This is a genomic window from Streptomyces albofaciens JCM 4342 (assembly GCF_008634025.1).
Classification (GTDB): Bacteria; Actinomycetota; Actinomycetes; order Streptomycetales; family Streptomycetaceae; genus Streptomyces; species Streptomyces albofaciens.
In genome coordinates this window covers 3450093-3563115 of the sequence record NZ_PDCM01000001.1, presented here as the reverse complement: position 1 = coordinate 3563115, position 113023 = coordinate 3450093, and the positions used below count along the sequence as shown (strand labels likewise).

Here is a 113023-nt window from a genome sequence, read left to right as displayed (position 1 = left end):
CCGACGCCCTCCTCGGCTACCTGGCCGAAGCGGCGGACCACCACCTCACCGGCTCCGACCCGTTCGCCGTCGAGGACCTGGTGCGGCGCATGAAGTACGGCGACTACGGGCGCGCCGGGGAGATCGTCATGTCCGCCGTCGCGTGCGTGGAGACGGCCTGCTGGGACATCAAGGGCAAGGCGCTCGGCGTACCGGTGTGGCAGCTGCTCGGCGGCCGGGTGCGCGACCGCGTCAAGGCGTACGCCAACGGCTGGTACACCACCGAGCGCACACCGGAGGGCTACCACGCCGCCGCCCGCGCCGTGGTGGAACGCGGCTACCGGGCCTTGAAGATCGACCCGTTCGGCACCGGCCACCTCGAACTCGACCCGGCCGCCACCCGCTACGCCGTCTCGCTCATCGAGGCCGTACGGGACGCCATCGGCCCGGACCGCGAGCTGATGGTGGAGATGCACGGGCGGTTCAGCCCCGCCACCGCGGTCCGGCTCGCCCGCGAGCTGGCGCCCTTCGACCCGGCGTGGCTGGAGGAACCCGTACCGCCGGAGAACCTGAAGGCGCTGGCCAAGGTCGCCGGCAAGGTGGACACGCCGATCGCGACCGGGGAGCGGATCCACGACCGGATCGAGTTCCGCGAGCTGTTCGAGTCGCAGGCGGCGGACATCGTCCAGCCGGACGTGGGCCACTTCGGCGGCATCCTGGAGACCCGCAAGCTCGCCGCGACCGCCGAGACGCACTACATGATGGTCGCGCCGCACAACGTCGGCGGCGGGGTGCTGACCGCGGCCTCCCTCCAACTAGCGGGCTGCACCCCCAACTTCAAGATCCTGGAGCACTTCAACGACTTCGCCGACTCCGACATCAAGCGCGTGGTCAAGGGCGCGCCCGAGGTCGTGGACGGCTACTTCACCCTGCCCGACGCGCCCGGCCTGGGCGTCGAACTGGACACCGACGCGGCGGCCGAGTTCCCGCAGCAGCCGGCCCGCTTCGACCTGTGGGCCGAAGGGTGGGAGCGGCGCGAAGCGGGCGCCGGGCGCCGGTGAACGCGCCCGCGCGCACCCGGTCCGTCCTCGTCGAAGGCCCGGTCCGGCACCGCCTGGTGAGCGCGCCCACCCCCTCCCCCGGTCCCGGCGAGGCGCTGATCCACGTAGCGGCGGCGGGCCTGTGCGGCAGCGACCGCGAGGTGTACGACGGCGGGCGGCCCGCCCCGTACGTCCGCTACCCGCTCGTCCCCGGCCACGAGTGGGCGGGCACGGTCGCGGCGGTCGGCGGCGGGGTGCCGGCCGGGCTGCTCGGCCGCAAGGTCGTCGGCGAGAACTTCCGTACCTGCCTGGCCTGCGACCGCTGCCGGGCCGGCGAGACCTCACTGTGCGCCGCCGCGTACGACGAGACCGGCTTCACCCGGCCCGGCGCGTTCGCGGACACCCTGGTGGTGCCCGCCCGGCTGCTGCACCCGCTTCCCGACGACGCGGATCTCGGTGCGGCCGCGCTGCTGGAACCGGCCGCGGTCGCCGCCGCTGCCGCGCTGGCCGCCCGCGCGGTGCCCGGCGAGCGGATCGCGGTGCTGGGCGCGGGCACCCTCGGGCTGCTGGCCGTACGGTTGCTGGCCGCCGTCTCCCCCGCCGAGCTGATCGCCGTCGATCCGCGCCGGGCCCGCGCCGAACAGGCCCTGGCGATGGGCGCGACCGGCGCCCGCTCCCCCGGTCCGGGGCCCGGCGGCTTCGACGTGGTGGTGGAGACCGCGGGCGCGCCCGGCACCGCCGCGACGGCGGTGGAACTCGCCCGCCGGGGCGGCCGGGTGGTCCTGGTCGGACTGCCGGGCTCCGCCGCCCGCGGCCTCGATCCGGTGCGCCTGGTCACGGACCACCTCACCGTGCGCGGCGTCTTCGGCGCGCCGTCCGCCGCCTGGACCCATGCCGTACGGGCCTTCACCACCGGTCTGCTGGACCCGGCGCCGCTGATCACCCACACGCTCCCGCTGGAGCGCTGGGGCGAGGCCGTGGCGCTGATGGGCGGCGGCGATCCGGAGGTGGGGAAGGTGCTGGTGCGGCCGGGGGCGTAGGCGGCGCCCGCGCGCCGCCGAACAGTCCGGCCGCCTCACGCCCGCGGTCCCGAACATCGTCCGATATCCCGAACAGAGGAGCCTCATGACCCTCTCCCCTCCCGGTACCGGCCCCCTCCCCCTCTCCCCTCCCGAAGCCCGCACCCACCCCACCACCGGCCCGCTCCCCTTCCGCCACCCCGCCGGCCACGCCCTCGCCCCGCTCGGCCACGCCGCCCCCGCCGACGACCCCGCCGACGCCTCCCCGTACGCGTTCCCCGACGGCGGCACCTGGCGGACCGAGATCCCCTCCGTGGAAGGCCCGGAGGTGCTGTCCGCGGTCCTCAAGGAGGCCGGGCGGCTCGGCGTGCCCGTCCACCGTGTCAGCCAGGGCAGCGGCGTGTGGATGCTGACCGACACCGAGATCACCGACATGCTCGACGCCTGCGCCGCGCACGGCACGGAGCTGTGCCTGTTCACCGGGCCGCGCGGCACCTGGGACGTCGGCGGCGCCACCGGGCCGCGCGCCCGGGGCCAGGAGGCGGTGGCCGGCTGCGTCGAGGACGCGCTGCGCGCCACCGGTCTGGGCGTGCGCTGTCTGCTCGTCGCCGACGAGGGGGTGCTGTGGCTGCTGCACCGGCTGCGCGCGGCCGGGACCCTGCCCGCCGGCACCACCTTCAAGGTCTCCGCGCTGATCGGACCGGTCAACCCGGCGGCGTACGAGATCTACGAGCGGCTCGGTGCCGATTCCCTGAACGTGCCCAGCGACCTCACCCTCGACCAGCTCACCCAGATCCGCCGCGTCTCCCGCGCCCCCATGGACTTCTACGTCGAGGCGCCCGACGACCTCGGCGGCTATGTGCGGATGTACGACGTGGCGCAGCTCGTCCGGCGCGGCGCGCCGCTGTACCTGAAGTTCGGCCTCAGCCGCTCCCCCGCGCTGTACCCGTACGGCGCCCAGCTGCGGGCCGCCGCCCTGGACAGTGCGCGCGAACGGGTGCGACGCGGCCGGCTGGTGCTGGACCTGCTGGCCCGGCTCGGCGGCGACGGCCGCATGTCGCCGCCCGGTTCCCGGCTGCCGGGCGAACTGCGCCGCTTCCCCGTACCCGACGAGGTGGACCAATGACCGGGCCGGCGCGCATACCGCGCCGCACGGCCCTATCGACGGCCTTCGCCCTCGCCCTCGGCCTGACCGCCTGCGGCCAGGAGGCCAAGGGCGGCAGCCGTTACCGGCCCGGCGGCTCCGGCGGCGGCACGGTCGGCATCGCGATGCCGACCAAGGCGTCCGAGCGGTGGCTGGCCGACGGCCGCAACATGGTCCGCGAGTTCGCGGCCAAGGGCTACCGGGCCGACCTCCAGTACGGCGACGACCGGGTGGAGAACCAGCTCGCGCAGCTGGAGAACATGGTCGCCAAGGGGCACCGGCTGCTGGTCGTGGCGGCGATCGACGGCTCCGCGCTCACCGATGTGCTGCGCCGTGCGAAGGAGGCGGGCATCGGGGTGATCGCGTACGACCGCCTGGTGCTCGGCACCCCGGACGTCGACTACTACGCCTCCTTCGACAACGCGCGCGTCGGCCGCCTCCAGGGCCGCTACATCGCCGACAAGCTGCGGCTGGAAGCGCGCGCGGACGAGCGGTTCACCATCGAGCTGTTCGCGGGATCGCCCGACGACAACAACACCCGGTACTTCTGGAACGGCGCGATGGCCGAACTCCGCCCGTACCTGCGTCGCGGACAGTTCGTCGTCCGCAGCGGCCAGACCGCGCTCAACCAGGCGACCACCCTGCGCTGGGACGGCGGCACGGCGCAGAAGCGGATGGACGACCTGCTCAGCAAGTACTACGGGACGGCCCGGCTGGACGCGGTGCTCTCCCCGTACGACGGCATCTCCCTCGGCGTCATCTCGGCACTGAAGAGCGTCGGTTACGGCGGTTCCGGCCGCCCGTACCCGGTCGTGACCGGGCAGGACGCGGAGCTGGCCGCCGTGAAGTCGATTCTGGCCGGGCAGCAGACACAGACCGTCTACAAGGACACCCGCAAGCTCGCGCGGCAGGCGGTGCGGATGGGCGACGCAGTGCTGCACGGCAGGAAGCCGCAGGTCAACGACGTGAAGACGTACCACAACGGGGTGCGGGTGGTGCCCGCTTTCCTGCTCGACCCGGTCAGCGTGGACCGCGGCAACGCCCGGATCCTGGTCGAGGAGGGCTATCTGAAGGCCGCGGACCTGGGCGGTGCCCTGTGAGCGGGCACCGGGCCGTGCGGGCGGACGCCCCCGTGCTGGAGATGCGCGGCATCACCAAGACGTTCGGCGGTGTCACCGCGCTGGACGGCGTACGGCTGTCGGTGCGCGCCGGGGAGATCCACGCCGTCTGCGGGGAGAACGGCGCGGGCAAGTCGACCCTGATGAAGGTGCTCAGCGGGGTGTATCCGCACGGCAGTTACGCCGGTGAGATCCGCTTCGGCGGTGAGCGCTGCGCGTTCCGGGACGTGCGGGCCGGCGAGCGCCGCGGCATCGTCATCGTGCACCAGGAACTGGCGCTGGTGCCGTGCCTGTCGGTGGCGGAGAACATCTTCCTCGGCAACGAGCGGGCCCGGCGCGGCGTCATCGGGCGGTACGAGACGCTGCGGCAGGCGTCCGCGCTGCTGGCGCGGGTGGGCCTGGCCGAGGACCCGCGCACCCGCGTCGACGGTCTCGGCGTCGGCAAACAGCAGTTGGTGGAGATCGCCAAGGCGCTGGCCAAGGACGTCCGGCTGCTGATCCTCGACGAGCCGACCGCCGCGCTCAACGACGCGGACAGCGACCACCTGCTCGACCTGGTGTGCCGGCTGCGCGACCAGGGCGTGGCCTGTGTGCTGATCTCGCACAAGCTGGGCGAGATCCGGCGGGTCGCGGACGCGGTGACCGTGCTGCGCGACGGGCGCACCGTCGAGACGTTCACCGTACGAGACCGGCCCGGCGCCGCGCCGTCCGTCCCCGAGGAGCGCATCATCCGCGCCATGGTCGGCCGCGACCTGGACCACCGCTTCCCGCCACGGACACGCTGTGCGGGCCCGGACGCGGGCGCACCGGCGCTCGCCGTCGAGCGGTGGACCGTCCACCACCCCGTCGACCACCGGCGCAAGGTGGTGGACGGGGCGTCCCTGCACGTCCGCCGCGGTGAGATCGTCGGCCTCGCGGGGCTGGTGGGCGCGGGCCGCACCGAGCTGGCGATGAGCGTCTTCGGCCGCTCCTACGGGCGGTACGCGGGCGGTACCGTACGGCTCGGCGGCCGGCCGGCCGTGCTGCGCTCCGTGCCGCAGGCGGTGGCGCACGGCCTCGCGTACGTCACGGAGGACCGCAAGACGTACGGCCTGAACCTGCTGGACAGCGTGCACCGCAACCTCTCGCTGGCCGCGCTGTCCGCACTGGCCAGGCGCGGCGTGGTCGACCGGCACGCGGAGCGGCGCGCCGCCGAGGAGCTGCGCGCTTCACTGGGCATCAGGTCGCGCACCGTCTTCGAGCCCGTCGGGCAGCTCAGCGGCGGCAACCAGCAGAAGGTGGTGCTGGGCAAGTGGCTGCTCGCCGAGCCGGAGGTGCTGATCCTCGACGAGCCGACCCGGGGCGTGGACGTGGGCGCCAAGTACGAGATCCACACGGTGATCGGGCAGCTGGCCGCGCGCGGCAAGGCGGTGCTGCTGATCTCCTCCGAACTCCCCGAGCTGCTGGGCCTGTGCGACCGCCTCTACACGATGGCGGCCGGGCGGGTGACCGGCGAGCTGCCCCGCGCGCGGGCCTCGCAGGAGGCGCTGATGCGCCTGATGACCGCCGAGCCGCCGCGTCCCGCCGGACCGCCGGCCCCCCGCCCCTGCCCCACGGACGAGAACTGAGGCCGCCATGACCACCGCAGTCCAACCGTCCGCCGACCACCCGGCGGGCCCGCCGTCCGGTACCGGTCCCGGCCCGTCGGCCGGCGCCGTGCTGCTGGCCGCGCTGCGCGGCAACCTGCGCCAGTACGGCATGATCATCGCGTTGGCGGCCATCGTCGTCCTCTTCCAGATCTGGACCGGCAACGCCCTGCTGCTGCCCAACAACGTCTCCAACATCGTCCAGCAGAACAGCTACATCCTCATCCTCGCCATGGGCATGATGATCGTGATCGTGGCCGGGCACATCGACCTGTCCGTCGGCTCGCTGGCCGCGTTCACCGGCGCCGTGGCGGCCGTCCTGATGGTCCAGCAGCACCTGCACTGGCTGCCCGCGCTGCTGCTGTGCCTGCTCATCGGCGCGGCGGCCGGGGCCTGGCAGGGGTTCTGGATCGCGTACGTCGGGATACCGTCCTTCATCGTCACCCTGGCCGGGATGCTGCTGTTCCGCGGCGCGACCCAGATCGTCCTGGCGGGGCAGTCGCTGTCCCCCTTCCCCGGCCCCTTCCAGGACCTGGCCCAGGGCTTCCTCCCGGAGGCCGGACCGTACACCCGCTACCACAACCCGACCCTGCTGATCGGTCTGCTGGTGGTGGCCGGGCTCCTGCTGCGCGAGCGGCGCGACCGGCGGCGGCGGGCCGCGCACAGCCTCGAAGTGCTGCCGCGCTCCCTGTGGCTGGCCAAGTGCGCCGCCATCACCGCGGCCGTGGCGGTGTTCACGCTCACCCTGGCCAGCTACCACGGCGTCCCGGTCGTACTGCTGATCATGTGCGCGCTGCTGCTCGGACTGGGCTTCGTGATGCGCGACGCGGTCGTCGGCCGCCATGTGTACGCGCTGGGCGGCAACCGGGCGGCGGCCCGCCTGTCCGGGGTACGGGACGGGCGGGTCACCTTCCTGGTCTTCGTCACGATGGGCGTCCTCGCCGCGCTCGCCGGCTGCGTCTACGCGGCCCGCCTCAACGCGGGCACCCCGCAGGCCGGCATCAACTTCGAACTGGAGGCGATCGCGGCCGCGTTCATCGGCGGCGCCTCCATGAGCGGCGGCGTCGGCACCGTGTTCGGCGCCGTGACCGGCGCGCTGGTGCTCGGCGTCCTGAACAACGGCATGTCCCTGGTCGGCATCGGCACCGACCACCAGCAGGTCATCAAGGGCCTGGTCCTGCTGGCCGCGGTCGGCTTCGACGTGTGGAACAAGCGGCGGACCGGTACGTAGCGCTGTGCCCGCACGGGTCCGCCGCGTCGGTGCCGCGTGTCACCTCCGCCAGAACAGGTGGTGCACGACGCCGCTCGCGCTGGGCACGACCTCCAGGTGGAACCGGTCGAGCAGTTCGTCGGGCGACTCCCAGAGGCGGATACCGGAACCGAGTTCCACCGGCGCGACCGCCACGTGCAGGGTGTCGACCAAGTCCGCGTCCAGGAACCGCCGGACGGTGGTGACCCCGCCGCCGAGCCGGACGTCCTTGCCCCGCGCCGCCTCCCGCGCCCGTTCGAGCACCGTGGCCGGTTCGCCGCCGACGAAGTGGAAAGTGGTGTCGGAGAGCGTGAACGAAGGGCGTTCGTGATGGGTCATGACGAACACCGGGGTGTGGAACGGGGGCTCGTCGCCCCACCAGCCGCGCCACTCGTGGTCGCGCCAGGGCCCGCGCTGCGGGCCGAACTTGTTGCGGCCCATGATCTCGGCGCCGATGTTGCGCGCGAAGTCCCGCGTGAAGTAGTCGTCGAGGCCGCGGCTCCCGCCCGGTTCGGTGCGCATCGGCCAGCTGGCCGTGGCACCGGCCCAGGAGAACAGCCTCTCGGGACGGGGGAGGCCGAACGGGGTCTCCAGGCTCTGGTGCTCCCCGGCGCCGATCCCGTCACGTGAGACGTTGAAGTTCATCACTCGCAGCAGCTGGTCCATGTGTCTCCTCGTCCAAAATCCTGTCGCGTTCCCGGTGCGGCGGAACGCCCCCGCACCAGGACGTCGAACGGGACCCGGCCGGATCGACAGCGGGCCGCGACTTTCTTCCGGGTGCCCCCATGCGCCGGGGCCCCGCCGTCGTCCGGCGGGGCCCCGGCTGGGCGGGATGCCCGGCGTGGCGCCTCCGTGGGGCGCTCACGCGGCGGGCAGCACGGCCCCGTCCCCGGCCGCCGCGGCGGGCAGTACCGCGCCGGCCCGGTCGGCGGGCACCCCGCCGTCCTCCCCGGCCGTCGCCGGGTGTCCGGTGCCGTCCCCGGGCAGCTCGGCGAGTACGGAGTCGTCCTCGACCCGGGCGCCCGGCAGCCGGTGCCGGGCCGCGATCAGCGCGGCGTCGACATCGCGGGTGCCGGTGGACACGCACAGGGTGTAGGCCACATCGTCCATCCGCTGCCGGACTTCGGGGCTCCCGTTCGCCGCGTCCAGTACCCGCAGCGTCTCGTACTGCTCGACCAGATCCCGCAGTACCGCAGGGTGCGCCAGCAACATCAGGGCCTCCTCGTTCGCCACCGTCCGTGAACAACTGCGCTCCGTGTACCCGACGGCCCGACCCGTATGCCCGCGTCTTCTCCTTGCCGCGCGTCCGCCTCACCGGGCACCCCCGCACCACCCGGTACGGGCGTCGGCCCGGCCGGGGAGCGCGGCCTCATCCGGCGAACTCGGGCTGCGCCAGTCCCCGCCCGGCGTCCGGCACCACCAGCAGCGACCCGCCGAGCGGCGCCACGCCCGGCCCGCCGCGCGCCGTGGTGACATACAGATCGGTGAGCGCCGCGCCGCCGAACGCGCAGGCCGTGGGGCGGGCCACCGGCATCGGGAGCACCCGCTCCAGCACCCCGTCGGGCGTGTAGTGCCGTACCTGCGCACCCTCGAACATCGCCACCCACAGACCGCCCTCGGCGTCCACGGCCAGCCCGTCCGGATAGCCCGCCGTCCCCGCCGGCTCCTCGATCTCCACGAAGGGACGGCGGCCGGTCACCAGCCCGTCGTCCGTGACGTCGAAGACATCGACGCGCCGGGTGGGGGTGTCGATGTAGTACATCCGCCGGCCGTCCGGGCTCCATCCCGTGCCGTTGCTCACCGTGACGTCCGACAGCACACGCGTGGCGCCGCCGTCCGGCGCGATCCGGGTGAGCGTGCCGCGTCCCGGCGCCTCGTCGTACGCCATGGTGCCCGCCCACAGCGACCCGTCGGGCGCCACGGCCGCGTCGTTGCCGCGCCGCCCCGCCACCGGCTCACGGCACAGCCACGCGAACGCGCCGTCCGCGTCGTACGTGCCCACGCCGTCCCGCAGGTTGACGACCAGCCCGCCGCGCGTACGGGGCTTGGCCGCGCCGACGTGCTGTTCGGTGGCCAGGACGGTGCGGCGGCCGGTGGCCGGGTCGACGGTGTGGACGCGGGCGGAGAGGATGTCCACCCAGATCAGCCGCCCGGCGCGGGCGTCCCACGTGGGTCCCTCGCCGAGCCGGGCGGGCGCGGCGACGGCGACCTCCCAGACCCGGGTCACGGCTGCCCCCGGTGGCCGAGCCGCGCGGACAGTTCGTCGGCGCCCTTGCGGGCCAGCCCGGCCAGTTCGGCGCACCGCTCCTCGCTCCACCGGATCATCGGCACCGAGACGCTGAGCGCCGCCACGACCCGCCCGGACCGGTCCCGTACGGGCGCGGCCACGCAGCTCACGTCCGGGTTGGACTCCCGCTGCTCCACCGCCACGCCCCGGTCCCGGATCAGCGCGAGCTGGGTGTGCAGCTCCGCGGGCGAGGTGACGCTGTGCTCCGTCATGGCCGTCAGCTCGCCGTCCGCCGGGAGGCGTTCGGCCAGCGCGGCCTCGGGCAGCGAGGCCAGCAGCATCTTGCCGACGGCGGTGCAGTGCGCGGGCAGCCGCCGCCCGGCCGCGGACACCATCCGTACCGCGTGGGTGCTGTCCACCTTGGCCACGTAGATGACATCGGCCCCTTCCAGGAGCGCGATGTGCACGGTCTCCCCGCAGGTCTCGGCGACCTCGCGGGCCACCCGCTGCCCCTCGGCCGCCAGGTCGAGCTGTTCGGCGTACCGGCTGCCGAGCTGGTAGGCGCGCACGCCGAGCCGGAAGCGGCCCGGCTGTTCGGGCACGTGCGCGAGGTAGTTGCGCGCGACGAGGGTGCTGACCAGTTCGTGCACACTGGTGCGCGGCAGGCCGAGCCTGCGGGTGATGTCGGGGGCGGACAGTGTGCCGTCCCCGTCGAGGAAGAGCTCCAGTATGTCCAGCGCCCGCGTCACCGCGGGTACGAGTCGTCCCATGCGCTGCCGCCCCTCATCCGTCACCGGACCGGCCGGCCGGGCCGGTCGTTCGAGATACCGGCCGGCCGCCGGTATCACGGACGAACCCTAGTGCGCGCCCCCACCCTCGGCAACGCCATCCCCGGCCTGTCGGCATCGTGTCCGATACTGGCCCCGGCCGGCCGTTTCCGCAGCCCGTGCGGGGGCGTGGCAGGGAGCCGGCACCTGAAGGGGGATCAGGACGTGGACGGTACGGGGAGCGCGGACGGGGCGGGCCCCGCGGTTCCGGAACGGCGCGGGCTGCGCTGGGACTTGGCGGAGTTCGAGCGGCTCGTCGCGGGCATCGGGGCGGGAGCGAGCCTCGAAGAACTGGGGGCCGGGCATCAGCGGGGCGTGTCCGGCATGCGCTGGGCCGTACGGCAACTGGTGCCCCCCGAAGAGGCGTCCGACGGAGAGGCGGCCGCCGCCTGGCTGGCCCGGCGGCCGGCCGACGGGCCGTACGACTGGCAGGCCCGGCTGGAGGAATCCCGGCGGGCGCGGGCGGCGGGGAAGAAGGACAGGGCGGCGGGCGGGCGACGGGCGCGCCCGGAGGCGTGTGAACCGGCCACGGTCGTGGCGCTCTGGCAGGAGGTGACCGGGCACCGGCTGTCCCCCGGGCGCCGCGCCGAGTTCCTGGACCGTGCCACCGTCCGGGACCTCACCGCCCATCCGGAGGAAACGCTGCGGCCGGTGGCCCGGCGGCTCTGGCAGGCGTACGGGCACCTCCTCCTCGACGCCTGGCTGCTGGACACCGTGTGTCCGGGCTACGCGACCGCCGACCTGTCGTGGGAAGCGGTGGCCGACGGCGTACCCGACACGGCCACCGTGCTGCGTGACCTCGCCGCCGCGTCCGTCGACGAACTGCGCGACGCCCGCGCCCACGCGGTCCTCTGCCGCCGGCTCGGGCTCGACGGCCACGACCCGCGGAGCCAGCCGGCCATCGCGCAGGAGTTCTCGCTGTCGGCGCAGCGCATCAGCCAGCTCCAGGCACGCGGCGTCGCCCGGATGCTCGGCGGCCGCCGGCCGGCCACCCTCGCCTGGCGCGAGGCCCTGGGCACCCTCCTCGGCGAGGACCGCCCGCACGCCGCCGAACGGCTCCTCACGATCGCGGAGACGGCGTTCCCCGGCGCGCCGCTCAACCCCGCCGGCCTGCTGCCGGCCCGGCTCGCCGGCAAGGACGACGCCGAGGCCAGGCGCCTGCTCAAGGAGGCGGCCGGGGTGCTCGCCGAGCGCCGCAAGGAGGAGCGGCGCCGCCGGCGGCTGGCCGACCGCGCGGAACGCGCGTCCGCCCGCTGGGCCGCCCTCGCCTCGGCTGCCGACTGGTTCGGCGCCCCGGGCGCCGCCCCGGACCCGGCGGAGCTGACCGCGCTGCGCGAAGTCAACCCGCGGGAGCACTCCGGCACCTGGTACAGCCAAAAGCTCGGCCGCGAGGTGCAGTACGAGTCGCAGACCGAGCTCCAGGTCATCCACCTCCTCGACCACGCCGGCCAGATAGCCCGCTACCAGGAGCAGCCGCTCGCCATCGGCTACCGGCACGCGGGCCGGACCCGCTCGTATTACCCCGACTTCCTCGCGGTCACCACCGAGGGACACGCCGTACTGATCGAGGCCAAACCGCAGTGCGACATCCCGCTGGCCGTCAACCTGGCCAAGTACCGGGCGGCGGCCGGTCTCTGCGCGCGCAACGGCTGGGGCCTGCTCATCACCGACGGCACCCGCACCCTCCGGGACCTCGAACGCCACCCGGTCGCCACGGAACTGGAGCAGCGGCTCCGGGCCGCCCTGGACACCAGGGAACTGACCTGGCCCGACGTGCGCGACATCACCCGCGGGACCGCCTTCACCTCCCTCGACCTGGCGGCGCTGGTCCTGCGCAACGGCTGGCAGTGGGAGCTGGGGCCGTACCGGCTGCGCGCGGGATCCCAGCCCTTCCCGAAGCCGCGGGCCCACTCCGGATAGGGCCCCACCCGGGGTGAGCGCCGCGCCCGCGGCTCCCCTTCAGGACGACGTCCGCAGCCAGTCCTCGAAGCGTGTCGTGGCCAGGCGGGCGTGGCCTTCGGCGGGGACGAGGCTGCGTTCGGCCAGTTCGGAGCCGAAGTAGCGGGCGTGCGGGTCGGCGACGACCACGCGCGGGTCGTTCCAGGCGCGCAGGGCCCTGCCGATCAGTTCGTCGAAGCGGAACAGCTGGGGCCCGGCCACCTCGGTGGTCCCCTTCAGCGAGGCTTCCACGGCGGTCCCGGCCACCGCCTCGGCGACGTCCTCGGCCGCCATCGGCTGGAAGAGCACGGGCGGTACGCGCACGGTGTCGCCCTCGGTGGCGGTGTCGGCGATGCCCCTGACGAACTCGAAGAACTGCGTCGCCCGGATGATCGAGTACGGGACCGGCCCCTGCTTGATCAGCCGCTCCTGGGCCGCCTTCGCCTGGAAGTAGCCGTTGTCGGGCAGGTCGTCGATCCCCACGATCGACAGTGCCACGTGGTGCGTCACACCCGCCTTCGTCTCGGCGGCCAGCAGGTTGCGGGTGGAGGTGGTGAAGAAGTCCCGTACCGCCGCCGCCTCGAAGGAGGGCGAGTTGGCCACGTCCACGACCACCTGGGCTCCCGCCAGCGCCGCGTCCAGGCCCTCTCCGGTCAGCGTGTCGACGCCCGTGCCGGGCGCGGCGGGCACCGCCTCGTGCCCGCGTGCACGGAGCTTGCCGACCACTTTGCCGCCGATGAGGCCGGTGCCTCCGATGACCACGATCTTCACGTCGCGTACTCCTTGGGCTGAGGGCACCGGGGAAGGCGTCAGGACCGCCGGGGCGCGCGCAGGTGGGCGCGCTGTTTCAGTTCGTCGTCGTCGACCGGGACGAGCATGGGCTGCCCGGGTACGCAGAGCATGGTGACGAGGAAGCGCAGGCGCGTGTCGGTGCGGTTGTTGCCGTCCTGGTAGTGGATGACGTCCCCGCCGGGCTCCCAGAACGTCTCCCCGGCGCGCACGACCCGCTCGCCCTCGCCTTCCAGCTCGAAGCGCATCTCGCCCTCCAGCACGTACCCGAAGGCCGGTCCGGGGTGGCGGTGCGGCGGGGCGCCCTCGTCACCGGGCGGGTACTCGATCTGTACGGTCGTCACGTGCGCGCCCTCCGGAATGGCGGGCGGGGCGGCCTCCTGCAACACGGTGAGCGCGGTCTTCCACGCCTCCGAGCGCGGGTGTTCGCGGGGATCGGGCATGGCGGGCCTCCTGGTGCCGATGCCGGTGCGCGTGCCGGTCCTGTGCGGCGGACGGAGTGGTCCGGCCGCCGCGTCCGGCCGCCGCCCCGCGACGGGTACGTGGCTCGCGGGGCTCGCCGAAGGGAGGCCCCATTGTGCGCCGGGCCCCGGCAGGCCCGGTGAGCGCCGATCCGGACATCTCCGTGGTACGGCCGCCCCGCGGCGGACCGCCTGCCTCGGCGGCAGCTCCCGGCCGGCGGTCTCCCGCACGCCCTTCCGGCGAGCCCGCCGCCCTTGCCACCACGCCCACAGTTCGTACGCCCTCCCGAGGACCGACGAAGCGCACGCCGACCGGCGCGAAACCTCACCAGCCGGAACCAAACAGAAACCAGCGGACCAGCCCATCAGTCAGCGTCGCCGCCTGTCGCGGCACCGAGTCCGGCGCGGCCGTGTCCGCCGGCTCAGAAGACGCGGTCGCGGTGGATGTGGTGCGGGATGAGATCGAGGAAGGCGTGCAGCGCGCGTGTCGGCGGTCGGGTCGCCGACACGACCACGCTGAGCGTCCAGGAGAGCCGGGCGTCCGCGAGCGGAACGACACGCACCGCGTCGCCGGCCGTCTCCGCGAACTCCGGGGGCAGCAACGCCACCCCCAGGCCGTGCGCCACGAAGTCCGCGATCGTCGTGATGTCCGAGACCTCGATCAGTACACGCCGGGACAGCTCCGCCCTCGTGAACGCGTCGTCCACGACCTGGCGTTGCCCGAAGCCCGGGGGCATGTCGACGAACGGTTCCTCCGCGACGTCCCTCAGTCGCACGCTCCTGCGGCCGGACAGCCGGTGACCGGCCGGGACGAGCAATTGGACGTCGAACTGCTTGATGGCCCTCTTCCTGAGGTGCTCGTCCTCGATGCCGGCGCCCACGAAGGCCACATCGACATGACTCTCCTTGACCCGTTCGATCAGCCCGGCGGTACCCCGCTGGGAGGTCTCGGTACGCAGCCGGACCTCGGGATGGCGCCGGTGGAAGTCTCCCGCCAGGGCGGGCACGTCGATCAGGGTCAGCCCGCCGAGAACGCCCACGGTGAGGCTGCCGCGCAGGCCCGCGGAGAGGGGTTCCACGGCGGCCCGGGCCCGGTCGAGTGCCTCGATCGCGGTGCGCGCCTCGGGCAGGAACGCCGAACCGGCCTCCGTCAGCCTGACCGACCGCGTGGAACGGATGAGCAGTTCCGCCTTCAGTTCGTGCTCCAGGGCCTTGATGCCGGCCGAAAGCGTGGACTGCGTGACGTGCAGTCGCCGGGCCGCCCGCGTGAAGTTCAGCTCCTCGGCGACCGCGAGGAAGTACTCCAGCCGTCTCTGGTCCACGCCCGCTCCCCATTCATCGGTAATCCCGATTACATCTTCGAGAACATTCGTTGGACACGATAGCCGGACGGAGCGACCGTGGTCGTGCGGGCCACCGGCCCGACCCATCGGCGGAAACGACGGCGAAAGAAGATGACCATGCGTGTACTGCTCACCGGCGGCACCGGCTACATCGGAGCCTCGGTGCTCGACCGGCTCCTCTCCGGCGGGCACCAGGTGACCGCCGTGGTCCGCTCCGCCGAGAAGGCCGGGCTGGTGCGGGCCAAGGGCGCGGAGCCGGCGATCGCCGACCTGTCCGACGGCAGCGCCCTCGAAGAACTCGCGGCCTCGCGGGACGGCGTGATCCATGTGGCCTCGCCGGGTGACGGGACCAGTGCGGCCGTCGACGAGACCGCCGTCGCGAGCATCCTGCGCGCGCTGCGGAACACGGACCGGCCGTTCGTGCACACCACCGGCGTCTGGGTGCACGGAAGCGGTTCGGCGATCAGCGAGTCGACCGCCATGAACGCCCCACGGCTCACCGCCTGGCGTGTGCCGCTCGCCGAACTGGTCCTCGGCGCCCAGGACGTCCGGACCTCAGTGATCGCACCGGCGGTGGTGTACGGCCACGGCGGCGGCCTGCTGAACCTCGTCGCCGCCGGCCCGCGGACCGGCGGCGACGCTCCGGCGCTCACCATGGTCGGGCCCGGTGACCAGCACTGGAGCACGGTGCACGTGGACGACCTGGCCGAGCTGTACGTGCTCGCGCTGGAGAAGGCGCCGGCCGGTTCCTACTTCCTCGGCGCCAGCGGCGTGAACCCGACCGTGCGGGAGATCAGCGAAGCGGTGAGCCGTGCCGCCGGTCTGGCCGGACGGGTCGCGTCCGAGCCGGTCGTACAGACGCTGGACCGGCTGGGCCTGCTCGGCGAGGCGCTGCTGCTCGACCAGCGGGCCTCGGGCGACCACGCCCGACGGGTGCTCGGCTGGTCACCCCAGGCTCCGTCGATCCTTGACGACATCGCGCGCACGGCCTTCTGACCGAGCCTCGCGCCCCTTCCCCCAGGAATCGACATGAGCACTCCCACCGCACCGCCTGGACCGGGCCGCTCCCGTACCGGTTCCGGTGTGCCGTCCTTGGGGCCCGCGCGTCCGCCGGCGCCGCGCGGCGGTTCCCTGGCCGTCGTGGCGGCCCTCGCCGTCGGCATGGTGGTACCGGTACAGGCCCGTCTGAACGGCGAGCTGAGCCACCGCCTCGACGACGGCATCGCCGCGGCGGCCATCAGCTTCTCCGGCGGACTCGTCCTGTTGTCCGCCCTCTTGGTCTTCTCGCCAGGACTGCGCGGCGCGCTGGGCCGCCTGGCCGGAGCCGCCCGCGACGGCCGCCTCCCCCGCCGCTACGTACTGGCCGGGGTACTCGGCGGCACGTTCGCCCTGGCGCAGTCCACCGCCGCGCTGGTCACCGGTATCGCCGTGTTCACCGTGTCGGCCATCGCCGGCCAGACCCTCGGCGGCCTCATCGTGGACGCCCGGGGCATCGGCGGTGGTCCGCAGCAACGCCCCGGCGCGACGCGGCTCGCGGGAGCGGCCGTCATCCTGGTCGCCGCCGTCGTGTCCGCCCTTCCCCGGTTCACCGACGCCCCAGCACCCGCTGAGATCGTCCTGCCCGCCCTGGCAGCGATGGCCGCCGGATTCCTGCTGGGCGTGCAGCAGGCCCTGAACGGGGCGTCGACCGCCGCGTCCGGCTCGCCTCTCGCGGCGACCTGGCTCAACTTCTGCGTCGGAGCGGCCTTCCTCGTCATCGTCTGGGGTGCGAAGACCCTGGTCCGGGGAGCGCCGGGGCATGCGCTGCCCACGAGTTGGTGGGTCTACCTCGGCGGTCTGTGCGGGGTGGTGTTCATCGGCGCCTCGGCGCTTCTCGTGCGCCGCATCGGTGTCCTGCTGCTGAGCATGGCCTCGATCGCGGGACAGCTGACCGGTTCGATCGCGCTGGACTTCCTGGCCCCCGCCGGCGGTCGGTCCCCTTCCGCTCTGACCGTTCTCGGCGCGCTGCTCACCTGTGCCGCCGTCTGGATCGCCTCCCGGCGCCCGCGTGACACCGACGGACGGTGAGCCACGTCCACGCCGCCCCTTTCCCCCCTGTCGAACAACGAGCAACACGGTGCCGCCCACGGCACGAAAGGAACCACCGATGTCCCACAACCAGCCGCACAACAAGGAACGCGTCCTGATCAAGGGCGCGTACCTGATGACGCAGGACGACAAGCTCGGCACCCTCGTGGGTGACGTCCTCGTCGCCGACGGCAGGATCGTCCAGGTCGGCAGCGACCTGTCCGACGACCGGGCCCTGGTCGTCGACGGTACGGGCCACGCCGTGCTGCCCGGCTTCATCGACACCCACCGCCACAACTGGCAGGGGGCGCTGCGCAACCTCGGCCCCGCCTGGACCTACCAGGAGTACCGCAGCCAGGTGCAGATCGGCCTCGGCCAGTACTTCGAGCCCCGCGACGTGCACATCGGCAACCTGGCGGCGGACCTCGTGTCCCTCGACTCCGGGGTGACGACCGTGCGGGACGAATCCCACATCAGCAACAGCCCCGGGCACTCGGACGCGGCGATCGCGGCGCACTGGGAGTCAGGCATCCGTGCCGTCTTCGACCACGGCTGGCCGTCGACGGAGGCCGAGCAGTGGCAGTTCGGCAGTGGCCGTTCGCACCCCGACGACATCCGGCGTATCCGCGACGAGGTGCTGCCCGACGACTCGGCACGGGTCACGCTCAACGCGATGCTCCGCGGACCGGAACTGTCCACACCGGAGGTGTCCGAGCGGGACATCCGGCTCGCCCGCGAGCTGGGCCTGCGCATCAGCATGCACGTGGGACTGGGTGAGTGGGGGGCGAGGCAGCAGGCCATCCGGCAGCTCGCCGAGACGGGCCTGCTGGCCTCCGACATGACGTTCGTCCACTGCTGCACCTCGACCGACGAGGAGCTGAGGATGCTGGCCGCGCACGGCGCCACCGCGTCCGTGGCCGGCGCCCTGGAGGTGTTCATGCCGGGTCTGGGCCAGCCGGCCACCAACCGGCTGCTGGCCGCCGGGGTCCGTCCGAGCCTCAGTGTGGACACCGAGACGATCGTCAGCGGCGACATGTTCGGCGTCATGCGGGCGACGCTCGCCTACCAGCAGCTGGTCCTCGCCGGTGCCGCCGGCCCGATGGACCGCGGCCCCGGCCTGCCGACCTTCGACGCCGCCGACCTGCTCTCCTTCGCCACCATCGAAGGCGCCCGGGCCGCGGGCATCGACGACCGCACCGGCAGCCTGACCCCGGGCAAGGAGGCCGACCTCATCATGATCCGCCTCGACCACCCCAACACGCTGCCCGCCACGGACGTCGCGGCCACGATCGTCGCGGGCGGCCACGCCGGCAACGTCGACCTGGTCATGGTGGCGGGCGAAATCCTCAAGGAGAACGGCGTACTGAAAGGCGGCGACGCCGTCTTCGAGGAGGCCGCGGCCTCCCGCGACCGACTGTTCCACACCGCCGGCCTGCCACTCCCCGCCTGACCCCGAACCGCCGGCCGCCCCCGCGCACACCGGCCGCTGCGGCCCTGCTCGCGAGCCAGGTCTTCGACGACCGGCTCCAGATGGTCGTCGATGTCCGCGGCCGCCGGGCAGGGGCCGGAGCAGCCGCAGTCGTATACCAGCTCGTTGCGCGACGGTTCGACGCCACGGCGCGCCGCAGATGACGGTGCCGGAAACCGTCAACGCGTACACCATGTCCGGATGTCCGGCTGGACGAGTACGGCATGGGCTTCCCGACGGGCACCGAACCGCTCGTCACCGTCCGGCAGCGCTTCGGCCTCGACCTGCCGCCCACGGAGCTGCTCAGGCGGAACCGCTCAGGCGAAACCGCTCAGACCGGAAGGCACCGTCGCCGACATCGCCCGCATCGTCCCCGTCCGGCCGGACCTGTCCCGCCCAGCCGAGACCCCATCGGCCCCATACCCACCCCCGCTCGGGCGGCCGGAACCCTCGACGGCGAGCGGCGACGCCGCCTCGTCCCCGCCCGGCCGGACCTGTCCCGCCCAGCCGAGACCCCATCGGCCCCGTACCCACCCCCGCTCGGGCGGCCTGGAACCCTCGGCGGCGAGCGGCGACGCCGCCTCGTCCCCGCCCGGCCGGACCTGTCCCGCCCGGCCGAGACTCCGTCGGCCCCGTACCCGCCCCCGCTCGGGCGGCCCAGGCCCCTCATCGGATGGCGGTGGCGCCGCGTCGGTCCCGGGCGGCCAGGCCCCGCCGCCTCGTGTGGTCTTCAGCGGTCCGCGAGAGCCCGGATCTCATCGGCGATCAGCCGGGGGTCCTCCTCCGCCATGAAGTGGCCGCAGGAGACCGTGCGGTGCCGCAGGTCCTCGGCCCAGGCGCTCCACAGGCCCTGGGCGTGGTAGCCGAGGGCCGCGCCCCAGTCCTGCTGGAGGACGGTGACCGGCATGGCCAGCCGGTTGCCCGCCGTCCGGTCGGCGGTGTCGTGTGCCACGTCGACTCCGGCGGAGGCGCGGTAGTCGGCGACGATGGAGGGCACGGCCGCCGCGGACGCGGCCAGGTAGTGGTCGCGGATGTCGGCGGGGATCGCGTCCGGGGTGTGGGTCCAGGCGTCGAGGAAGTGGGCGAAGAAGGCGTCGGCGGACGCCTGGATCATCCGTTCCGGCAGGCCCGGTGCCTGGGCCATCAGGTAGAGGTGGAACCCGACCGCGCCCGACACGCCACGCAGGGCGTCCCACATGTCCAAGGTCGGCAGGATGTCGAGGAACAGTGCCCGGGAGACGGCCTCCGGATGATCCATCGCGGCGCGGAAGGCGACCAGGGCGCCGCGGTCGTGACCGGCCAGCGTGAAGTGGTCGTGCCCCAGCTCCCTGGCGAGCCGGACGATGTCCCGGGCCATGGTCCGCTTGGCGTAGACCTCCGGACCGCTCTCGGCGGGCTTGTCGCTGGCGCCGTAGCCGCGCAGGTCGGGGCAGATGACGGTGTGGTCGGCGGCGAGGTCGGGCGCGACATGCCGCCACATCAGGTGCGTCTGCGGGAAACCGTGCAGCAGCACGACCGGGCTGCCGGTGCCGCCGACGGCGGCGTTCAGCGTGACGCCGTCGTCGACCGGCACACGGTGCTCGGTGAATCCGGGGATGCTCGGGTGGGTCACAGCGACTCCTGTGGGCTCGTGGCAGAGTGGTCGTTCCGGACCGCGCGGTCCGGGCTGTCCGGGGACGTCACCAAGGGTGCGGGCCCTGGATCAGCGATCGATGAGTGACCGGGCGGCACCCCGTGGGACGGCGCCGCCCGCGAAGGGACCGTGCCGTGGGCGTGGAGTTCGGACTGCTGGGGCCGGTCGCCGCGTGGGGTCCCGACGGCCGGCCCCGCCCGCTCGGCGCGCCCCGCCACCGGGAGGTGCTCGGCCGGCTGCTGATCGCCCGCAACCGGGTGGTCCCGGTCGGCCGGCTGGTGGACGACCTGTGGCCGGACGGTCCGCCGGCCGGCGCGGTCGGCGCGGTCCGCACCTTCGTCGCGGCGCTGCGCCGCGCCCTGGAGCCCGGGCGTCCGCCCCGGCAGCCGTCGCGGCTGCTGGTCACCGACGGCCCCGGCTACGTCCTGCGCGCCGGCCGCGACGTGGTGGACGCCTGGCGGTTCGAGGACACGGCCGCGCGGGCCGCCGCGGCGCCGCCGCACGCGGCGGTCGCCCTCTGGGACGAGGCGCTGGCCCGATGGCGCGGACCGGTCCTGGCCGACTTCCCCGCCGCCGCGTGGGCCGCCGCCGAACAGACCCGGCTGGAGGCGCTGCGCCTGGACGCCGTCGAGCGCCGCGCCGACGCCCTGCTGGCCACCGGCGCCGCCCGGGACGCCGTGGCCGATCTGCGGGCCCATGTCACCGCGCACCCGGGGCGGGAGGACGGCTGGGTGCTGCTGGCGACCGCGCTGGACCGGTCCGGCCGGCGCGGCGAGGCCCTCGAAACGCTGCGACACGCCCGTACGGCCCTCACCGGCGCGTACGGATCCGGCACCGGCACCGGGGCTGCCCTGGCGCGCGCCGAGGCCCGCATCCTCAGTGGCGCCACCGGCACCGCGGCCGAACCGGCCGGAGTGGCGGACGGCGTCTGGGACCGGGCGGCCGCCGCGTGGGAACGCTCGGTGCCCGCCCGGTCCCGGGCCCGGCTGCACGCCACCGCCGGGCTGCTGCGGGACCTCGCGGTGACCGGTGCCGACGGTCTGGAGGAGGCGCGCGAGCACCGGCGGGAACTGGTCGCGGCGGCCGAGACGACCGGGGACGCCGAGCTGGCCGCCGGGATCATCGGCTCGTACGACGTCCCGGCGGTCTGGACCCGCGCCGACGACCCGGCGAACGCCGGTGAACTCGCCCGGGCCGCCGCCCGCGCCGCCGCCCGGCTCGGCCCCGACGGCCCGCCCGCGCTGCGGGCCCGGCTGCTGTCGGTCGTCGCCGTGGAGTCACGCGGCGACGCGGCCGCCGACGCACCGCTCCCCCGGGCGGCCGACGCCCCCGCCGCCGAGCCCTGGCGGCTGCGCGCCGAACGCGCCGCCGAGGAAGCCGTCCGCCTCGCCCGGCGCCTCGCGGACCCCGCCGTACTCGCGTTCGCCCTCAACGGCGCCTTCATGCAGTCCTTCGCCACCTGCGGCTCGGCCGCCCGCCGCGAAGCCCTCGGCGCCGAACTCGCCCGGCTGGCCGTCGGCCACCACCTGCCCAGCCACGAGGTCCTGGCACGCCTCATCCGCCTCCAGGCCCTCGCCGGACTCGGCGATCTCGCGGCGGCGGACGCGGAGGCCGAGGAGATCGACCGGCTGGCGGTCCGCAACGAACGCCCGCTCGCCGGGGTCTTCACCTCCTGGTACCGGGCGCTGCGCACCTGCGAGACCGACGGATGGCCAGCGGCCCGCCCCCAGTACGCGAAGGTCCTCGCGGAAACCGCGCACTGCGGGATGCCCGGACTCACCCGGGGAGCGGCCGTCCTCGTCGCACTGGTCCCGGCCATGCGGGACGGCACCCTCCCCGCCCCCGACGACTTCACCGACCTTGACCCCGGCCCGTACCGCCCCTGGCTCGACCCCCTGCTGCTGGCCGCCTCCGGCGCCACCGAGCGAGCCCGGCAGGCGCTCGCCACCGTTCCCCGGCCGCCCCACGACCTCCTCCAGGAGGCACTGTGGTGCGTACTGGCCCGCACGGCCGCCGCCGTGGGACACGAGCGGGTCCTGCGCCGAGCTCGCGACGAACTCGCCACCGCCGACGGCGAGTCGGCCGGCGCCGGCAGCGGCCTGGTCTCCTTCGGCCCGGTCGCACACCACCTGCGGGCCGCCGACGCGGCCCTTGGTGAGCGCGGCCCGTACGGTGAGCGGCAGGAGTGAGGCGGGCCGCACACCTCCGTGCGTAGCCCGCGCGGGCCGGTATCGGTGACGGCGGCGGTACGAGCGGTCCGCCGGCACCGCGCGGACCCCGTCGATCCCTGGTCCCCGGCAGCCGCCGGAAGGAGTCGGCGTCGCTTCCACCAGGAAACCGACAGGCGAGTCCGGTCACCGCGACCGGTTCGCTCCGCGTGCCCGGACTCCCGTACTTGGCGCCGTACTCGGCGCCGTACTCGGGGCCGGGGTCGGGGCCCCGGGGCGCTCGACCCCGCCAGGTGTGGGACATCACGTTCATGATCGTCTGATCTGGACTCCGCAAGCTGGCGTCGCAATCGATCGCGCGCTAGTCAACCTGCTTTACCCACTACCGTCAACAGCCTTCCAAATCAGACAGGCGATGTCCGCTTCCGGGGGCAGGAAGGCGTTCACCAGACGGGGCGCAACGGCGGGACGGTATCGCCGGCCAGCGTGCGAACGAGCGCGGCCAGCTCGGCCCGCGGCATGGTGAGCCCCTCCCGCTGGAGCCGCACCGCCAGCTCGTCCTCAAGCTCGCGCAAAATGCCCCCCGCTACGACCAGGTGCTTCAGGGCTTGCTCGGTCAGCACCACCAGCTTGCGGCGCCCGCCGGCGGGGTGGGGCCGTCGTTGCAGGTAGCCGCTCTTCTCCAGCTCGTCGACGAGCTGGCCGGCAGCCTGCTTGGTGATCCCGAGCCGCTCGGCCAGTTCGGTACTCGTCAGTCCGGCGCCGAAGAGCGCCTGGAAGGCCAGTCCGTGCATGGGGCGCAGTTCGCCGTAGCCGGCGGCGTCGAGTCTGGACACGAACTCGGAGAGCACCAGCTGGAACGCCATGCCGAGGAGGAAGCTCAGCTCGGCTCGCTCAAGAGGGTCGTTGGTCTCCATCTCCCCCATGTTGACACGGATGAGTACAGGTACTTTACTCGCGGCGAGTAAAGCTACTTTATAAGGAGCCGAAGATGCACGTAGTGACCGAGACCGACGCGCGCACCACCCGCACCGCCGCGGCGGCCATGTTCGGCCTGGCGGCACCCAGCCAGGGCAGCACCGAGCTGTGTACCTGGCGAGTCGAGATGGCGGCCGGCAAGGAGACTCCGGTCCACACGATCGACCGCGAGCAGGTCTGGATGCCGATCTCCGGCGCCTTCGAGGTGGTCATCGGCGACGAGACGGAGATCGTCAAGGCCGGCCAAGCGGTCATGGTCCCGGGCGGCGCCACTCGCCGGCTCACGGCGCTTGAGGACGCTCAGGCCCTCGTCGCCATGCCGGTCGGCGGACAGGCCGCCCTCCCCGACGGCAACAAGGTCACGCTCCCCTGGGCCGTGTGAGCCAGACCGGAGACCGCGGCCCGGCTCACGGGCCCCGCCCATGAGGCGTGGTGCAGTCAGCACCGGAACCGGTCCGACCCGTGAGCAGCGGCGGGACTATGTGCCGGACGTGCCGGATGGGTCATACGTGTCGGGTGAGCCGGACGTGACGGACGGGTCGGATGTGTCGGATGAGCTGGATGTGCCGGACCTGCCGGATCCACCACACAACGCCGCACGCCGTCGCGGTGACGCGCCGCGGTCCGGTGACGGCCAGGCCGCGGCGAGGGGATGACCGACCGGGTCAGGTGCCGGTGAGGGCGATGGCGAGGTCCGTGATGTTCAGCGGGAACTGGCCGATGGGGGTGGCCTGGCCGGTGAAGATGTTGACGCTGTAGAGCGACGGGGTGCCGGCTCCGTACGGGGTGAGGGAGGCGAAGGCGGCGTTGTCGACGGCCTTCCCGCCGGACAGGGTGCTGTAGATGTCGATGCCGGCGTTGAGTCCGGCGTCGATGCCGAGGCTGCCGGTCGGGGCGAGTGTGCCGTTGTTGGCCGGGGACTGGAGGACGACCTGGTCGCTGGTCGTGTCGATGTCGACCAAGGTGGTCACGGTGGCGTCGCTGCGGTCGTTGTTCGTGTACGCGGCGGCCGTGACGCCCTTGGTCGTGCCCTCTGTCGGCGGAGTGGTCAGGTTGAGGTCCTGGACGGTCGTGTGGTTGTTGAGATTGTGCCGCAGATTCTGGCCGTTGTTGCTGATCACACGAAGCCGGTCGGCCGCCGGATTGAAGTCGACGCCGAACGTCGTGCCGCTCAACTCGTACTGGAGCTGGGACACCTTGGTGACCACCACGTCCTCGGTGCCCGACGGGATCTTGATCGTGTAGATGCCGCCCTTGTTGCCGACCCCGTACAACAGGCCGTCCTGCACGCGGAGGTCGATCCCGATCAGGCTCGTGTCGCCGCTGAGGCCGGCGACGGCCCTGACCCAGTCGAGGACTTGCGGCCGGTCGGTCCTGAACGCCGCCATCAGGGTGCCGTCGCCGCTGATCCCGAACGCACGCAGGCCGGGGGTGGCGGCGGGCGCGGCCGAAGCGGTACCCGGCGTACCGAGCATGAGCGCCACCGATGTGACCATGACCGTAGCCGCCGCCATGATTCTCCGTCTCGTACCTGCTCTCATCGGAGTTCCCCTCCGTGTTGTGTGAGCGCCCTCGCGCGGCGCCCGGCTGAAGATTTCCGTACGCCCACCTGTACCGATTACCGGAGTCATGCCGGAGTTGAACCCGGAACGACTGCCACGGTGTTCCCACCAGCGTGTACGCGGTTCTCATTAAGGCCGCTGGACGACTCCCGCACAAGCGGAAAAGGTGACGAGAGCGCTCCGGTCCCGGAATATTGCGCACTGTGACAAAAGCCTGGTCGCCTGCTTGCCGTCGATTCATGCGCAGTGACAAGCACCGTCCGGAATTCATCTGTCGGCCGGTACGCCCGGAACGGCATGCTCGTATCCGTGGGGAGTCTCTTCGCCGAACTGGCGCGGCAGGCGTCGGCCAACGCCCGCCGGGAGGTCGAGGCGTACACACGCGAGATCCCTGGATTCGGACTCCTGGACAAGGACACCCGGGCACGGGCCGAGACGCTGGAGCACTCGCTGTGGCTCCGACGCCGCACCGTCGAACTGTCGCCGGACAACGCCGCGTTGACCGATGGCGACCTCGGCCACATCGCGTCGATGGGCGAGCTGCGGGCCGGGGCGGGGATGACGCTCGACGTACGGCAGCGGGTGCTGCGGCTGCACACCGCGCTCATGCTGCGCGAGATCAACGAGGCGACCGAGGCCCAGCGCGGCGGCGGTGTCGAGGAAATCATGCGCATGATGACCTGGTTCGCCCCGCAGGGCGAACGCGGCATCAGCGCCTACTGCCAGGGATTCGTACGGGCAATGCGCCGCCGGACGCGGTACATCGAGCAGGTCGCCCTGTTGGTCCGGTCGCTGCTGAAAGGCGATCCCATATCGGTGGAACTCGCCTCGGCCGTCGACATGGAACTGCCGGATCACTGGGCCGTGACGGTGTTCCGGATACCGGACCGCCCGGCCGATGAACGTTTCCTGGAATACGAGATCGAAACGCTGGTGAAAAGCCATCAGGTGCCGGTCACGTGGGGGACGGAGGCCGAAAACGGAAGCAGTGAGCTGATCGCTCTGATTCCCCTGGGTTCCGACGTGGCGGGCGCGGGAACCATGCCGCCGCACGCCGTTCTCGACCTCTTGCCCGATCTCGTCCCCGACCACTTCTTCGAGCTCGTACGGGATTTCGCCCGAGCCCTCGGCAGGCCCTGCGCCGTCGGCACCGCCACCGCGCCGCTGCCCGACCTGGCCGACGCCCTCGACCGGGCCCGGCGGATCAGCCGGGCGGCCCCGCTGCGCCGGGCGTCCGCCCGGCTCCGGCCGCACACCCTGGCCGATGTGTTCGTCGAACTCGCCGTCGTGGGCGTGCCGTTCGTCGACGCATGGCTGCGTGACGTGGCCCGACGGCTGGACTCCGGCCCGGACCTGCTCATCACCCTCGACGCGTACTACCGGCACGACATGCGCCGCGGCGCCGCGGCGACCGCTCTCAACGTCCACGTCCGCACCTTGGACTACCGCCTTCGCCGGGTACGGGAACTCACCGGCATCGACCCCGGCTCGGCGCGGGGCGTGCGTACGCTCAGCGCGGTCGTCACCCGGCGCCTGTCGGGAGCGTGGCGCTGAACCCGGCGGCGACCTCCAGACCCTCGCGGGCGAGGGCGAGGTCACCGGCGGCGTGGTGGTGGAAGCATTCGATGCCGACGACCGTGGTGCGACCGGCTTCCCGAACGCTCCACCTGGTGGTGCGTCAACTACCCAGGCCGAGACATCACCGCCCGACCAGCGGGAATCGCTAAGCGCGACCGGGATTCTGAGGTGTATCCGACGGGTCGGCGAGCACGTCGTCCCTGTCAGCACTCGGATCGTCCGCTTCCTGTGGCACCACGATGAACGCCGTGCCGCCGGTCAGGTCGACACGGGAACAGGGCGGCGCGCCGTCGCTTTCGTCGTCCCGCCGTAGCAGTTCCACCTGTCGCTGCTTCAGTTCCGCCGCCTTGTTCCCGTTGACCACGGCCGTGAATTCGTCGAAGGCGATGCTCGACAGCGAAGGCCCGGAGCGTCTGCGCAGCCAGGGAATCAGGCCCAGGCCGGTCAACCACCGCCATACGCTCTCCACCAGGGCGAACAGGGCCAGCGCACATGCGAAGGCCGGAAACGACATGAGCCAGACCGTCACGGGCGGCCCCCCGCCGCCCACACCCCAGCCGCACACGTCCCGTTGATCACCATGAGGACCACTGTTGCGGGTCCGCGGCGCGCAGGGATCAGTCCGGAGGACGAGCCGCCTCCCCCATCCGGCGGAGGCGCCACGGGCCAGATCAGCGAAGTACGCTCCAGCCCATGGGTGCGTTCTTAGCGTTGTTGGTCCTGCTCGCGGTCCCCGTGGTGTTCCTGGCCGACCGTGTGCTGTTGGCGATGGAGGCCCGGGGCTGGATCTACTGGCGCAAGACCAAGCGTCTGTCGTCCATCGGCGCCGACCTGGTCCAGGAGGGCTCCCCCGGCGCCCAGGCCGTCAAGCGCGCCATGGAACAAGAACGCGTGCGCAAAAACGTCAGGCCGGCGCAGGACCCGCCCGTGCGGGTGGACCTGGACACCGGCACCGTGCACATCCGCCGCACGGGCCACAACGGACAGGAACAGGCGCCTCCACGCTGACCGCCTGCTGGCCGACGGGCGCGGCTCCTGCCGGGAGGGGCATTTGGGCGGTGCGCGATGGACTCATGGGCTCGTCGCCCAGACCAGCACCATGTTCCCGCCGAGCTGCCGGTGGGCGGCTCGGAGAAGGCCGCGGTAGTCGCTCCAGGCGAAGGACTCACGCCCATCGGAACGGATGTCGGCGCGCGGCCGACAGATCAGGCGAGTGGGGTGGGCGGGCTCTTGGCAGAGCAGGGCGGCGACCGACAGGCGGGGGCGCCGGGAGCGGTCATGGAGCCGGGCGATCGGGGTGCAGCCGCGGCGACTCCAGGTGCCGGCCCTCCACCAGGTCAGGAACCGGCGGTGGGCGGAAGATTTCAAGGTGCCGAAGCATGGCGGCAGAGCACGCCAGGCACGGCCGCTGATCAGCAAAATCCACTTCGCCTGGGACGGGCGTCGGCCGCCCGCTCGCCTTCACGCTCACGGGCAGGAACACCAACGGCTGTACCCAGTTCACCACGGTCACGGAGGCGCTACGGGTGCCCCGCTTGGGCCCGGGACGGCCTCGGATGCGACCCTCGCAGTCCTGGGCGACAAGGGCCACAGCTCGAAGGCGCTCCGTACCTGGCTCCGTCGGCGCGGCATCAGCCACCCCCTTCCCGAGCGAGCCGATCAGGTCCGGGGAAGTAACGGGTGCCGACGCCGTCAGGGCCCGCAGTGAGTCCACAGTACGGTTCGTGACCTTGCCGATGATGATGGTGAGTTTCAGCGTTCCGGTTCCACCGGCACTGTTTTCGTTTGCACACAAGAGCCCCCCGATGAACTTATGGTCCGTTCTCGCCTATTATCCTCACGGGAGGAGACAGTTCTATTCGAACCGGCGGCTCTTTGGGTCCGGCACTGACCATGCCGAGTGGAACGTTTCAGTTTCAATGACCTACCGTCAGGCTCAAGCTCGCGCGGCATTTACAGGCGCGCGACGGGGGATTGGGAAGTGATGCGGCACCTCTTCGGGGTCCTCGGGCCCTTGCGAATCAGCCATGCCGACGAGGCGGTCGTCCTGCCGTCGTCGAAACCGACCATGCTGCTCGGCGCCCTGTTGCTGCATGCCAACACCGGGGTATCGCAGGAGTACCTGCGCCGGGTCCTGTGGGGCGACGAACCGCCGGCGGCCGGCGCCTCGGCCATCCACGCGACCATGTTGCGGCTGCGCAAGCTGCTGGAGAAGTACGGGCTGAACAGTGCTGGTGGCAGCGGGATAGAGACCGTTCCAGGCGGTTACCGGATCCTCGCGGACGCGGACACGCTGGACCTGCTCGCCTTCCGGGACATGGTGCGCAGAGCCGGGGAGTGCGACTCCGCCGACGCCGAGCTGGGCCTGCTGCGCCGGGCCTTGGGCTACTGGCGGGGCGCCCCTGTGGCGAATGTCAACTCGCCCGTACTGCGCACCTCGGCCGTGGCCGCGTTGATCGAGGAGCGGATCAACACGCTGACGCGTTGTCATGAGATCGAACTCGCCCGCGGAAACTGTGCGGCCATCGTCCCGCAGCTGCGCGCATTGACCGCGGAGTATGCGGGCGATGAAAGGCTGGCCGCGCAACTCATGGAGGCGCTCTATCGGTCGGGGCGGCAGAGCGAGGCCCTATCCGAATACCAGTCGGTAAGGCAGTACCTCCGGGAAAATTTTGGTATCGACCCGGGTCCCGAATTGCAAAGAATGCATCTAGCCATCGTCAAGGGCGAGGGTTTGGGAAGCGTTCCGGGGCCCGCAACGGAGCGAGAAAGGGCGGCGCCGGCGGGCGCCGCACCGGGCCGGTCGCCGGCGCCGCCGCCCGCCGAACCCGCCGATTTCTGCGGCCGGGACGCGGAACTCACCGAACTGACCGGATTGCTGGCCAAGGAGCAGGCCCGGCGGACCGTGATCGTCTCCGGGCTCCCGGGCGTCGGCAAGACCGCGCTCGTCCTGCGCCTCGCCCGCCGGATCGGAGCGGACTTCCCCGGCGGCTGGCACTTCCTGGACGCGGCCGACGCCGCAGGCGTCGGGGTCCCCGCCATGCCGGAACGTTCCCTCGTCGTCCTCGACGGAGTGACCTCCAGCGCGCAGGTGCTGCCCGTCCTGGACGCGGTGACCGGCCACAGCGTCCTGGTGACCAGCCGCCACAGCCTCGCCGACCTGGCAGTCAGCCGAGGCGCCAGCGTGTTCCGGCTGCGGCCCTGGCAGCGTTCGGAGTCGCTGGAGTTCCTGGCCACGACGCTCGGCGAGCGGGTGACCACGGCCGACCCGCAGGCCGCTGACGAACTGGCCGCCCTGTGCGGAGACCACCCCATCGCACTGCGCCTGGTCGCCACCCGGATGCTGCTGCGCCCCAGCCAGGACATCGCCGCCGCCCTCGACCGAGCCCGGTCCTCGTCCCTGGCCGAGCTGACGGTGGGCGGTCCGCAGGGAACCTCGGCCGCCCGCGCCTTCGACGACTACCTCGCCACGCTCCCGTCCGGCGCCGTACCCGCCCTGCGACGGCTGGCCGAGGCGCCGCGGGAGTGCCTCACGTTCGCCGAGTGCGCGGACCTGCTCGGCGGAACCGAGAGCGAACTGCACCTGCTGCTCGACCAGTTGATCGAGGCCAGCGCCCTGGACTACTGGCCGGGCGGCGGATACCGCCTGCACGGCCTGCTGCGCAGCCACCTGCGCGGCGCCCTGCGACCACAGGGCCAAGCGGCCGCCACGGCCCCCGCGCGCTAGCGCTCCGCCCGGCCGCGGCGCCCTCGCACACCACTTTCCAGCACGTCACACCGACGTCATCACGTCACCCCAGCCCGCCCACGCCAGTACCGACGCGGTCGCGTGCCCGTGGAGCGGCTCCCCATCCCAGAAGGGACTGACAGACATCGTGTCCACATCAGCAACGCCACCGGTGATTCCGTTCGCAGGCGCCCGCGTGCGGATCAAGCGCGACGTGTTGTTCACCGAGACCAACGACGGCGTGCTCTTCCACAACGCACACGGCGGCTTCCAGTTGGCCGGGCGGTCCGCCTACCGGTTCGCCTCGCTGATCGTCCCCTACCTCAACGGCGACTACACGGTGCGCGAGCTGTGCGGGATGCTCCCGCCCCAGCAGCAGCAGATGGTCAGCAGCCTGGTGCGGATGCTGATGGAACGCGGGCTGGCCCGCGACGTCCCCGCCCCCGGCGAAACCGGCGCCCCTCTTGAGACCGCCGTCGCCGAGCGGTTCGAGGCACAGATCAACTACATCGACCACTTCGAGGACCGTGCCGCGGCACGCTTCCACGACTTCCGCTCCGCGCGGCTCGCCGTTCTCGGTGACGACGCGGTGGCCGGCTGGTGCGCGCTCGCCGCCCTGCGCAACGGCATCGCGTCGGTGGGCTTCGCCGGCCCGGCGGACGCCTTCGCACAAGCCGCCAAGGAGGCCGCCGAGCTGGCCGAGACCGGAACCCCGGCGAGTGTCACCCAGGTCGCCGAGTACGACCGGCTGCTGGACTGGCCCGAGCTGGACGGCTTCGACCTGGTCGTGTGCACCGGCCGACAGGCGCCTGCCCAGGTGATGCGGCTGCTGACGCAGGGCGTCCCCGAGGGGAAGCGACTGCTCCCGCTGACCCAGTACGGCCACCGGGTCGTCGTCGGCCCGCTGGCCAGGTCGGGCGGTGACGGCGCCTGCTGGTCCTGCGCCATGCTGCGGCTCGGTTTCAACGGGGACCCCGGCGCCGCCGCCGACGTCTGGCGCGCGGCGGCCGTCGGCGGCGGGCAGGACGGCCCCCGGCCGGGCCGCCATCTGTCGGCGATCCTCGGCAACCTGCTCGGCTACGAGGCCTTCCGCGAGTTCACCGGCGTCCTGCCGCCCGAGACCGAGAACTCCGTCATCGTCCAGGAGATCGACTCCTTCGACACCGCGGTCGCCCAGGTCCTCAGGCATCCGCTGTGCACGCTGTGCGCGGACGACACCCCCGCACCGGCGGCGCTGGACTGGCAGCGGGTGAAGCTCACCGCCCCCGTCGAGTCGTCGGTACGCGGCGCCACGGACGACGGCACGGACCCGGCGGTGGAAGCGCTCGACGAGCTGACCGCCCAGTTGGTCGGCGCCACGACCGGCGTCTTCCGGGAGTTCGACGACGAGTGGCCCACCCAGCTGCCGCTGAAGGTCAGCCGGCTGCGGTTCGGCACCGGCACCGGCAGCCGCCGGGTGGTGACCGCCTTCGATCTGCACCATGTCGCGGGCGCCCGGATGCGCGCGCTGCGCCGGGCCGCCGCCGACTACCTCGACCTGGTGACGCTCCCGTACCGCGTGCCTGCGGCGGACCGCCAGGGCGTCCCGCGGATCGAGCCCGCGGCACTCACCACCTTCACCGGCATCGCCCAGAGCGGGCCCGCTCCCGACGAGTGGTGCCCGGCGGTCTCCCTCGTCGACGGCACCGAGGTGCTCGTCCCGGCCGGCGCCGTCCGCCCCCGGGCGATGCGCCTGAACCCGGCCCGCGCCTTCGACCCCACCCCTGCCGGGCTCGGCGTCGGTGTCTCGCCCGGCGAGGCCGCCCACGAGGGATTGTTCTCCGCGCTCGCCCACCACACCATGCAGGCGGCCGTCCGGTCCGGGACACCGGCACCGCCGGTCGACCCGCAGAGCCTGGCGGGCGACGACGAGCTGACCTTCCTGCTGCGCAGCGCCGACAACCTCGGCGTCGGTGTCGAACTGCTGCGCCTGGACAGCGGCACACCGGCGACCGTCCTGCTCGCCCGCGCCCGGCAGACCGACGGTGTGCCCCGCTGGGCGGTCGGCGCGGACCTCTCGCCCGCGCGGGCCGCGAAGAGCGCGCTGCGCGATCTGCTCGGACAGTGCCAGATCCTCGCGGAGCGGCCCGAGGAGGAGACGGCACTGGGCCGGAGCCTCGTCGCGTCCTTCGACCCGTACACCCTGCGCGCAGGCGAGGCCGTGTCGCTGGGCGAGGACGCGGCGGCGGACACCGGTGCGGTGCTCGACGCGCTGCGGGAGCGCGGTGTGGAGGTGTATGTCGTCGGCGACGGCTCCGCCGACCTGCGACAGGCGGGTCTGCACGCGGCGCGTGTGCTGTTCGCCGCCACGGAGCGGCCATGACGGGCACGCTCACCGTGCGTGAGGCCGGCGCGCGGACCGAACCGGCCTGGGAGGAACTGCACACCGCGCTCGCCCCGGTGCTCGCCGGTCGCGGTCTGCGCGTCGACATCGCCTCACTGGGCGTACGGGACGAACTGAGCGTACCGGCGCGGGAGTTGACGGACGACCTGGCCTCCGGAGGCGGCGAGACCCACCCGGACGGTTCCACGGTGTCCCTGCGGTTCTACGGGCACCTCGCGGTGCTCGGCCCCGTGCGGCCCTCCGGTGCCGCACGACCGTGCGGCCAGTGCCTGAACCGGCGCTGGCAGGTGGTGCGCAGCAAGGAGCTGCGGGACGCGCTCGAACTGGGCGGGCGCACCTGCGCCCTGGACGGCACGCCGTACCTGACGCCGTTCGCCGTCGAGACCCTCGGCCGGCTCCTGGCATGGCTGGCCGAGTCGCCCGGCCTGCGGGACCCCTACGGCGCCGTCGGATCGGCCACCGTGGTGCTCCTCGACCTGCGTTCGCTGCGCTCGCGGGCGTTCCGGCTCACCGCGGACCCGGAGTGCCCGGTGTGCGCCGAGGCCACCGTCGATGACGAACGGCACGCGGACTGGGAGCTGCCCCGCTCGGCCGCCCCGGCCGGCGGCGGCTTCCGGCTGCGTTCGCTGGACGACCTTCAGCTGGACGAGGAGGCGCTGGCCAACCCCGTGTGCGGGGTGTTGGGTCCGGGCGTGGTGCGCGAGTACGACTCGCCGACCACGGCATCGACGTACGGGCGGATGGATCTGCGTTCCGGGACCTATCTGCACGAGACGTTCTGGGGCGGCCACACGCTCAGCTACCGCGACAGCGCGCGGGTGGGCCTGCTGGAGGGGCTGGAGCGGTACGCCGGCATGCGGTCACGGGCCCGGGTGACGAGCACCGAGGCGAGCCTGCGCGAGCTGCGCGAGTCCGGTCGGCGGGCGCTGGATCCGCGGGACTGCGGGGTGTACTCGGAGGAGTTCTACGCCCGCGACCCACGCCGGGTGGCGCCCTTCACCGAGGACCGGACACTCCCCTGGGTGTGGGGCCGCTCCCTGCGCGACGGTGCGCCGGTGCTCGTACCGGAGCTGCTGACCTACTACCACTCGGTGCCGCTCGCCGAACGCTTCGTCCAGGAGTGCTCCAACGGCTGCGCCTCGGGCAGCACGCTCACCGAGGCCGTCCACTTCGGCCTGATGGAGCTGATCGAACGCGACGCGTTCCTGCTCGCCTGGTACGGCGGGCTGGCGCTGCCCGAGATCGACGGCGGGACGAGCCGCTCGGCGGCCACCCGGGCGCTCATCGACCGGCTCGCTCTGCACGGCTACCGGGCCCGGTTCTTCGACGCCCGGGTGAGCTTCGGTGTGCCCGTCGTCATCGCGGTGGCCGAGCGGGTCGACGGCGGCCCGGGGACGCTGGCGTTCGGCGCCGGCGCCTCCCCGGACCCGGAGCAGGCGCTGCGGGCCGCACTGGTGGAGATCGCCACCGACGCCCCGCACCTGCCGCGCCGCGTCGCCTGGAACCTGGACCGGCTGGCGCCCATGGTGGACGACTTCGACCGGGTGCTCGGCCTGCATGACCATCCGTTGCTCTACGGCCTGCCCGGGATGCGGCGGCACGCGGAGTTCCTGCTGGCGGACCGGGGCCGGCGCTCACTCGCCGAGACCTACGCCGACCTGGACGAACGGCTGCGCCCGGCCGGTGATCCGCGTGCCGTCGTCGACGCCTGTGTGGCGATGCTCGCCGGGGCCGGGTTCGACGTCATCGCCGTCGACCAGAGCCTCGCCCTGCAACGGGAGTCGGGCCTGAGCACGGCCGGGGTGATCGTGCCCGGCTTGCTGCCCATCGACTTCGGCTGGTCCCGGCAGCGTGCGCTCGGCATGCCCCGGCTGCGCACGGCGCCCCGGCTCGCCGGACTCACCGACCGGGACCTGACCGAGGCGGACCTCAACCGGGCCCCGCACCCATTCCCCTGAACCCGCTGAACGCGCCTGATCTGCAAAGGACTTCGCGATGGCTTTCGCGCACGAGTACCTCGACGCCGTGCTGCACCGCGGCCGCGACGGCATGCCGCCGCGCAACTTCCAGCCCAACTGGGCCGACGCCCCCCGGCAGACCAAGCTCTACCGGGGCCTGGACACGATCGAACTGCCCGCGACCGTGGACGGCGACGCCTCGCTGCGGACCGCCTTCACGGCCGGGGGCGGCACCGGTACGGCGGGCTTCACCATGGAGTCGCTGTCCGGGATGTTGCTGGAGTCCTACGGCCGTCTCGCCCGCCGCATCGAGATCAACGCCAACGACGACCTGGACAAGGTGCAGTCGTACCGCTCGGCGAAGTTCGCGCGGGGCACCGCCTCCGGCGGAGGCCTCTACCCGGTGAGCATCTACTGGGTGGCCGGGCCCAGCGCCCCCGTAGCGCCCGGTGTCTACTACTACAACTCGCCGCAGCACGGCATCCAGCGGCTGCTCAGCGGCGACGTCAGCGGGCAGGTCGCCGCCGCGCTGGAGACCGCCGGCTCCGACGCCGTCATCACCGACCAGTTCCTGCTGCTGGGCCTGAAGTTCTGGCAGAACGCCTTCAAGTACAACAGCTTCAGCTACCACGCCACCACGATGGACATCGGCACCGTCATACAGACCTGGCGGCTGTGGGCCGGCGCGCGGAACCTGGAGGTCCGGCCGGCGTTCTGGTTCGACGAGACACGTCTGGGCGAGCTGATCGGGTCCGATCCGGACGACGAGGGCGTCTTCGCGGTCGTACCGCTCGCCTGGGACGGCGCGAGCCACGGGGCGGCCTCCTCCCCGGTCCGCTCTTCGGTCCGGCACACCGACGAGGAGCGCTCCCGTACCGTGCTGCGGTTCGAACTGCTCCAGGCCATCCACGCCGACACCCGCACCGACGCCGGCCGGCGGCCCGCACCTGAGGCCCTCGCCCCGGCGACGGCGCTGCCGGCCGGCGACGGGCAGCGGCTGCCGCTCGGCCCGGCGGACTTCGGCCCGGCCGGCGTATCCGAGGCACTGCACGGCCGACGCAGCAGTTTCGGCGGGTTCTCGGCGCTGCGGCGCCTCACGCGGGCCGAGCTGAGCACCGTCCTGGCCGCCGCCGAGACCGGCGCCGCCCTGCCGTGCGACCTGTCCGGAGCCGACGGGCAGGGGCTCGGCCTGGTGAAGTTCCACGTGTTCGTCAACCACGTCGAGGGCGTCGAGCCAGGGATCTACGAATACGTGCCGGACACGGACGAACTGGTCCTGGTGAAGGCCGGGTCCTACGGCACCTTCCTGCAGCGCAACTACTTCCTGAACAACTACAACCTGGAGCAGGCCGGGGCCGTCGTGGTGCCGGTGGTGCGCGGCAACGACGTCATCGACGCCGTCGGACCCCGCGGCTACCGCCTGGTCAACGCCCTGGTGGGGTCCGTCGCACAGGCCGTTTACACGGCGAGCAGCGGGATCGGCGTGGGCTGCGGTGCCGCGCTCGGCTTCGACAACATCTCGTACATGGAGGAGCTCGGCCTGGAGGGCTCCCACGAGCAGCCGCTGCTGATCCTGATGGTCGGTCACGAGCGCGGCCGGTTCGCCGGCTGCCGGTTCGAGAACAGCTGAGGCGGCGCGCACGATGACTGCTGATCTGCATGCCGGGCCCACGGCCCAGGCCGGCCCCGCCGAGGGCAGCACGCTCGGCCCGCGCTTCATGGCGCGGATCGGCGGCCTGCCCTACGACGCCGTCGCCGGGCTGCGCCAGCCGCGCTCGGCGGCCTGGGCCGGACAGGTCCTCGACCTGCAGGACCGCCTGCGCGCCGAAGGGGCGCGGCTGAGCGACGCGCTGCACGCGCTGGTCGGCGCCACCGAGGACGAACACTTCCGGCGGCAGCTGCTCAACACCCGCCGCAAGGTGTTCACGGGCGTGCTGCCGCGCGACGGCGAGGAGGTGGCCGACCGGGTCGGCGGCGAGCTGGGCACCGACCTGCGCCGCTGGCTGCGCCTCCACCAAGAGCTGCGTGAGCTGCTCGCCGAGCCGGTCGTGGACGAGGAACTCACCTCGGCCCGGTCCCACCTGGTCGAACTGGCCGGGCAGCCGCGGCTGCGTCAGGGCCTGCTGCTGGCCTCCGCCGTCCTGGACGAACAGCTCGGTTCCTATCTGACGGCCGGGTCCGGCCCGCTCAACAAGAAGCAGCGGCGCATCGAACGCTCGCTGCTGGAGTACGTCTACCGCAGCGCCTGCAAGACCAGCCCGTTCAGCGCGTTCACCGGCATCGCCGTCGGCGAGTTCCGCAGCGGCGGCCCGCGGGGTTTCGCGCTCGCGGCCGACGAGCGATGGACCGACCACACCCAGCTGAACATCGCCGTCCTCGACCGGCTCGGTGAACTGGTCACGGCCGACGAGCGGCTGCGGGGCGACCTGCCGGTCACCCTGGTCAGCGGCTGGACCAGCGACACCGACCGGATCCGTTACGTGCGGCGCACGGTCACCGCAGGGGACGACAGCGTCACCGCGAGCTTCGACGCCGTCAGCGAGACCATGTTCTTCCTGCGGCACACCGGCGGGCTCGACGAGCTGATCGCCCTCTTCGCCGACGGCACTGCGCTGCGCTACCGGGAGCTGCTGGCCCGCTTCGCCGAGCGCCTCGGCGCCCCCGCCGAGGACTGCGAGCGCTTCCTGGCCACCCTGCTGCGGCTCGGCCTGCTCTCGGTGCCCGCGCTCGCCGTCGATCTGCACAGCCCGGACCCGGTGCTGGCCTTCGCCGACTCGGTCCGCGGTATCGGCGCCCCCTGGGCCGCACGGCTCGCGGACGGGCTTGCCCAGGTCAGCGATCTGGTGCGCGCCTACCGCGGCGCGGACCTCGGCGAGCGGCGCCGGCTGCTCGCCGAGGTCCGCCGCACGCTCGGGGTGCTCCACGCGGACCTGGGGGCCGGTCACGCCACGTTGCCGCCGACCCTGGTGTACGAGGACACCCGGGCCGCGGCCGCCGTAGTGCCGCTGGACCGGGCGGAGTTCGAGCAGCGCGTCGGTGGATCGCTGGCCTCCCTGTCACGGATCATGCCCGCGTTCGACCTGGCCCTGCCACACCGGCTCACCCTGCGTGGCTTCTTCCTGACCCGCTACGGCCGCGGCGGCACCTGCTCCGATCTGCTCGGCCTGGTCAGCGACTTCCAGGAGGACATCTACGACCACTACCTGCGGGTGTCGGCGTCCCGGGTCCCGTTCGCCGCGGACGGCTCCTACGTACCGGCGGACAACTGGCTGGAGCAACCGGAGATCACCGCGGTCGACGCGGCCCGGCAGCTGTTCGCCGAGCGCATGTGCGCGCTGTGGGAGCAGCAGGGCGACCGCGCGGAGATCGTGCTCGACGACTCCTTCGTCGACGCGGTCGCCGACCGGCTGCGTGCACTGGCACCCGATTTCCGGCCCGAGGCCCACTTCCTGCAGCTGTCCGGGGCCGAGGACGGTCCGGCCGCTGTGCTCAACCGGTCCTGGGGCGGATTGTCGTTCCCCTTCTCCCGGTTCACCCATGGCTTCGCCGACCTCGGCCTGGCCGGGCGCCTGCGCGACTGGCAGCGCACGGCCTGCCCACGGGACGCGGTTTTCGCGGAGGTCACCGGCGGTACCGCCCGGTCCAACCTCAACCTGCACGCGCGGCTGACCGACTACGAGATCGTCTGCCCGGGCGAGCACAGCACCGCGCCGGCCGAGGCCCGCATCCCGCTGGACGACCTGGTCCTCTCCCACGACCCGGACTCCGACCGGCTCGTGCTGCGCTCGCGCTCCCTCGGCCGCGAGGTGATCCCGGTCTACCTCGGCTACCTGGTGCCCGCGGCGCTGCCCGAGGTGGCCCGCACGCTGCTGCTGCTCTCGCCGTCCGCGATGGTCACCATCGACCCGTGGGGCGGGGTCCCCCAGGGCCCGCGCACCGACGACGGTGTGAGCACCCGGCCCCGGGTGCGCCACGGCTCGGTCGTCCTCAGCCGGCGCAGCTGGTCGGTACCCGTCACCGCCCTGCCGGTGCGCCGGCCCGGTGAGGGGTGCGGAGAGTGGTTCGTACGCTGGCAGCGGTGGCGGCGCCGGCACGGCATGGACGCCCAGGTGTTCGTCACCCTGCGGCTGCGGGCACCGGAGGGCGAGGACGTGGCCGTGCCCCGGCGGCAGAAGCCCCACTACCTGGACTTCGACAGCGTGCTGTCCCTTCGGCTCTTCGAGCATCTGCTGACCGACGAGGTGGCCTCGGTGACCGTCACCGAGATGTTCCCGGACGCTTCCGGCCTGCACACCACCTCGCAGGCCGGATCGCACATCACGGAGATCGTGATGGAGACCTTCACCACCCCGCCCGCGCGGCGGCCGTACCCCAGCGAGGAACGATGACGGCACATCCAGCGCTCCCGCCCGTCGAGGGGCTGCCGGCCACGGACGAGAGGTGGCTCGCGGTGTACGTCTTCTACACCGGCAACCCGCGTCCCCTGCTGACCACCTGCGTCAAGCCGCTCTTCGCCGAGCTGCGGACAGCCGGCCTGGTCGAGGAGTACTTCTTTCTCAACTACTGGCTGGAGGGCCCGCACGTGCGGGTGCGCTTCCGCCTCGCCGACCAGGCCGACCGGGCCACCCGCGAGGAGGTCGTCTCCCGGGCCGAGGAAGCCATCGCCGCGTTCCTGCGCCGCCGTCCCTCCCTGTACGAGGTGAAGTCGGACTTCTACGTCGGCCTCTACAACACCCTTTTCGACCTTGAGTTCACGCCCGAGCAGCGCACGCAGTACCTCGGCGAGGACGGCCGGATGCGCCTGCGGAAGAACAACTCCTTCCACTGGGCGCCGTACGAGCCGGAGTACGACAAGTACGGCGGCGGCGTCGGCGTCCGGACCGCCGAGTGGCACTTCACGCACTCCACCGACTTGGTGCTCGAAGCCATGAGTGTGATGAACCTGCACATGCGCAGCGTCCTGCTCGGATACGCCGGTCAGCTGATGATGGTGATGTGCTCGGTGTTCCTCGACGACGACGCCGAGACCGTCCGGTTCCTGGAGCGGTACCGGGATTTCTGGCACAGCTCCTTCGAGAGCACCGACCTGGTCTCCGGCTCCGACTTCGACCGGGGCTACCCGGCCATGGCCGCCGCGGTGGCGCAGCGGTACGCCGTCATCAGCTCCGCCGTGCGCTCCGGCGAGGGCGAGGGGCTGCCCGGTTCGCTCGGCACCTGGGCCCGGCACTGTGCCGAACTCCGGGACCGGATCGCCGGCCACGCGCGCGCCGGTGAGCTGGTCTTCCCGTCCTGGGACCGCACCCGGCGGGTTACCGTCACCGACCCGGCCGAGGCGCTGGAGCGGCTGCTGCCGGCGTATCTGCACATGACGAACAACCGGCTGCACATCACGCTGACCGACGAGGCGTACCTCGGCCATGTACTGTCCCGCGCCATCGCGGAGACCGCCACGGCGGCGGAAGGCGCGGTGTGATGTCCGCCCCGGCTCTGCTGGACGCCAGTCCGCGCCGCGCGCCCGAGCTGGCCCTCGGGCCCGCCGTGCTGCGCGGCCCCCGCACGGTCCACCTGGTCAAGGACCGCAGGACCGGCCGGTTCTTCGAGATCGGGGCCAAGGAGCACTTCGTCATCGAGCGCCTCGACGGCAGCCGTACGCTGCGCGACATCGGCGCCGAGTACGCCGCCGCGTACGGGCGGGCCCTGGACGAGAAGACCTGGTCGGCGATTCTGGGCACACTGTGGCGCCGCTCCTTCCTCGACGCCCCGGGCGCGCCCGTGCCGGCACCTGCCGCACCCGGACCGCTCACCGAGAAGTCCTGGCTGACCGGCTCGCTGGACTGGGGCGACCCGCAGCCCATGCTGGAACGCCTGTACCGCCGTACCCGCTGGGCGTTCACCACACCCGTGACGGTGGTGACGCTGCTGCTGTGTGCGGGGATGCTGGCCCGCCTCGCGGCCGGTGCGCCGGGGCTGGTCCGGGACCTGCCGGTGCTGTACCGGCATCCGGAACTGGCCGTCCTCGCCGGGTCCCTGCTATGGGCGTCGTCCGCGCTGCACGAGGTGGGGCACGGCCTGTGGTGCCACCACTACGGCGGCCGGGCCACCTCCATCGGCATGCGCTGGCGGCTGCCGCTGGTGATGTTCTACTGCGAGGCCGACGATGTCCTGCTGCTGCGCTCCCGGCGCCACCAGGTGGCCACGGCCGCGGTCGGCGTGGTCATGAACCTCGTCTTCCTGCTGCCGTTCTTCGCACTGTGGCTGACGCTGCCGGAAGGTGACGTCACCCACGACAGCCTCTCCGCCCTGCTCGTGGTCGGCGTGCTGCGTGCCCTGTTCAACTACCTGCCGCTGCCCGGCCTGGACGGCTACCGGATGCTCCAGCACGCTCTGGGCACCATCGATCTGGGACCGCAGACCTGGGCGTACCTGCGGCAGCGACGGGCTGGGGACGCCGTGCCGTACCCGGCCCGGGCCCGGTGGCTGTACCGCAGCTACGCGGCCCTGTTCACCGGGACCGCGCTCGCCCTCACTGCGGCGGTCGCCCTGCTCGTCGTGCGGACGACCGACGGGACCACTCGGCTGCTGGTCCTGGCCGCCGTCGCCCTGTGGGCGGCGGTCTCGCTCGCCGTCGGCCGGCGTCGCCGCCGGCGCCGTACCGAACCACCACCGCAGGCACCGCCCGACGGCGGGCCCGCACCCCTGTCCCCACCCCCTCCCACGCACCGAAGGAGTTCCGCCCCCGTGAACCGACAACCGCCGCACCAGCCCGTGGTGGTCGTACAAGACCTGCACAAGTCGTACGGTGACACCACGGCCGTCGACGGAATCTCCTTCACCGTGAGCGAGGGAGAGTTCTTCGGCATCCTCGGCCCCAACGGCGCGGGCAAGACCACCCTGATCGAGATGCTCGCCGGGCAGCGGGTGCCGGATTCGGGCACCGTCACCGTCTTCGGCGAAAGCCCCTGGCCGCGCAAGATGGCCGTGTACCGCAGACTCGGCATCCAGAGCCAGGCGTCCGCCTTCTTCCCGGACCTGACGGCGATCGAACACCTCCAGACCATGGCGGGCCTGTACGACCTGCCCCGCTCGGCCGCCGCCGAGGCGCTGGAGAAGGTGGGCCTGGGCGGCTCGGCGAAGGTGCGCGTGGACAAGCTCTCGGGCGGTCAGCGCCAGCGCCTGGCGATCGCCTCCGCCCTGGTGCACGAGCCCGGCCTGCTCTTCCTCGACGAGCCGACCGCCGCCCTGGACCCGGAGGCCCGCCGGGGCCTGTGGCGGCTGCTGCGCGACATCCGCGCCCAGGGCTGCTCCATCGTCTGTACCACCCACCACCTCGACGAGGCCGAGGAGTTGTGCGACCGCACGGCGATCGTCCAGGCGGGCCGGGTGGTCGCGCTCGACTCGCCGCGGCAGCTGATCCGCGAGGCCGGCGGCGCCAGCCGCATCCGGGTCCCCGGCGACCTGCTGTCCTGCGAGGCCGCCGCCGCGCTGCCCGGTGTCCTGGGCACCCGGCAGACCGGTGCCGACACGGAGATCAGCACGGATTCGGTCTCCGAAGTGCTGGCCGCCCTCGGCGCCGTCGTCGACCTCGACCAGGTGGAGACGCGCCGCCCGACCCTCGAAGACGTGTACCTGAACCTGACCGGAGCGGAGTTCACCCGGTGACCGGATTCACCCCGCTGGTGCGGGCCAATTTCCTCGCCTCCAGCCGCAACAAGGCCGAGCTGTTCTTCACCTTCGCCTTCCCGCTGATCTTCATTGTGGTCTTCGGCCTGCTCTTCGGCTCCAACGAGGCCGACCACGGCAAGACCGTCATCGACTACCTCGCACCCGGCGTGATGGCCTGGGGCGTCGGCAACGCCGCCGTGTTCGGGGCCGCCTACTCCCTGGTCAAGTGGCGTGGCACCGACCTGCTGCGGACCATCCGCCGCACCCCCACCTCGGTACTGACCGTCCTGGGCAGCCGGCTGGTGATCGTGCTCGTCGTGGCCGTCGCCCAGGCGGTGCTGTTCCTCGCGGTGGCCATGGCCCCGCCGTTCCGGTTGCACGCCTCGGTGGTCGGGCTGCTGCTCACCGTGCCGGTGCTGGTGGCCGGCGCGCTGGCGTTCTTCGCCATCGGTGTCGTCCTCGGCAACGTGTGCCGTACCCCGGACGCGGTCGGCGCGCTCGCGAACTGCCTGATGGTGCCGATGGCGTTCCTCAGCGGCTCGTTCATGCCGCTGAACCAGTCCCCCGACTGGCTGCGCGCCTTCTCCCACGTGCTGCCGCTGCGCTACATGAACGAGGCGGTGACCGGGGTCCTCGACGGTGGCCCGATCAGTTTCGGCCCGTATGCGCTGCGCCTGCTGGCGCTGCTGGTGTTCGCCGCGGTCCTGGCCGCGCTCGCGGCCAGGACGTTCCGCTGGGAGAACAAGTCATGACCGCCCAGCGGGCGAGCGCCGCCGAGGCACTCCAGGGCGCCCTGCGGGAGCTGCACGCCCCGGCGGGCCATCCGGCCGCACCGCCGGTGGTCGCCACCCTCGGGGTGTACGACGTGCTCGATGAAGCGCATGATCCCGAAGCCGCCACCCGCCCCGTCGCGACCGTCCACCTGGGCCCCGCCCACGCGGTCGTCGGCCCGTTCCGGGCGCAGCCGACGGACCCGTGCGGTCACTGCCTGGCCCTGCGCTGGCAGCGGCTGCGCCCCGAGTACGAACGCCAGGCGCTCGAACTCGGCACGGGCACCGAGGCGGTGGGCGCGTGGCCGCTGCTGCTGCCGACCGCCGTGGAGGCCCTGTGGCAGCTGTACCTGGCGGCCGGCGCCGCGGAGCTTCCCGCCGACCGGCGCCTGGGCGCGGCCTGGGTGTGGGCGCTGGAGCTGGAGACGCTGCACATCCGCCGGTTCCCGCTGGTCCCGGACCCGATGTGCCCCGGTTGCGGTGGCGAAGGAACGGAGCCCCGTACCCGGGAACTGCCCGCAGCCCCCAAGCCGGCACCCGACACCTACCGGGCGCGGACCACGGACAGCTTCGCGCTGCCCGAGGACGCCCTGGTGAACCCCGTCTGCGGCATCCTCGGCCCGCGCACCTTCCACACCATCACCTCACCGACCACCGCACCGGTCACCGGCCGGGTGATGATCAAGGGCCATTACGGGCTCGCGGAGATGACCTTCAGCGGGCAGGACAACTCCTTCCGGACCAGCCGCGACCTGGCCTTCTTCGAAGGCCTCGAACGGTACGCGGGCATCGCCCGGCGGCACCGCGCGGCCCCGCTGCTCGCCGCCTACGACGACATCCGCGACCAGGCCCTGGATCCGCGCACCTGCGGCGTGTACTCCGACCTGACCTACGAACTGGACGACGCCTGCGACCCGTTCGACCCGGCCAGGCCGATCCCCTGGGTGTGGGGCCGGGACCTGACCCACGGCCGGGACGTCCTGGTGCCCCGCCGGCTGGTCTACTACGGCGGCGAGACCTCCGACGACAACTTCGTCTTCGACTCCTCGAACGGCTGCGCGAGCGGCGGCACGCTCGCCGAGGCCATACTGTTCGGGCTGCTCGAACTCATCGAGCGCGACTCGTTCGTGCTCGGCTGGTACGGCGGCGCCACGCTGACCGAGATCGACGTCAGTACGGTGGCCGACCCCGAACTGCGCATGATGCTGGACCGGGCCGCCCTGCAGGGCTACGACGTCCACCTCTTCGACAACCGGATCGACCTGCCGGTGCCCGCTGTCACCGGCCTGGCCGTGCGCCGCGACCGCGGCCCCGGGACGCTGTCCTTCGCCGCCGCCGCGAGCCTCGACCCGCACGCGGCGGTGCGCGGGGCGGTGTCGGAGATCCTCACCTACCTGCCCGAGCTGCCCCGGCGTTTCCGGGACCGCGAGGAGGAGGTCCGCGCGATGCCGGCCGACTACTTCCGCGTCCGCCAACTGCGCGACCATCCCGCGCTGTTCTCGCTGCCGGAGATGCTCCCGCACGTCGAGCGGTACACCTCTGCCGCGCGTACGCTGCCCTTCGCCGAGGTGTACGCGGACTGGCAACGCGCCCGGCCGCGCACCACCGACGTCCGCGCCGACGTCGCCCTGGTCACCGACGCCCTCGCGGCCGCCGGACACGAGGTCGTCGTGGTCGAGCAGACCTCCCCGGAACAGCGGGGGCTGGGGGTGCACACGGTGGCCACCATCGTCCCCGGTCTGCTGCCGCTCGACTTCGGCTGGGCCCGTCAGCGCGCCCGGCACATGCCCCGCATGTTCTCCGCGTACCGCAGGGCCGGCCTGCGCGACACCGACCTGACCCCCGCCGACCTGATTCCGATACCGCACCCGTTCCCATGACCGATCCGAGAACCGATGAGCTGAGGGCCGAAGTCACCGCCGCGCTGCCGGCCGCCCTGGAGCTGTACCTCCGGCTGCACAGCGACCCCGAACTCTCCGGTGCCGAGCGGCGGACGGCCGCCGCGGTGGCCGCCGCGCTGCGGAACCGGGGCTGTGCGGTCACGGAGGGGGTCGGCGGGCATGGAGTCGTCGGGGTGCTCGGCGACGGCACCGGGCCGAACGTGCTGCTGCGGGCCGAACTGGACGCGCTGCCGGTGCGCGAGGAGACCGGGCTGCCGTATGCCTCTCGGACGGACGGAGTGATGCATGCCTGCGGACATGACGCGCATCTCGCGGCGGCCGTGGGCGCCATGGATGTCCTGGCCCGCCTGCGGGAGCGCTGGCGGGGCACCGTGACCGTGGTCGCGCAGCCCGCCGAGGAGACCCTCACCGGCGCTGAAGCCGTGCTCGCCGACGGACTCTACGAGCGGTTCGGCACCCCGGACACGGTGCTTGCCCAGCACCTCGCGCCCTTCCCGGCGGCCCGGGTGGCGCATGCGGAGACCGTCCTCGCCGCCGCCCGCACCCTGCGGGTCGTGCTGCACGGCCCCGGCGGGCACTCGGCAGACCCGGCCGGCGCTGCGAACCCGGTGGAGGCGGCGGCCGCCGTCGTCACCGGGTTGCGCGCGGCGGTGGGTGCCGACGCGTCGGCCGCCGTGGGCGTCCTGCACGCGGGAACCGCGGCCAACGTCGTACCGGACCGCGCCACGCTGGAGGTGAGCGTGCGGGCCGGGACGGCGGCGGCCGCCGAGCGCGCCGCCGGTGCCGTGCGCGAGCTGGCGTGCGCGCAGGCCGCCCGGCTGCTGCCGGGCCATCCGCCCGAAGTCGAGGTGACCGCCAGGGCGGAGCCGACGGTGAACGACCCCCGGTGGCTCGCCACCGTACGGCGGGCGCACGCCGCCGCGCTGGGGCCTGCCGCGGTGCTGCCCTGGCGGCCCTCCATGGCCGCCGAGGACTTCCCCCGCTATACGGCGGGCGGCGCGATACCGGCCGTCTACTGGATGCTCGGCTGTGTCGGCCGGGAAGAGTGGCGGCAAGCCCGCGCCGAGGCGCCCGGCCGCGAGTTCACCGTACTCCCGCCCAACCACTCCCCGCGTTTCGCACCCGCCGCCGTGCCCACGCTGCGGACCGGTATCACCGCGATGGCCGGCGCGGCGCTCGCGTGTCTGGTGGGTGTCAGCGAGCTGTGAGGCGGTTGTCAGCGGCCTTGAATCGCCCCCTCCTATAAAGGATCGGGGCCCCAATCCACCGGAACCGATTATCAGAGGGAGGCGCTCATGACGCCCAAGGCTGAACTGGCCGACCTGGCGCGCGACATGCTGGCGCTGGAGTCCGAGACCTTCGAGATCAACGACTACAGCGAGTTCGACGGGAAGCTGCTCGGCGTCTCCTCGACCAGCTGTGACAGCAGCAGCTGCAGCTCCAGCACCACCAGCACCACCTCCTGCTGCACCGCCTGACGTCCACCGCACGCTTGACCCTGAGGAGACACCCATGGCCGACAAGCTCCCGCTCGCCGACCTGGCGCGCGACATGCTGACGCTTGAGTCGGAGACCTTCGAGATCAACGACTACAACGACGACAGCGGCGCGATGATGGACGGCTGCACCAGCACCACCAGCTGCAGCACCACCTCCAGCACCACCTCGTGCACCAGTTCCTGCGGCTGACCGGCAGCAGGACCGACTGAACCGGGCCGTGGCGGGGCGCCCCGCCACGGCCCGGCGGTCACCGAACACACACCGACGAACACCGACGAACCGCGACAGGGTGATCGAAACCATGGAACACGGCATCTCGCTGCTGCCCGACTGCCGTCCCGAACAGCGGACTCCGGCCGAGTACTACCGCGACGCCATCGCCATCAGCAAGTTCAGCGACGACGCGGGCCTCGGCTACGTCAAGATGACCGAGCACTACCTCGGCGACTACGGCGGCTACTGCCCGAGCCCGCTCACCTTCCTCACCGCCGTCGCCGCGCAGACCTCCCGCATCCGCCTGATGACCGGCGCCCTGCTGCCGGCCTTCCACCACCCGATCCAGCTCGCCGCGCACATCGCGCAGGTGGACGCCATCAGCGGCGGCCGGGTCGACGCCGGCTTCGGCCGGGCCTGGCTGCCGTACGAGTTCGACGCCTTCAAGGTGCCGATGGACGAGAGCCGCGCGCGCTATGAGGCGACCATCGAGGCCGTCGTACGGCTGTGGACCGAGGAGAAGGTCAGCGAGAACACCCCCTTCTTCTCCTACACCGACGCGACCTCGCTCCCTCCGGTGACCCAGCGGCCGCACCCGCCGGTGTGGGGCGCGGCGGTCAAGTCGCCGGAGAGCTTCACCTGGCTCGCCACCAAGGGATTCGGCGTGATGCTGGCGCTGGCCCCGGCCCGCCAGTACACCTCCGTCAGCCGGCACCTCGTCGACCACTACCGCGAGGTCTTCACCGCGACCCACGGCACCACCCGCACCCCGCGCATAGCCATGAGCACCCCGCTCTACATCGCCCGCACCGACGCGGAGGCCTACCGCCTGGCCGAGCCGTTCTACCGCGAGTACCTGCGGGTGTGGACGGAGGCGGCGCGTTCCTGGCGCGACACCAGCTCCAGCGGCTACGTCGGCTACGAGTCGATGGGCCGGGACATGAAGCACCTCGGTTCCTTCGACGTCAAGCGCTACGGTACGGCCGTCATCGGCTCCCCGGAGTCCGCGGTGGAGCAGATCCACGAGCTGCACGAGACGTACGGCGCCGACACCTATCTGTGGAACGTCGACTTCGGTGGCCAGAACTATGAGCAGATGCACGCGAGCATGAAACTCTTCGTCGACGAAGTCCTTCCCAAGCTCTGAAGGCCGTTCGACACCGCAACCCGGAAAGAGTCCCCATGTCCCTCACGCCCGAACCCACCCGCAGCCCGGCGCGCACCGAACGCTCCGGCAAGGCACTGGACCTTGCCGCGTACGCCGCGTACAGCCTCTTCCCGCTCTCCGGCGCCCTCGGCCTCATCCTGGCGATCCTCACCGACTCCTGGTACTGGCTCCTCATCGTCCCCCCGCTGGCCTACGGCGCCCGGCAGCTCACGAAGCACCGCCGGAACGCCGACGACTGACGGCCCGCCCGGAACCCCGACGACTGACGGCCCGGTCCGCAGTCCGGGCTGATGCGTGGTCCGGAAGTCAGCGGACGGGAAGTGCGGTGCGCCTGCGCACTTGTCGATCACTTGTCGATCGCTTGACCGGTCGGTGATCCGGTGGGGCGGTGGCGGTCATGCTTTTCGTGCTGGGCAGTGGCGTACTTTCGAGCCTAGAGGCTGTCCCGTAAATCACCAGGGACGTGCAGGTTGAGCTGCTCGTTTGCTTGTCATCCGGTGAGGGTCAGGTTGTGCAGGCGGGCGATGCCGAGCATGGCGTGGTGGGCGCCGTGGCCTCTGAGGCGGCAGTCGCGCAGGATCTTCCAGCTCTTCATGTGAGCGAAGGCGTGCTCGACGCGGGCACGGACCTTGCGGTGGGAGGCGTTGTGCTCTTCCTTCCAGGCGGGCAGTTCTTCGTCCTTGCGCCGGCGGTAGTGCGGGATGGTCAAGCCGGTACCGCGGTAGCCGCCGTCTGCGATCACCATGGGGGTGGTGCCGACGGCAGCCTTCGCGCCGGAGTCCTCCCAGGCCCGGCAGTCGTTGCGGTTGCCGGGCAGCGGCTTGCCGACGGCGACGACCAGGCAGGAGTCGGCGTCGATGACGACCTGATGGTTAGTGGAGTAACGGTAGTTCTTGCTGGAGGCGGCCACGGCCCGGTCGCGGGTGGGGACCAGCGTGCCGTCCACGATGAGCACGGTGTTCTTGCGGAACCGCCGCCGGGGTTGGAGGGCGAGAGCCGGTCCGAGGTGGCCGACGATCCGGTCGGCCGCGGACTTGGAGATGCCGAAGAGCGGGGCGAGTTGGCGCAGGGTGAGGTTGGTGCGCCAGTACGCGGCCACCAGCAGCACCCGGTCCTCAAGCGGCAACGACCACGGCCGGCCCTTGCGGACCGGATCGGCGCCCTCGCGCCGCAACGCGGTGATCAGCTTGTTGAACTGCCGTGGGCTCAGCCCGGTGAACGGACCTATCCACGAGGGATCCGACGCCTTGATCACACCAGCCACGGCAAGATCGTCTCACCTCTGACCGGCAGTTACGGGACAGCCTCTAGGAGTTGCCTTCGAACGTCACGCCCAATATTGAAGGTGACCGACCCTGCGTTCTGGAACCGCATAGTGAACTCGATGAAGTCGCCGCCCCTGATGAGGCGGCGCACATCTCGGCTCCGGCACAAGGGCCCTGAGCTGACTGTGTGGGCCGCCCGGCAGCGGTTCGCACCAGGGGAAGAACATGGTTCCCGCCTTGGCCGCTCACGGCTGCGCAAAAGAGCATCGCCGCAGCCGTGTGGAAGCCCGCGTCGTGGCCCGTGAAAAGTGCGCGGGGCGACCACCGGACCCCTACGAGACCGCTGGCCGCGGCCGCCTCCCTCTTTGCAGGCCCGGGCTCCCTGGCATCGACCACGACGCGAACCCCTGCCTGCCCGCACCGAATGGAGCCGACCGTCTGCCGGCGTCACGACGCTGTTTTCTCCGTTCCTCCGCCTCGCGTTTTGCCGTGTGCAAGGATGCTCGGCGTGAAGGTGCCCGACGGGCCTCTTCTGGGGTGCCGGGAAGCCTGGTCGGCAAGCGTTACAGACCTGCCAGCAGACGGCCGAGAGGGGCTCGTCATGCCAACCGCCGAAGCAGTCACGGTGCCGAGAGAAGAGGCAGCAGGGCAGCCAGCACCCGCCCTAGCGGCGTGACCGCGCACAGAAGCGCGCGATGGCGCAGCGCGTGCCGTCCAGGGATCACGCAGTCGCGACCCCTGCCACGCTGTGTCCACCGGTTCGCGCGGCCCCGACGCACTCCGGTGGTGCGGCGGCAGCCCGGCGGCCCGCGCGGCATTCGGCCCATGCCACACCCGCACGACAGTACGGTGCCGACGTCATCGCGCAGTGGCGTCCGTGCTCGTCGTCCCAGCCCTGAAGTGAAAGAACGGCACCATGAGGCAGTTACCTGCTGTCCTGTTCGTCCTCCACGTCATGTGCGTGGTCTGCGGCGCGCAGGTCGCGCACCTGGAGCTCGTCCCGCCCCGCCGGCTGCCCGTGTCCTGGCCGCGCTGGAGCGCGTACGCGCGCACGCTCTACGAAAGAGGCCGTGACCCGGCACGGTGGTGGCTGATCGTCGAGAGCGAGATGCACGAGAACGGTGCCGGGGAGAACATCACCACGGAACGTGCCGCCTTGTTGCGGGATGCCTTCGCCTATCCACGCACCTACGCGCGGGTATCCCTGGCCGCGCTGCCCGGTGACGCAGGGTTCTGCGCACGTTGCGACGTCCCGTACTGCCCCCGGCACTGGAAGAATCCGCCCGGCCCGGCAGGCGTGTGTCCGCGGGGGCACTCACGTTGAGCCGGTCGTCTTCCGGCGGAAGGGTCAGCGGGCAGCATCGCTCCAGCCCAGCGGATAGCAGTCGGCGCCAGCCCGGGGAGCCGTCGGCTCATGGGCCGCCTCGGCAAATGCGGTCAGCGCCTCGACCAGCGCCGCTCCCTTCCGGGGATCCATCCGTTCGACGATGGCGGTGATCTCTTGCCGTCGGCGGGCGGTGGCCTCATCGACGAGGCGCCGGCCGGCGTCCGTCAACCGAAGCCGTGTCTCGCGGCGGTTGCCGGGATTGAGCTTGCGCTCGGCGAAGCCCGAAGCGATCAGGCGGTCGGTCATGCGCATCGCGGTCGACGGATTGACTCCCAGCACTTCCGCGACAGCCGTGAGGCTGGCGGCCCCATGCACGGACAGCACGACCAGCAGCCGGAACTGCGGCAGGGTCACCTTCTCCTCGACGGCGGCCAGTGAGCGGGCAGAGACGGCGACCAGCGCTCGTGACGCCGTGAGAACCGCTCTGGTCACCGCGTCCACGTCGCTCTGACTCCGTGGTCCTCCTGCGCATTCGGCCATGCTTCTTTCTACCTCGCGGGCACGTCGGCCTGCCGCCTTTTGCACAGTGCAAAAGGCGGCAGTCTTGGGGGCCCTCGGCGTGTTGCCGCGGCTAGGATGCCTCTAGGTGTACGCCGGTGCCCGGGCGTCGGGACGTCGCCAGGCTTTCCCTGTTGGGACCACAGCAGGGAAGCCGCCAAGACGCGTCACGATGAAGCCGGATATGCCCCGGCCCGCCCTGCCGGCGGCCACGGCCGGCCCCGGGTGTGCGAAGTCTTTGCGCGGGTCTGCCGTCCCGGATTGCGCGGATACGAGGTCCGCCAGGAACCGTACGGCCCCTCAGCCACTGCGGTAGCGGACCAAGAGCATTGCCGCGTCATCGTGCAGCGGCGCCTGAAGATGCGCCACCAAGTCCTGCCGCAACGCCTCGACCGCCGTCTGCGCATCGGTTTCCTTCAGCAGGCCCGCTCGCTGGTCCAGAGGGTAGAAGCGCCCCTCCGCATCACGCGCCTCACTGACGCCATCGGTATACAGCAGGACCTGGTCGCCAAGAGCGAAAGGCACCGTATAGGGCTGAGGACCGCTGGTGTGGTGCAGGGCGAGCCCGAGTGGCAGAGCGCGCTCGGGCGGGACGAGGAACCGGACGTCTCCGTCCGCCGCAACGGCCAGGGGCGCGGGATGCCCGTAGTTGAGCAAGGTCATGGTCCCGGCACCCCGGGTTTCGGCGAGGACGGCGGTGACGAATTTCTCGTCCGTCAGGTGGCGTGCCAGGGCCCGTTCCAGGCGGTTGCCGACGGCCGTGAGGTCGGGTTCGTCGTAGGCGGCTTCGCGGAAGGCGCCCAGGACGACGGCCGCGGTCTCCACCGCCTCCAGGCCCTTGCCCTGGACGTCTCCGATGAGGGTCCGCACCCCGTGCGGGGTGGCCACCACCTCGTAGAGGTCGCCGCCGATGCGCGCTTCGGCGACCGCGGAGGTGTAGGAGACGGCCAGGCGCAGCCGGCCCGCGTTGCGGGGCACCGGGCGCAGCAGGACGCGCTGGGCCGCCTCGGCGATCGAGCGGACACTGGCCAGTTCGCTTTCGCGGCGCTGCCGTATCACCGCGGCGACCAGGCCCGCCACCGTGACGCCCACGACGGACAGCAGGGCCGTCCAGCCGCGGCGCTGCGCGAACAGGCCGTCGTACAGGCCCAGGCCGGCGCACATCGAAAGCGCGAGCACACCGATCAGGGCTGTGCGCCGCCAGCCGCCGGCCAGGCTGGCGAAGGCGGGCCCCAGCGATACCAGGGGCAAGAAGCCCACATCCGGCCCCGCCGAGATGTCCACCGCGGCGACCACTGCCATCACCGCGTACGGCAGCGCGGGCAGGACGCGTGGGGACGGGTTCGACCGGGTCACCGACACCAACACCTTTCGCCGGGCCGGGCCCCGGTCACACCTCAACTGCCCTGCCGCAGCCGGCCGGCTCCGCGACCGCACCTGGCTCAGCTCCGGCTTTGCGGTTGTACGTTAGACAACCGCCACCGCGGAGGTGAGGGGCGCCACGTTTGCTGTTACCGAACCGTGCAGCAACCGGCAACCCCTGGTGCCGAGCGAGCGGGAGTGCCGCTTCTCCGGTGTGGAGCAGGTGTGGCGCAGGTGTGGCGCAGGTGTCGCCCAGCGGTTCGCGCTGCTCATCGGCGAACCCGCCTTCCCCGACCCCGAGCACGTCAAGGCCGCCGTGCCGGCCGGATCGCTGATCGCCGCCGTCCTGGCCGCCCTGCTGATCAAGCGCCGCAACGGCATCCACCGCCGCCTGTACGAGGCGGGGAACCGTGACCAGGACGCCGACGGCACCCCCGGCATCCACCAGCAGGCCGGAGCCGGTCCGGCGCCCCGGAGCGGACGTCTTTCGTGACGATGTGCGCCGCGTCAGGCCGCACTGCGGCGCGTCTGTCTGTCCCAGCTGTTGCAGGCCCGGTCACGAAGTGAGCATTAAGGAAACGTAAAGACTGCCGGGTTCCGGCAATGTCAGGTCCTTGAACGTGCTGAGACCATGCCACTGAGCAGGGTCGTCATCGTGACTGAGGAGGTCGCTGGAATGGGTGTCTTTCTTGGTCTCGGCATCGCGGGTGTCGTCCTGCTGGTGCTGTCGCTGGTCTTCGACGGCGTACTGGAAGGGCTGCTCGGCGGCGTGGTCGACGGGCTGCTCGACGGCCTGCTGTCGCTCCCGGTCATCGCGGGGTTCGTCTCGATGCTCGGCTTCACCGGTGCGCTCGTGCTGGGCACCGGCTGGGCCGGGGCCGGTGTGGCAGCGGCGGCCGGTGTGGTGGCCGGGCTCGCGGCGGGCTGGCTGACATGGAAACTCAGCCGGTCGCTGATGCGGGACCAGACCGCACGCACCCCGCGCGGTACCGATCTGGTCGGAGTCTCCGGCGCGGTGGTCACGGCCATTCCGGCCGACGGGTACGGAGAAGTGCTGCTGCGCTGGTGCGGCCAGCCCGTGAAGCTGGCGGCCAAATCCGCCACGCCGGTCGAACGCGGGGCGGAGGTCTGGGTGGAGGCGACGTTGTCGAGCACCGCGGTCACCGTCCGCCGCGTCGACCGCTGACAGCCACCCCGCACGGTCTCCCGCCCGGCCACTCCCACGCCCGGTACGCGCCTCGGCGCTTCAGCTCACCGGCGTGTGCGCTTCAACCTGAACAACCGATTCGATCTGCCGTCCCCTGGGTGGCAGGGGGGAATGTCTCATGAGTCCAGTCATCGCCGCTGTGGTGGGAGTCGTCGTACTCCTCGTCCTGCTGGCCCTCGTCGTGATCACGCGGTACAAGGTCGCCGGCCCCAGCGAGGCGTTCATCATCACCGGCCGGCGCGGCAAGAAGTCCACCGACCCGGAGACCGGCCGCATCTCCATCGACAACAGCGGCCAGAAGGTCGTGGTCGGCGGCGGCGTCTTCGTCGTCCCCTTCGTCCAGCAGAAGTTCACCCTGGACCTGTCCAGCAGGCACATCCCCATCGCCGTCCGCGGCGCCGTCACCCTGCGCGGCGTCAAGGCCAACCTCGAAGGCGTCGCCATCGTCAAGGTCGGCGGCAACGAGGACGCCATCCGGGCCGCCGCCCAGCGCTTCCTCCAGCAGCAGGACGGCATCGTCGGCTTCACCCAGGAAGTGCTCTCCGGCGCGCTGCGCGCCATCGTCGGACGCATGTCGGTCGAAGACATCATCCGCGACCGGGCCGCCTTCGCCAGCCAGGTCGCCGAGGAAGCCGAGACGAGCCTGTCGGGCCAGGGCCTGGTCCTGGACGCCTTCCAGATCCAGGACATCACCACCGAAGGCTCCTACCTGGAAGACCTGGGACGTCCCGAGGCCGCCCGCGCCAAGCAGGAAGCCGACATCGCCGAGGCCAACGCCAAGCGCGCCTCCGAGCAGGCCCGGCTCAAGGCCGCCGAGGAAATCGCCGTCGCCGAGCGGACCTTCGCCCTCAAGCAGGCCGAGATCCGCGTCGAGACCGAGGCCGCCGCCGCCAAGGCCGACGCCGCCGGCCCGCTCGCCGAAGCCGCACGCCGGCAGGAAGTCCTCACCGAGCAGGAGAAGGTCGCCCAGCGGCAGGCCGCCCTGACCGACCGCGAGCTCGACACCAAGGTCCGCAAGCCCGCCGACGCCGCGCGCTACCAGGCCGAGCAGGAGGCCGAGGCCCGCCGGATCGCCCTGGTCAAGCAGGCCGAGGCCGACGCCGAACGCTCCCGCCTGACCGGCGAGGGCGAAAAGGCCCACCGCGCCGCACTCGCCGACGCCACACGCCTCGAAGGCGAGGCCGAAGCCGCCGCCATCGCCGCCAAGGGCGCCGCCGAAGCCGAGGCGATGCGCAAGAAGGCCGACGCCTTCACCCAGTACGGCGACGCGGCCGTCATCCAGATGCTGACCGAGGCCCTGCCGCAGGTCGTCGCCAAGGCGTCCGAACCGCTGAGCGCCGTCGACAAGATGACCGTCATCTCCACCGACGGCGCCGGCCAGCTCTCCCGCACCGTCACCGACAACGTCACCCAGGGCATCGAACTCCTCAGCAGCACCACGGGAGTCGACCTCGCGGAACTCCTCCAGACCTTCACCCAGCGCAGCACGACAGCGAAGGCCACCACTTCGGCCCCGGACACGGCGGCCCCCAACCGGAAGATCCACATCTCCGAATGAGCCCTGTCCGACAGATGGCACCTCGCTCTGCTGAATAAGACAGCGAGCCGGCCAGAAGCTACACACGCTCCTGCGCCGGCCCCGCCCGGAGGACGGGCTGGGCCGGCGCAGGAGCAGCCAGCGGAGGCGAGCTTAGACAGAACTTCGTGCCGGCGGTGCGGAGTGGCGCTGGGGTGGCCGGGTATGTCAGCGGCACGGTCAGCGCGTTGTGCCGTTGGGGCGGCACGCCACCTACCTTGACGGCGCGCCTTCCTGAGCGCCGTCGCGTGCAGGGTTCACGCCCTCCGCGCGCCAGCCCTTGCGCCACCTCCAGCGCCTCCGCACGTCCTGAGGTCGTCACGCTGAGTATCACACCTAGTAGTTAACGCCGCGTCAGGAGGTCAGCATTAGGTCAGCACCAGACCGACGTAGTCCGCCGCCAACAGCCGGAGACCGCCCCGGAGTCAACCAGTCGTTCCACCCTCCCTGACCTGCAACATCGCAGCTCATCACCGATTCCTTCGAGCCCCCGAGGAGCCCCGCACGAAAATGCTCATCAACGTCTTGGAAGCGGGCGTTTTCGCAGGTCAAACGGGTTACAAGGTGCTGTGGGCCAGCAAACGGTCAGCATGTGCCCTTGGCCAGGTTCAACAAGCACCCTCCTATCTTCGGGTCCGGCTCGCCATGGGCATACTCAGCGTGATCTCGGCTGGGGTGCAGCAGGTCAGTTGCACCGGGCGTCACCGACCGCCACGGACTCGCTGGACGGGAAAGGCGGGCGGCTCGGTGCGGCCAGTACTTCGTCGGTCAGGTGGCTGTTCAGAGCATCGAGACCGCGACCGCGGTGGTGCCCTCACGTCCATGGAACGCCACACCGTCATCGGCAGGTAGGCGCAGCCTCACAATGCACGACTTCGCCCTCGACGCCCACCACTTCGTCTTCCTAGACCTGCCCGTCGTCTTCGACGCTGCCCAGGCCGCCATGGGCGACCCGCCCTGGCGCTGGGACGGCGCACACCGCGCCCGCTTCGGCGTCCTGCCCCGGAGCGGAGAGACCACCCACGTACGGTGGTTCGACATCGCCCCTTGCTGTATATGGCACACCATGAACGCCTTCGAGACCGACGGGGATGATCGCCCTCACCGGCGCCCGCCTCTGGCCCTGTGGCGTCAGGAGGCACAAGACCTCGACGGCGGCCCCGCCCTGCACCGATGGACTCCACCTGGCACCGGCAAGGCCGCCGAAACCCCGCTGGACGCCACCCGGCGAATACCCCCGCATCGCGGGCACCGCACTGGCCTGCCCATCGCTACGGCTACACCGCCGCCTTCACCTTCGACGCCGAGCCCAGCCACACCGAGATCTACAAGCGCGACCTGACCCACGGCGCCCGGCGCAGCACCTACCTCCTCCCCGCCGGCCACGGCTGCGGAGAGCCCGTCTCCGCCTCTCGCTCCACCAGTACCCGGCCAGGAAGACGACGGTGCCTCCTGGCGTCCACACTGGCCGCCGAGCTCACCCCGCTGGGCATCCGGACGACGATCGTGGAGCCCGGAGCAGCCCGCACCGGCTTCCGCGCCAACTGGGCGAGCCGGCTGCCCGGCAGCCCCGCCCTCCCCGATTACCTCCCGTGCACGAAGCACTGGCGCGCTCCGCCGACGCCGCGGCAAGGCAGGGCGGCGACCCGCCCGTACGGCCCAGGCCCTTATCGCCCTCGCCGACATGCCGAGCCCCCGCTGTGCCTTCCCCTTCGGCAGCGCCGCCCTCGCCGGCATCGAGAACGCCCGCAGCGACCAACGCAAAGAGCTGCGCCGATTCGCGCCCCTGAGCGCTTCCACCGACCACACAAAGGCAATCTGACATGCCCGAGCACCGCACCACCAGCCGTTTCGCCGTCGTCACCGGCGGCAGCGAGGGCCTGGGCCTGGCCATCGCCGAAGCCCTCGCCCGTGACGGAGCGGACCTGATTCTCATCGCCCGCAACCGCGACAAGCTCAAGACCGCCGCCGAGGCACTCGGCCGGCACGGCACCGTCGTGCACACCGTCCCCGCGGATCTCTCCGCGCCCGATGCCCCCGCCCAAATCGCCGCGCACATCGCAAACCTGACCGACCGGGTCGACACCCTCGTCAACAACGTCGGCACCGCACACTTCGCCTCCCTTGCCGACACCACGGTCGACGAGATGAACACCATGTGGCACCTCAACGTCCAGGTGCCGCTGCTGCTCAGCCAGCAACTCCTGCCCGCCCTCGTGAACGCTCGGGGAAGCATCATCAACATCAGCAGCTACTGGGCCCGCAAAATGGTCGCCGGCCGTCATGCGGCCGCCTACTCCGCCACCCGCGGAGCGCTCAACTCCCTCACCCGGGCGCTGGCCAGTGAACTCGGCCCCCAAGGAGTCCGTGTCAACGCCATCGCGCCCGGCGCCGTCCGCACGCCCAAGTACGAACGCTCCTACCTCGCCCCCATGACCGCAGAAGAACGCACCGCACACGACGAGCAGATCGAGCACTCCTACCCCCTGGGACGCCTGGGCACTGCCCAAGACATCGCCACCGCGGCCGCCTACCTGGCCTCCGCCCAGTGGACCACCGGCACCATCCTCGCCGTCGACGGCGGACTCGCCATCCGATTACTCACCATCCGATGACTTCTGCAAGCTTCCTGAGGCTGCGTCAACCTGACGGCTGCTATTACTTGTTGAGTGTTCAGTTGTTGCTCGGGGTCAGGCGCTCCGGAGGCGACCTGGAACGCGTTCAGTGGAGCATTCCAGCGCATGGCCCACCACTTGGCCCTTGCCACCTGCTTCAGACCGCTGCGATCGACCGCGCGCGGTGACGTCGGGTTCCGCCCGAAGGCGTGCGGGGGATACGTGCCTCAGCCATGGTCCCGCACCGCCGCGAGGCACTGGTCGTAGAGGTCTGCCAGGTCGATCCGCCCGTCATGTCCGGCCCAGAGTTCGGTTGCCGTGTCGATACAGGCGAAGACCGTCGCGACGATCGCCTTGGCCTGCGTGTCGGGAGCCGGATGGCCGGGCCTGTTGCCCAGCCGCGCCCGGATGACGGGGACGAGTTCGGCCTGCCAGCGCAGTCGCTTCTCGATGTAGCGGGCATGCAGCGAGGGCGTGTCGAAGATGAGGCGGGACAGTTCCAGCGCACGCTCAGGGGGGTGGTTGGCGGTCAGAATGACCTCGAATCCGGCGCGCAGGGCGTCCCAGGCTGACATCTCGGCCGGCTGCTGCTCGACGGTCCGTTTCAGCAGCTCGCCCAGCGCCTCCTGATCGCCGCAGACCAGGTCCTCCTTGGTGCCGAAGTAGCGGAACAGGGAGCGCTGCGAGATCCCCGCCTCCCGCGCGATCTGCGCGATCGTCGTCTGCTCGTAGCCCTGTTCGGCGAACAGGCGTACCGCCGTATCCAGGATCGCCTGGACGGCAACCTGCCGCGAACGCTCCCACAAGGTTGTCATGGACGTCAGGGTACCCCTCTGGACAGCGACCGCCTACTTGGCATTAACTGCCAGGAAGACAGCGACTGAAAGAAGGATGACCATGCCGGCCGTCGACTACCACGGACACACCACCCTCATCACCGGGGCCAGCGCGGGCCTCGGCGCCGAGTTCGCCCGCCAGCTCGCCGCCCGCGGCTCCGACCTGGTACTGGTCGCCCGCCGCAGGGACCGCCTGGAGAAGCTGGCCACCGAGCTGCGCGAACAGCATCGGATCCAGGTGCACGTGGTGGAGATGGACCTGGCCACGGACCACCCCGGGCAGGCACTGGCCGCGCAGGTGGCCCAGCTCGGCCTGCACGTCACGAGCCTGATCAACAACGCCGGGTTCGCCACCTTCGGCCCCTTCCACCAGGTGGACCCGGACCGGCTGCGCCGGGAGATCGCGGTCGACGTGACCGCGGTCGCCGACATCAGCCGGGCCTTTATCGACCAACTGCGCGCCGCGGGCCGCGGGGTACTGGTCAACGTGGCGAGCATGGCCGCCTACCAGCCCAACCCGCGCATGGCGCTCTACGGGGCGACCAAGGCGTTCGTACTCAGCCTCACCGAGGCTCTGTGGGAGGAGTCACGCGGCACCGGCCTGCGGGTGCTGGCCCTGTCCCCCGGCGCGACCCGGACCGAGTTCTTCGACGTCGTGGGCACCCCACAGGCCGCCGGAGGGACCAGGCTCGCCTCACCCGTCGACGTCGTCCGCACCGCGCTGGCCGCCCTGGACCGCAGGAACCCGCCACCCAGCGTCATCGCAGGCCGCATGAACCGGGTGATGGCCTTCCTCGCCCGACGCCTGGCCACCCGGCGCCAGGTCATCCGGGCCATCGGCCGGCTCACCGCCAAGGGGGCATGACGATGGACGGCAAGCCCGTAGTGACTCCCGAACTCACGCCGGCCATGTATGTCCCTGTGGCATTGCCGATCCGAGTGCGACACGCGCCGGTCGAGCGAATGGACAAGACAGTGACGGGGCTTCCGGACCAAGCGCCTGTAAGGACAGATATGCCCGTCCGGCCGTATGCGCGGCGGCCCTGCCGACGAGCCGACAAATCTCGGACAAGACAGTCGATGCAGTCAGTCAGTAAGTGAGGCAGGCTCACTGGCAGGACCCACAGCCACATTCTCACTGTCAGTAAGAGCGGCCAGATCAGTATTCAGCTCTTTCGGCTGGGCACGGAAGTGCGTCATACGCTGACCCTCCTCGACGCCCGCGAGTCGGTGCCGTCCCCAACGTGCAGAGATATCTTCGGCCAGGCGGACGAGGCTCACCTGCCGCTGTAAGCAAACCCGCTCCGAGTGCCGCCGAAAACACAGCCCGACGGATGATCTACTCCGCAGACAGCCACCCCCGACCAGCGTGAGCACTCCCGAGAACCGGTCACTCCAGCCCTCTGAACTGCGTTTTCAAGTTGGCGTAGGCTCACTGGAACCGCCTCGGTCTGCCCGCACGGCGGCAAAGCATTCTCGCTGCAGCCGCACGCGCGGCGATCCTAGGGGGCGTCCTCGAAGATCGTCATGCCTGACGGATCATGTTTGCCGTGGTGCGCCGGCCCTGATGCTCACCGCATCGACGAACGACTACGGCCTGCCGCGGGTGGGGTGGCCTGATTGCTCGATGACAAGCCGCAGGCCCTTTACTAGCGTCCCAGCCGCATGCGCTGGGCAGCGCTGTCCAGCGTGGTCAGCCCTGCCACCGCACGTCGGGAGGACGCTCATGCACTGGCTTCGCCCCCACCGCTGCCGGCCCCCAAGACCCTGTCACCACCGCGCCACCGCCGAGTCCGGGCGGTTTGTTCCCCAGTACGGCACACGCCGCGCCGGCGTCCGGCGCCTACGGCGTTCGTGCGCCGCAGCTGTGGCCGCGACCGTTGCCGTTTCCTGCGGCCTCTTGGCCGGAGCCGCTCCCTCGGCGCAGGCATTCGGCACCGTGGGCAATGTGTGGGTGCCGACCAAGGGCTGGACCCATCAGAACTACGAGCACGAGTTCATCACCCGCGCGGCTCTCGGCTGCCATGCCGGGCCGACCGGCGACCCGGTGGACCCCACGGACTGCTTCGAGGATTCGCTGGGCACCCCCACCAGCGAAACGTCGTCCCTGGAGCAGATCACCGGCCGTAACCCCTCGCCGTACGACCCCGAATCGAACTGGGGCGGGGTGGGCCTGCCCGATCAGTGGCCGGCTACGGAGCCGGCGCCGGCGCACTGCGACAACGCCGATTACCTGGCCGAGATCGCCGGCAACCACACCCGGGCCGTGGCCACCGATGAGCTGCTCAAGTGCGTCAACCATGCCCGCGCCCTGTTCCGGGAGGCGGTCGAGGAGGCCAAGCCGATCGTCGACGACAACGGCAATCTCGCCGCGGACCGCGTCCTGATACCCGCCAAGCGCAATGTGCTCAGGACCTTCGGGCGGATGCTGCACACCCTGCAAGACTTCTATGCCCACTCCAACTGGTCGGACATCCCCAAACCCACCGAGCCGATCAGCCCGTTCAACCCGCCCGGGCTGGACCAGAGGACTCCCTCGCTGCTGTTCAACAACGGCTACGACCGGCACGCCCCGGGCGCATCAGACGTTCCCGAACCGCTGTCCACCGGCTGCTACGACGAGAACCAACCCAACTCGACCTGCCGGCAACCGGTCCGTGTTTCACACGGTGACCCGTTCGACGACGGTGCCACCGGCTCCCTGAACAAGGACAAGGGAAAGATCGACCCCACCACAGGGCGGACCAGCGACCCGCGCACGGACCGCGGCAAGATCCACAACAACTTCGCGCAGGCCGTGCGCAACGCCGTCACCGAGACCCGGCTGCAGTGGCAAGACCTCAAGCACGCGCTGAACTTCACCTACGGCGTAAACCGTGGGCCCAAATACGCCTGTGCACTGATGTCCGACGAGCCCTCCGGCGGCGGCCACTGCAACGCTCCGTCTCCCGCCCAGCAGCCGCCCGCCAACGGACCATGCGACACCGCGACGTGGTCGCAGCCCGGCGGAACGGGCCACACCATCTACATGAGCTACCGCAACTGCACCGACCGGCCCGTCTTCGTCGCGCCGTACGGCGAAGGCACCAACGACAACCGCTACTCCTACGTGCGACAGTGCCGCAACGTCCCAGGCGGGGGCGGGACGACCCGCTGGGTCATCGACGCCGGCTACTTCCCACCCGAATGGCCAGGCATCGGCAACAACACCCAGAAGGTCGTGCACTGCTTCAAACCGTGGGGAGGCCCGAGCCCGGCCGCCGCCCGGGCCGCGTCCTCGGCTGAGAAGGGTACGGCCGCCGAGCCGCCGTGCGGTGACTCGTTTGCGCAGCCCGGCGGCACCGGCACACCGGTGACCATCTATCACAGAAACTGCCTGGCCCAAAACGTCGAGGTGGCCCCGCTGGCCACGACCGGCGCCGACCGGCGCTATGCGTACAGCAGCCAGTGTCGCTACCTGGAGACCGGGCGCTGGACCTCCTGGACCATCGGCCCGGGCTACCCCGACACCCCGTTCCCGCCCGAAAACGTCAACCTGCAGAAGACCACCCGCTGCCTGTAGGGACACAACGGCGGGCGGGGCCACGGCGACCTGCACCAACCCCGTCCGCCGCCTGAAGCGTGTTGCAGAAGGCTGTGATCTGGCAGGTCAGGGCCCGGTTCCCGCGGTTGTGGTCATGTTGCCAGGGCGAGGTTGTGCAGTTGTGCATGTGGGCGACCGCTTGGACCGCGTGGTGGAGGCCGTCGCCGCGCTGCCGGCAGGCACGGAGGATCTTGTAGTTCTTCATCCTCGCGAAGGCATGTTCCACGCGGGCGCGGACCTTGCGGTGTTCGGCATTGTCCTCCTCCTCGCCCGGCAGGAGGGGCCGCCCCTGGCGTTTGCGGTGCGGGACGATGAGCCCGGTGTTGAGGTAGGCACCGTCACCGAGCACGGGCACACCCTGGCACCGGGCGGGCAGGCCGGAGTTCCGCCAGACGTGGGCGTCGGCCCTTTGTCGTCGTCGACCGCGTGACCTACACCCAGCCCACGGACGACATCTCGATGCCGGTGACCCCACCGCTTCGGAAGTGGTTCAACGACCACCTCATCGAGTTCCAGCACATTTTCGCGATCGTCGATTTGAGCCTGACCGAGTCGACGGTGAGCGGCTTCGAATGGCTGAAGCCCACCTACGTCGAGTACGCCTACATCCACGTGCCTATCTCGCCGGGGATCGACGGGTACGCCGAGACCACCCACTTCGCGCAGATCAATCTGACCAGCGAATCCGATGGCACGAAAACGCTCACCTTCGATAAGGCCGAGGACGCCAAGAGCCACACCTGGCACACGGTCGCCACCTGGGTCACCGTAACGGAGGCCATCGCAGATATCATCATCGCGGCAATCGGCACTGCCGCCAGCCGCGTAGCCGTCGCCATCGAACGAGTTCTTCTCAGGTGGCTGGTCGTGCTCCTGATCGGCGGTGTCGCAGCAGGCATCGCCGGGATCCTGGAGAAGATCCCCGAGTGGACCGCCAGCGATGCTTCCGACGCCTTGCCGGCCACCGACCCACTGGTCAACTCCGCCGACTTCCAGATCACCAGCGCACAGCTCAACGGAGGCATGCAGCTGGGCGGAAACCCGTTCCCGGCGTAGCCGGCCCGCGGCCCGTGATGACGTGATCCTCCGGTGCACGACCGGGCTCTCACCTCCGGACGGCGAGGGCCCTTCGCAGCAGCCGCCGACCGACCTAGTGGCCCACCGACTGCCGCGCCGTTCCGGGCCGCGTTCACCGCCCGGGAACGGATAACCGGGCGGCGCCGTGAGCGCCAGCATCCCCACCTCGTTCGCCCGGCTCTGACGATGCCGGGCAGGCGTAGAGCTGCAGATCGTAGCCTCCGGCAACCTCGACCAAGGCCGGGGGCGCCGGGTGAGGTTTGGCGATGGAAGGCGTGGCGTGGGCCTGCTCCTCGGACGGGACCAGCTGCGGGTGCTGCCGTCCCATTCGGTCGAGACGATGGTCAGTAGCGGGGCATGCTACGCGCCGCTGATGTGGACGATCAGAGGGTGCTAGGGCGGGCGTCCCTTGGCCTGGAGGATGCGCGAGACGGCGGCGGGGTCGCGCCCAGTCCATAGACGGTCTCGGCCGGGAGGGCCACCAGGCCGCCGGCACGCAGCACACCGGCTGCCTTCTCGATGTCACTGGTTCTTGCCGTCACTCTCGCAATCCTAGGTGCACCGAGGACCGGCGACGGCTTTGATCCATCTGAGCGCCGATCACGGTTCCGTTGAGCTACCGACGCCAATGGCACTGGATGCGAATCACTCGCGTCGTCGGCGCACGGGAGGCATCGCGGAAGCCAAGAATGGCCGAGGCCGCACGGGACCACTTCGTCTTCACAGCGGAGGAAGGCCCGGTGCGGTTCTAGCGGTCCTTCACGGATCACGGCCGACCCGTACCGCCCTGGTTTTCCCGGGAATGGCTAGGCCAGGAGGCGGCGGGCGAAGGCCAGGGAGCGGTTGAAGAGTTCCTCCACTTCGGTGTCGGGCAGGCCGTGCCAGCCGTGATCGGCGCCCGGCACCGTCCACAATTCGACCGGTGCGCCGGCCTGCTCCAGGGCTGCGGCCAGGGAGCGGCTGTGCGAGCAGTCGACCAGAGTGTCCTGGTCTCCATGGACCAGGAGGAACGGTGGTGCGCCGGGCCGGACGTGGGCGAGGGGGCTGGCCGTGCGGGCGCGTTCCGGGACGGTGGCCGGGGCCGCACCGAGCATGCGCGCCTCGGGGGTGGCGGGGTCTGCGGGGTCGAAGCAGCCGCGGGCGCTGGTCAGGTCGCTCGGCGCGTACCAGACCACGGCACCGGCCGGCTGCGTGTATTCCCTGCTCACGGGGTCGGCTTCGGTCAGGGCGAGGAGTGCGGCGAGGTGTCCGCCGGCGGACTCGCCCCACACCACCGTCCGGCTGGTGTCGATGCCGAGTTCCGCCGAGCGCAGGGTCAGCCAGCGCAAGGCGGAGCGCAGATCGTCCAGCGGGGCGGGGAAGGTGGCTTCGCCGCTGAGCCGGTAGTCGGCGCAGGCGACGGCGAACCCGGCGGCCGCGATGCGCGCGAAGGGCCGGGGAGACCAGTGGCGGGTGCGCAGTCCCATGTCGTCGCGCCGTCCCCGGCGCCAGGCGCCGCCGTGTACGAACAGCACCAGCGGGACAGGGCCGGCCGCCTTGCCGGTCTCGGGCAGCCAGAGGTCGAGCTCCAGTGGGCGGCTGCCGTCGATTTCTTGGTAGGGCACTCCGCGCAGTTCCCGTACCCCGGGCACGCTCATCGCAGCGGGCGGCAGGGCGGCGCGGTCGGGGTGGGGCGCGGCGATGAGTTCTCGCAGCGAGGGTGCGGGCGCCGTCACCGCGTACGCCACTGGTGGTCGGGCAGGAAGCGCACGTCGTACTGCTGCGGGACGGTCGCGAACTTCTCCGGTTCCGGGATGACGGGCTGGTGCGGCAGGCCGAGCTGTTCGGCGGGCACGCCGAGGTTCTCGAAGAACCGCTCGAAGGTGCCGCCGGGGCCGGCCGCGACGCCGACGACGCGGCTGTGGTGGCGCTCGATGCGGTAGGCGTGCGGGCAGTTCTTGGGCACGAAGCCGAAGTCGCCCGGTGTCAGCAGCTTCTCGTACTGGTTGCCCTCAAGGTCCTCGGCGAACAGCCGCACGGCTCCGTCGGTGATGTAGAAGACCTCGTAGGTGTCGGGATGGACGTGGGCCGGGATGATGTCGCCCTTGGGGCCTTCGACGGTGAAGAAGTTGAAGGTGTTCTCGGTCTGCTCCCCGCCCGCGTAGATGGTGACCAGGTCGCCGAAGAGGTGGGCGCGGTCGCCCATGCCCTTTTCGATGAAGTAGGGCACGCCTGGTTCGGCGGGGATGTGGGAGCGGGTGCGGTAGCGGTTCGCGTATTCGGCGGTCAAGAGTGTTTCTCCTCCTCGTGAAGAGCCTTATGTCAGGCTACCTGACAAGCAGGGGGCATGGGTGCTCCCGGCGAGTATGAGATGCCTAACGGTCTTCACGGCCTCGGCGCAGCGGGGGGACGGCGGGGACCTCCGGTGCGCTGCGGATGTCGTCCGCGGTCAGCTTGAAGCTGTCGGGGTAGGCGGTGCGGGTGGTGCGGCGTGCCGGTTCGCTGGTGCGCCAGCAGTACAGGCACTGCTCGCACTGCAGGACGTCCCACGCCCCGGGGACGGGGGAAGTGAACAGCTGTGAGATCGCGGGGTGGGCACAGCGGGGGCAGGCGGTCTTCTCGGACATGCGGTTCCCTTCGCGGTCGTGCCCGGCCGGCCGGTTGCCGGCGGGCCTGGGTCAGCGGTCGGCGGCCAGCTTCTGCAGGCGGTCGAGCCATGCGGCGGTCTCGGGCAGGTCGCGGACCGGGTTGCCGTAGTTGCCGCGGGTATCGGGGGCGACGGGCGTGGTGGCGTCGATGACGAGCTTGTCGGTGATGCCGGGGAGCTGCGCCTGCGGGGCGAGTTCGAGGACCGGCAGGTTGGGGATGCGGATCAGGTCCCCGGACGGGTTCATCTTCGTCGACAGCGCCCACATGACCTGGGGCAGGTCGAAGGGGTCGACGTCCTCGTCCACGACGATGACAGTGGTCGCGTAGCCGAGGCCGTGCGGTGTGGTCAGCACGCGCAGGCCGACGGCCTTGGCGAAGCCGCCATAGCGCTTGGCGGTGGAGACGATGACCACCAGGCCGTGGGTGTACATGGCGTTGACCGCCTGGACCTCCGGGAACTCCGTTTTGAGCTGCTGGTACAGCGGCACGCAGGTGTTCGCGGCGATCAGGTAGTCGACCTCGGTCCAGGGCATGCCCAGGTAGAGGTGCTCGAGGACCGGCCGACTGCGGTAGGAGATCTTGTCGATGCGGATGACGGGCATGCTGCGGCCGCCGGAGTAGTGGCCGGTGAACTCCCCGAAGGGGCCTTCGATCTCGCGTTTGCGGCCTTCGATGACGCCCTCGATGACGACCTCGCAGCCCCACGGCACGGGCAGCCCGGTCAACGGGGCGGGCGCGACCGGCGCGGGAGCGCCGCGGAGCGCGCCGGCCAGCTCGTACTCGTTCTCGTCGTACTTCATCGGGGTGGACGCCGCGATGGAGATCACCGGTTCGTTGCCCAAGGCGATGGCGACGGGCAGGTCCTCGCCCGCCTGCTCGGCCTTGTGCAGGTGCTGGGCGATGTCGTGCATGGGCACGGGCTGAAGGGCGAGCTTGCGCCTGCCCTTGACCTCGATGCGGTAGATGCCGACGTTCTGCTTGCCGCTGTTGTCCGGGTCCTCGGGATCCTTGGAGACGACCGCGGCCTTGTCGATGTAGAAGCCGCCGTCGCCGTCGTTGAGGCGGAACAGCGGCAGCACCTGGAAGATGTCCGCCGCGTCGCCGTCCAAGGTGTTCTGCGCCCACGGCGGGTCCGCACGCCACTCGGGGGCGACGGGGAAGTCGCTCCAGCGGCGGATGAACTCCTCCACCTGCCGCTTGACCGGAGTGTCCTTGGGCAGGCCCAGCGCCAGGGCGTGGTTGGCCCAGGAACCGTGGACGTTCAAGGCGATGCGGGCGCCGGTGAAGCCGGTGACGTTGTCGAAGTACAGCGCCGGGGCCGTATCGCCCAGGCGCGGAGCGGCATTGGCGGCCGCAGCCAGGTCCGGCTCGGGCATCACCTCGTCGGTGACGCGCAGCAGCTGGCCCTCGCGGTCCAGAGCGTCGAGGAAACTGCGCAGGTCGTCGTGGGCCATGAAAAGGCTCCTTCGGTTCGCTGTCGAGTGCGGGCGGTGAAATCTCAGGCGACGGGCCGTTCCCGGCGGGCCGCGCGCATGCCCTGCCAGCGGCGCGCGGCAGGCGCCGGGAGACCGAACTGGTCCAGGACGCGCGCGGTGATGTGGTCGACGATGTCGTCGATGCTGCTCGGATGGTTGTAGAAGGCGGGCACGGGCGGGACGATCTGGGCGCCCATCCGGGCGAGGGCCAGCATGTTCTCCAGGTGGATCTCGCTGAGCGGTGTCTCCCGCGGCACCAGCACCAGACGGCGCCGCTCCTTGAGCACCACATCGGCGGCGCGGGCCACCAGACCGTCGGCGTACCCGGTGCGGATTGCGGCCAGCGTCTTCATCGAGCACGGCACGATGACCATCCCGTCCGCGCGAAACGAGCCCGAGGCGATCGGCGCGCCCTGGTCCTCCGGCGCGTGGATGTGGTCGGCCAGCGCGGTGATCTCCCGTGCCGACCGTCCCGTCTCCAGCTCGACGGTCGAGCGGGCCCAGCGCGAGCACACCAGATGGGTCTCCACTTCCGGCAACTGCTGGAGGTTCTCCAGCAGCCGGACGCCGAAGACCGCGCCGGTCGCTCCCGTCATCCCGATGATCAGCCGCACGGCAGCCACTCCCTCACACCGGCCGGACCTCCGGCCTCACTGATGGTTTCCGGTCACCGAGTGGCGGTGACTGCTGGCGGTGACTTCCTGAGCGCCAGCGCCCGGACACGTCTGCGACGCCGCCTGGTTGCCGCCTGCTCGCACCACAACGCTAAGGCGGCGGCGCGACGGCCAGCCTCTACACTGGAGACACATCATGAACAGAAACGGACACACTGCAGAGGATGGGTCTCCCGACAACATCGTGGCCGTCCCCTACCGCCCCACTCCCGGCTCGCCACCGGGTGCGGAGGTGCTCGACTTTCCCCGGCTCGCCGCACGGGCGCGCAGCCACGGCCTCGATCCCTACCGCCCCCGGCGCCCGGCCTTTCACGAACTGCTCACCGTCACCACCGGCACCCTGCGCTGTTCCGTCGATTTCAACACCGTCGACCTCACCCCCGGCAGCTGGCTGTGGGTGCGCCCCGGACAGGTCCTGCAGTTCCTCACCCACCTGTCCGAGACCGGCGGCACCGCGATCCTCTTCCCACCCGGCTTCCTCAGCACCCCCACGGCCGCCATCACCGGCGCGCAGGACCACACCCGGTGCCGCCTGCTGCGGCCTACCGCCCGCCAGACACCCGCCCTCGGCCACATCCGCAGGGCGCTCGAAGAGAGCTACCGCGACATCACCGCGCTGCCCCTGAAGGCCCACATCGAGGCCATGCGCAGCCTGCTGTCCGCCCTGCTGCTCCACCTCGCCCACCCGGACGGCTCCCCGTCACCCGGCAGCCCCGGCGACGAGCCCTTCCACCGCTTCCGGCAAGCCGTCGAGGAGAGCTTCTGCCATACCCACCGCGTCGAGGAATACGCCGCCCGGCTCGGCTACAGCGTGCGCACCCTCACCCGCGCCACCCGGGCGGCCGCCGGCTGCGGAGCCAAACGCTTCATCGACGACCGCATCCTGCTGGAGGCCAAACGCCTCCTCGCGCACACGGCCCTGCCCCCCGCCGTCATCGGTGAACGCATCGGCTTCCACCACGCCACCGCCTTCAGCGCCTTCTTCCGCCGCCGCACCGGCACCACACCCACCGCCTTCCGCACCTGGGCCGCCGGCGCCCCGTCAGCCGCCCGACACCCCGCCGGCACTCAGGTGACACCCGGCGACCCCAGCGAGGATCTTTCATGAACCCCGACCGCAACCTCCCCCAGCTCCTCGCCGACGCCAGACACTGGTTCGACACCGCGCTCGCCGCCGCCATGGCAGACGCCGGCGAGCGGCCCGTCACCCTCGGCCAGCAAAACGTCTTCGCCCACCTGCCCCCCGACGGCGCCACCGTCTCGGACCTGGCCCGCTGGATGAACGTCACCCGCCAAAGCGCCCACCAGGCCGTCCACGCCCTCATCGGCATGGGCCTGCTCGAACAGACCCCGGACCCCGCCTCCGCCCGCCGCCGCATCATCGTCATGACCGCCGAAGGCCGACGCGTACACCGCCTCGCCCGCACCCTGATCGCCCGGCTGGAGGACGACCTCGGCAGACGCCTCGGCCCGCCCTCACTCACCACCCTGCGCCAGATCCTCGACCGCCCGTGGGGCCCGGCTGCTCTGGAGACCGGCGCGACGACACCGGACACAGGAAACGGCACCCCGCGGCCCCGCACTGACGCCGCGCCATAGCGACAGCCGGGCCACGGCACCCGCCAGCCCCTCTCCCGCAGCGAGCCGACCCCGGGACGCGTATGCGCAGGGCTCCGGCCCGCGCCGACACGCGTACCGGGGCCCGTTTCACCGAGGTGCAGTGGTCAGATGCTGCGACCGGTCTCCGCTGTGGCGGCCCGCCGATGAACACCAAGTCCTGCTCCTCCTGGACCTTTGCAGGCCACCGGCGGCGGACCGTGGCCACCTGGGTGGCCTCGTCGTACACGTGATTCTGCGTCGGCATGCTGCTGCCAGGGAAAATCAGTTCGAGGATGTCCGGGGTAGGCACGCCCAGCAGTTCTGTGCGGCGCTGACAGCATGTTCCGGACGTCGTCTAGCCGTTCGCCCTGTTCAGGCATGAGGCATTTTCGACAGTGCAACGGTGCACTGCTGCGCGGATGCGCCGGGGCGCGGGCGCTCAGCGTGGTGCGGTTGTGCGGAAGTCGGTGTTCTGTGACGGAGGCCAGATCTTCAACAAACGGCCCGGCTGCGGCTTCACAGTGATCTTCGCCCGGCGATGCTCGAACACCACCCGGTATCCGGCCGAAGCCATCACCGCTTTCGGTCGCTCTTACAGCACCGTTCCCCGCCCTTGCCCTCGCCAGAGGCTCCTCACCTTGACGGCGCGCCTTCCTGAGCGCCGTCGCGTGCAGGGTTCACGCCCTCCGCGCGCCAGCCCTTGCGCCACCTCCAGCGCCTCCGCATATCCTGAGGCCGTCACGCTGAGTAACACGCCTAGTAGTTAACGTTGCGTCAGGAAGTCAGCATTAGGTCAGCACCAGTACCGACGTAGTCCGCCGCCAACAGCCGGAGACCGCCGGAGTCAACCAGCCGTCCCGCCCCCTCTGACCTGCAACACCGCAGCTCACCGCCGATTCCTTCGAGCAGTCGAGGAGCCCCGCATGAAAATGCTCATCAACGTCCCCGATTCCGTGGTCGCCGACGCGCTCCGCGGTATGGCGGCGGCGCATCCCGAGTTGGTCGTGGATGTGGAGAACCGGGTGGTCGTGCGGCGGGATGCGCCGGTCGAGGGGAAGGTGGGGCTGGTTTCGGGGGGTGGTAGTGGGCATGAGCCGTTGCACGGGGGATTCGTGGGGGCGGGGATGCTGGATGCGGCTTGTCCCGGGGAGGTGTTCACCTCGCCCGTGCCCGATCAGATGGTGCGGGCGGCCGCGGCCGTGGACAGCGGCGCGGGGGTGCTGTTCGTCGTCAAGAACTACACCGGTGACGTGCTGAACTTCCGGATGGCCGCGGAGCTGGCGGAGGACGAGGGGGTGCAGGTCGCGACGGTGGTCGTGAACGACGATGTGGCGGTGACGGACTCGCTGCACACCGCCGGGCGGCGCGGAACCGGGGCCACGCTGTTCGTGGAGAAGATCGCGGGTGCGGCGGCCGCGGAGGGGGCGCCGCTGGACCGGGTGGCGGGGCTGGCGCGGCAGGTCGTGGAGTCGGCGCGGAGCTTCGGTGTGGCGCTCAGTTCCTGTACGACGCCTGCCAAGGGCGGTCCGATGTTCGATCTGCCCGCCGGTGAGCTGGAGCTGGGTGTGGGCATCCACGGTGAGCCGGGCCGTGAGCGGCGGGCGATGATGACCGCCGGTGAGATCGCGGACTACGCCGTGGACGCGGTGCTGGCGGACCTGCGGCCCCGGCAGCCGGTGCTGCTGCTGGTGAACGGGATGGGCGGCACGCCCCTGCTGGAGCTGTACGGGTTCAGCGCCGAGGTGCACCGGGTGCTCGGCGAGCGGGGCGTGCCGGTCGCTCGTACGCTGGTCGGCAACTACGTCACTTCGCTCGACATGGCGGGCTGCTCGGTGACGCTGTGCCAGGTGGACGAGGAGTTGCTGCGGCTGTGGGACGCGCCGGTACGGACGCCCGCGCTGCGCTGGGGCTGCTGACACCGCAACCGTGGACGGGGATTCGCGTGCTCCTTGGTGGGGACGTTCCCCGTACGCGGTCTTGCCGTCGCAGGACGGCGTGACGCACACGTACGACCAGTGCTCGCACACGTACAAGCAATACCTGCACGCGTACGAGCAATACCCGCATACGTACGAGCAGTACGCGAACACGTAGCACCAGCACCCGCACACGTACGACCAGAGGAGCAGTTCGTGTCCGAAACGGCACTGGACGCCGGGTTCTTTCTGCGGTGGATGGCGGAAGCCGCCGCCTCCGTCGACCGGGAAGCGGCCCGTCTCACCGAGCTCGACTCGGCCATCGGCGACGCCGACCACGGCAGCAACCTCCAGCGCGGCTTCGCGGCCGTCGTCAAGACGCTCGAAGCGGAGCCGCCGGGGACGCCGGGTGCCGTGCTGACGACGGCGGGACGGCAGCTGATCTCCACGGTGGGCGGCGCGTCCGGCCCGCTGTACGGAACGCTGCTGCGGCGTACGGGCAAGGAGCTCGGCGACGCGGACGGTGTCACCGTCGGCGAACTGCGCGCGGCGCTGCGCGCCGGGGTGGACGCGGTGGCCCAGCTGGGCGGTTCGGCGCCCGGTGACGCGACGATGCTGGACGCGCTCGACCCGGCGGTCGAGGCGCTGGCCACGTCCTTCCGGGCCGCCGCCGAGGCCGCCGGACAGGGGGCGGAGGCCACCGTTCCGCTCCAGGCGCGCAAGGGCCGCGCGAGTTACCTGGGCGAGCGCAGCATCGGTCACCAGGACCCGGGGGCGACCTCGTCGGCCCTGTTGTTCACCGCCCTGGCGGCGGTCGCGGACGAGGGGGAGGCGGCGTGAGCGGCGCGCACACCTCGTCCGAGGGGTATGTGGGCATCGTGCTGGTGTCGCACAGCGGGCCGGTGGCCGAGTCGGTGGCGCGGCTGGCCTCGGGCCTGGCGGGCGGCGGCGCCAAGGCTCCGGTGGCGGCCGCGGGCGGTACGCCGGACGGCGGTCTCGGGACCAGCGCGGAGCTGATCACGGAAGCGGCGCGGAAGGTGGACGGCGGTGCGGGCGTCGCCGTCCTGGTCGATCTGGGCAGCGCCGTACTGACCGTCAAGGCCCTGCTCGCCGAGGGCGACGAGCTGCCCGAGGGGACGCGGCTGGTGGACGCGCCGTTCGTCGAGGGCGCGGTGGCGGCCGTGGTCACCGCTTCGACCGGGGCCGGTCTGGACGCGGTGGCGGCTGCTGCCGGAGAGGCGTACTCCTATCGGAAGGAGTGAGGGGGGCGAGGGCGGGGGCGGCGGTGGTGGAGTGTTCCTTCACCGCAGTGCCGGTACCGCCAGCCCCGCCACGAGTACCGTCCCCGCCAGTACCCAGGCGACATAGTCGCCGATGTGCCCGGAGTGCAGCCGGCGTACCGGCGCTGCCCAGCGGGCGGGTTCGGCCGGGCCCTCGGGGCGGCGTACGGCCCACCAGGCCAGGGCGCAGGCGAGGGCGGCGGACAGCAGGCCGAGGGCCACGCCCGCCCAGGTCCAGTGCGGTCCCGGCATCGGTACGGGGGCGGCGGACGGGGTGTGGAGGACCGCGGCGGCATAACCGGCCCGGTCGAGGAAGGCGTCCGCGGCCCGGCCGACCGCGGCGTGCAGGCCCGGTACGACCCCCACGGCCAGCGCGCCCGCCAGCAGCGCGACCGGCACGGCCAGCATGGTGTCCGGGATGCGGCCCAGCTGTCCGGCGGTCTCCGGCTGTTCGTCCTTGCCGCTGGTCTCCTCCGCGCGGTCCGCCGCCTCGTCGGCCGCCGCCGGCCGTACGCCCAGGCCCAGGAAGACCCGTGCCACGGCGCGCAGCACCGCTCCCCCGGTGACCGCCGACACGATCACGAACACGGCGGCCGGCCAGCCGCCCGCCGCCTCCTCGGTGACCGCTTTGCCCAGGCCCGTACCGAACGGCGGCAGCCCGGCCAGCGCCAGCCCGCCCGCCGCGCAGACCACGCCGACCAGGGGCAGTTCTCTGCCGCGGCCGTGCAGTTCGCGTTCGTCGACGCTGCGGAAGCGGTCGAGGAGGATGCCCATGGCGGCGAAGAGCGCGGCCTTCACGCCGGCGTGTCCCAGGACGTACAGGGCCGTGCCGCCCGCGCCGTCCGGTGCCATGGTCGCCAGCCCGATCAGGAACAGGCCGGTGTGGGCGACGGTGGAGAACGCCAGCAGGCGTTTGAGGTGGCGCTGCTGCCAGCACATCAGCGCGCCGACGGCGGCGGTGAGCGTGCCGAGGGCGAGCAGCGTGCGGTGCGCGTCGGCGGTGGGGATGCCGCCGGGGCCCGCGAAGACGGTCCAGTAGACGCGGGCCGTGCCGTACACGCCCAGTTCGACCATGACGCCGGACAGCAGCATGCACACCGGGGTGGGCGCGACGGCGTGCGCGTCCGGGAGCCAGAAGTGGAAGGGGACCACGGCGGCCTTGACGAGCAGGCCGGTCAGGACGAGGACGAAGGCGGTCAGGACGAGGATGTCGGGGCCGTCGGCGGGGCCGGTGGACGGGCCCGTGGGCGGACCGGTGGCGGACGCGCCCGGGTGGGCGGCCAGCCGGGCGCCGATCTGGGCGAAGCCGAGTTCGCCGGTGCGCCCGTACAGCAGGCCGACGCCGAGCAGGGTGGCGTACCCGCCGAGGGAGTTGACGACGCCGAAGGTGAGCGCGCCCTGCACGGCGCGTGCCCCTTCGACGCGGTAGCCGGTGAGCGCGTAGGCGACGACGCCCATCAGCTCGAAGAAGACGAACGCGTTGAAGAGGTCGCCGGTGAGCGCGAAGCCGCACATGGCCGCCTGGAAGATCAGGACGAGGGCGGGGAAGGTGCCCGCCTGGCGGTGCGGCGGCTCGTCGAAGTACCGCCAGGAGTACGCGAGGACGGCGACGACCAGGAGCGAGGTGACGGCGGCCAGCCCGACGCCCATCCGGTCGCCGACCAGGACGATGCCGACGCCCGCGCCGCCGTGCGGGTGCCAGCCGCCCAGCCATTCGACGGCGCGCCCGCCCGGCCCGCCCGCCGACGCCCCGCGCAGCAGCACGGAGAAGGCGAGGGCGGTGGTGCCCGCCGCGAAGACGGTGCCCGCGATCTCGGCGGCCCGGCGCGGCATCCGGCGGCCCGCCGCCACCAGGAACGCGGCGCCCAGCAGCGGGGTGGCGACGATCAGCGGCAGGGTGGCGGCCGGGGTGAGGGTCATGCCCGCGGCGGCGGTGAGGGGGCCGGCCGCCGTCACCCGCGCAGCTCCGAGAGTTCGTCCGGGTCGACGGTCCCGTGCCGTTTGCCGACCTGGACGACGAGGGCCAGCAGCAGCGCGGTGACCGTCGCGCCCACCACCACGTCGGTGAGGGTCAGGGCCTGGACGACGGGATCGACGACGGGCCGGGTGCCGGGTTCCAGGTCGGAGAAGACCGGTGCGGTGCCGCCGTCGCGGTAGCCGACGGCGAGCAGCAGGACGTAGGTGGACGCCTGGCAGACGGCGAGGCAGCCGACGGCGTGGATGAGGTTGCGGCTGGTGGCCAGTCCGTAGCAGCCGATCAGGAAGATCCAGCCGGCGACGAGGTAGGGCAGCACGCTCATGTCGGCTTCTCCTCGGGGGGCGGGTTGCGGTGGTCGGGGTTCCGGTCGGAGGTGCTCGGTTCGTGGGGGTCAGGGCCGTCCGCATCCGGTTCGTCCGCGTCGACGATCTCCACCGCCTGGTCGAGGAAGGAGGCGAGCAGGACGACTACGCCCCCGGCGACCTCCACCCCGACGGCGGCGTTGAGCAGCGGTACGGTGCCGCCCGAGGAGAGCGTGCCGAAGGTGCCGTACGGGAGGACGTTGGCCAGGTAGGCGGTGCCGGCGATCAGGCCGGCGGCGCCCAGCAGCAGGTAGGCGGCCTCCCCTGCCGCGTCCGCCATCGCGTACAGGCCGACCGGTCTGATCCGTTCCAGCGCGCGGTAGTCCACGGCGATGTAGAGCAGGTGCAGGGCCGTCGCGACGACGACTCCGCCCTGGAAGCCGCCGCCGGGGCTGAGCTGGCCGTGGGCGATGACGTACAGGCCGATGAGCAGGGTCACCGGGAGGGCGATGAGCGCGTAGCGGCGTACGGGCGGGGCGACGCGCGCCGGTTCGGGCCGTACGCGGTGCTCGTCCCCGGTCTGGCGGAGCAGCACGACGGTGCCGAGCGCGGCGCAGAACAGGATCGATTCCTCGCCCAGGGTGTCGAACGCCCGCTGGTCGAAGTTGACCGCCGCGACGGCGTTGGAGGTGTGCCGGGCTAGGGCGGCCGCGACGGCCCGGACGCCGTAGGGGTGCCGGTCGCCGCCGAAGGCGGGCAGTTCCAGGCTCGCCGCGAACAGCAGGACGGCCAGGCCCAGGCCGCCGACGGCCAGCACCCACATCCGGGCGCGCCTGCTCATCGGCGCCCCTTCCGGTGCGGACTCCCCGGCCGGTCCCCGGCGTTGCGGTGGCTGCCGCCCTCCCGGCCCCTGCGCCGTACCTTCCGTACGGAGAGCAGCAGCATCAGCGGGGTGAGGGCGGACCCGACCGCGAGCTGGGACAGGGCCACGTCCGGCGCCTGGAGGACGGCGAAGAGGAGGGCGAGGCTGAGGCCGAGGAGGGCCAGTACGGTCGACTGCCGGACCGGGTCGCGGGCCAGTACGGCGGCGGTCGAGGACGCCGCGACGAGCGCCAGGGCCAGCACGATCAGTACGTCAGCCACCGGCCGCACCGCCCTGTTGCCCGGTGGTGTGCCGGGCGGACAGCGCGCGGGTGGACACGATGTTCCCGCCGATCAGCAGCGCCCCGATCACCAGGAGCTTGGCCATCGCCCGGCCCGGCCCGGTCGCCACGCACAGCGGCAGCACCACGAGCGGCACGCAGAGCGCGGCGAGCGGTGTCATGGCACGGCCGAGGGCGCGTGTGACGGGGTCGTCGGCCGGCCCCTCGGCCAGTTCGTCGGCGAGCAGCCGGGCGTAGACGAGGGTTCCGGCGGGGCCGAGGACCGCGAGGACGAGGGCGAGATCGACGTACGAGGGCCGCGCGTAGCCCTGCGCGAGGAGCAGCAGAACCAGGCAGCCGGCCAGCGTCGCGAGGTTCTGCGCCATGACGCGGCGCCGTACGGGGCCGCTCGCCGCGCCCCACACGGTGGGCGCGAAGCCGACGGCGAGCAGGAGCGCGGCGGCCGGCAGCCAGCCGTTCACCGCGGCCGCCCGCCGTGGCCGTCGCCCGCCGCGGCTCTGCGGGCGGCGCGGGCGGCGAACGCGCCGAGCAGCGCGGCCCCCGCGCCGATCAGGTACTCCAGCGTGTCCAGGCTGCTGACGAGCACCAGCCACAGGCCGGTCAGCACGGCCCACCAGACGGCTAGTTCGGCGGCCTTCGCGGCCGCGCCGGACGGCCTCACGGCACCGGACATCCCCTCACCTCCGGCCTCGCCCGTACCCGGCCGTCAGGCTCTCATGCGGCACTCACCGGCCGGACGAACCGCGCCGAAGGGGCCCTCCGGACGGTGCAGCCGCCGGCGGCGGGGCACGCCGGACGGGCCGGTCACCCCTGGCGGGCCCCGGCCACCAGCCCGTCGCCCGCCGCCACCTCGGGGTCGTCGCGGGCGGCGGCCAGCACCACGTCCAGCAGCCCGGGGAAACGCGCCTCCAGGTCCTCGCGCCGCAGGTGCATCACCAGGCGGCGGCCCTCGCGCCGCTGGTGGAGCACACCGCTCTCGCGCAGCACGCGCCAGTGGTGGCTGGCGGTGGACTTCGACACCTCGGGCAGCAGCTCGCCGCAGGAGCGCTCGGCCCCGTGGGCGAGACGGTGCACGATGCGCAGCCGGATCGGATGCGCGAACGCTTCCAGCACATCCGCGATGCGTAGTTCGGCGCGGTCGGGGTGACTCAGTACGGCCATGCTTCGAGCGTACGCGGAGGCACCGACACCCGGGCCGCGTCCCCGCCCCCTTCCCCGGCCCGCCCCATTGATTGCTACTGTTCTAGAACATACGAACTGACGCGTCGGCAGGTCGTTCGGAGCGCCCTGCCGCGCCCCTCTCACGAAGGAGTCCCCATGGCTCTCCACCAGGACAACTACTCCCTCGGCAAGCAGTTCCACGCCGCGCTCGTCACCGCCGACTGGGACGCGATCCGCTCCCTGCTGCACGAGGACGCGGTCTGGGAGCTGCCCGGCGACAACACGATCTCCGGCGCCGCGGAAGGCGCCGACGCGGTCGTCGAACGCGCCCGCAAGATCGCCGGGTACGGAGTGAACTTCATCCTGCTCCACATCCTCGTCAGCCGCCGCAACATGGCGCTCTCCCTGCACAACACCGCGCGGCGCGGGGACACGGTGCTGGACGAGCACCTGTCCACGGTGTGCACGGTGCGCGACGGCAAGATCGCGGCCATCGAGACCTATCTGTCCGACGTGGACGGCATGAACGCCTTCTTCGTCTGAGGTCTCCGGAGCCCCTGGGGGCCCGTCACGGGTGCGCCCGCGGCAGGACCAGCGCCGACGGGTGGTGCACGGTGATCTGCGTCGGCACCAGCCGGGCGGCCGTCGCCAGGGGCTCCCCCGTACCGGTGTTGCGGGCGAAGCGCGGGTGGGCGCCGCCGCTGACCTGGAGGCGGATGCGGTGCCCGGCGGCGAAGGAGTGGGCGGTGGGGCTCATGGCCACCGTCACCTCCGCCGGGCCGGGACCGGCCGTGGCGGGGTCCAGGCGGCGTATCCCGTCGCAGACGTTGACCGAGCGGCCCCGTTCGTCGACGTCGCAGAGCCGTACGAACACGTCGGCGTGCCCGGTGTCGGTGCCGACCCGCAGCTCCACGGTGACCGTGCCGAGCACGTCGGCCGGCTCGGTGAGCGGCGGGGTGGTGAAGGTCAGCACGTCGTCCCGGGCCTCCAGGGCGGCGTTGTCGCGGGGACCGGCCGTCCGGGACAGCAGGGGGCCGCCGAGCGACGGCGTCGGGGCGGCCGGGTCGTAGCGGAAGGACAGCGGCGGCGCCGCGGCCTCGGGGGCCCGGTCGTCCAGCCGGCCGTCACCCGTCAGGTACCAGCGGCGGTCCGTCGCGGCGGGCGGCCAGTCGGGCAGGTCGCGCCATTCCCGGCGGCCGCCCACGTGCACACGGGCCCGGTTCTCGCGCAGGCCGGACGGGTCGTCGCACAGGTGCGCCCGCAGCCAGGCGAGGCTCTCGGCGAAGACCTCGGGCCAGCCCTGCTGCATCGCGGAGTTGTGCGTCCAGGGGCCGACGAGCAGCGCGGTGTCGCAGCCGGCGCGGCGCAGCCGGTCGTACTGCTCCAGCGTCTGGTCGAGGCACACGTCGTACCAGCCGGTGATCAGGCCGGTCGGTACGGACGGATGCGCGGCCGCGGCGCCCGCGTCGGCGCCCCGCCAGTGGGCGTCGTCCGGGTCGGGCCGGGCCATCGCCTCGTCCAGGAACGGCACCCGGCCGCCCAGCCCGGGGACGTACGCCTCGCCGAGCGGCAGCGTACGGGTGATCGCGGGCAGGTGGCGCCGCAGGCGCAGCGCGGCCCGCACCATGGCCATGGCGCCGCGGCCGTAGTGCAGCCGCCCGACGGCGGAAACCAGGGCGTTCTCCAGGGCGAACGGGCCCGAGGGGTAGAAGAACCCGTGGATGTCGTGCAGCCCGACCTGGACGACCATCGCGCGCAGTTCCGGCGGCGGGTCGGCGGCGAGGGCCCACTGGGCGTAGCCGAGGGCGCTGGGCCCGATGGTCCCGAGGACACCGGTGAACCAGGGCTGTTCGCGCAGCCACGCGACGGCCGCCCGCCCGTCGGCGGCCTCGTGCTGCCACAGGGCGTACTCCCCGCCGGACCCGCCGGTGCCGCGGGCGCTCTGGAGGACGACGTGGAAGCCCTGCTCCGCGAAGGACAGGCCGAACATGGGCGCCCACGGGATGCCCCGGCCGTACGGGGAGCGGACCAGCAGCGTGGGGAAGTCGCCGTCGGCGCGGGGGAAGTAATGGTCGGTCAGCAGCGGGCTGCCGTCGGCGGCGGGCACCGCGAGGCCCCGCTCGCAGGCGACGACGTACTGCCGGGGCGGCATGCCGCGCCAGGTACGCCGTACGGCCCGGACGAGCAGGGGCGGCTTTCTGGCGGAGGTGCGGGCGGAAGGGTGGTGTGTCGCCGTCGTCACGGTGCCTCGATTCCTGGTGCGGACCGGCTCGTTCGCCGGCCGGACCGGCCCTGACCGGACCGGCCCGCGGCCGGGTCGGCCCTGGCCGGATTATTTCCCGTACGACGTACGACAATAGCGGATGGTTGGATGGACGCGGACAGCAGAGAGAGGTTGCCGTGACGCGTACAGGCACAGCAGGCCGTGCCACCGGGGTGGATCCCGAGGCGCTGTGGGCCCCGGCCGCACGTCCGCGCCGCGGGCGCCCGCCGGCCCACAGCCGGGCCGCGATCACCGCCGCGGCCGTCGCCCTCGCCGACGCCGAAGGGCTCGGCGCCGTCACGATGCGCGCGGTCGCGGCCCGGATCGGGGCCGGCACGATGTCGCTCTACAGCTATGTGCCCAACAAGGAGACGCTGCTGGAGCTGATGATCGACGAGGTCAGCGGCGGGCACCGGCTGACCGAGCCGTCCGGCGACTGGCGCGCGGACCTGCGCCGCCTCTGCCACGAGCAGCGCGCGATCATGCGGCGCCACCCCTGGCTGCCCGCCGCGCTGCCCGCGCGGCGGACGTTCGGGCCGAACACCCTCGCCGCCCTGGAGCACGCGCTCACCGTCCTGGCCCCCGCGGGCCTGGACGCCCGGGCCGGGCTGGAGGTCTTCAGCCTGCTCTCCGGCTTCGTGGCCAGTCACGTCACCCACGAACTCGCCCAGGAACAGGCCGCCGACAGCACCGGCCACGCCTTCCACGCCGCCCAGGCGCGTTACCTGCGCTCCCCCGCCGTCGCGGACACCTACCCGGCCGTCGCCCACGCCCTGGCGGAACCGGACGCCGCCGCCTCCCCCGACGCCACCTTCGACCGCCTCCTCGACCGCATGATCAACGGCCTCACGGGGACGGGGTGAGCAGGACGGGCCGAGCCGGACGGACGGAGCGGGAACAGGGCCGACGCCGTCCGTACGGGTTCGGTACGGACCGCACCGCGCCTGACATCCGGCGTGATCGCCCGACGCTACGATGCCCCGGCGGGCGGCCGCGCGGCCCCGCCCCGTACCGCCCCTCCTGCGGAAAGGCAGCCGACCCATGACCGCACACTCCACCGGGCCCGGTTCCGTCACGCCGCGAGGTCCTTGGCTCGGCCCGGGGGTCGTGGTGCTGAGCGGGATCCAGGCGGCCGGGAAGTCGACCGTGGCGCAAGCGCTCGCGGAGCGGCTGGAATGGTCGGTCCACCTGCGCGGGGACGTGTTCCGGCGGATGGTCGTGCGGGGGCGGGCGGAGATGACGCCGGACGCCGGTGAGGAGGCCCTCGGCCAACTGCGGCTGCGGCACCGGCTCACGGCGCTGTGCGCCGACCAGTACGCCCAGGCCGGGTTCACCGTGATCGCGCAGGACATCCTGCTCGGCGAGCACCTGACCGAGATGGCCGAGCACATCCGGACCCGCCCGCTCGCGGTGGTCGTGCTGGCTCCCGACGCGGCGGCGGTCGAGCGGCGGGAGGCGGCGCGGTCCAAGACGGCCTACGGGACGGAGTGGGGCGTGCGCGACCTGGACACCGCGCTGCGCGAGCACACCCCGCCGATCGGGCTGTGGCTGGACACCACGGAGCAGACCGTCGAGGAGACGGTGGACGAGATCCTCGCGCGCGCCTGGACGGAGGGTGCCGTCGCCTAGGCGACGGACGGTCCGGTCAGTACCCCTTGGGCGGCCGCGTCGGGTCGGCCTGCTGCACCCGCTCCGCGAAGTTCGAGCCGGAGGTGTTGACGCCGTAGCGGTCGCGGACGTAGCCGATGGTCGCGCTCATGCAGGCGACCACGTCGTACGGGGTCCGGGCCGTGCCGTCGAGGTGGTACGCCGCGAAGGTGGGCGGTATGCACTGGGTCGCGCCGCGCGAGCAGTTGCGCGGATGGCCGTCCGCCATGATCGGGCCCCAGGCGTTGCCGTCGGTGGTGTTCACCCGCCAGCGCGGGTGGTTGTACGCGGACTCCCGCCGCGCGATGGTGACCAGCGCCGGAACGCCGTACCGCGGGTCCATGCCGGTCAGTTCGCACGCCACCCGGGCGTACTCGCCCATGGCCGCCTTGCCCGACGCGTCGCCGGGGTCGTCGTACTCCACCTCGGAAAGCTCCACCGGCCCCCGCTCCCCTCCGCCCGGCACCCGCGTCGGCCCGTCGCCGGCCCTGCCCCCATGGTGCCCGTCCGCCCGGCGCGCGAACCGGCCCGCCGTCCCGTCCGCCGCGGCCCGGCCGCCGCTGCCGCGGCCGTCCGGAGCCGGTGCGGTCGCCGGTACGGGTGACCGGGCCGGTCTCGTTCGGCTGGGATGCCGGCGAGGCTCGTCCGACCGGGTGAAGCCCGCGCACGACGGCCCCCGGAGGTCACTAAGGTGCCCGCCATGACCACATCCCAGACCACCACCGGCACCCCCGCGAACAGTCCGCTGGGCACCCTCATGATGATCGGATGGAGCGGCGCCCACCCCGAGGACGGTCACGATGTGCCCTTCCTGCTCTCCTACTCCCTCGGGGACGGCAAGGACGGCCCGGAGGCCGGGTCGGAGGCCATGGGCAGGATGCTCGGCCAGGCCGGGCTGCTGGTCGGCGGCGAGCTCCAGGACGCCTCCCGCACGCCCAGCCTGCCGCTGACGCTGATCGTCGAGGCCGGACAGGCGGTGCTGACGATGCCGGTCTTCACCGCGCAGTGCCCGGTGCCGCCGGAGTGGCTGGCGGCGGCCGACCACCGCAAGCAGGTGTACGGCATGTTCGCCACCCGCCCGTGGCCCGAGGCCCGGCCGGGCGGGCCGGTCAGCGAGGACATGCTGCGGGCCTTCGCGGGCGACGAAGGCGTGATCAGGAGTTCCGCGCACTGTCTCATCCCCGTGCGCACCCTGCGGGGCTCCGGCTCCGCCGCGTCCTGACCCGCCGCGCCCGTCTCCTCGCCCGTACGGCCGCGCGCCATCCCGGATGCGGATCCGTCCCCCGGCGGTGACCCTGGAGACATGGGGGCGACAGTGGCGAGGAGGACGACTCATGTCCGTGATGGACAAGCTCAAGCAGATGCTGAAGGGCCACGAAGAGCAGGCCGGCAAGGGCATCGACAAGGGCGGCGACATGCTCGACGAGAAGACCCAGGGCAAGTACAGCGGCCAGGTCGACACCGCCCAGGACAAGCTCAGGCAGCAGTTCGGCAGCGATCAGGGCCGGGACCAGGACCAGCCGCCGCAGTCCTGAATCCTGATCACGTTCCGTCCCGGGCCGGACGCCGCCTGTCAGGGCGTCCGGCCCGGGACTGTTGTCACGCGCCGGTCCGCTTGTCAAGAGCGGGGACACGCCTTCACCCGTTCGAGGGACACAACCTTGCCTGATCGATTCTCCCCGGACGCATCCCGCTACCGTTTTTCCGCACCCCGGTCCCCGGTGCCAACAGCGAGAAGCCGCTCTGCGGCCTGCGCACCGGTGGGGGCGACATGGCGGGACGCACCGTCGATACGGCAATGCACACCTACACGGTCGGCGACCAGTTCGTGCTGGCGCTCCGGGGCGAGCTGGACCTCGCCCTGGCGCTGACCTTGCAGCCCGGCATCGGCGAGGCGCTGCCGCCCCGGCCGGGTACGGTCGTCGTCAATCTGTGCCAGGTCTCCTTCATGGACTGCAGCGGCCTGGCCCTGCTCTGCCGCCTCCGCGAGCGGGTGACCGACCGCGGCGGCCGGCTGGTGCTGCTGAGCCCGCGGCCCGTGGTCCGCCGTCTGCTGCGCCTGGCGCCGCTCGACGAGCGTTTCGTCGTGATCGACCGGCTGCTGCCGGCCCGCACGCTCGGCTGAGGCGGAGGCGACCGGACTCAGCCGAACGTCACCCCCTGCGCCAGCGGCATCGCGTCCGAGTAGTTCACGGTGTTCGTCGCCCGGCGCATGTACGCGCGCCAGGCGTCCGAGCCGGATTCGCGGCCGCCGCCGGTCTCCTTCTCACCGCCGAACGCGCCGCCGATCTCCGCGCCGGAGGTGCCGATGTTGACGTTGGCGATGCCGCAGTCGGAGCCGTCGGCGGCCAGGAAGCGTTCCGCCTCGCGCTGGTCGCGGGTGAAGATGCTGGACGACAGGCCCTGCGGGACGCCGTTGTGCAGCGCGACGGCTTCCTCGAAGGTGCGGTAGGTCAGGACGTAGAGGATGGGCGCGAAGGTCTCCGCGCGGACGATGCCGGTCTGCGCCGGCATCCGTACGACCGCCGGGCGCACATAGGCGGCGTCCGGTGCCCGGTCGGCGAGGAGGCGTTCGCCGCCGGTCAGCACGGTGCCGCCGTCGGCCCGGGCGGCGTCCAGGGCCTTGTCCATGGCCGCGTGGGCGGCCGGGCCGATCAGCGGGCCCACGAGGGTGGCCGCGTCGAAGGGGTTGCCGACCGGGAGCCGCCCGTAGGCGTGCACGACCTTCTCGGTCAGGCGGTCCGCGACGTCCTCGTGGACGATCAGCCGGCGCAGTGTCGTGCAGCGCTGGCCCGCGGTGCCGGCGGCGGAGAAGACGATGCCGCGCACGGCGAGGTCGAGGTCGGCGGACGGGGTGACCACCGCGGCGTTGTTGCCGCCGAGTTCAAGCAGGCAGCGGCCGAAGCGGGCGGCCACCCGCGGCGCCACCTCGCGCCCCATCCGCACCGATCCGGTGGCGCTGAGCAGCGCGACGCGCGGGTCGTCGGCGAGCAGCGCGCCGGTCTCCCGGCCGCCGAGGAGCAGCCGGTGCAGCGCGGCCGGCGCGCCCGTGTCGGCGATCGCGCGGGCCAGCAGGGCGTCGCAGGCCAGGGCGGTCAGCGGGGTTTGTTCGGAGGGCTTCCAGACGACCGGGTCGCCGCAGACCAGGGCCACGGCGGTGTTCCAGGACCAGACGGCGACGGGGAAGTTGAAGGCGGTGAGCACCCCGGCCACGCCGAGCGGGTGCCAGGTCTCCGCGAGGCGGTGGCCCGGGCGTTCGCAGGCCATGGTGCGCCCGTGGAGCTGCCGGGACAGCCCGACCGCGAAGTCGCACACGTCCGTCATCTCACGCACCTCGCCGAGTGCTTCGGAACGGATCTTGCCGGCCTCGACGGTGACCAGGTCCGCGAGGTCGCCCTGATGCTCCGTCAGGAGTTCGCCGAGCCGCTTGACCAGGGCGCCGCGCCGGGGCGCGGGGACCGTTCGCCACTCGCGGAACGCCGCTTCGGCGGCGGCGACGGCGGCATCGGCCTCGTCGGCGGTGGTGGCGGGCAGCCGGTACAGGACGCCGCCGGTGAGCGGCGTACGGGCGGTGATGCCGGTGCCTTCCGGAAAGGTGCCTTCCGGGGCGGTGCTCTCCGGAACGGTGCCGACGCCGCAGCGGCGGAGCCGGTCGGCTGCCAGGTCGCGGAGTTCCTCGGTGCTGGGAAGCTGGGCGGGGGTGCTCACGGCGGGGTGGCTCCTCGGTTCTCGGGGTGGTGGGGTGTGAGTGTTCCGGTACGCGGTGGTCAGGAGGGGCACAGGGTGCGGAGGGCGTCGTCCGCGCCCAGTGCCTCCAGGGCGCGCCGCAGTGACGCGTCCTGCTGGGCCGCGTAGATCTCGAAGGGGTCGTGCACGGGACGGCCGACGGCTTCGGAGAGCCGGTGTTCGTCGTACGGCGTACCGGCGCGCGCGGTGTCCCTCGTGCCCTGCTCCGCGAGGTTGGAGCGGAAGATGCCGGCGGCCGAGCGGGGCAGGAAGTCCTCGTAGACGATGGGGTGGGCGGTCAGCCAGCCCTGGTCCAGCAGCCCGGCCAGATCGGCGGGCGGGCGCCGCCGGTCGCGCGGGCGCGCCGGGGCCGGTTCGTACGTGAAGCAGCCGAGCCCTTCGGCGGCCAGCCGGTGTTCCGAGCGCGGGAAGCCGGCTTCCCACAGGGCGCGGGCCAGTTCCTGCCGGGTGGGGCCGCCGGGCCCCGACGCGGCGAGCCGCCGGTCCGTCTCGGCGGTGAGCGCGTCGTAACGGGCGCGGCCCGCGCGGGTGAGCGCGATGCCCCGCGCTTCGACCTCGCCGAACCGCACGCGCAGCGCGCCGGTGGTGATGCTGCCGTCCGGTTCGCGGAAGGCGCGGGTCTCGTCCAGTGCGCGGAACGAGGTCTGGCGCAGCAGGACGTCGGGCCCGTCCCAGCGGGGCGGCCCCTGGATCTCGTCGATCATGGTGATGCCGCGGTCCGCCATCCGGCGGTAGAGCGCGTCGATGTCCAGCACCCGCGGTGTGAGGTGGTTGATGTGGGTGCTGGTGACGCCGCCGATGTCGGCGGCGACGGCGGAGATCCGGGCGAGTTCGGTGTACCAGGCGCGGTCGACCGGTTCCGGGGACAGTTCGAAGGCGGCGACCGCCAGGGTCAGGAAGCGTTCCGCCGGCTCCGGCATGAGGCCCTGCTCGCGTTCGGCGCGCTCGGCGAGCGTGAGCAGCTCCGGCGGGAAGAGGGTGCGGCGGTCCAGGAAGGCCTCCAGCCGGGACTGGAGCGAGGCGTCGAAGAACCGGCGGTCGGCGGTGGTGAGCAGGGAGGTGAAGACGCGGAAGGGGTTGCGGGCCAGTTCCTCGGGCGCCACGGGCCGGAAGGCGGTGGAGACCACCGGTACCGCGCTGGTGGTGGCGTCCCGGAGGTCGTAGAAGCCCACCGGGCGCATGCCCAGGGCGGCGAAGATCTGCGCGGCCTGGCGCAGTTCGCGGGGCGTGCCGACGCGGATGGCGCCGTGCCGCTCCGCGGTGACCCGGGCCAGGGCACCGAGCCGCCCGGCGTCCGGGTCGCGGCGCGCCACCTCGTCGTTCACCTCGCCCGCCACTTCCAGGAGCGTGGTGTACGCGGGGACTTCGGCGCCGTACATGCCGGACAGCCGGCGGGCGAAGGCGGCGCGCAGCCGCCAGAGCGGGATCATGCGTCCTCCCGACGCGACGGGTGTTCAGATGATGTGGGCCTCCGGACGGGCACCCCCCGCGCTCCCCTCCTCTCCCGCCGGGCCGTCGAACCGGCTCGCCGCCAGCGGACCGATGTCGAGGAACGGTTCCCGCTCCAGATAGAGGTCGCGGACCAGCTCGCCCACGGCGGGTGCCTGGAGGAAGCCGTGGCCGGAGAAGCCGGTGGCGTACAGGAAGCGGCGCACGTCCGGGGCCTCGCCGATGAGGGCGTTGTTGTCGGGGGTGGTCTCGTAGAGCCCGGCCCAGCCGTGGCGGGCCGGGACGGCGGCCAGGGCGGGCGCCCGGCGCGCGACGGCCGCGCGGAAGGGCTCCAGCCACTCCCGGCTGAAGTCCCGGCCGAAGCCCGGCTTCTGGCGCGGGTCCGACAGGCCCAGCAGCAGCCCGTCCGCGCCGTCGTTGTGGAAGTAGGCGGTGGAGGCGAAGTCGAGGGTGAAGGGGATGCGGGGCGGCGGCGGGTTCAGCGGCCCGGTCAGGGCGATCTGGCGGCGCAGCGGGGTGACCGGCAGCCGTACGCCGGCCATCGCGCCGACCTGCTCCGACCAGGCGCCCGCGCAGCAGATCACCGCGCCGGTGCGCACGGTGCCGTACGGCGTCCGGACCGCGCCGAGGGCACCGCCGGAGGTGTCGACGGCGGTGACGGGGCAGTGCGTACGGACCGTGGCGCCGTGGTGGACGGCGGCGTGCAGATAGCCGCGTACGGCCGCCTCCGGAAGCGCGTAGCCGTCGGTGGGGCAGTACGCGGCGGCGGCGATGCGGTCCGGGTCCACGTACGGGCACAGCGCGGCGGCCTCGGCCGGGCGGACGATCCGGCTGGGGACCCCGAGCGCGTTCTGTGTCGCCACGCCTTCCTCGAAAAGGGCGAGTTCGGCGGCGTCTCCGAGCAGGAAGAGGTATCCGGCGCTCACGAAGCCGATGTCGGCGCCCGGTCGCACGGCGAACGCCCGCCACGCCTCCAGGCTGCGCCGCCCGATGCGGATGTTGAGCGGGTCGGAGAACTGGGCGCGGACGCCGCCGATGGGCTTGCCCGAGGAGCCGGCCGCGGGCCGTTCGCGCTCCAGCAGCAGGACACCGGGCACGCCGGCCTCCGCGAGGTGGAACGCGATGCTCGCGCCGATGATGCCACCGCCGATGATCACCACATCGGCGCGGTCGGGGACGGGGGGCGTACCGGGATCCGTGGACGTGCTGCGCTCCATGCGAGGCGCCTTCCGCCGGGGACGGGACGTGTGGTGCCGCTGGTCTCGATGGTGACGCTCATGGTCCGCCGCGTCCATGCGCCGTCCGCCCCGGCGGGTGCCGGATCACTGGCCGAGGTCGTCCACGAGCGTCGGCGACGGGTGGGGGATCTCGCCGAAGTCCTCGTCGTCGTCGGCGACGGTGAGGCGGTTGATGACGTTCTCCAGGACGGCGGGGAGAGTGGGGGCCAGGCCGCTGTGCCACTGGATGAGCAGGGCGTGCCGGGCGGCGTCCGGCAGCAGGTGCCGTCCGTCGCAGGCGGCGGGCGGCGGCGGTTCCTCGTCGGGCTCGTGGGCGGCCTGCGTGCGCCAGTAGGCGGCGTCGCGGAACTCGCCGTGCCGCCGGTGCGAGAGGTACAGGCAGTAGGCCGCGGTACGGCTGCCGCCGCCGGCGCCGAACCGCCACCAGAAGTCGGCGGCCTCGGTGCGCCCGGTGATGTGCAGCAGGCAGGCGAAGACCAGGGCGCCCTCGGGGTCGATCCGGTGGTCGTTGACCAGCCGGGCCAGGCTGTCCGCCGCCGCGGCGGCGTTGACGACCAGGGCGCAGGCCAGGTCCAGTTCGTGGGTGGCCTCGTCGTGGGCGCTCGGGTAGGCGGTGGGCGCCGGGGCGCCGGACCGGGACACGGCCGGGTACGCGGCACCGCTCTCCCCGTACGTGTCTGTGGCCAGCCGGTCGCGGGCCGCCTCGGTGTCGTAGGAGCCGTAGGACTCGGCGAGCACGTCGGCGGCGGCGGCCAGCAGGGATTCGACGGTGTCCGGGCCGGCCCGACGGGTGTGCGGCATGGTTCAGTTTCCCTTCGTGGGGCACGCGGCGATGCCCAGTGCGGCGGCGAGCCGGCGCTTGCCCCGGCTCGCGTGGGAGCGCACGGTGGCCTCGTCGACACCGAGCAGGGCGGCGATCTGGGCGTCGGAGTAGCCGACGACATGGCGCAGCACGATCACGTCGCACTGCCGTTCGGGCAGCCGGGAGATCGCCTCGTACAGACCCAGCTGGCTCTCCAGGAGCGCGAACTGCTGCTGGCACTCGCGCAGCAGGGCGCGGGTGACGACGGCGAACGCCGCGCTCTGCGTCAGCGCCGTGCCGCGCCCGTTCGCGCCGAGCCAGTCGACCACGGTCTCCTTGAGGACGGCCCAGGCGTAGGAGTCCACCGAGGACTGTTTGAGCGCGTACGGCCAGCACAGCCGTAATCTGCGGTAGGCGGCGCCGGTGACCTCCAGGGCCGCCTCCTCGCTGCCGGTGTGCAGGTGGGCGTAGGCCAGCCACTTGCGGTAATGCGTCTCGTGGAACGCCTCGAAGGCGACGGCCAGCCGCCGGCCGGCCTGCCGCAGCGGATCGCCGGCCGCGGGCGGCAGCCGGTCGCGGGTCATGGGCGCACCTGTACGCCGTGGCGCCGGGGGCCGAGGGAGCGGGCCGCGGCGGGCGACGGCAAGGGGCTGTCCCGGTACGTGCTCACGTGCGTTCCTCGTTCCGCTCGCCGCGGTCCGGGAGCCAGGCAGGCCCCGGCATCAGCGGGAGGGCGGGGGCCCTCTCTTCCAATGAACCGGAAAACCCGCCCCGTTGTGGCACCGTCGCCGAGAAAACTCGCGCCGGGTGTTCCCGCGGCCCCTCGGACGGCACCGTGGGAGCCGGGCGTACGCGCGCCCCGGCGCATGACCGCAAACGCGGCGGGTATGGTCCGACGGCGGCCCGGCAGCCGTACAGGGGAGGCGGAGCGGGATGAGCGACGAGCACGGCGAACCGGTGGTGGACCTGCAACTGGACCGGGCCCACTCGGCCCGCATCTACGACTACATGCTCGGCGGCAAGACCAACTTCCTCGCCGACCGCACCGCCGCGGGCAGCGTGCTCGCCGTCTTCCCCGCGGCGCTGGTCGCCGCCCGGATCAACCGGGAGTTCACCCACCGCTCGACGCGCGACCTCGCGCGCGCCGGCCTGCGCCAGTTCCTCGACATCGGTACGGGCATCCCCACCCCGCCCAACCTCCACGAGATCGCCCAGGGCGTCGCGCCGGACGCCCGCGTGGTCTACACGGACAACGACCCGATCGTGCTGGCCCACGCCGCGGCGCTGCTGCGCAGCACGCCGCAGGGGCGCACCGCCTACCTCCAGGCGGACGTCACCGACCCGGGCGCCATCCTCGGCGCGCCCGAGGTTCTCGGGACCCTGGACCTGGGCCGCCCGGTCGCGCTGAGCCTGAACGCGCTGATGCACTTCGTGCCCGACGGGGAGGGGAACCGGGCGCACGACGTGGTCGAGGAGCTCAAGGCCGCCCTGCCCAGTGGCAGCGCGCTGGCCATGAGCCACGCGACGGCCGACTTCTCCCCCGAGGCGATGGCCCGGATCTCGGACATCTACGCGGCGGCGGGCACGAGCGTGACCTACCGCACGAAGGCGGAGTTCGCGCGGTTCTTCGACGGCTGGGAGCTGTGGTGGCCCGGCATCGCCCTGCCGCACCAGTGGCGGCCCGACGACCCGGCCGACGCCACGCATGTGACGGACGCCGAGGCCGCCTGCTACGCGGCCGTGGCACGCAAGCCCTGACGCCCGGCCCGGCTACCCGGCGTTCCCCTTCCGGACCGTGAACGCGGGCGGCGGCTCCACGTCGTGGACGTGCGGGAGCGCGGCGATCAGTTCCGTGGTCATCGCGACGGTCGCGCCGAGGGCTTCGGGGACTTCCACGGCCTGCGCGGTGGTCTGGGCGGTGGCGGCGACCGAGCCCGCCAGCAGGGCCGTGGCGGCAATCTTCTTGATCATGCCCTGCACAACGACCGTCCCGGCACACGGGTCACCCCGCCGCCCGCACCGGTGTGCAGGCGGCGGGGTCCGACAGGGATCCGGCCCGGTCAGGTCCGCCGGTCGCCCTCGTCCTTCAGGGAGTCGCGCATTCCCTGGGCGTTCTTCTTGGCCTCGTCCATCGCGCCCTTGGCCTTGCCCTTGGCGCGGTCGGTCCTGCCCTCGCCCTTCAGCCGGTCGTCGCCGGTGGCCTTGCCCGCCATCTCCTTGGCCTTGCCCTTGACCTTGTCCACGGCGCTCTCGTCGCCCATGACCTGCTCCCTCGGTCCGGTTGGTGGGACAGCACCACGCTGCCGCAGCCGGTTGCCGGGCGCATCCGGAGGAGGCCACCGGTGTCCCGCCGCCCGTACGTCCCGGCCGGTCCCGCCCCCTTGCGGCGAGCCCGTCCCACCGCCGCCATTGACCTCCCGGGCGCCCGGCGCCAACGTGTTCCCCCGCCGGTTGCGTGTCCTGCCCCTTCTCGATCCCAAGGACGGCACTCATGCGAAGACGCAGTTTCGTCAGTGGCCTGGCGGGCACCGCCGCGGGCCTCGGCCTGGCCGGTGCGGCGCGCCCCGCGGCCGCCGCGCCCGCCTCCCCCGCGGCCGCCCCCGGCTGGTCGGCCGTCCCGGTGCCGGACGCGCGGCCGGGCGCCCGGCTGTACGGCGTCGCGGCGGCCGGGCCCGACCTCGCGTGGGCCGTCGGCGTGGAAGGGCTCGGCGGCAGCGGTGACGGGACCGCGGTCGCGCTGCGCTGGGACGGCACCGCCTGGACCCGTACGGACCTGGGCGCGCTCGCCTCCGCCGGACCGCTGACGGCGGTCACCGCGGCCGGTGACCGGACCGCCTGGGCGGTCGGCGCGGGCGGCCTGCTGCTGGCCTGGGACGGTACGGCCTGGCAGCGGACCCCGTACCCGGGCCAGGGCGGGGCCGGGACCACCGTCACGGACGTGGTGGCCACCGGCGACGGCCGGGCGTGGGCCGGCGGGCGGCACGACGGCCGCGCCGGACTGCTGCACTGGGACGGCCGCCGGTGGCGCTGGTGCGCCCCGCTGCCGGACGCGGATGCGCCCACTCCGGGGCACGTCCATGTCACTCCCGGCGGCGAGGTGTGGGTGTACGGCGAGGTCATCGCGCGCTGGGACGGCGCCTGGACCGTGCTGCCGCACACCCCCGGCGTCCGCTCGACCGTCTCCGGGCTGCTGCCGGTCGCCCACGACGACATCTGGCTCACCGGTTACGGCTACGGGGTCGGCGGCCCGCCCGGGAAGCCGCCCGGTGTCGTGCTGGAGCACTGGAACGGCACCGAGTGGACGTGGGTGAAGGCGCCGTACTCCGTCGGCCTGCTCAGTTCGGTCACCGGGGACGCGCTGGGCCGCCCCGACCGGATCACCGGCTGGGACTTCTGGGACCAGAAGCGCTCCCACTACCTGCGCTGGGACGGCGCCGCCTGGGTGAGCGAGCGCGGCCCCGAGATGCCGGAGACGGCCCTGATGACGGACCTGGCGCGGATCCCCGGCACAGCCGGTTACTGGTCGGTCGGCACCACGTCCTTCTACGCGGGCACCACGGCCCGGATGCACATCGAACGCCACGGGTGAGAGCCCTTCCCGGCCCCGGACGGACGGGACGGGCGGCGTATTGCCGCCGTTCACCCGTTCGCCCGTTCCGGATCGCAGCGCGTGCCCGGGGCTCCTAGCGTCCGTACGACGGAGTGTCCCCCTCCTGCGCGACCCGCGGCCGAAGGAGTTCGACATGCGCCGGCTCATCGCCGTACCGACCGCACTGCTCGCCCTCGCCGTCGCCGGGTGCGCCGGCGGCGGCCCGGACGAACCCGCGGAGTCCTCCGCCGCCGCCGGCTCCGCGCCGGGCGCGAGCCCCACGAAGAGCCTGAAAGGGAGCCCGTCCGGGGACCCGGGCGCCGGCGGTGGCGCGAGCCCGTCCGGGCCGGGCGGGACCGGCTCTCCCGTACCGGGCCAGCCGCTGGACTGCGGGGCGCTGCCGGACGCGATGGGCGAGGGCCTGACCGCGCGGCTCTTCTCCGGCCCCGGCGCCGGGCCGACCGCGGGCTGCGCGGAGGCCCGCGGCGTGATGACGGAGTTCTTCCGCAAGGCCACCGCGGACCAGCCGGCCCTGACGGTGCGCGGCTGGGAGTGCCAGTACGAGAACGGGCCCACCGGCACCTGGCTGAGCAGCTGCCGCAAGGACGGCGGCCGGCAGCAGATGCACACCGAGGAGGCGGGCCGGTCCGCGTCCCCGGACGACCCCGGACAGTCCGAGGCGCCGGAGGGGCCCGGGCTGCCCGGCGAGGAATCGCAGACCTCGATCCGCCTCCCGTGGGCGCACGTGTGACGGCCGTCCGCCGCCCTCCTACGCCTGCTCGATCCCCGCGAACCAGGCCGGTCCGTCGTCCAGCGCCATCTTGATCCGCGCCACCGCGAACTCCTCCATCTCCGGCAGCGCGTCCAGCGCGAACCAGCCCACCTCCAGCGACTCGTCGTCGTTGACGACGGCGGTGCCGCCGACCGCGCGGCAGCGCAGCGAGACGTCCATGAACTGGCACTCGTCACCGTTGGGATAGCGCACCCGCTGGAGCGCCTCGACGAGGATCACGCGCTCGGGGACCACATGCACCGCCGTCTCCTCGAAGACCTCGCGCACTGCGGTCTCGGCCGGCTGCTCCCCCGGCTCCGGGATGCCGCCGATGATCGACCACATGCCGCTGTCCGCTCTGCGGCCGAGCAGTACCCGGCCCCGGTCGTCGAAGACCACGGCGCTCACGCCCGGCAGCCACAGGAGCTGGTGGCCGATGCCGGCCCGGATGTCACGGATGAAGTCGGGTGTCGCCATACCCGCACCCTAACGACCACCGGGTAAGGATCATGACCGTCGCGCCGTGCCGAACGTACGTACAAGGCGGTACGGGGCCGCTCCGGCCGATCAGTGGCCCGCGGCCCGCTTGCGGTTCAGGCCGCACCGGCCGCGGATGCAGCGCACCGCGCTCTCCGCGTCGTCGACGGTGACCGTGAAGCTGCGGCCGTCGCCGAGCCGGAGCACCACCGCCTCGCCGCGCCGTACGACCACGGCCGTGCCCTGCTCGGGGCGCCAGCGGTAGCCCCAGCCGCCCCAGTGGCGCGGGGTGACGCGCGGCGCGAAGTCGGCGCCGACGACATGCTCCAGGGGGATCCGGCGGCGGGGCAGCCCCATGTGCCCGCAGCGCACCTCCAGGCAGTCCTGGTCGACCCGGACGGCGACATGGACGAAGGCGAGGGTGCCGAAGAGCACCAGCAGACCGGCCAGCACACAGCCGACCACCGACATCACCAGCGGCGCCAGTCCGGACGTCCAGGCGCTGTCGACGGCCAGCTCGATGCCGAGCGCCATGCAGGCCGCCCCGGCGCCCGCCAGGAGCCACTGCACACGGTTGGTGGCGCGGCCGTGCCACACCTCGGGGACGTCCGCGGGATCCCGGTGACTGCCGGAATCCCCGCCGTCACCGACCGGGCCGCCGTGCTCGCCGGGGGCTGTCGCCCCCTCGTGGGGGTGGTCCCTCATGGAACGCAGCGTACGCGTCTTTGCCCGTCCTGGCAGCGTGTCGCGCGTACTCCCGTGACCTCAGGGACGCACGGGCCCACCGGCCCGGGCCGGGCCGGACAGCAGGCGCCCCTCGGCGTAGGCGAGCGCGGCCCCGGGCAGGCGCCCCGGACGGCCGCTGAGCAGGACGGTGACGGTGCCGGTCGGCTCGGCCGAGGGGGCCGGTTCGGCCCCGATGCGGCGCAGCGCCTGGGCGGCGACCGCCTCGGCGGAGCCGAGCAGGACCAGGGCGGGGGCGCCGGGCTGCTGGAGGGCGGCGCGGATGCGCTCGGCGACCAGCTCGTAGTGGGTGCAGCCCAGGACGACGGTCCGTACGTCGCGGGGCGTGTGCGCGGCGGCGGCCGCGACGGCGGCGTCGACGGCCGCCTCGTCGGCGCTCTCCACGGCGTCCGCGAGGCCGGGGCACGGCACGCCGGTGACCTCGACGCCCGCGGCGAACTGTTCGATCAGGCCGCGCTGGTAGGGGCTGCCGGTGGTGGCGGGGGTGGCCCAGATGGCGACCGGGCCGCCGGTGGCGGCGGCGGGCTTGATGGCCGGGACGGTGCCGATGACCGGCAGTCCGGGCTCCAGTTCGGCGCGCAGGGCGGGCAGCGCGTGCACGGAGGCGGTGTTGCAGGCGACGATCAGGGCGTCCGGGCGGTGCGCGGCCGCGGCGCGCGCGACGGCGAGCGCGTGCGCCGCGATGTCGTGCGGCGGGCGGGGTCCCCAGGGCATGCCGTCCGGGTCGGAGGAGATGACCAGGTCGGCGTCGGGCCGCAGCCGCCGCACCGCGGCCGCCGCCGCGAGCAGGCCGGTTCCGGAGTCCATGAGCGCGATCTTCACCCGGACACTTTACGCCGGGCCGCGCCGTCCTTGTCATACCGGCGGGTTCCGTCCGGCGCCCTGCGGCGGGTTCCGGCCGCGCCGGGGCCGGTGGTGCAGACTGCGGGCGTGGGAGCGATGGGAGCGGTGGAGTGGATCGGCGCCGGGTCGCTGGCGGCCTGGGTGTGGCTGGCGCTGGCGCAGGGCTTCTTCTGGCGGACGGACGTCCGGCTGCCGGAGCGGGCCGACCCGGACCGCTGGCCGCCGGTCGCGGTCGTGGTCCCGGCGCGGGACGAGGCCGCGGTGCTGCCGCTGAGCCTGCCGTCGCTGCTGGCGCAGAAGTATCCCGGCCGGGCCGAGGTGATCCTCGTCGACGACGGCAGTACGGACGGGACGGGCGAGGTGGCCCGGGAGCTGGCCGCGGACGGCGGGCTGCCGCTGACCGTCACCGCGCCCGGCGAGCCGGAGCCGGGCTGGACCGGCAAGCTGTGGGCGGTACGGCACGGCATGGCGCTCGTACGGGAGCGGGGCGACGCCGAGTATGTCCTGCTGACGGACGCGGACATCGCCCACGCCCCGGACAGCCTGCGCGAGTTGGTGGCCGCGGCGCGCTCGGCGGACCTGGACCTGGTGTCGCAGATGGCGCGGCTGCGGGTGGTCTCGCCCTGGGAGCGGCTGATCGTCCCGGCCTTCGTGTACTTCTTCGCGCAGCTGTATCCGTTCCGGTGGGTCAACCGGCCGGGGGCGCGGACCGCCGCGGCGGCGGGCGGCTGTGTCCTGCTGCGGCGTGCGGTGGCCGAGCGGGCCGGGGTGCCCGACCGCATCCGGCACGCGGTGATCGACGACGTGACGCTGGCCCGGACCGTGCGGCGGGCCGGGGGCCGGATCTGGCTGGGGCTGGGCGACCGGGTGGAGAGCGTGCGCCCGTACGCGGGGCTGGGCACGCTGTGGCGGATGGTCTCGCGCAGCGCGTACGCCCAGCTGCGGCACAACCCGCTGCTGCTGGCGGGCACGGTGGCCGGGCTCGCGCTGGTCTACCTGGCGCCGCCCGTCGCGCTGGTGACCGGCCTGGCGGCCGGCGGCGCGACGGCGGCGGCGCTGGGCGGCGCGGCGTGGGCCGTGATGGCGGGCACGTACCTGCCGATGCTGCGCTACTACCGGCAGCCGCTGTGGCTCGCGCCGCTGCTGCCCGGCACCGCGCTGCTCTACCTGCTGATGACGGTCGACTCCGCCGTCCAGCACTACCGGGGGCGCGGGGCCGCCTGGAAGGGCCGGACGTACGGGGCGCCGGAGGCGTCCTGACGGGCGCTCACTGCGGCGGTCGTTCGCCTCGGCAGGCGCTCACTTGCTGGCCGGGGACCAGTTCAGCCCCCAGCCGTACGCCTCGTCGACGGTGCGCTGCGGGCTGACGCCCGGCGCGGGGACCAGGTAGCGGGCCTCGCGCCGCACCACCAGTTCGCCGCCGGTGTTGGTGATCAGGGCGAGGGCGCAGACGGTGGACGGCACGGTGCACTCGTCGAGCGAGAAGTCGACGGGGGCGCCGTACTGGGGCTGGAGCGTGACCGTGGCGTGCAGCCCCTCGAAGCTCCGGGCGCCCGCGTAGACCGTCACGAACACGAGGATGCGCCGGAAGCTCGCCTGGTGGTCCAGGTTGATGGTCAGGTTCTCCCCCGCGGCGACGGCGCCGGTGCGGTCGTCCCGGTCGAGCTGGATGTACGGCGGGGCGTGCAGTGTGCCGAAGTTGCCGCCGATGGGGTGGATCACGCCCGCGCTGCCGTCGGTGAGCTCGTACAGCGCGCACAGGTCGAGGTCCAGGTCGCCGGACTGCGGCAGCAGCGCGCCGCGGGCGCCCAGCGCCTCCATGGTCTTGCGGCCCAGCTTCTTGCCCAGGCGCTTGGCCTGCCCGCCGGCCTGCTGCCAGTTCAGGTTCACCCGCATCGCCCCGGAGGTGCCGCCCTGCTTCGTCAGGGAGACGGCGGGCGCCTCCTTGGTGAGGGTGACCTTGGACAGGCTCACGGGCGGGGCGGGGGCGGGCACGGGGGCGGCGCCGTACGGCTGGGCGGGCGGGGCCGGAGGCGGCGGGTACGCGCCGTACGGCTGGGGCTGAGGCTGCGCCGGAGGCGGCGGGTACGCGCCGTACGGCTGGGCGGGCGGCGCGGCGGGGGCCGCCGGGGGCGCGGCGGGCGGCGGAACCGGGGCCGCGGGCGGCGGGGCCGGGGCGGCCGGTACGGCGGCCGGGGGCTCCTCCTCCACGCTGATGCCGAAGTCCGTGGCCAGCCCGGCCAGCCCGGTGTCGTACCCCTGCCCGACCGCCCGGAACTTCCACGCGCCCTGCCGCCGGTAGAGCTCCCCGAGCACGAAGGCCGTCTCGGCGGTGGCGTCCTGGCTGTCGAAGCGGGCGAGTTCGGCGCCGCTGCCCGCGTCGAGCACCCGGATGTGCAGCCCGGCGACCCGGCCGAAGGCGCCGCCGTCGGCGGAGGCGGCGAGCACCACCTTGTCCACGGCGGGCTCCAGCCGGTCCAGGTCGACGGCCAGCCGGTCGGTCACCGTGTCCCCGGCGGGGCGCTTGCCCTCGTGGCGGACGGCTCCCGAGGCGTGCGCGGGCTGGTTGTAGAAGACGAAGTCCGCGTCGTCGCGGACCTTGCCGGCCGTGGTCAGCAGCAGTGCGGACGCGTCCACGTCCGGGGTGCCGGGTCCGGTGCGCCAGCCCAGTTCCAGCCGTACCGACGTGGCCGGTACCGCGACGTTGCTCCCCTTGGGCATCGACATCGTGGCGCCCTTCCTCTCGCTTCGCTCGCCGGGCCGCTGTGCGGCGCCCCCTACTGCACGGTGGCAGGTTCCAACCTACTTGCCGAAAAATGTCCGCCGTTCATCTGATGTGGCCACGGCCTTTACACGATTCCTACGGGCGTTCGCGACCGATTTTGCCAAGTTCGCTCGCATTGTGGATCGCGGGCTTCACGCGACACGTGAAACAACCCTCTTTTCAGGCTCCCCAACCGGCACATCGTGGGCTTAACTTATGAGGTATGACCTCCCCCCGCTCTACCTACGGCGGCGGCTACTACGCTTCGCCGTCCTTCCCGGACACCCCGATCTACGACTCCCTCGTCGCCGAGCGCGGCACGCCGCAGATTGCCCCGATCCGCGTCGAGTTGCCCTACGACACGGGCTCGTCGTACATGCCCGCCCTCCCGTCGGCCCTGCCCGCGCTGCCCGCCGCGCCGTCCCAGCCGCAGCCCGGCCCCGGTTATCCGGGCGCCGCGGCCCAGCCGGTGGCGCCGCTGCAGAGCACCCCGGCGCCGTACATCCCGCAGCAGCAGGCGGGCTCCCGCGGCTATCCCGCCCAGCAGCAACAGCCCCAGCGTCCCACCGGGAACAACGTCGGCTACGACGCCATGCGCCCGGCCGGTCCGGTCGCGCCCCGGCCCGCGCCGTCCCCGTCGCCGTACGACGATCCGTACGGCCGTCAGTACCCGCGCGGCTACTGACCCGCACGAGCCGTACGCGGGCGGGGAACCGGTCCTGTACCCCGGTGCGGGACCGGTCACCGGGGCGGTGGGGGCGGCTGGCAGGATGGGGGCGTGCCGAAACCTTCCCTCCGCGCCATCCACCGCTATCCGGTCAAATCCATGGCGGGGTCCGGCCCCGGCGAAGCGGTCGTGGAGCCGTGGGGGATCGCCGGGGACCGCCGCTGGATGCTGGTCGACGCCGCGCACCGGTTCGTCACCCAGCGCTCCCGGCCGGGCCTGGCGGCCGTCACCGCCACGGAACTCGCGGACGGCGCGCTCCGGCTGACCGCCCCGGGCATGCCGCCGCTGACCGTCGCGGTGCCGGAGCCCGGCGCCACGGTCACGGTCGGGATCTGGCGCGACGAGGTCGAGGCGGTGCCCGCGTCCGGCGCCGCCGCCGAGTGGTTCAGCGGGTATCTGGACGCGCCCGTACGGCTGGTCCACCTGGACGATCCGGCCAGGAGACGGCCGGTGGACCCCGGCTACGCGCGCCCCGGCGAGACGGTCGGGTTCGCCGACGGCTTCCCGCTGCTCCTCACCACCACCGCCTCGCTCGACGCCCTCAACTCCCTCGTCGCCGAGGGACGGCACCCGGGCGAGGCCCCGCTGCCGATGGACCGCTTCCGGCCGAACGTCGTGGTGGAGGGCACCGCGCCCTGGGACGAGGACGAGTGGCGGCGGATACGGATCGGAGAGATCACCTTCCGGGTGGTGAAACCGTGCGGACGGTGCGTGATCACCACCACCGACCAGCGCACCGGGCAGCGCGGCAAGGAACCGCTGCGCACCCTGGCCCGCCACCGCCGCGTCGGTGACCAGCTCGTCTTCGGCCAGAACCTGATCCCGGAGGGCACCGGCACCCTCCGTGTCGGCGACCCCTTCGAGGTGCTCGACCGCCGCCCGCGTACCTGAGGGCCCGTCGCCCGCCCCCGCCCGGCGGCCCGCTGACGCCCCGTCCGGCCCCGGAGCCCACCCGCCCGGGCCGCATTGCGGGCGCGTGTCCGGCTGCCTACAGTGAGCGCACGGCCATGCCGACAGCGGGAGTGTCCAGGTGACGATGCCGTCCGGGGAGGCGCCCGGGGACCATCTCATTCCGGTGCAGCACATGCGCCCCGGGGACCACGCCTTCGTGAGCTACGACGATGACGAGGTGCGCTGGGAGGTCGTGACCGCCTTCGTGCGGCTCGGGCTCGCCCGGGGGGAGAAGGTCCTCCTCTTCCCCGACCCATGGCTCCCGGAGGCCGAGGTGCTGGCCCGGCTCGACTTCACCGGCCGCAGCACCGTCACCGCCCGTGAGCGCGGGCAGCTGGTGCTGAGCAGCATGCGGGGGCTGATCCGCCCGGACGCCCGGTTCACCCCCGAGCGGCAGCTGGGGCGGCTGTCCGCGGAGACCGCGCGCGCCGCCGGCGAGGGCTTCACGGGCCTGCGGGCCTTCATCGACATGCGGTGGGTGCCCGACCTGAACGCCGACGTACGGGTGATGATGCAGCGTGAGACGCACGCGGACGTGCTGTTCGAGGACCGTCCGTACAGCGAGGTCTGCGCCTACGACCGCCGCTGGTTCGACCGCGAGGTGCTGTACGCCATGGACCGGGCGCATCCGCGCAGCCTCGTGGAGCGGCTCGGCACCCTGCGCACGGTGCGCGGCGCCGACGGCAGCCTGTGCTTCGTCGGCGAGGCGGACACCGGTGTGCGGGCCGACTTCGCCGTGGCGCTGGAGCTGGCCCTGTCCGGCACCACCGGCACCCGCCGGCTCACCGTCGACCTGACCCGGCTGCACTTCCTGTCGGTGGGCTGCGCCACCACGCTGCTCGCGCTCGCCGGACGGGCCGCCGTGCACGACGTGGTCGAGGTCCGCTGCCTTCCCCCGCAGGCGCGCACCCTGCACCGGCTCGGCGCGGGCGCGGTGCCACGGCTGCTCATGACGGAGGTGGTCCGGCCGTGCTGACCCCGGAACCGGCCATGTCCGAGGACGACCCCGTGGACACCCGGGCCGCCGCCTGCCTGCTGAAGCGGCGCTTCACCGCGCGCCTGCTGCCGCAGCTGCGGCTGCTGGTGGAGGAGTGCGCCGTCCGCGAGGGCCTGGCGGAACCGCGGCGCGGCGAGTTCGTGCTGGCCGTGGACGAGATCGCGGGCAACGCGGTGGAGCACGCGGGCGGCTCGGGGCGGCTGGTGCTGCGGCGCGTCGGTGACGAACTGGAGTGCCGTATCAGCGATTCGGGCCCCGGCTTCAGCGAGACCGTGATCCCGGAACTGCTGCCGGGGCTCGACGGAGCGCACAACGGGCGCGGGCTGTGGCTCGCGCGCCTGGTGGCGGACCGGTTCACGGTCCGGGCCGGCGCCGGCGGGACGCCCGGCGCCCGGGGCGCCGAGGTCATCCTCGCGGTACGGGTACGGTCGGAGCCCACGTCCCCCGGACCGGCGCCGGTCCGGTAGGGGCCCGCGTCCACGCCCCGGCCCGGCGCCGGCCCGCGCGGCCGGCCCCGGTCACATCCGCCGCAGCCACTCCTGCGCCCGGTCCCGTACGGTCTGTTCGCCCTGCTGCTCGGCCGCGTCGTCGTGCGCGTACTCCAGTTGGTCGACCACCGCCACCACCCCGTCGATGCGGCCCGCCAGCCGCAGCGCCAGGGCCACCTCGCTGCTGCGCGCCAGCCGCCCGGTCAGCGTCACCACCCCCGCCCGTACGGACACGCCGATCGCGCCCGGCTTGAGGGCGAGGGTGCGCACGAGGACCTCGGTGACCAGTTCCTCGCGGATCTCCTCGTCCGGGCGCAGGAAGACCTGCAGCAGGTCGGTGCGGGTCACCAGCCCGCACAGCCGGCCCTCCGCGTCGACGACCGGCAGCCGGTCCAGCTTCCCGGTCACCATCAGCCGGGCGGCCTCGGTGACGGTCTGGTGGGGCCCGATGGTCACCGGCGGCGAGGTCATCAGCTCGCCCGCGCGCAGGCCGCGCTTCCTCGCGCGCGCCGCGCGGGCGCTGCCGGTCAGCCGGCGGCGGTTGTACCAGCGGTTCTGCAGCATGTCCTGCGCGGCCTGGCGGAACATCAGGTCCGTCTCGGAGATGACGCCCAGCACCTTGCCGTCCGCGTCGACGACCGGCAGCCCCGTCTTGCGGTGCCGGCTCAGCAGATTGACGACTTCCCGGAACGAGGTGCCGGACCGGGCCCTGACGACCTCGGTGTTCATGAGCCGGCCGACCTGTCGGTGATCCATCGCGGGGCCTCCCTCAGGCAGGGGTACAGTGTCGGCCGCCGCCCGGGGTCCCTGAAGCCCGCGCACACGGCGATACGGTCCGCGCCCGGCAGGTGACGGAGTGCCGTACGGGCCCGGGACCGTACGCCGCCCTCCCCCTCGCCCACGACGCGGTCCGGCGCGTGCCGCGCCGGTGATCCGCCGCCCGTTGCGTGCATGACGTGCGCCTGACGAGGTACCTGCGGACAGGGAGAGGGGGTACGAAGTGGTACGTGTCATCGCCGGGCTGTGGCGCTGGCGGCGCAACCCGCTGCGCCGGACAACGGATCTGCTGGAGGCGTGGGTGGCGCTGGCCGCCGTCGTGCTGATGGCGCTGGGCGGTGTCCTCGCGGGCCTGGCCGTGGGCGGCGTCGCGAAGGGCGCGCTGCTCAGGTCCGTACGGACACAGGCGCAGGAGCGGCACCAGGTCTGGGCGACGGCGGACCGGGCCCTGCCCCGCGCCTCCTTCGACCCCGATTCCGAGACCTCGTCCGCCCGGAACGCGCACCGCCGGGTGGTCGCCCACTGGACCGGGCGGGACGGCAGCGGGCACAGCGGCCGGATCGCCGCGCCGCACGCCGTGCGCGTCGGCGAGCGGTTCCGTGTCTGGACCGACGACCGGGGCCGGGTGGTGCCGCGGCCGATGGACGCCGGGACGGCCGAGGCGCACGCGGTCTTCGCCGGGCTCGCCGCGGCGGGCCTGGCGGCGGGCGCGGTCGAGGGCGGCCGGCGGCTGGCCGTACGGCGGCTGCTGACCTGCCGGTACCGGAGCTGGGAGCGGGCGTGGGAGCGCGCGGGCCAGGATTGGGGACGGGCCGGAGCGGGCAGCTGAACTGCCGCGGCGGGCGCCGGAACGGCCCCGGTCATACAGGCTGACCATGTCATCCGGCGCCCTTCGGGCGCGCTACGGTGGAGCGTCCAGCCTCCCGGCTGGGGTCCCGGGCATACGAACGCGGACATACGCGGACGTACAACTGCCGGGCCGGTAACAGCCGCACGAGGTGGGGGCACGACAGCGCCATGGCACAGGGCTCGGTCCAGGTGACGCACACGGGCACATCGCGGTGGCGGCGCCGCACGGGCGAGTACAGCTCCCTGGCCGCGGCCCTGGACGCCGCCGGGGACGGTGACGTGCTGACCGTGGGCGCTGGCACCTACCGCGAGAACCTGGTGCTGGTGCGCGCGGTGACGCTGCGGGGGCCGGACGGCGCGCGCGGGTCGGTGCGGATCGCGCCCGCCGACGGCGTCGCGCTGACCGTACGGGCCTCCGCGACGGTCCAGGACATCCAGGTGGAGGGCCAGGACTCCACCGCGCCCGCGGTGCTGGTGGAGGACGGGGCGCCGGAGCTGGACGGGCTGCGGGTGGTCACCCGCTCGGCCTCCGGCATCGAGGTGCGCGGGGGCGCGCGCCCGACCGTGCGCCGCTGTTCGGTGGACAACCCGGGCGGCGTGGGCATCAGTGTGCTGGACGGCGCGGGCGGCATCTTCGAGGAGTGCGAGGTGGTGGCCGCCGGGCAGACCGGGATCGCGGTGCGCGGCGGCGCGCACCCGCGGCTGGAGAACTGCCGGGTGCGGCACGCCTCGGGCGCGGGCCTGTCGGTCAACGACGAGGGCAGCGGCGTCGAGGCGGTCGGCTGCGAACTGTACGAGATCAAGGGCGCGGGCGTACAGGTGGCCGCGCGGGCGAGCGGCCAGCTGACCGACTGCACGGTGCACCGGACCTCGGCCGACGGCATCACCCTGGACACCGACGCGGTGCTCACCCTCGCCGACTGCGACATCCACGACATCCCGGAGAACGCGGTGGACCTGCGGTCCCGGTCGGTGCTCACGCTGACCCGCAGCACGGTGCGCCGCTTCGGCCGCAACGGGCTGTCCGTGTGGGACCCGGGCACCCGGGTGGACGCCAACCGGTGCGAGATCCACGACAGTACGGGCGACTACCCGGCGGTGTGGGTCAGCGACGGCGCGACCGCCGTGCTGGAGGCGACGCGGGTGCACGACGTGCCGGACGCGCTGTTCGTACTGGACCGGGGCTCGCGCGCGGACGTGGTGGACTCCGACCTGTCGCAGGTGCGCAACACGGCGGTGTCGGTGAGCGACGGGGCGACCGTGCAGCTCGACGACTGCCGCATCCGGGAGGCGGCGACCGGCGCCTGGTTCCGCGACCACGGCAGCGGCGGCACGCTCGCCAACTGCACCATCGACGCGGCCCAGACCGGGGTGATCGTGACCAAGGGCGCCGACCCCACCGTCGAGCGCTGCACGGTCGCCGCACCGGTCGAGGCGGGCTTCTACGTCTCCGCCGAGGGCCGCGGCACGTTCGACTCCTGCCGGGTGACGGGCAGTTCCGGGTACGGGTTCCACATCATCGACGGGTGCCGCGCGACGCTGACGCGCTGCCGTACGGAGCGGTGCGCGCGTGGCGGGTACGAGTTCGCGGACGGCGGCGCCGGACACACGGGCGGGCCGGCGGTGCGGGACTGCACCAGCGACGAGAGCCGCGCGGTGGGCGACCCGCTGGTCCCGGCCCCCGAGGTGCGGGCGCCGGCGGCCGTACCGGAGGCGCGGACGGCGGGGGTGCTGGGGAACGCACCGGTCCAGGGCGCGCAGACCGCGCCGCCCGCGCCCGCGTCGGCCGCCGCCGAGCCCGCGACGCCCGCCCCCGAGCGCCGCCCCTCCGACGAGGTGCTCGGCGAACTGGACCGGCTGGTCGGCCTGGAGAGCGTCAAGCGCGAGGTGCGCAGCCTGATCAACATGATCGAGGTGGGGCGGCGGCGCCGGGAGGCCGGCCTCAAGGCCGCCTCGGTCCGCCGCCACCTGGTCTTCACCGGCTCCCCCGGCACCGGCAAGACCACGGTCGCCCGGCTCTACGGCGAGATCCTGGCCTCGCTGGACGTGCTGGAGCGCGGGCACCTGGTCGAGGTGTCCCGGGTGGATCTGGTCGGCGAGCACATCGGGTCCACGGCGATCCGTACGCAGGAGGCGTTCGACCGGGCGCGCGGCGGGGTGCTGTTCATCGACGAGGCGTACGCGCTCTCGCCGGAGGACTCCGGGCGGGACTTCGGGCGCGAGGCGATCGACACGCTGGTGAAGCTGATGGAGGACCACCGGGAGGCGGTGGTGGTGATCGTGGCCGGCTACACCGCCGAGATGGAGCGCTTCCTCGCCGTCAACCCGGGGGTGGCCTCGCGCTTCTCCCGCACCATCACCTTCGCCGACTACGCGCCGGAGGACCTGCTGCGGATCGTCGAGCAGCAGGGCGAGGAGCATGAGTACCGGCTGGCCGAGGGGGCGGGCGAGGCCCTGCTCAAGTACTTCACCGCGCTGCCCAAGGGGCCGTCGTTCGGCAACGGCCGGACCGCCCGGCAGACGTTCGAGGCGATGGTCGAGCGGCACGCGGGCCGGGTCGCCCTGCTGGCCGACCCGGACACCGACGATCTCACACTGCTGTACGCGGAGGACCTGCCCGACCTTCCGTGACGGCACGTCAGCACAGCGCGGTGGTCCCCGGTTCGCCGCGCTGGCGCGGCAGTCCGGAGCCGAGCCGGGCGATCAGTTCGGCGCGGGTCTGCTCGAAGACCGGGTCGGACTGGTAGTCGCCGTGGCCCAGGATCTGGGCGGGCAGCGGGTGTTGCAGGGTCCGCCCGAAGGCGAGCGGGTCGCGCATCGGGCCGAGGTCGATGTCGGGGCCGCCGTCGCAGGTGAGCCGGATGGGCCCGCCGATGGGGTCGGTCAGCCGCCACAGGTTGCGCCAGTCGTCCATCTCCCGGTGCAGCCCGGTGAGCGCCTCGGGGCCGAAGCAGGCCGGGAACCACCGTCCGTACAGGCGCTCCAGCGGTGATCCGTAGGTGAGCAGCGCGACCCGGCTGCGGGTGACCAGGTCGAGCTGCCAGACGGCCGCCGCGGCCAGCACGCTGCCCTGGGAGTGGCCGGAGATGACCAGGCGGCCGTCGTTGTTCTCGGTCCAGGTGGCCATCCGCCACGTCAGGTCGGGGACGGCGCGCTCCGCGTAGCAGGGCGGGGCGAAAGGGTGCGCGGCGCGCGGCCAGAACGTGCCGACGTCCCACAGGATGCCGATGGTGCGGCGGGTGGAGCGGTCGCGGTAGGCGCGCCAGCCCATGACGGCGAGCAGCAGCACCCCGGCGCCCATCAGCCAGGAGCCGAGCGATTCGGCCGTCGCGGCGGCCGTGTGGACCAGCACCGGGGCGCCTTCGGTGGCCCGGCCGGGCGCCCGGTCGGTGAGCCAGGCGCCGGCCACCGCCCCGGCGCCCAGCACCAGGGTCACCACGCAGACGGCGCCGATCAGGACGGGCGCGGAGTCCGTGAGACCGGCCCGCGCGATGGTGCCCGCGATACGGCGCACCCGCTCCTCGTCCGGCCGCTCCTGCTTGTCGTACAGCCCGGGGATGTCCGGCTCGACCTTGCGGCGTACGAGGAAGATCTGCACCCCGGCCAGCAGCGCGAAGGCCACGACGACCACCAGGAGCACCGGGAGCACCGACGCCTGCCAGGACAGCAGGACGGGCGGGCCCGCGATCGGGGCGCCCGGCCGGCCGGGGGGCGGGCCGTCGGCCAGCCAGTCCGCCAGCCGCTGCGCCGCTCCCCCGGTGAGCACGCCGCCCAGCGCGCACCCCAGCAGGGCGACGGCCGCGCCGTGCAGGCCCTTGAGCGCCGCGCGGCCGTCGCCGTGTCCGTGGCGGCGGGCGGCGGCCTGGAGGAGGGCCGCGGTGCCGAGCAGGCCGAGGACCAGCAGTCCTTGGAGGACGGCGATGCCGCCGAAGGCGCCGGTGCCCGGCAGGCGGTCGCCGCTGGTCCAGCCGGGCCGTGCCCAGGCCGTGTGGACGGCGGACAGCAGGAGCGCGCCGAGCGCGGCGAACGGCAGGGCCCGGACGAGGAAGCGGTCGCGGTGTTCGTCGGGCTCGGCCTCGGAGCGGGCGGTGCGGCACACGATGCCGACGGTCACCGCGGACAGCAGCAGGACCAGGGTGAGCAGCACCCACCCGGCGGTGGGCAGGAAGCCGCCGGTGTCCGTCCGCCGGTCGTGGTCCACGGCCGCCGTGAGCAGCGCGGCGGCGATGGTCAGCAGTCCGGCCGCGGTGTGCGCGGCGCGCAGCCGGGCCACCACGCGGCGGCCGTACCAGAATCCGGGGCGGGTCAGCGCGGGCCGCTGGGCGGGCGGCACGTCGCGGGAGGTGCCGGGGCGGCGCGGCGGCGGCGAGGCGGATTCGTACGCGCTCCACGTGCGGCGGCAGAGCCACCACAGGAAGCCGACGAGCAGCAGCGGGAAGGCGGCGGCGACCACGATGCGGCGGCCCGGTCCGCTCCAGGCGCCGCCCTGTGCGGGGCTGAGGAAGCCCATCCAGGACTTGCCCGCCGCGCAGGCGGCGCTGCCCGCGCACTGCCAGGCCGTCAGGTCCAGTGCCACTTCGCAGGCGGCGGCGACGAGCAGCACGGTCAGGCTGAGGGCGAGGAGGCGGACGAGGATGTCGTACACATGGTGGCCCTTGTGCCGGGACGGTGCGGCGGGGCGCATCCAGTGGGCGAGGTTGGCGACCATGAAGGGCAGCAGGACGAGCCACAGGGCGCGGGCTCCGTTGCCGGAGGTGAGGTTGCACCAGCAGTACGCCTCGCGGACCGGTTCGGTGCGGTAGTCGTCGGGGCGCTGTTCGGCGTCGGCGTCGACGGTCCTGCGGTACACGGCGGCGGTGTCGTCGCCGGTGACCAGCACGGTGCGCGGGTCGCCGAGCATCTTCTCGGGCGTGGTGCCGCCCACGCCGTGCACGAGGAGTTCCAGGGCGGGCTGGTGCCGTGGCGGTGTCCCGTCCGCTCCGCCCGGGCCGGCCGTGGCCGTATCGCTTCCGCTGTTCACGTGGTCCTTCCCCCGATGCCGTACGGAGCCGTCCGGCGCCTGCACGCTACCCGGCGGCGGATCGACTGTCATGTCATGTTCAAGGGGCTGCGCGGGCCCGCACCGCGGCCCCGGCGTCCCTCGCGCCTGCCTCTTTCCCGCTTCCACACCGGCGCACCCCACCCCATCGGGGCGGATGCCCCGCGACCACGTGCGAGGATGTGGGCGAAACGGCAGCCGGGCGGAAGGGACAGGCCGGGGTGAGCGACAACCAGAACCTCCTCGCGGAGCAGCGTCGCGCTCTGATCCTCGACGAGGTCAGACGGCGCGGCGGCGTCCGCGTGAACGAACTGACCCGCAGGCTCAACGTCTCGGACATGACGGTCCGGCGCGACCTGGACGCGCTCGCCCGGCAGGGCATGGTCGAGAAGGTGCACGGCGGTGCGGTGCCGGTCAGCGAGCCGAGCAGCCACGAGCCGGGCTTCGAGGCCAAGTCGGGGCTGGAGCTGAGCGCCAAGGAGGACATCGCCAAGGCGGCGGCCCGGATGGCAGCGCCCGGCGGCGCGATCGCCCTGGCGGGCGGCACCACCGCGTTCGCGCTGGCCCAGCAGCTGCTGGAGGTCCCGGACCTGACGGTGGTCACCAACTCGGTACGGGTGGCCGATGTGTTCTACAACGCGCAGCGGGCGGCGGCCGGCGGCGCGGCGCCCCGGGCGGGCGCGGCGACCGTGGTGCTGACCGGCGGCGTGCGCACCCCCTCGGACACCCTGGTGGGGCCGGTCGCGGACGCCGCGATCCGCTCGCTCCACTTCGACGTGCTGTTCCTGGGCGTGCACGGCATATCCGTGGAGGCCGGGCTGTCCACGCCCAACCTCGCCGAGGCGGAGACCAACCGCCATTTCGTCCGCTCCGCCCGCCGCGTCGTGGTGGTGGCCGACCACACCAAGTGGGGCACCGTCGGCCTCAGTTCCTTCGCCTCGCTGGAGGACGTGGACGTGCTGGTGACCGACCGCGGGCTGCCGGCCGAGGCCCGCGCGGAGATCGCGGAGCTGCCGCCGGAGCTGGTGGTCGCGGGCGAGCCGGGCGACGGCATGGACCTCTGAGGGACCGGACGCTCAGGCGGGCCACACCCCGGTCTCCAGGAAGCGGTCGATCGTCGCCGCGTACGGCGCGATGTCCAGGCCCTGTTCCTCCAGCCAGCTGTCCGAGTAGTACTTGTCCAGGTAGCGGTCGCCGGGGTCGCAGAGCAGGGTGACGACCGAGCCGGTGCGCCCCTCGGCGACCATCTCCGCGACGATCCTCAGCGCGCTCCACAGGCCGGTGCCCGTCGAGCCGCCCGCCTTGCGGCCGATGGCCCGCTCCAGGGCCCGTACGGCCGCCACGCTCGCCGCGTCCGGGACCTTCATCATCCGGTCGATGGCGCCGGGCACGAAGCTGGGCTCCATGCGCGGGCGGCCGATGCCCTCGATGCGCGAGGCGGTGGCGCAGTCCGTCTTCGCGTCGCCGGTGCGCCAGCCGTCGAAGAAGCAGGAGTTCTCCGGATCGGGTACGCAGATGCGGGTGTCGTACTGCATGTAGTGCACATAGCGGGCGATGGTCGCGGAGGTGCCGCCGGTGCCGGCCGTGGCGACGATCCAGGCGGGCTCCGGGTAGCGCTCCAGCCGCAGCTGCTGGTAGATCGACTCGGCGATGTTGTTGTTGCCGCGCCAGTCCGTCGCCCGTTCGGCGTAGGTGAACTGGTCCATGTAGTGCCCGCCGGACTCCGCGGCGAGTTCGGCGGAGACCGCGTAGACGGTCCGGGGGTCGTCCACGAGATGGCAGCGGCCGCCGTGGAACTCGATCAGCCGGGTCTTCTCACGGCTGGTCGTGGCGGGCATCACCGCGATGAAGGGCACGCCGATCAGGCTGGCGAAGTAGGCCTCGGAGACCGCGGTGGAACCGCTGGAGGCCTCGATGACGGGCTTGCCGGGCCGGATCCAGCCGTTGCACAGACCATAGAGGAACAGCGAGCGGGCCAGCCGGTGCTTGAGACTGCCGGTCGGATGCGTCGACTCGTCCTTCAGGTACAGGTCGATGCCCCACTCCTGCGGCAGCGGGAAGCGCAGCACATGGGTGTCCGCCGTCCGGTTGGCGTCCGCCTGGACCTTGCGGACGGCTTCTTTGAGCCAGGACCGGTAGTCCGGATCACTGCGGTCGACGTCCATGGTCGGCATCGGGCAGCCGCTCCCGGACACCTGCTCCGGGCGGGCGGCTGGTGGCTGTGCGGTGCTCATCGGTGTGCTCCCGACGTCGTACGGAACCCGCGCGGACCGCCGGGCCTGTCCCGACTATAACCACCCGCAACACGCTTCTCACCTGCATAAACAACCCTTTGGGCGCCCCCAAGCAGGGCCTGGGGAAAAGCTGGCGGCGAGCTTTGGCCAAGGGGTACTGGTGCCCAGGGCACGACGGAGGCAGACTGCGCACCGAGGGTGCGGGTGCGGACCGCACGCCCGTCGTGCCAAGGAGGAGATCGCCATGGCAGAGCCTGAATTCAACGCCACCGGGGTGCGCATAGAGAGAGGGCTGCTCCGGTCGCTCACCCGGGCGGGCCAGGTAGTGATCAAGGACGGCAGGCTGGCCCTGCTCACGAGTTACGGCACCGAGATAGACAGCGCGCCGGTCCAGGCCGTACAGGCGCACAAACCCCTGTTCGCGGCCCGCGACCGGGCGCTGGCCACGATGAACGGGCACCGTTACTCGCTGACGCTGGGCACCCCCGACCGCTTCCTGGACGCCGTACGCGCGGCACGCTCCGCGCGCACCTGACAGGGTCTTTCGGGGGACGGTGCGGTTGCGGGAGCGCACTGGTGGGACGACCCTGGACTCGTATCACTGAGGGTTCACCAGCGGTGACACTGTGGTGGATGGCGGCATCGCTGGATCCGATCTTCGCCCCCGTCGTACGAGGGCGCCCGACCTCATCAGGGAGTCGCGGTCGTGATCAGGCAGCCCAGCAGACACTGCACGGTGGAGCTACAGGCCCTTCCGGCACGGATCGGCCAGGTGCGCCGCATCGTATCGGCGCAGCTCCGTTACTGGCGTCTCGACGCCTTGATAGACCCGGCCGCGCTCGGGGTGACCGAGCTGCTGGCCAATGTGCACCAGCACGCCGTGCCCAGCAAGCAGTGCACCGTCGAACTGCTCGTCCTCCTGGACCAGTTGACCGTCTCGGTGCGTGACCTGGACCCGCGCCTGCCCCGGGTGCGGGCGACCGGCGCCCTCGATACCGAGGGCCGCGGACTGTCCCTGATCGCGGCCCTCAGCGAGAGCTGGGGGGTGCGGCCCGACGGCGGCGGCAAGGTCGTCTGGTTCACGCTTCCGGCACTCACGCTCGCGCCCGAGGAGTCCGTACGCCGTACGTCGGCGGGGCGCTCGTCGTGCGCCCGCGGCGCGCTGCCCCACGAACCGGCGCACCCTCCCGTCGAACCGCCCCTGCGCACGCCGCTCGACACCCGTCCGCGGGTACGGGGCGCCGGGGTCGTTTGAAGGGGTCCGGTCACCGGCCCGGTCGGCCGCGCACCGGTGCGGTGCGCGGCCGACACCCGTTGCGCCGCGCTTACATCGCGCCACCCTTGCTCCCGGCGCCGAACCGCTCGTCCAGGACGGACAGCCGGCGCCAGTACTCGTCCTCGTCGATCTCCCCCGCCGCGAAGCGCCGGGCAAGCAGGCCGATCGGCGAGGGGTCCGCGCCACCCGCCGGCCCCGGCGCGGCGCCCCGGGGGCCGCCGAACCGCCACCAGGGGGCGCGCCCGCGCCACACGGTGCGCCGCAGCAGCGTGAGCACGCCGAACACGACGGCCGCCCAGAACAGGGGAAACAACAGGAACCAGGGGCCGGGGCCGCCGGTCCACGGGTGTGCCAGGTCGAACATGAGGTCAGCTCCTTGTCGGCGGGTGCCGCGGGCCCGGCGCCCGTGATGCGCACGGGCCCCGGCACGGTTCTCCCTGTCGAGCCTGCTCCGCCGGGGACCGCGGGGCGTCGTACGGCCGATGGCACCGCGCGTACCCCCCGGGAAGTACGCCCGCCGCCCCCGTTGACCTCTGTAACTACTAGTATGTAAAGTACGGTCATGACCACCTCCGAACGGCTCATCGAGAGCACCCGGGAGCTCCTGTGGGAGCGCGGTTTCACCGGCACCAGCCCGAAGGCGATCCTCCAGCGCGCGGGCGTCGGCCAGGGCAGCATGTACCACCACTTCGCGGGCAAGTCCGACCTCGCGCTCGCCGCCATCCGCCGGACCGCCGAGAGCATGCGGGCCACCGCCGAGACGGCCCTGTCCGGCGAGGGCGGCGCGTACGACCGGGTGCGCGCCTACCTGCTGCGCGAACGGGACGTGCTGCGCGGCTGCCCGGTGGGCCGGCTGACCATGGACCCCGACGTCATCGCCGACCCGGCGCTGCGGCAGCCGGTGTTCGAGACGCTGGACTGGCTGCGCGGCCGGATCGCCGGAATCCTCCGCGAGGGCCTGGAGCGGGGCGAGTTCGACGCGGAGCTGGACCCGGAGGGCACGGCCGCGGCCGTGGTCGCCACCGTGCAGGGCGGTTACGTACTGGCCCGCGCCGCGGAGTCGCCCGCCCCCTTCGACACCGCCGTACACGGCGTGCTCGCCCTCCTCGCGGCGCGCACCGCCCGCGCCTGACGGCGCGCCGCTTCGCCGCGAAAGGCCCACCCGTGGAGATCACCCGCGCCCGCCCGGACAGCCAGGCGGGCCCCGCCGAGCACTTCACCGGCACCGTGTGGCTGGACGAGCTGGCGGCACCGCCCGCGCCGTCCCGGCTGCGCATGTTCAGCGTCCACTTCGCGCCCGGCGCCCGTACCGCCTGGCACCGCCACCCGCACGGGCAGGTCCTGCACGTCACCGAGGGCACCGGCCTGGTGCAGCGCCGGGGCGGCCCGGTCGAGGAGATCAGGGCCGGCGACACGGTGTGGACCCCCGCGGGCACCTGGCACTGGCACGGCGCCGCGCCCGGCACGTTCATGACCCACCTCGCCGTGGTCGAGGCGGCGGCCGACGGGACCACCACCGAGTGGGGCTGCCTGGTCGACGACGCCCGCCCCGAGTGAAGTCCGCCCTCCCCCGCCCCACCTTCAGGAGCTCCCGTGCACGCCTTGCAATACGCCGTCACCCTGCCCGCCGACTACGACATGGGCATCATCCGCGACCGGGTGCGGACCCGTGGCCATCTCCTCGACGCCTACGACGGGCTCGGGATCAAGGCCTACGGCGTCCGCGAACGCGGAGTCGACGGTTCGCCCGTCAATCAATATGCGCCGTTCTACCTCTGGGCCGACGCCCCGGCGATGCACCGGTTCCTCCTCGGTGACGGATTCCGGGGCGTCATCCGCGATTTCGGCCGTCCGGCCGTACAGCACTGGATGGGTGTCCACCACGAACGCGGCCCGGCGGCCGGCGCGGTCCCCCGCTGCTTCGTGCGCCGTACGCGAGCGCTCGCCGAGGGCGCGGATCCGGCCACCGCCGTCGAGGAGGCGATGACCGAGCAGCGGCGGCTGGCCCGTACGGACGGGGTGCACACCACCGCGCTGGGGATCGACCCCCGGCACTGGGAGCTGGTGCACTTCACCCTCTGGGAGGACACCGCCCCCGAGTCGGACGGCGAGCGCTACCGGGTGCTGCACCTGTCCGCGCCCGGCGCCGACCGCCTGCCGGCGGGCGCGCAGTGGTGACCGGGCCCCTGACGGACGCCCGCGCCCGCCCGGAACCCGCCGTCCGCACCGTCTCCGGCGACGTCTCCCCCGCCGCCCTCGGCGTCTGCGACGCCC

The 113023-nt window shown here is 72.8% G+C and carries 108 protein-coding genes and 4 pseudogenes (2 of these 112 only partly in view); 65 read left to right on the top strand and 47 right to left on the bottom strand.

The window, feature by feature from the left end:
* The 6 genes from CP973_RS16105 to mmsB all read left to right on the top strand — a co-directional run.
* A protein-coding gene (locus CP973_RS16105; protein ID WP_150241307.1) for a mandelate racemase/muconate lactonizing enzyme family protein crosses the window boundary here: on the top strand, window positions 1-1040 show its 3' portion. 121 nt of this gene lie to the left of the window's left edge; only the last 1040 of its 1161 coding nucleotides appear in the window; the start codon falls outside the window, past its left edge; the stop codon is at window positions 1038-1040.
* Window positions 1037-2059: a zinc-dependent alcohol dehydrogenase gene (locus CP973_RS16100; RefSeq protein ID WP_150241305.1), complete on the top strand. Its 1023-nt coding sequence runs from the start codon at window positions 1037-1039 to the stop codon at window positions 2057-2059. Before CP973_RS16105 ends, CP973_RS16100 begins: the two co-directional genes overlap by 4 nt.
* Window positions 2060-2144: 85 nt before the next feature.
* The gene (locus tag CP973_RS16095) at window positions 2145-3164 is read left to right on the top strand and encodes a hypothetical protein (protein WP_150241303.1); all 1020 of its coding nucleotides are present in this window, start codon (window positions 2145-2147) and stop codon (window positions 3162-3164) included.
* Window positions 3161-4282, top strand: a complete 1122-nt coding sequence (gene chvE, locus CP973_RS16090) for a multiple monosaccharide ABC transporter substrate-binding protein (protein WP_150241301.1) — start codon at window positions 3161-3163, stop codon at window positions 4280-4282. The genes CP973_RS16095 and chvE overlap by 4 nt, the downstream gene beginning before the upstream one ends.
* 41 nt (window positions 4283-4323) lie before the next feature.
* A complete protein-coding gene (locus CP973_RS16085; RefSeq protein WP_150243655.1) occupies window positions 4324-5907 on the top strand; it encodes a sugar ABC transporter ATP-binding protein in 1584 nt (527 codons plus the stop codon).
* A 7-nt stretch (window positions 5908-5914) separates the two neighbouring features.
* Window positions 5915-7156: a multiple monosaccharide ABC transporter permease gene (gene mmsB / locus CP973_RS16080; RefSeq protein WP_150241299.1), complete on the top strand. Its 1242-nt coding sequence runs from the start codon at window positions 5915-5917 to the stop codon at window positions 7154-7156.
* A gap of 39 nt (window positions 7157-7195) precedes the next feature.
* On the opposite strand, the gene CP973_RS16075 is transcribed toward mmsB, so the two are convergent.
* The 4 genes and pseudogenes from CP973_RS16075 to CP973_RS16060 form a co-directional block, all read right to left on the bottom strand.
* On the bottom strand, window positions 7196-7840 hold the full coding sequence (locus tag CP973_RS16075; protein WP_150241297.1) for a dihydrofolate reductase family protein: 645 nt from the start codon (window positions 7838-7840) through the stop codon (window positions 7196-7198).
* Between the two features lie 324 nt (window positions 7841-8164).
* A pseudogene (locus CP973_RS41595) lies at window positions 8165-8386 on the bottom strand (DUF5133 domain-containing protein); the annotation flags it as partial.
* A 157-nt stretch (window positions 8387-8543) separates the two neighbouring features.
* Window positions 8544-9401 carry an SMP-30/gluconolactonase/LRE family protein gene (locus tag CP973_RS16065; protein ID WP_150241293.1) on the bottom strand — a complete coding sequence of 286 codons (858 nt, stop codon included), beginning with the start codon at window positions 9399-9401 and terminating at the stop codon, window positions 8544-8546.
* Window positions 9398-10171 (bottom strand): IclR family transcriptional regulator, encoded by a 774-nt coding sequence (locus CP973_RS16060; RefSeq protein WP_150241291.1) that lies wholly within the window; start codon window positions 10169-10171, stop codon window positions 9398-9400. Before CP973_RS16060 ends, CP973_RS16065 begins: the two co-directional genes overlap by 4 nt.
* Window positions 10172-10393: 222 nt before the next feature.
* Here CP973_RS16060 and CP973_RS16055 point away from each other — a divergent pair, with 222 nt between their 5' ends.
* The gene (locus CP973_RS16055) at window positions 10394-12148 is read left to right on the top strand and encodes a TnsA endonuclease N-terminal domain-containing protein (protein ID WP_150241289.1); all 1755 of its coding nucleotides are present in this window, start codon (window positions 10394-10396) and stop codon (window positions 12146-12148) included.
* A 39-nt stretch (window positions 12149-12187) separates the two neighbouring features.
* Here CP973_RS16055 and CP973_RS16050 read toward each other — a convergent pair whose 3' ends face one another.
* The 3 genes from CP973_RS16050 to CP973_RS16040 all read right to left on the bottom strand — a co-directional run bounded on the left by CP973_RS16050 (window position 12188) and on the right by CP973_RS16040 (window position 14738).
* On the bottom strand, window positions 12188-12937 hold the full coding sequence (locus CP973_RS16050; protein ID WP_150241287.1) for an SDR family oxidoreductase: 750 nt from the start codon (window positions 12935-12937) through the stop codon (window positions 12188-12190).
* Window positions 12938-12975: 38 nt separating this feature from the next.
* Window positions 12976-13398: a cupin domain-containing protein gene (locus CP973_RS16045; RefSeq protein WP_150241285.1), complete on the bottom strand. Its 423-nt coding sequence runs from the start codon at window positions 13396-13398 to the stop codon at window positions 12976-12978.
* Between the two features lie 440 nt (window positions 13399-13838).
* Complete coding sequence (locus tag CP973_RS16040) at window positions 13839-14738, bottom strand: LysR family transcriptional regulator (RefSeq protein ID WP_150241283.1); 900 nt, start codon at window positions 14736-14738, stop codon at window positions 13839-13841.
* 138 nt (window positions 14739-14876) lie between these two features.
* Between CP973_RS16040 and CP973_RS16035 the strand changes: the two genes are divergently transcribed.
* The 3 genes from CP973_RS16035 (at window position 14877) to CP973_RS16025 (ending at window position 18276) form a co-directional block, all read left to right on the top strand.
* Window positions 14877-15755, top strand: coding sequence for an NAD-dependent epimerase/dehydratase family protein (locus CP973_RS16035; RefSeq protein WP_244409522.1), 879 nt, complete (start codon window positions 14877-14879; stop codon window positions 15753-15755).
* A gap of 33 nt (window positions 15756-15788) precedes the next feature.
* A complete protein-coding gene (locus CP973_RS16030; protein ID WP_150241278.1) occupies window positions 15789-16826 on the top strand; it encodes a DMT family transporter in 1038 nt (345 codons plus the stop codon).
* A 79-nt stretch (window positions 16827-16905) separates the two neighbouring features.
* A complete protein-coding gene (locus CP973_RS16025; protein ID WP_150241276.1) occupies window positions 16906-18276 on the top strand; it encodes an amidohydrolase family protein in 1371 nt (456 codons plus the stop codon).
* 748 nt (window positions 18277-19024) lie between these two features.
* On the opposite strand, the gene CP973_RS16020 is transcribed toward CP973_RS16025, so the two are convergent.
* Window positions 19025-19906, bottom strand: coding sequence for an alpha/beta fold hydrolase (locus CP973_RS16020; protein ID WP_150241274.1), 882 nt, complete (start codon window positions 19904-19906; stop codon window positions 19025-19027).
* 155 nt (window positions 19907-20061) lie between these two features.
* On the opposite strand from CP973_RS16020, the gene CP973_RS16015 reads away from it, so the two are divergent.
* Window positions 20062-22116, top strand: coding sequence for a BTAD domain-containing putative transcriptional regulator (locus CP973_RS16015; protein ID WP_150241272.1), 2055 nt, complete (start codon window positions 20062-20064; stop codon window positions 22114-22116).
* 422 nt (window positions 22117-22538) lie between these two features.
* Here the strand turns inward: CP973_RS16015 and CP973_RS16010 are convergent, their stop codons facing one another.
* Window positions 22539-23012: a MarR family winged helix-turn-helix transcriptional regulator gene (locus tag CP973_RS16010; RefSeq protein WP_150241270.1), complete on the bottom strand. Its 474-nt coding sequence runs from the start codon at window positions 23010-23012 to the stop codon at window positions 22539-22541.
* A gap of 74 nt (window positions 23013-23086) precedes the next feature.
* On the opposite strand from CP973_RS16010, the gene CP973_RS16005 reads away from it, so the two are divergent.
* Complete coding sequence (locus CP973_RS16005) at window positions 23087-23455, top strand: cupin domain-containing protein (RefSeq protein ID WP_150241268.1); 369 nt, start codon at window positions 23087-23089, stop codon at window positions 23453-23455.
* Between the two features lie 283 nt (window positions 23456-23738).
* Here CP973_RS16005 and CP973_RS16000 read toward each other — a convergent pair whose 3' ends face one another.
* On the bottom strand, window positions 23739-24587 hold the full coding sequence (locus CP973_RS16000) for a DUF4394 domain-containing protein (RefSeq protein ID WP_150241266.1): 849 nt from the start codon (window positions 24585-24587) through the stop codon (window positions 23739-23741).
* A gap of 357 nt (window positions 24588-24944) precedes the next feature.
* Between CP973_RS16000 and CP973_RS15995 the strand changes: the two genes are divergently transcribed.
* A complete protein-coding gene (locus tag CP973_RS15995) occupies window positions 24945-26189 on the top strand; it encodes a PucR family transcriptional regulator (RefSeq protein WP_244409521.1) in 1245 nt (414 codons plus the stop codon).
* A gap of 169 nt (window positions 26190-26358) precedes the next feature.
* Here the strand turns inward: CP973_RS15995 and CP973_RS15990 are convergent, their stop codons facing one another.
* Window positions 26359-26742, bottom strand: coding sequence for a DUF6191 domain-containing protein (locus CP973_RS15990; protein WP_150241262.1), 384 nt, complete (start codon window positions 26740-26742; stop codon window positions 26359-26361).
* A 164-nt stretch (window positions 26743-26906) separates the two neighbouring features.
* Between CP973_RS15990 and CP973_RS15985 the strand changes: the two genes are divergently transcribed.
* Window positions 26907-27221 carry a hypothetical protein gene (locus CP973_RS15985; protein WP_150241260.1) on the top strand — a complete coding sequence of 105 codons (315 nt, stop codon included), beginning with the start codon at window positions 26907-26909 and terminating at the stop codon, window positions 27219-27221.
* Between the two features lie 267 nt (window positions 27222-27488).
* Here CP973_RS15985 and CP973_RS40420 read toward each other — a convergent pair.
* Window positions 27489-27632: pseudogene (locus CP973_RS40420) on the bottom strand (IS5/IS1182 family transposase); the annotation flags it as partial.
* Window positions 27633-28227: 595 nt separating this feature from the next.
* On the opposite strand from CP973_RS40420, the gene CP973_RS15975 reads away from it, so the two are divergent.
* The 14 genes from CP973_RS15975 (at window position 28228) to CP973_RS15910 (ending at window position 47734) form a co-directional block, all read left to right on the top strand.
* Window positions 28228-29940, top strand: a complete 1713-nt coding sequence (locus tag CP973_RS15975) for an AfsR/SARP family transcriptional regulator (RefSeq protein ID WP_167538342.1) — start codon at window positions 28228-28230, stop codon at window positions 29938-29940.
* 196 nt (window positions 29941-30136) lie between these two features.
* Window positions 30137-32302: a TOMM precursor leader peptide-binding protein gene (locus tag CP973_RS15970; protein ID WP_150241257.1), complete on the top strand. Its 2166-nt coding sequence runs from the start codon at window positions 30137-30139 to the stop codon at window positions 32300-32302.
* Entirely contained in the window at window positions 32299-34281 is a 1983-nt protein-coding gene (locus tag CP973_RS15965) for a TOMM precursor leader peptide-binding protein (RefSeq protein ID WP_150241255.1), read from the top strand. The genes CP973_RS15970 and CP973_RS15965 overlap by 4 nt, the downstream gene beginning before the upstream one ends.
* Window positions 34282-34318: 37 nt before the next feature.
* Complete coding sequence (locus tag CP973_RS15960) at window positions 34319-35911, top strand: SagB family peptide dehydrogenase (protein WP_150241253.1); 1593 nt, start codon at window positions 34319-34321, stop codon at window positions 35909-35911.
* Window positions 35912-35924: 13 nt separating this feature from the next.
* Window positions 35925-38669: a lantibiotic dehydratase gene (locus CP973_RS15955; protein WP_244409520.1), complete on the top strand. Its 2745-nt coding sequence runs from the start codon at window positions 35925-35927 to the stop codon at window positions 38667-38669.
* Window positions 38666-39754 carry a lantibiotic dehydratase C-terminal domain-containing protein gene (locus tag CP973_RS15950; RefSeq protein WP_150241251.1) on the top strand — a complete coding sequence of 363 codons (1089 nt, stop codon included), beginning with the start codon at window positions 38666-38668 and terminating at the stop codon, window positions 39752-39754. The genes CP973_RS15955 and CP973_RS15950 overlap by 4 nt, the downstream gene beginning before the upstream one ends.
* Window positions 39755-41019: 1265 nt before the next feature.
* Window positions 41020-41940 carry an ABC transporter ATP-binding protein gene (locus tag CP973_RS41765; protein ID WP_244409869.1) on the top strand — a complete coding sequence of 307 codons (921 nt, stop codon included), beginning with the start codon at window positions 41020-41022 and terminating at the stop codon, window positions 41938-41940.
* The gene (locus CP973_RS15940; RefSeq protein WP_150241249.1) at window positions 41937-42695 is read left to right on the top strand and encodes an ABC transporter permease; all 759 of its coding nucleotides are present in this window, start codon (window positions 41937-41939) and stop codon (window positions 42693-42695) included. The genes CP973_RS41765 and CP973_RS15940 overlap by 4 nt, the downstream gene beginning before the upstream one ends.
* Complete coding sequence (locus CP973_RS15935; RefSeq protein WP_150241247.1) at window positions 42692-44593, top strand: TOMM precursor leader peptide-binding protein; 1902 nt, start codon at window positions 42692-42694, stop codon at window positions 44591-44593. The genes CP973_RS15940 and CP973_RS15935 overlap by 4 nt, the downstream gene beginning before the upstream one ends.
* Complete coding sequence (locus tag CP973_RS15930; RefSeq protein WP_150241245.1) at window positions 44590-45822, top strand: amidohydrolase; 1233 nt, start codon at window positions 44590-44592, stop codon at window positions 45820-45822. Before CP973_RS15935 ends, CP973_RS15930 begins: the two co-directional genes overlap by 4 nt.
* A gap of 87 nt (window positions 45823-45909) precedes the next feature.
* Window positions 45910-46092, top strand: a complete 183-nt coding sequence (locus CP973_RS15925; protein WP_053802155.1) for a thiopeptide-type bacteriocin — start codon at window positions 45910-45912, stop codon at window positions 46090-46092.
* A 34-nt stretch (window positions 46093-46126) separates the two neighbouring features.
* On the top strand, window positions 46127-46303 hold the full coding sequence (locus CP973_RS15920) for a thiazolylpeptide-type bacteriocin (protein ID WP_053802156.1): 177 nt from the start codon (window positions 46127-46129) through the stop codon (window positions 46301-46303).
* Between the two features lie 112 nt (window positions 46304-46415).
* The gene (locus tag CP973_RS15915) at window positions 46416-47474 is read left to right on the top strand and encodes an LLM class flavin-dependent oxidoreductase (RefSeq protein WP_150241243.1); all 1059 of its coding nucleotides are present in this window, start codon (window positions 46416-46418) and stop codon (window positions 47472-47474) included.
* A 35-nt stretch (window positions 47475-47509) separates the two neighbouring features.
* Window positions 47510-47734, top strand: a complete 225-nt coding sequence (locus CP973_RS15910) for a hypothetical protein (RefSeq protein ID WP_150241241.1) — start codon at window positions 47510-47512, stop codon at window positions 47732-47734.
* A 251-nt stretch (window positions 47735-47985) separates the two neighbouring features.
* Here CP973_RS15910 and CP973_RS15905 read toward each other — a convergent pair whose 3' ends face one another.
* Window positions 47986-48759, bottom strand: a complete 774-nt coding sequence (locus CP973_RS15905) for a transposase (protein WP_150241238.1) — start codon at window positions 48757-48759, stop codon at window positions 47986-47988.
* Between the two features lie 917 nt (window positions 48760-49676).
* On the opposite strand from CP973_RS15905, the gene CP973_RS15900 reads away from it, so the two are divergent.
* Window positions 49677-50084: a hypothetical protein gene (locus CP973_RS15900; RefSeq protein ID WP_150241237.1), complete on the top strand. Its 408-nt coding sequence runs from the start codon at window positions 49677-49679 to the stop codon at window positions 50082-50084.
* Between the two features lie 24 nt (window positions 50085-50108).
* Here CP973_RS15900 and CP973_RS15895 read toward each other — a convergent pair whose 3' ends face one another.
* Window positions 50109-50627, bottom strand: a complete 519-nt coding sequence (locus CP973_RS15895) for a MarR family winged helix-turn-helix transcriptional regulator (RefSeq protein WP_150241235.1) — start codon at window positions 50625-50627, stop codon at window positions 50109-50111.
* A 318-nt stretch (window positions 50628-50945) separates the two neighbouring features.
* Complete coding sequence (locus CP973_RS15890) at window positions 50946-51947, bottom strand: PP2C family protein-serine/threonine phosphatase (protein WP_150243649.1); 1002 nt, start codon at window positions 51945-51947, stop codon at window positions 50946-50948.
* Between the two features lie 241 nt (window positions 51948-52188).
* On the opposite strand from CP973_RS15890, the gene CP973_RS15885 reads away from it, so the two are divergent.
* The 5 genes from CP973_RS15885 to CP973_RS15865 all read left to right on the top strand — a co-directional run bounded on the left by CP973_RS15885 (window position 52189) and on the right by CP973_RS15865 (window position 57405).
* Window positions 52189-52500, top strand: a complete 312-nt coding sequence (locus tag CP973_RS15885; protein ID WP_244409519.1) for a hypothetical protein — start codon at window positions 52189-52191, stop codon at window positions 52498-52500.
* 183 nt (window positions 52501-52683) lie between these two features.
* A complete protein-coding gene (locus CP973_RS15880; protein ID WP_150241233.1) occupies window positions 52684-53193 on the top strand; it encodes a hypothetical protein in 510 nt (169 codons plus the stop codon).
* A 139-nt stretch (window positions 53194-53332) separates the two neighbouring features.
* Window positions 53333-54772 (top strand): flotillin family protein, encoded by a 1440-nt coding sequence (locus tag CP973_RS15875; RefSeq protein WP_150241231.1) that lies wholly within the window; start codon window positions 53333-53335, stop codon window positions 54770-54772.
* A gap of 883 nt (window positions 54773-55655) precedes the next feature.
* Window positions 55656-56132 carry a carotenoid oxygenase family protein gene (locus CP973_RS41760; RefSeq protein ID WP_150241229.1) on the top strand — a complete coding sequence of 159 codons (477 nt, stop codon included), beginning with the start codon at window positions 55656-55658 and terminating at the stop codon, window positions 56130-56132.
* Window positions 56133-56613: 481 nt separating this feature from the next.
* On the top strand, window positions 56614-57405 hold the full coding sequence (locus tag CP973_RS15865) for an SDR family NAD(P)-dependent oxidoreductase (RefSeq protein ID WP_150241226.1): 792 nt from the start codon (window positions 56614-56616) through the stop codon (window positions 57403-57405).
* Window positions 57406-57632: 227 nt separating this feature from the next.
* On the opposite strand, the gene CP973_RS15860 is transcribed toward CP973_RS15865, so the two are convergent.
* Window positions 57633-58220 (bottom strand): TetR/AcrR family transcriptional regulator, encoded by a 588-nt coding sequence (locus CP973_RS15860; protein WP_150241224.1) that lies wholly within the window; start codon window positions 58218-58220, stop codon window positions 57633-57635.
* Between the two features lie 82 nt (window positions 58221-58302).
* Between CP973_RS15860 and CP973_RS15855 the strand changes: the two genes are divergently transcribed.
* Both CP973_RS15855 and CP973_RS15845 read left to right on the top strand, forming a co-directional pair.
* A complete protein-coding gene (locus CP973_RS15855; RefSeq protein WP_150241222.1) occupies window positions 58303-59106 on the top strand; it encodes an SDR family NAD(P)-dependent oxidoreductase in 804 nt (267 codons plus the stop codon).
* A gap of 1035 nt (window positions 59107-60141) precedes the next feature.
* Window positions 60142-61803, top strand: coding sequence for a hypothetical protein (locus CP973_RS15845; RefSeq protein ID WP_150241220.1), 1662 nt, complete (start codon window positions 60142-60144; stop codon window positions 61801-61803).
* 139 nt (window positions 61804-61942) lie between these two features.
* Here the strand turns inward: CP973_RS15845 and CP973_RS15840 are convergent.
* Window positions 61943-62233, bottom strand: a pseudogene (locus tag CP973_RS15840) (transposase family protein); the annotation flags it as partial.
* Window positions 62234-62250: 17 nt separating this feature from the next.
* Between CP973_RS15840 and CP973_RS15835 the strand changes: the two are divergent.
* Window positions 62251-62880 (top strand): TULIP family P47-like protein, encoded by a 630-nt coding sequence (locus CP973_RS15835; protein ID WP_150241218.1) that lies wholly within the window; start codon window positions 62251-62253, stop codon window positions 62878-62880.
* A gap of 417 nt (window positions 62881-63297) precedes the next feature.
* Here the strand turns inward: CP973_RS15835 and CP973_RS40840 are convergent.
* The 6 genes and pseudogenes from CP973_RS40840 to CP973_RS15805 all read right to left on the bottom strand — a co-directional run.
* Window positions 63298-63443 (bottom strand): annotated as a pseudogene (locus CP973_RS40840) (L-threonylcarbamoyladenylate synthase); the annotation flags it as partial.
* A gap of 264 nt (window positions 63444-63707) precedes the next feature.
* Window positions 63708-64616 (bottom strand): alpha/beta hydrolase, encoded by a 909-nt coding sequence (locus tag CP973_RS15825; protein ID WP_244409514.1) that lies wholly within the window; start codon window positions 64614-64616, stop codon window positions 63708-63710.
* Window positions 64613-65170, bottom strand: coding sequence for a quercetin 2,3-dioxygenase (locus tag CP973_RS15820; RefSeq protein WP_150241214.1), 558 nt, complete (start codon window positions 65168-65170; stop codon window positions 64613-64615). Before CP973_RS15820 ends, CP973_RS15825 begins: the two co-directional genes overlap by 4 nt.
* Before the next feature lie 85 nt (window positions 65171-65255).
* The gene (locus tag CP973_RS15815; protein ID WP_150241212.1) at window positions 65256-65507 is read right to left on the bottom strand and encodes a non-oxidative hydroxyarylic acid decarboxylases subunit D; all 252 of its coding nucleotides are present in this window, start codon (window positions 65505-65507) and stop codon (window positions 65256-65258) included.
* A 51-nt stretch (window positions 65508-65558) separates the two neighbouring features.
* On the bottom strand, window positions 65559-66983 hold the full coding sequence (locus CP973_RS15810; protein WP_150241209.1) for a non-oxidative hydroxyarylic acid decarboxylases subunit C: 1425 nt from the start codon (window positions 66981-66983) through the stop codon (window positions 65559-65561).
* 44 nt (window positions 66984-67027) lie between these two features.
* The gene (locus CP973_RS15805; protein ID WP_150241207.1) at window positions 67028-67618 is read right to left on the bottom strand and encodes a non-oxidative hydroxyarylic acid decarboxylases subunit B; all 591 of its coding nucleotides are present in this window, start codon (window positions 67616-67618) and stop codon (window positions 67028-67030) included.
* 196 nt (window positions 67619-67814) lie between these two features.
* Here CP973_RS15805 and CP973_RS15800 point away from each other — a divergent pair, with 196 nt between their 5' ends.
* The 5 genes from CP973_RS15800 to CP973_RS15780 all read left to right on the top strand — a co-directional run bounded on the left by CP973_RS15800 (window position 67815) and on the right by CP973_RS15780 (window position 72455).
* Window positions 67815-68786 carry a helix-turn-helix domain-containing protein gene (locus CP973_RS15800; RefSeq protein WP_150241205.1) on the top strand — a complete coding sequence of 324 codons (972 nt, stop codon included), beginning with the start codon at window positions 67815-67817 and terminating at the stop codon, window positions 68784-68786.
* The gene (locus tag CP973_RS15795; RefSeq protein ID WP_150241203.1) at window positions 68783-69277 is read left to right on the top strand and encodes a MarR family winged helix-turn-helix transcriptional regulator; all 495 of its coding nucleotides are present in this window, start codon (window positions 68783-68785) and stop codon (window positions 69275-69277) included. Before CP973_RS15800 ends, CP973_RS15795 begins: the two co-directional genes overlap by 4 nt.
* Window positions 69278-70200: 923 nt before the next feature.
* Window positions 70201-71193 (top strand): dihydroxyacetone kinase subunit DhaK, encoded by a 993-nt coding sequence (gene dhaK, locus CP973_RS15790; protein ID WP_150241201.1) that lies wholly within the window; start codon window positions 70201-70203, stop codon window positions 71191-71193.
* 258 nt (window positions 71194-71451) lie between these two features.
* Complete coding sequence (gene dhaL / locus CP973_RS15785) at window positions 71452-72033, top strand: dihydroxyacetone kinase subunit DhaL (protein WP_150243647.1); 582 nt, start codon at window positions 71452-71454, stop codon at window positions 72031-72033.
* Window positions 72030-72455 (top strand): PTS-dependent dihydroxyacetone kinase phosphotransferase subunit DhaM, encoded by a 426-nt coding sequence (locus CP973_RS15780; RefSeq protein ID WP_150241199.1) that lies wholly within the window; start codon window positions 72030-72032, stop codon window positions 72453-72455. The genes dhaL and CP973_RS15780 overlap by 4 nt, the downstream gene beginning before the upstream one ends.
* Window positions 72456-72494: 39 nt before the next feature.
* Here CP973_RS15780 and CP973_RS15775 read toward each other — a convergent pair whose 3' ends face one another.
* The 7 genes from CP973_RS15775 to CP973_RS15745 form a co-directional block, all read right to left on the bottom strand.
* Window positions 72495-74393 (bottom strand): complex I subunit 5 family protein, encoded by a 1899-nt coding sequence (locus tag CP973_RS15775; protein WP_150243645.1) that lies wholly within the window; start codon window positions 74391-74393, stop codon window positions 72495-72497.
* Between the two features lie 32 nt (window positions 74394-74425).
* A complete protein-coding gene (locus CP973_RS15770; RefSeq protein ID WP_150241198.1) occupies window positions 74426-74773 on the bottom strand; it encodes a sodium:proton antiporter in 348 nt (115 codons plus the stop codon).
* Window positions 74770-75594 (bottom strand): MnhB domain-containing protein, encoded by an 825-nt coding sequence (locus tag CP973_RS15765; RefSeq protein WP_150241196.1) that lies wholly within the window; start codon window positions 75592-75594, stop codon window positions 74770-74772. Before CP973_RS15765 ends, CP973_RS15770 begins: the two co-directional genes overlap by 4 nt.
* Complete coding sequence (locus tag CP973_RS15760) at window positions 75591-75896, bottom strand: Na(+)/H(+) antiporter subunit B (protein ID WP_150241194.1); 306 nt, start codon at window positions 75894-75896, stop codon at window positions 75591-75593. Before CP973_RS15760 ends, CP973_RS15765 begins: the two co-directional genes overlap by 4 nt.
* Window positions 75889-76377: an MrpF/PhaF family protein gene (locus CP973_RS15755; RefSeq protein ID WP_150241192.1), complete on the bottom strand. Its 489-nt coding sequence runs from the start codon at window positions 76375-76377 to the stop codon at window positions 75889-75891. The genes CP973_RS15760 and CP973_RS15755 overlap by 8 nt, the downstream gene beginning before the upstream one ends.
* Window positions 76374-76589, bottom strand: coding sequence for a hypothetical protein (locus tag CP973_RS15750; protein WP_150241190.1), 216 nt, complete (start codon window positions 76587-76589; stop codon window positions 76374-76376). The genes CP973_RS15755 and CP973_RS15750 overlap by 4 nt, the downstream gene beginning before the upstream one ends.
* Before the next feature lie 131 nt (window positions 76590-76720).
* Entirely contained in the window at window positions 76721-77077 is a 357-nt protein-coding gene (locus CP973_RS15745) for an ArsR/SmtB family transcription factor (protein ID WP_150241188.1), read from the bottom strand.
* A gap of 156 nt (window positions 77078-77233) precedes the next feature.
* Between CP973_RS15745 and CP973_RS15740 the strand changes: the two genes are divergently transcribed.
* Window positions 77234-77620: a nuclear transport factor 2 family protein gene (locus CP973_RS15740; RefSeq protein ID WP_150241186.1), complete on the top strand. Its 387-nt coding sequence runs from the start codon at window positions 77234-77236 to the stop codon at window positions 77618-77620.
* A 25-nt stretch (window positions 77621-77645) separates the two neighbouring features.
* Here CP973_RS15740 and CP973_RS15735 read toward each other — a convergent pair whose 3' ends face one another.
* A complete protein-coding gene (locus tag CP973_RS15735) occupies window positions 77646-79319 on the bottom strand; it encodes a CocE/NonD family hydrolase (protein ID WP_150241184.1) in 1674 nt (557 codons plus the stop codon).
* Window positions 79320-79477: 158 nt separating this feature from the next.
* On the opposite strand from CP973_RS15735, the gene CP973_RS15730 reads away from it, so the two are divergent.
* Window positions 79478-80203, top strand: a complete 726-nt coding sequence (locus CP973_RS15730) for a TetR/AcrR family transcriptional regulator C-terminal domain-containing protein (RefSeq protein ID WP_425281970.1) — start codon at window positions 79478-79480, stop codon at window positions 80201-80203.
* A gap of 178 nt (window positions 80204-80381) precedes the next feature.
* Window positions 80382-80969, top strand: coding sequence for an AAA family ATPase (locus CP973_RS15725; protein WP_244409513.1), 588 nt, complete (start codon window positions 80382-80384; stop codon window positions 80967-80969).
* 16 nt (window positions 80970-80985) lie between these two features.
* Here CP973_RS15725 and CP973_RS15720 read toward each other — a convergent pair whose 3' ends face one another.
* Window positions 80986-81426: a lysozyme family protein gene (locus CP973_RS15720; protein ID WP_150241183.1), complete on the bottom strand. Its 441-nt coding sequence runs from the start codon at window positions 81424-81426 to the stop codon at window positions 80986-80988.
* A 261-nt stretch (window positions 81427-81687) separates the two neighbouring features.
* On the opposite strand from CP973_RS15720, the gene CP973_RS15715 reads away from it, so the two are divergent.
* The 3 genes from CP973_RS15715 to CP973_RS15705 all read left to right on the top strand — a co-directional run bounded on the left by CP973_RS15715 (window position 81688) and on the right by CP973_RS15705 (window position 83112).
* Entirely contained in the window at window positions 81688-82209 is a 522-nt protein-coding gene (locus CP973_RS15715; RefSeq protein WP_150241180.1) for a DUF5949 family protein, read from the top strand.
* Window positions 82210-82321: 112 nt separating this feature from the next.
* A complete protein-coding gene (locus CP973_RS15710; RefSeq protein WP_150241178.1) occupies window positions 82322-82522 on the top strand; it encodes an antitoxin in 201 nt (66 codons plus the stop codon).
* A 236-nt stretch (window positions 82523-82758) separates the two neighbouring features.
* Window positions 82759-83112, top strand: coding sequence for an STAS domain-containing protein (locus CP973_RS15705; RefSeq protein ID WP_150241176.1), 354 nt, complete (start codon window positions 82759-82761; stop codon window positions 83110-83112).
* 17 nt (window positions 83113-83129) lie between these two features.
* On the opposite strand, the gene amaB is transcribed toward CP973_RS15705, so the two are convergent.
* From amaB to CP973_RS15680, 5 genes are all read right to left on the bottom strand, one after another.
* Window positions 83130-84695, bottom strand: coding sequence for an L-piperidine-6-carboxylate dehydrogenase (gene amaB, locus CP973_RS15700; RefSeq protein ID WP_150241174.1), 1566 nt, complete (start codon window positions 84693-84695; stop codon window positions 83130-83132).
* Between the two features lie 59 nt (window positions 84696-84754).
* Complete coding sequence (gene hglS, locus CP973_RS15695) at window positions 84755-86164, bottom strand: 2-oxoadipate dioxygenase/decarboxylase (RefSeq protein WP_150241172.1); 1410 nt, start codon at window positions 86162-86164, stop codon at window positions 84755-84757.
* A 24-nt stretch (window positions 86165-86188) separates the two neighbouring features.
* Window positions 86189-87400: an NAD(P)/FAD-dependent oxidoreductase gene (locus tag CP973_RS15690; protein WP_150241170.1), complete on the bottom strand. Its 1212-nt coding sequence runs from the start codon at window positions 87398-87400 to the stop codon at window positions 86189-86191.
* 105 nt (window positions 87401-87505) lie between these two features.
* Window positions 87506-88222, bottom strand: coding sequence for a hypothetical protein (locus tag CP973_RS15685; protein WP_150241168.1), 717 nt, complete (start codon window positions 88220-88222; stop codon window positions 87506-87508).
* 3 nt (window positions 88223-88225) lie between these two features.
* Window positions 88226-88807, bottom strand: coding sequence for an RNA polymerase sigma factor (locus tag CP973_RS15680; protein ID WP_150241166.1), 582 nt, complete (start codon window positions 88805-88807; stop codon window positions 88226-88228).
* A 349-nt stretch (window positions 88808-89156) separates the two neighbouring features.
* Here CP973_RS15680 and CP973_RS15675 point away from each other — a divergent pair, with 349 nt between their 5' ends.
* The gene (locus CP973_RS15675) at window positions 89157-89981 is read left to right on the top strand and encodes an SAM-dependent methyltransferase (RefSeq protein ID WP_150241164.1); all 825 of its coding nucleotides are present in this window, start codon (window positions 89157-89159) and stop codon (window positions 89979-89981) included.
* Window positions 89982-89993: 12 nt separating this feature from the next.
* On the opposite strand, the gene CP973_RS15670 is transcribed toward CP973_RS15675, so the two are convergent.
* Together CP973_RS15670 and CP973_RS15665 are read right to left on the bottom strand one after the other, a co-directional pair.
* Window positions 89994-90194 carry a hypothetical protein gene (locus CP973_RS15670; RefSeq protein WP_150241163.1) on the bottom strand — a complete coding sequence of 67 codons (201 nt, stop codon included), beginning with the start codon at window positions 90192-90194 and terminating at the stop codon, window positions 89994-89996.
* 89 nt (window positions 90195-90283) lie between these two features.
* Window positions 90284-90484, bottom strand: a complete 201-nt coding sequence (locus CP973_RS15665; RefSeq protein WP_150241161.1) for a CsbD family protein — start codon at window positions 90482-90484, stop codon at window positions 90284-90286.
* 230 nt (window positions 90485-90714) lie between these two features.
* Here CP973_RS15665 and CP973_RS15660 point away from each other — a divergent pair, with 230 nt between their 5' ends.
* Together CP973_RS15660 and CP973_RS15655 are read left to right on the top strand one after the other, a co-directional pair.
* The gene (locus CP973_RS15660; RefSeq protein ID WP_150241159.1) at window positions 90715-91812 is read left to right on the top strand and encodes a ligand-binding sensor domain-containing protein; all 1098 of its coding nucleotides are present in this window, start codon (window positions 90715-90717) and stop codon (window positions 91810-91812) included.
* Between the two features lie 154 nt (window positions 91813-91966).
* On the top strand, window positions 91967-92563 hold the full coding sequence (locus CP973_RS15655; protein ID WP_150241157.1) for a hypothetical protein: 597 nt from the start codon (window positions 91967-91969) through the stop codon (window positions 92561-92563).
* 18 nt (window positions 92564-92581) lie between these two features.
* Here the strand turns inward: CP973_RS15655 and CP973_RS15650 are convergent, their stop codons facing one another.
* The 3 genes from CP973_RS15650 to CP973_RS15640 all read right to left on the bottom strand — a co-directional run bounded on the left by CP973_RS15650 (window position 92582) and on the right by CP973_RS15640 (window position 94627).
* On the bottom strand, window positions 92582-93061 hold the full coding sequence (locus CP973_RS15650; RefSeq protein ID WP_150241156.1) for an NUDIX hydrolase: 480 nt from the start codon (window positions 93059-93061) through the stop codon (window positions 92582-92584).
* A 90-nt stretch (window positions 93062-93151) separates the two neighbouring features.
* Complete coding sequence (locus CP973_RS15645) at window positions 93152-93766, bottom strand: hypothetical protein (RefSeq protein ID WP_208853192.1); 615 nt, start codon at window positions 93764-93766, stop codon at window positions 93152-93154.
* Window positions 93767-93826: 60 nt separating this feature from the next.
* Window positions 93827-94627: a glutamate racemase gene (locus tag CP973_RS15640; protein WP_208853191.1), complete on the bottom strand. Its 801-nt coding sequence runs from the start codon at window positions 94625-94627 to the stop codon at window positions 93827-93829.
* Window positions 94628-94744: 117 nt separating this feature from the next.
* Here CP973_RS15640 and CP973_RS15635 point away from each other — a divergent pair, with 117 nt between their 5' ends.
* The gene (locus tag CP973_RS15635; RefSeq protein WP_150243635.1) at window positions 94745-95908 is read left to right on the top strand and encodes a glycosyltransferase; all 1164 of its coding nucleotides are present in this window, start codon (window positions 94745-94747) and stop codon (window positions 95906-95908) included.
* Window positions 95909-95947: 39 nt separating this feature from the next.
* Here the strand turns inward: CP973_RS15635 and CP973_RS15630 are convergent, their stop codons facing one another.
* The gene (locus CP973_RS15630; protein WP_150241154.1) at window positions 95948-97375 is read right to left on the bottom strand and encodes a TerD family protein; all 1428 of its coding nucleotides are present in this window, start codon (window positions 97373-97375) and stop codon (window positions 95948-95950) included.
* Window positions 97376-97635: 260 nt separating this feature from the next.
* Between CP973_RS15630 and CP973_RS15625 the strand changes: the two genes are divergently transcribed.
* From CP973_RS15625 to CP973_RS15610, 4 genes are all read left to right on the top strand, one after another.
* Window positions 97636-98097: a DUF6643 family protein gene (locus CP973_RS15625; protein ID WP_150241152.1), complete on the top strand. Its 462-nt coding sequence runs from the start codon at window positions 97636-97638 to the stop codon at window positions 98095-98097.
* A 93-nt stretch (window positions 98098-98190) separates the two neighbouring features.
* Window positions 98191-99030, top strand: a complete 840-nt coding sequence (locus CP973_RS15620; RefSeq protein WP_150241150.1) for an MOSC domain-containing protein — start codon at window positions 98191-98193, stop codon at window positions 99028-99030.
* 145 nt (window positions 99031-99175) lie between these two features.
* Entirely contained in the window at window positions 99176-100066 is an 891-nt protein-coding gene (locus CP973_RS15615; RefSeq protein ID WP_150243633.1) for an MEDS domain-containing protein, read from the top strand.
* Window positions 100060-100554 (top strand): ATP-binding protein, encoded by a 495-nt coding sequence (locus CP973_RS15610; protein ID WP_425281969.1) that lies wholly within the window; start codon window positions 100060-100062, stop codon window positions 100552-100554. Before CP973_RS15615 ends, CP973_RS15610 begins: the two co-directional genes overlap by 7 nt.
* A 51-nt stretch (window positions 100555-100605) precedes the next feature.
* Here the strand turns inward: CP973_RS15610 and CP973_RS15605 are convergent, their stop codons facing one another.
* Window positions 100606-101331, bottom strand: a complete 726-nt coding sequence (locus tag CP973_RS15605) for a CBS domain-containing protein (protein WP_150241148.1) — start codon at window positions 101329-101331, stop codon at window positions 100606-100608.
* Window positions 101332-101575: 244 nt separating this feature from the next.
* Between CP973_RS15605 and CP973_RS15600 the strand changes: the two genes are divergently transcribed.
* Together CP973_RS15600 and CP973_RS15595 are read left to right on the top strand one after the other, a co-directional pair.
* Window positions 101576-102181 carry an Rv1733c family protein gene (locus CP973_RS15600; RefSeq protein WP_244409512.1) on the top strand — a complete coding sequence of 202 codons (606 nt, stop codon included), beginning with the start codon at window positions 101576-101578 and terminating at the stop codon, window positions 102179-102181.
* 188 nt (window positions 102182-102369) lie between these two features.
* Complete coding sequence (locus CP973_RS15595) at window positions 102370-104832, top strand: right-handed parallel beta-helix repeat-containing protein (protein ID WP_150241146.1); 2463 nt, start codon at window positions 102370-102372, stop codon at window positions 104830-104832.
* A 7-nt stretch (window positions 104833-104839) separates the two neighbouring features.
* Here the strand turns inward: CP973_RS15595 and CP973_RS15590 are convergent, their stop codons facing one another.
* Complete coding sequence (locus CP973_RS15590) at window positions 104840-107221, bottom strand: hypothetical protein (RefSeq protein ID WP_208853190.1); 2382 nt, start codon at window positions 107219-107221, stop codon at window positions 104840-104842.
* 239 nt (window positions 107222-107460) lie between these two features.
* On the opposite strand from CP973_RS15590, the gene CP973_RS15585 reads away from it, so the two are divergent.
* Window positions 107461-108303 (top strand): DeoR/GlpR family DNA-binding transcription regulator, encoded by an 843-nt coding sequence (locus CP973_RS15585; protein ID WP_150241144.1) that lies wholly within the window; start codon window positions 107461-107463, stop codon window positions 108301-108303.
* A 12-nt stretch (window positions 108304-108315) separates the two neighbouring features.
* Here the strand turns inward: CP973_RS15585 and CP973_RS15580 are convergent, their stop codons facing one another.
* Window positions 108316-109413 (bottom strand): PLP-dependent cysteine synthase family protein, encoded by a 1098-nt coding sequence (locus CP973_RS15580; protein ID WP_150243625.1) that lies wholly within the window; start codon window positions 109411-109413, stop codon window positions 108316-108318.
* Window positions 109414-109717: 304 nt separating this feature from the next.
* On the opposite strand from CP973_RS15580, the gene CP973_RS15575 reads away from it, so the two are divergent.
* Window positions 109718-110008, top strand: coding sequence for a hypothetical protein (locus CP973_RS15575; RefSeq protein ID WP_150241142.1), 291 nt, complete (start codon window positions 109718-109720; stop codon window positions 110006-110008).
* A gap of 171 nt (window positions 110009-110179) precedes the next feature.
* Window positions 110180-110728, top strand: coding sequence for an ATP-binding protein (locus CP973_RS15570; RefSeq protein ID WP_244409511.1), 549 nt, complete (start codon window positions 110180-110182; stop codon window positions 110726-110728).
* 70 nt (window positions 110729-110798) lie between these two features.
* On the opposite strand, the gene CP973_RS15565 is transcribed toward CP973_RS15570, so the two are convergent.
* Complete coding sequence (locus CP973_RS15565) at window positions 110799-111113, bottom strand: SHOCT domain-containing protein (RefSeq protein WP_150241140.1); 315 nt, start codon at window positions 111111-111113, stop codon at window positions 110799-110801.
* A gap of 198 nt (window positions 111114-111311) precedes the next feature.
* Here CP973_RS15565 and CP973_RS15560 point away from each other — a divergent pair, with 198 nt between their 5' ends.
* The 4 genes in view from CP973_RS15560 to CP973_RS15545 are tightly spaced (at most 36 nt apart) and all read left to right on the top strand, a layout consistent with a single transcriptional unit that may run on beyond the window.
* Window positions 111312-111881 carry a TetR/AcrR family transcriptional regulator gene (locus tag CP973_RS15560; protein WP_150241138.1) on the top strand — a complete coding sequence of 190 codons (570 nt, stop codon included), beginning with the start codon at window positions 111312-111314 and terminating at the stop codon, window positions 111879-111881.
* Between the two features lie 32 nt (window positions 111882-111913).
* Window positions 111914-112306, top strand: coding sequence for a (R)-mandelonitrile lyase (locus CP973_RS15555; protein ID WP_150241136.1), 393 nt, complete (start codon window positions 111914-111916; stop codon window positions 112304-112306).
* 36 nt (window positions 112307-112342) lie between these two features.
* Complete coding sequence (locus CP973_RS15550; protein ID WP_150241134.1) at window positions 112343-112927, top strand: DUF4865 family protein; 585 nt, start codon at window positions 112343-112345, stop codon at window positions 112925-112927.
* Window positions 112924-113023 carry the 5' end (the start) of a phosphotriesterase family protein gene (locus CP973_RS15545; protein WP_244409506.1) on the top strand. The gene runs 926 nt beyond the window's last position, so the window shows 100 of its 1026 coding nt (coding positions 1-100); its start codon is at window positions 112924-112926; its stop codon lies beyond the right edge, outside the window. The genes CP973_RS15550 and CP973_RS15545 overlap by 4 nt, the downstream gene beginning before the upstream one ends.

Bases quoted from the DNA above. Each gene is read 5' to 3' on its own strand.
- CP973_RS16005 (WP_150241268.1), top strand. From the start codon at position 23,087: ATGCACGTAGTGACCGAGACCGACGCGCGCACCACCCGCACCGCCGCG.
- dhaK (WP_150241201.1), top strand. From the start codon at position 70,201: ATGAAAATGCTCATCAACGTCCCCGATTCCGTGGTCGCCGACGCGCTC.
- CP973_RS15795 (WP_150241203.1), top strand. From the start codon at position 68,783: ATGAACCCCGACCGCAACCTCCCCCAGCTCCTCGCCGACGCCAGACAC.
- CP973_RS15965 (WP_150241255.1), top strand. From the start codon at position 32,299: ATGACGGGCACGCTCACCGTGCGTGAGGCCGGCGCGCGGACCGAACCG.
- CP973_RS15660 (WP_150241159.1), top strand. From the start codon at position 90,715: ATGCGAAGACGCAGTTTCGTCAGTGGCCTGGCGGGCACCGCCGCGGGC.
- CP973_RS15650 (WP_150241156.1), bottom strand. From the start codon at position 93,061: ATGGCGACACCCGACTTCATCCGTGACATCCGGGCCGGCATCGGCCAC.
- CP973_RS15710 (WP_150241178.1), top strand. From the start codon at position 82,322: ATGTCCGTGATGGACAAGCTCAAGCAGATGCTGAAGGGCCACGAAGAG.
- CP973_RS15865 (WP_150241226.1), top strand. From the start codon at position 56,614: ATGCCCGAGCACCGCACCACCAGCCGTTTCGCCGTCGTCACCGGCGGC.
- CP973_RS16085 (WP_150243655.1), top strand. From the start codon at position 4,324: ATGCGCGGCATCACCAAGACGTTCGGCGGTGTCACCGCGCTGGACGGC.
- CP973_RS15565 (WP_150241140.1), bottom strand. From the start codon at position 111,113: ATGTTCGACCTGGCACACCCGTGGACCGGCGGCCCCGGCCCCTGGTTC.
- CP973_RS15915 (WP_150241243.1), top strand. From the start codon at position 46,416: ATGGAACACGGCATCTCGCTGCTGCCCGACTGCCGTCCCGAACAGCGG.
- CP973_RS15800 (WP_150241205.1), top strand. From the start codon at position 67,815: ATGAACAGAAACGGACACACTGCAGAGGATGGGTCTCCCGACAACATC.
- CP973_RS15575 (WP_150241142.1), top strand. From the start codon at position 109,718: ATGGCAGAGCCTGAATTCAACGCCACCGGGGTGCGCATAGAGAGAGGG.
- CP973_RS15875 (WP_150241231.1), top strand. From the start codon at position 53,333: ATGAGTCCAGTCATCGCCGCTGTGGTGGGAGTCGTCGTACTCCTCGTC.
- CP973_RS15770 (WP_150241198.1), bottom strand. From the start codon at position 74,773: ATGAGCGTGCTGCCCTACCTCGTCGCCGGCTGGATCTTCCTGATCGGC.
- CP973_RS15960 (WP_150241253.1), top strand. From the start codon at position 34,319: ATGGCTTTCGCGCACGAGTACCTCGACGCCGTGCTGCACCGCGGCCGC.
- CP973_RS15745 (WP_150241188.1), bottom strand. From the start codon at position 77,077: ATGGCCGTACTGAGTCACCCCGACCGCGCCGAACTACGCATCGCGGAT.
- CP973_RS16075 (WP_150241297.1), bottom strand. From the start codon at position 7,840: ATGGACCAGCTGCTGCGAGTGATGAACTTCAACGTCTCACGTGACGGG.
- CP973_RS15560 (WP_150241138.1), top strand. From the start codon at position 111,312: ATGACCACCTCCGAACGGCTCATCGAGAGCACCCGGGAGCTCCTGTGG.
- chvE (WP_150241301.1), top strand. From the start codon at position 3,161: ATGACCGGGCCGGCGCGCATACCGCGCCGCACGGCCCTATCGACGGCC.
- CP973_RS16010 (WP_150241270.1), bottom strand. From the start codon at position 23,012: ATGGAGACCAACGACCCTCTTGAGCGAGCCGAGCTGAGCTTCCTCCTC.
- CP973_RS15680 (WP_150241166.1), bottom strand. From the start codon at position 88,807: ATGACCCGCGACCGGCTGCCGCCCGCGGCCGGCGATCCGCTGCGGCAG.
- CP973_RS15880 (WP_150241233.1), top strand. From the start codon at position 52,684: ATGGGTGTCTTTCTTGGTCTCGGCATCGCGGGTGTCGTCCTGCTGGTG.
- dhaL (WP_150243647.1), top strand. From the start codon at position 71,452: ATGGCGGAAGCCGCCGCCTCCGTCGACCGGGAAGCGGCCCGTCTCACC.
- CP973_RS15955 (WP_244409520.1), top strand. From the start codon at position 35,925: ATGACTGCTGATCTGCATGCCGGGCCCACGGCCCAGGCCGGCCCCGCC.
- CP973_RS15670 (WP_150241163.1), bottom strand. From the start codon at position 90,194: ATGATCAAGAAGATTGCCGCCACGGCCCTGCTGGCGGGCTCGGTCGCC.
- CP973_RS15605 (WP_150241148.1), bottom strand. From the start codon at position 101,331: ATGGATCACCGACAGGTCGGCCGGCTCATGAACACCGAGGTCGTCAGG.
- CP973_RS15985 (WP_150241260.1), top strand. From the start codon at position 26,907: ATGGGTGCGTTCTTAGCGTTGTTGGTCCTGCTCGCGGTCCCCGTGGTG.
- CP973_RS15810 (WP_150241209.1), bottom strand. From the start codon at position 66,983: ATGGCCCACGACGACCTGCGCAGTTTCCTCGACGCTCTGGACCGCGAG.
- CP973_RS15855 (WP_150241222.1), top strand. From the start codon at position 58,303: ATGCCGGCCGTCGACTACCACGGACACACCACCCTCATCACCGGGGCC.
- CP973_RS16030 (WP_150241278.1), top strand. From the start codon at position 15,789: ATGAGCACTCCCACCGCACCGCCTGGACCGGGCCGCTCCCGTACCGGT.
- hglS (WP_150241172.1), bottom strand. From the start codon at position 86,164: ATGATCCCGCTCTGGCGGCTGCGCGCCGCCTTCGCCCGCCGGCTGTCC.
- CP973_RS15665 (WP_150241161.1), bottom strand. From the start codon at position 90,484: ATGGGCGACGAGAGCGCCGTGGACAAGGTCAAGGGCAAGGCCAAGGAG.
- CP973_RS15615 (WP_150243633.1), top strand. From the start codon at position 99,176: ATGCCGTCCGGGGAGGCGCCCGGGGACCATCTCATTCCGGTGCAGCAC.
- CP973_RS15920 (WP_053802156.1), top strand. From the start codon at position 46,127: ATGGCCGACAAGCTCCCGCTCGCCGACCTGGCGCGCGACATGCTGACG.
- CP973_RS15775 (WP_150243645.1), bottom strand. From the start codon at position 74,393: ATGACCCTCACCCCGGCCGCCACCCTGCCGCTGATCGTCGCCACCCCG.
- CP973_RS15630 (WP_150241154.1), bottom strand. From the start codon at position 97,375: ATGTCGATGCCCAAGGGGAGCAACGTCGCGGTACCGGCCACGTCGGTA.
- CP973_RS15655 (WP_150241157.1), top strand. From the start codon at position 91,967: ATGCGCCGGCTCATCGCCGTACCGACCGCACTGCTCGCCCTCGCCGTC.
- CP973_RS15935 (WP_150241247.1), top strand. From the start codon at position 42,692: ATGACCGCCCAGCGGGCGAGCGCCGCCGAGGCACTCCAGGGCGCCCTG.
- CP973_RS15685 (WP_150241168.1), bottom strand. From the start codon at position 88,222: ATGCCGCACACCCGTCGGGCCGGCCCGGACACCGTCGAATCCCTGCTG.
- CP973_RS15815 (WP_150241212.1), bottom strand. From the start codon at position 65,507: ATGTCCGAGAAGACCGCCTGCCCCCGCTGTGCCCACCCCGCGATCTCA.
- CP973_RS16045 (WP_150241285.1), bottom strand. From the start codon at position 13,398: ATGCCCGATCCCCGCGAACACCCGCGCTCGGAGGCGTGGAAGACCGCG.
- CP973_RS16025 (WP_150241276.1), top strand. From the start codon at position 16,906: ATGTCCCACAACCAGCCGCACAACAAGGAACGCGTCCTGATCAAGGGC.
- CP973_RS15925 (WP_053802155.1), top strand. From the start codon at position 45,910: ATGACGCCCAAGGCTGAACTGGCCGACCTGGCGCGCGACATGCTGGCG.
- CP973_RS15635 (WP_150243635.1), top strand. From the start codon at position 94,745: ATGGGAGCGGTGGAGTGGATCGGCGCCGGGTCGCTGGCGGCCTGGGTG.
- CP973_RS15690 (WP_150241170.1), bottom strand. From the start codon at position 87,400: ATGGAGCGCAGCACGTCCACGGATCCCGGTACGCCCCCCGTCCCCGAC.
- CP973_RS15595 (WP_150241146.1), top strand. From the start codon at position 102,370: ATGGCACAGGGCTCGGTCCAGGTGACGCACACGGGCACATCGCGGTGG.
- CP973_RS15715 (WP_150241180.1), top strand. From the start codon at position 81,688: ATGACCACATCCCAGACCACCACCGGCACCCCCGCGAACAGTCCGCTG.
- CP973_RS15580 (WP_150243625.1), bottom strand. From the start codon at position 109,413: ATGCCGACCATGGACGTCGACCGCAGTGATCCGGACTACCGGTCCTGG.
- CP973_RS15910 (WP_150241241.1), top strand. From the start codon at position 47,510: ATGTCCCTCACGCCCGAACCCACCCGCAGCCCGGCGCGCACCGAACGC.
- CP973_RS15890 (WP_150243649.1), bottom strand. From the start codon at position 51,947: ATGGCAGTGGTCGCCGCGGTGGACATCTCGGCGGGGCCGGATGTGGGC.
- CP973_RS16060 (WP_150241291.1), bottom strand. From the start codon at position 10,171: ATGGGACGACTCGTACCCGCGGTGACGCGGGCGCTGGACATACTGGAG.
- CP973_RS15725 (WP_244409513.1), top strand. From the start codon at position 80,382: ATGACCGCACACTCCACCGGGCCCGGTTCCGTCACGCCGCGAGGTCCT.
- CP973_RS15740 (WP_150241186.1), top strand. From the start codon at position 77,234: ATGGCTCTCCACCAGGACAACTACTCCCTCGGCAAGCAGTTCCACGCC.
- CP973_RS15705 (WP_150241176.1), top strand. From the start codon at position 82,759: ATGGCGGGACGCACCGTCGATACGGCAATGCACACCTACACGGTCGGC.
- CP973_RS15900 (WP_150241237.1), top strand. From the start codon at position 49,677: ATGAGGCAGTTACCTGCTGTCCTGTTCGTCCTCCACGTCATGTGCGTG.
- CP973_RS15930 (WP_150241245.1), top strand. From the start codon at position 44,590: ATGACCGATCCGAGAACCGATGAGCTGAGGGCCGAAGTCACCGCCGCG.
- CP973_RS16000 (WP_150241266.1), bottom strand. From the start codon at position 24,587: ATGGCGGCGGCTACGGTCATGGTCACATCGGTGGCGCTCATGCTCGGT.
- CP973_RS15625 (WP_150241152.1), top strand. From the start codon at position 97,636: ATGACCTCCCCCCGCTCTACCTACGGCGGCGGCTACTACGCTTCGCCG.
- CP973_RS15860 (WP_150241224.1), bottom strand. From the start codon at position 58,220: ATGACAACCTTGTGGGAGCGTTCGCGGCAGGTTGCCGTCCAGGCGATC.
- mmsB (WP_150241299.1), top strand. From the start codon at position 5,915: ATGACCACCGCAGTCCAACCGTCCGCCGACCACCCGGCGGGCCCGCCG.
- CP973_RS15645 (WP_208853192.1), bottom strand. From the start codon at position 93,766: ATGAGGGACCACCCCCACGAGGGGGCGACAGCCCCCGGCGAGCACGGC.
- CP973_RS15765 (WP_150241196.1), bottom strand. From the start codon at position 75,594: ATGAGCAGGCGCGCCCGGATGTGGGTGCTGGCCGTCGGCGGCCTGGGC.
- CP973_RS15675 (WP_150241164.1), top strand. From the start codon at position 89,157: ATGAGCGACGAGCACGGCGAACCGGTGGTGGACCTGCAACTGGACCGG.
- CP973_RS15895 (WP_150241235.1), bottom strand. From the start codon at position 50,627: ATGGCCGAATGCGCAGGAGGACCACGGAGTCAGAGCGACGTGGACGCG.
- CP973_RS41760 (WP_150241229.1), top strand. From the start codon at position 55,656: ATGCACGACTTCGCCCTCGACGCCCACCACTTCGTCTTCCTAGACCTG.
- CP973_RS16035 (WP_244409522.1), top strand. From the start codon at position 14,877: ATGCGTGTACTGCTCACCGGCGGCACCGGCTACATCGGAGCCTCGGTG.
- CP973_RS16095 (WP_150241303.1), top strand. From the start codon at position 2,145: ATGACCCTCTCCCCTCCCGGTACCGGCCCCCTCCCCCTCTCCCCTCCC.
- CP973_RS15750 (WP_150241190.1), bottom strand. From the start codon at position 76,589: ATGTCCGGTGCCGTGAGGCCGTCCGGCGCGGCCGCGAAGGCCGCCGAA.
- CP973_RS15950 (WP_150241251.1), top strand. From the start codon at position 38,666: ATGACGGCACATCCAGCGCTCCCGCCCGTCGAGGGGCTGCCGGCCACG.